Source organism: Actinomadura barringtoniae, from assembly GCF_017573505.1.
In the GTDB taxonomy this organism is placed as follows: domain Bacteria; phylum Actinomycetota; class Actinomycetes; order Streptosporangiales; family Streptosporangiaceae; genus Spirillospora; species Spirillospora barringtoniae.
Window position 1 is genome coordinate 230115 of sequence record NZ_JAGEOJ010000003.1, and the last position, 115343, is coordinate 345457.

Genomic DNA, 115343 nt, shown 5'->3' on the forward strand with positions numbered 1-115343 from the left:
CGCGCTGGGCCTGAGCGTCGGGCTGCCCTGGGTGGTCGCCGGACGGCTCTGCACGTTCATCGCGGACATGGTGCTGATCGTGCTGGTCGGCAAGCTCGCCGGTCCCGCCCGCGGGCGGATGCGCCGGTTCCAGTACGCGTGCAACCCGATCGCGCTGATGGTGTCGATCATCCACGCGCAGGTCGAGCCCGTCGCGCTGGCGTTCCTGGTGGGCGCCTATGTGGTCGCCATGCCCGCTCGCGACCGGGCCGGCGACGGCCGCGCCGCGATCATCCGCGCGGTGTCGGTCGGCGCGCTGTTCGGGCTGTCGCTGTCGGCGAAGAGCTGGCCGATCGTGCTGCTGCCCGTGGTGCTGTCGATGCTGCCCACCTGGCGGCTGCGGCTGTACGGGCTGATCGCGGCGGGCGCGGTGCCGCTCGCCTTCCTCGCGACGCTGCCGTTGTTCGTGAAGAGCAGCTGGCAGAGCATCATCAACGTGGCCCAGTACGTCGGCGGCGTCCGGCCGATCGTCGGTGAGTGGGGTTGGACCGCTCTATTGACGGGCGGCAACTGGGACCTGGTCCCCGCGTACTCGCGGATCGGGCAGATCGTGCTGTACGCCTCGCTGGGCGTGGTGGCCTGGATGTGGCGGCGCGGCAACCGGCTCGACATGACGACCGCGATGCTGCTCGCCTTCATGATCGTCACGCCCCGGATGGGCGCGCAGTACCTGCTGTGGTTCACCCCGTTCCTGGTCGCCAGGCCCACCCGCTGGTCGCAGTGGGCCATCGGCGTCTCGGCGGTCTGGGCCGGCATCGGCTACCTGGCCCTCACCCAGCTCGGCGAGACCGACTGGTGGATCGCCCACTCCTGGTGGGCCCGGGCCTCGATCCTGGTCATCCCGTTCCTCGCGCTGGCCATGCCCTGGGACCGCAGGCAGAGCTCCTCCGAGCCCAAGCCGCCGCCCGAGGCCCCGAGCACCCCCGAGCCCGCCATGACGGCCGGGTAGGAGGCAGAACGACACAGGACATAAGAGAGAGGGCCCGGGAACCAGGTTCCCGGGCCCTCTCTCTTTGTTCTTGCTCTCGTTCGCCCTCATGAGATCGGGCCCGCAGGGAGCTACTCCCCCGGGCCCGATCGTTGGATCATGCGGAGACCGCTATTCGGCGGCCTCGGACTTGGCGGCCTTGACCTCGTCGGACCCGGCCTTCACGGTCTCGGCCTTGGTCTCGGCGGCCTCCTCGGACGCCACCTTGTGCGCGGCGGCGTCGACCACGCCCGCCGCCTCCTCGGCCGGATCGGTGAGGGGCGGGTGCTGGCGGCGGCGGATGCCCAGGATGCTGACGAAGAGCGAGGCGAAGATGGCCTGGAGGCTCACGACCAGGGCGGTGGCGGCGGGGACCACGATGCGCAGCGACTCGCGCGGGTCGAGCTCGCCGAAGCTGTTGACCCGCCAGTGCATCACCGAGGCGATCAGGCCGCCGAGGCCGGCCACGGCCAGCAGACCACCGAGCAGCAGGCCCCGTTCGAGGCTCCACCAGTCTGTGATCTTCTGCACCCGCGAGTCGTGGGGCAGGAATCCCTCCTGCATGGCGTACACCTTGGTGAGCAGGGCGAACAGCACCGCCTGGAAGCCGATCACCAGGGCCGCGCCCGCTCCGACGAGGGTGTCGACGTCGAAGGAGATCTCGCCGATCCGCACCGGACCGAAGGACAGCGCGATCCCCGCGACCAGTCCGAGCGTCATAAAGACGAGTCCGGGGATCAGGAACAGCCATCGGGGGCTGTAGAGCATGAGGAAGCGCAGATGACGCCATCCGTCACGCCAGGTGTTGAGGTGCGGGGCGCGCGTCCGGCCGTCCGGCGACAGCGTGGTCGGCCGCTCGCGGATGTCGTACTTGGCGAGGGTGGCCTTCACCACCATCTCGCTGGCGAACTCCATGCCGCCGGTCTGCAGGCCGAGCCGCATGATCGACTCCTTGTTGAAGGCCCGCAGCCCGCAGTGGAAGTCGCCGATCTTGCTGCCGAAGAAGAGCCGCCCGACGAAGCTCAGCACCGGGTTGCCGAGGTAGCGGTGGAGCTTCGGCATGGCACCGGGGGCGATGCCGCCCTGGAACCGGTTGCCCATGACCAGGTCCGCGCCGTCGCGCAGGTCCTCCACGAACGGGCCGAGCGTGGTGAAGTCATAGGAGTCGTCGGCGTCTCCCATGGCCACGTACGTGCCCCGGGCGGAACGGATCCCGCCCATCAGGGCGTTGCCGTAGCCCTTGTCGACGACCGGAACGACCCTCGCACCGGCCTCCCTGGCCAGTTGCTGACTGCCGTCGGTGCTGCCGTTGTCGGCGATGACGACCTCGCCGTCGATGCCGCTGTCCTCGAAGAAGCCGATCGTCTTGCGGACGCAGGTCTCGACTGTTTCGGCCTCGTTCAGACATGGCATCACTACGGAGAGTTCCACGCGATCTCCTTCGTTACCCCTGGTGACCGTCTGCGGTATTTTGAACTAATCTCGTCGTGTTCCGCTGGGCGGCCCGTCGTTGGTCATGGTGGTCATGATGCCTGCCAGGGACGGGTGATGTGCGCCGCTCCGCGCAAGAGCGACCGTATCGTGTTGCGCATTTGCAACCCAAAGGCCCTCTTCGCCACGGCCGCGGGCGGCAGGCTAGGACGTCAAGCATACGGGCACCGCGGCCCGGAAAGGTTGGGTCGGCGTTGACGGGTGCCATCGAGAGGTTCAAGGCCGTGGCCGCGCGGCGCCCCGACGCCGCGCAGGTTCGAACGTTCGCCCGGGACAGGTCCGCCCGCACCTGGGCTTTGATGCGCCGTCACCCGATCTTTACTGTGATCCTCGCCATAGGCGCGCTGCTGCGGCTGATCGCGATGCTCGGCTACCCGCCGGTGATGTTCTTCAACGACAGCTTCGACTATCTGCACGTGGCGATGAAGGTGTACCCGCACCCGCTGCGGCCGGACGGGTATTCGTTCCTGCTCGTGATCCTCAAGCCGTTCCACAGCTTCGCCCTGGTCGCCGGTCTGCAGCACCTGATGGGGCTGGCCATGGGCGTGATGATCTACGCCCTGCTGCGCCGCAAGTTCAAGCTGCCCGCCTGGGGCGCCGCCCTGGCCTCGGCCCCGGTCCTGCTGGACGCCTACCAGATCCAGCTCGAGCACCTGGTCCTGTCGGACACCATGTTCACGTTCCTTGTGGTCGCGGCGGTCACCCTGCTGCTCTGGAACGATCAACTCACCTGGCGGCTGTCGGCCGCGCTCGGCCTGATCGTGGGCGTCTCCTGGCTCACCCGCTCGGTCGGTCTCCCCGTGCTGCTGGGCGTGCTCGTCTACATGGTCATCCGCCGGTTCCAGTGGCGGATGATCGCGGTGATGCTGGCCGCCTGCATGCTGCCGGTGATCGGCTACATGGGCTGGTACAAGGTCGAGCACGGCAAGTTCGCGATGACCGAGAGCAACGGGATCTTCCTGTACGCCCGGGTCTACAAGTTCGCCGACTGCCACAAGTTCGCCGACCAGCTGCCGGTGGACGAGATGGCGCTGTGCACCGAGGTCCAGAACCGGCTGCCCAACTCCCAGGACGGCATCTGGAACGCCGCCTCCCCGCTCAACCGCTACAGCGGCAAGAAGTTCGGCGCCCAGCAGAACACCATCGCCAACCGCTTCTCCAAGCGGGCGATCATGGCGCAGCCCGGCGACTACGCCAGGGTCGTCGCGCACGACTTCTTCCGCGTCTTCGAGTGGAACCGGTACGTCTTCCCCGACCGCGACACCTATAAGCAGTACGAGTTCGACAAGAACCCGAACCCCCTGCCCGACTGGCACATGGGCGGCGGCGCCACGGCCAAGGAAGAGGCCGACCAGTACGAGCACGGCAACGCCCAGACCAAGGTCGTCGAGCCGTTCGGCAGTGTCATCCGCGTGTACCAGGACTACATCTACATGCGCGGCACGATGGTCGGCGTGCTCCTGCTGATCGGCCTCGGCGGCATGCTGGTCATGTGGCGGCGGCTGGGCGGCAAAGCCCTGCTTCCTTGGACGCTGGCCACCGGTCTGCTGCTCGCGCCCGCCGCGACCGCCGAGTTCGACTACCGGTACGTGCTGCCCGCCATCCCGCTGGCCGGGATCGCCGCCGGCATCGCGTTCTCCGCCGAGACCCGGACGAGGCTCGTCCGGCTGCGGCGCCGCACCCCGACCGTGCTCGCTCCCGAGGAGCAGCCGGTCGTCGTCCCGGAGGTCGAGGAGAAGGTCCCCGAGGCCGCGACCTGATGGTCTCGCTCAGCTCCGCCGCCGGCCGGCTGGGTGCGCTGGTGCGCGCCCACCGGCCGTTCGCGATCGTGCTCGCGGTCGGCGCGGTGGTGCGCGTGGTGGCGATGCTGGGCTATACGCCGGCGCTGTGGTTCAACGACAGCTATGACTACGTGCGGATCGGGCTGGATCCGTTCGCGCACCCGATCCGGCCGGTCGGGTACGGGATCTGGCTGTGGGTGCTCAAGCCGTTCCACAGCTTCGCGCTGGTGGCGGGGCTCCAGCACCTGATGGGCCTGGCGATCGGCGTGATGATCTACGCCCTGCTGCGGCGGCGGGGGCTGCCGGGGTGGGGGGCTGTACTGGCGGCGGTGCCGGTGCTGCTGGACGGCAACCAGATCCAGCTCGAGCAGGTCATCCTGTCGGACACGCTGTTCGAGTTCCTCGTGATCACCGCGGTCGTGCTGGTGCTGTGGCGCACGCCGTCGGTGTGGATGTGCGCCGCGGCGGGGCTTTTGCTGGCGGCGGCCACGCTGACTCGGACGATCGGGCTGCCGGTGCTGCTGATCGCGCTGGGGGTGCTGGCGTTCCAGCGGGTCGGATGGCGGCGGCCGGCCGCGCTGGCGGTGGCCGGGCTACTGCCGCTGCCGCTGTACGCGGGCTGGTTCCACGCGGAGAACGGGACGTACGCGATCTCGGTGACCGACGGGATCTTCCTGTGGGGGCGGACGGCCGCGTTCGCGGACTGCGAGAAGATCAAGCCTTCGCCGGACCTGGCGGGGCTCTGCCCGGTCGGTGAGCCGGGGCATCGCAGGTCCTCGTCCACGCAGATCTGGAACACCGACGACCCCAACCCGCTCGGGTGGGCGCCCGGGCAGGTCTTCACGGCCGAGCAGAACGACCGGGCCCAGCGGTTCGCGCTGGAGGCCATCAAGACGCAGCCGCTGGACTATGTGCAGGCCGTTTCCTACGACCTGTTCGTCCGCACCTTCTCTCCTGTGCGGGCCAAGTACCCGACGCCCTACGTGGTCGACGGCTACACCTTCCTCAAGCACCCGCAGCACCAGCCCAAGTGGAACGTCTACAAGGGCGGAACGCCGACCGAGACGATCCAGGCCTATGAGCACGGGTCGGCTCGGACGCGCACGCACGAGCCGTTCGCCACGATGGTCCGCGGCTATCAGCAGGTCGTGGCCCTGCCGGGGACGGCGCTCGCGGTCGTGCTGCTGGTGCCGTTCGGCGTCTGGGCACGGCAGAGGCGTCGACCGGACTCGGCCGTCGCCTTGCCCTGGCTGACCTCGACCGCGCTGCTGGTCGTGCCGCCGGTGACGACCGACTTCGACTACCGGTACGTGGTCGTCGCGGTGCCGTTCGCCTGCCTGGCCGCCGGGCTGGCCTGCGTCAGAGGACGTGGGCGTCCGGCGCTCGACGATGACGCCGAACGAACCGCCAGGGAGCCGGCCCCGGCCTCCTGAGCCGCTCGGTTACCAGGCGTGCAGTCGACGGAGCCGGAAGACCAGCTCCAGATCGTCACCGCGCCGGGCCTTGGACACCGCACCGTGCTTGCCCCAGGGGGCCGAGAACGCCTTCACGTTCTGGCTCTCGCAGTTGGGGCAGACATGATCGGTCCAGGGCGTCGTGCACCGGTGCCCGTCGTGTTCGTAGACGACCGCCTCGCCGCCATGCCCGTCGGCAGTGTGACGGACCTCGAACTGTTCTTCCCAGGTCGTGGCGCAGCACAGGCACTCGTAGACCCAGTTCTCGTGGCTCGACCATGCATCGCGCACGGCCCCCACCCCCTCGGTGACCGCCACTTGCGCTTAGGACTCCTATTTTCGTCCAACGCGCCTATCGATGTAGGGATTCCCGGGAGTGGACCGTTCCGAACGTGGCGGCTACCCCTTGGCCGCCAGGACGGCGTCGTAGACCACCCTTTTGGGCACGCCGTTTTCCTTGGCCACCTCGCTCATGGCCTGTTTACGCGGGGTTCCGGACGCCTCACGGGACGCGACCTCGGCGGCCAGATCGGCGGGATCCGACAGGCCCCCGCCCTCGGGTGCGCCGCCGACCACCAGGGTGATCTCGCCCTTGACGTTCTCGTCCGCCCAGTCCGCCAGCTCGCCCAGCGTCCCGCGGACGACCTCTTCGTAGGTTTTGGTGAGCTCGCGGCAGACGGCGGCGGGCCGGTCGGTCCCGAACGCCTCGGCCATCGCCTTCAGGGTCGTTTCGAGCCGTCTCGGCGACTCGAAGAAGACCATCGTGCGGCGTTCGGCGGCGAGTTCGGTCAGGCGGCGGGCCCGTTCGCCCGGCTTGCGCGGCGCGAACCCCTCGAAGCAGAAGCGGTCGGTGGGCAGCCCGGACACGATCAGGGCGGTGGTGACGGCCGACGGGCCAGGCAGAACGGAGATCGGCACGCCCGCGGCCACCGCGGCGACGACCAGCCGGTAGCCGGGGTCGGACACGCCCGGCATCCCGGCATCGGTGATCACCAGCACGTCCCGGCCGTTCAGCAGCTCCTCGAGCAGCTCCTCGGCGCGTGCCTTCTCGTTCTGCTCGTAGTACGAGACGATCCGGCCGCCGATCTCCACGCCCAGGTCGGAGGCCAGCCGGCGCAGCCGCCTGGTGTCCTCGGCGGCGATGATCCCGACCCCGGCCAGCGCCGAACGCAGCCGCGCCGAGGCGTCCTCGGGCCGTCCGATCGGCGCCGCTCCGAGCAGCAGGGTCCCGGTCTCCTCGTGCGTCTCGTTCCCCGTCACACCTCTATTCTCTCGTCTCCCCGGCGGGCCCGGGTCGCGCCCCACGGCAGGCCCACGGCAGGCCCGGGTCCCGGCCTGCGGTGGGGCCGGGCTCGAGCCCGCGACACTCCCCTGGTCGGCGGCCACCCTGCGGACCTGACCCAACCCGTACCTAATACGCCCGTACGATGGCGGAATGGCGATGACGGATAGTGCGCCGGTGGACGCCCCCGAGGAAGAGGTGCGGCGCCGCCCGCCCTCCCTGCGCGAGTGGCTCGCCCCGCCGATCCCGGGCAGCGCCCTGTGGGGATGGCTGGGGCCGCTGCTGGTGACGGCGTTCGCCGGGTTCCTGCGGTTCGACCGGCTGTCGAGCCCGCACGCGGTGGTCTTCGACGAGACCTACTACGCCAAGGACTCGCTGGCCATCCTGAAGTTCGGCTGGGAGCACAACACGGTCAAGGACGCCGACAAGCTCCTGCTGGCCGACCAGCACGCCAACATCTGGGCGGACGGCCCGTCGTTCGTCGCGCACCCGCCCGCCGGCAAGCTGATGATCGCGCTCGGCGAGTGGATGTTCGGGGCGACGCCGTTCGGCTGGCGCTTCATGCCCGCGCTGATCGGCACGCTGACCGTCCTCATCCTGTGCCGGGTGGGCCGCCGGATGACCGGCTCGACGCTGCTCGGCTGCGCCGCCGGGCTGCTGCTGGCGGTGGACGGGCTGGCGTTCGTGACCAGCCGCGCCGCGCTGCTGGACGTCTTCGTCATGTTCTGGGTCCTGGCCGGGTTCGCCTGCCTGGTCGTCGACCGCGACAAGTCGCGGCGCCGCCTCGCCGAGGCCGCCGAAGCAGGTCACCGGTCGATCTTCGGGCCGTTCGTCATGCACTGGTGGCGGATCCCGGCCGGCGTGTGCCTGGGCATGTCCCTGGCCACCAAGTGGACCGGCATCTACTACATCTTCGCCTTCGGGCTCATGGTCGTGCTGTGGGACTTCGGCGCCCGCCGCGCCGCCCGGGTCCAGCGGCCGTTCTCCGGGGCGCTCCTGCTGGAGGCCGGGCCCGCGTTCGTGCAGTTGGTCGTGGTGGCCGTCGTCACCTACATCGCCACCTGGTCCGGCTGGATCTTCAAGCCAGGCGGCTGGGGTCGCGGCGACGCGGCGAGCTTCCCGCTGTGGCGGCCGTTCGAGGCGATGCCGAAGCTGTGGAAGTACCACCAGGAGATGTGGAACTTCCATACCGGCCTGGACGCCAAGCACCCCTACCAGTCGTGGCCCTGGGACTGGCCCGTGCTGGCCCGCCCGGTGGCCTTCTTCTACAACGAGCCCAAGACCGGCTGCGGCGGCGTGCGTTGCTCGCGGGAGATCCTCGGCATCGGAACGCCCGCGCTGTGGTGGGGCGCCATCGTCGCCCTGATCGTCTGCATCGGAATCTGGGCGGTCGCGCGCGACTGGCGGGCCGGGGCCATCCTGCTGGGTTTCCTGGCGGGCTGGATCCCGTGGTTCGTCCCCGCGTTCAACGACCGGACGATGTTCATCTTCTACGCCACGCCCATGATCCCGTTCATGTGCCTGGCGATCGTGCTCGCGCTCGGCTATCTCATCGGGCCCGCGCCCGGACCGAGCCCGGCCAAGCACCTGGCCGCGCCCGCCTCCGCGACGCTCATCGGCTCGCGCCGGGTGGTCGGCGCCGCGGCGGCGGGTGCGTTCATGCTGGTGGTGCTGGTGAACTTCGCCTACTTCTATCCGATCCTGGCCGCCAAGGTGATCACCTACGACCAGTGGCACGACCGGATCTGGTTCAACTCCTGGATTTGAGCAGGCCGCGCATCGTCGCGATCTCGGCCTGCTGCGCCTTGATGATGGAGTCGGCGAGGGCCTTGGCCTGCGGGTAGGACCCCTTGGCCTGCTCGGTCCCGGCCATGGTGACCGCGCCCTGATGGTGCTCGATCATCATGGTGAGGAACCTGCGGTCGAGCGCGGCGCCCTTGAGCCTGCCGAACGCGGCCATGTCCTTCGCGCCCATCATCCCGGGCATCTCGTGGTGCATCCCGGCCATGCCGCCCATGTCGCCGGAGCCCGCGCCCCACTGCTTGAGCCAGCCGGACATCGTCTGGATCTCCGGGTCCTGGGCGTTCCGGATCTGCTCGGCCAGCTTTCTGACCTGTGGGTTCTTGCTCCCGGCCAGGACGACCTCGGACATCTCCACGGCCTGCCGGTGATGCGGGATCATCATCTGGGCGAACGTGACGTCATGCTCGTTGTGCCCCTGAGCCGCCGGGGCCGAGGGCGAGGCCGACATGCCGTGGCTCGCCATACCGCCGCTGTGCCCGTCGTCGCCCTTGGCGTCGTCACCGCCGCACGCGGCCGCGCCGAACAGGACGATCGCGCTCGCGCCGATCGCCAGAAACTGCTTCTTCACACTTGTCTCCGTGTTGTCGTCTGATTTCAGGCATGCGAGGACGCACGCCTGTCACAGCCGCAACACCGAGAGTTGATAGACGCTGGGTGGCCTGGGCTCCGGCGGGCCGCGGCGCCGCTGGGTCAGCCACGCCCATACGGCGTGCAGCGGGAGCAGACCCATGGGACGTCCCAGGGCCAGCGCCAGCACGAGCGCCATGATCAGCAGGGCGAAGCAGATGGCTCCGGCGGCGCAGTCGACACCGTGACCGCCGTGCTCGCTCGGGCTCGTCATCGCGACGTGCTGCCCCATGACGCTTTGCTTCATGACGCTCTGCCCCATGGCGCTCATCGAGCCTTGGGGAGCCATCGACGCCGACATGGACATCGTCAGCGGGTCCGACACGTGGACCGGCGACGGCGAGGCCGTCACGCCGTGCATCACGAACAGGCCGAGGAGCAGCATGAGCGCAGCCGCTCGCGATACCCCCTGCCGGTTCATACGGCCACTCTAGTGGCCGCCCTCCCTTGGGGCACCGCAGGGCGCAGCGTACGGAGACCGAGCAGGCAGATGAGCAGCGCGAGCACGCCGCCCATCCCGGCGCCGGCGAACGCGCCGGAGACTCCGGCCAGGTCCTCGCCGAGGCCCGAGACCGCCGAGCCGAGCGAGCCGCCCGCGCCGACCGCGGCGACCACCCAGGCGAACGCCTCGGTCACCGTGCCGGCCGGGGCCAGCCGGTCGACGAGCGTGAAGCTGCACGCCAGCACGGGCGCCAGGAAGATCCCGCTGAGGAAGGCCAGGACGGACATCACCGCGAGCCCGGGCGCCCACATCAGCGGCAGGTAGCCGAGGGCGAGCGCCGCGATGAGCCACGGCAGCCGGCGATGCGCCTCTCCCGGCCACGACCGCATCCCGTAGACCAGCCCGCCGACCAGCGCCCCACCGGCCATCGACGCCAGCAGCAGTCCCGAGGAGAGGTCCTTGCCGAGCCGTTCGGCATAGGCGACGACGGCGACCGCGTACACGCCGAGCGCGATGCCCGCGCAGGCCAGCGAGAGCAGCAGGACGCGCAGTCCGGTCGAACGCAGCGGGCCCGCCCAGTCGGAGGCACGAGGCTCGCCGCGCCATTCGCGGGAGGGCCGGGAGCACGCGACGACCAGCGTTCCGGCGATGCCGAGGGCGCCGGTGAGCACGAGCGCGGTCTCGGTGGACAGGGCCGCGGCTCCGACCACCAGCAGCGGACCGACCGTGAAGAGCAACTCCTGCGAGGCGGCGTCCAGCGCGTACGCCGCCTGGACCTGGGCGGGCCCGGGCAGGACGGCCTGCCAGAGCGCCCGGAGCCCGGCTTCCAGCGGCGGGGTGGCGAATCCGGCGAGGACGACCGCGAGGACGGCGACCGGCAGCGGGTGGATGCCGACCAGGGCGAGCAGCGTGAAGCCCACGGCCGACAGCGTCGCGGAGGTCAGCAGGACGCGGGTCTGCCCCAGGCGGTCCATCGCGCGGCCGAGTACCGGCTGGCCCGCGGCCATGGACAGGCCGAGGGCGGCGCCGAGCGTTCCGGCGAGCGGGTAGCCGCCGCCCTCCGAACGTACGTGCAGGACGACCGCGAGCATCCCCATCCCGTTCGGCAGCCGCCCCAGCAGGGTGCCGCCGAGCAACCGGGCGGCATAGGGCAGCCGCAGGAATTCGCCGTACGCGCGCATCTACTCCCCGAATCCGCTGTCGATCGCCAGTCATACGTATTACTGACCGCGTCATACGTACCACGTCGGGGCCGCGGACCTCTAGTCTGTTCTGCGTCCGGATTCGGCGGGAGCGGCTCCGAGGAGGCAGAGGTGTCGTCAACCGGTCGCCCGACCAGCCGCGACGTGGCCCAGGCCGCCGGGGTCTCGCAGTCCACCGTCTCGCTCGTGATGGGCGGGAAATGGACGGGCCGGATCTCGCCCGCCACCGCGCAGACCGTCCAGGAGGCGGCCGTGCGGCTCGGGTACCGGCCGAACCTCGCCGCGCGCAACCTGCGGCTCGGCACCACGCGCACCGTCATGCTCATCATCCCCTCGCTCGCCGCGCCCTTCTTCGGCGCCGTGCACGCGGGCGCCGCCCGGGTCGCCGCCGAGCACGGCTTCGGCGTGGTCGTCTACCCGTGGCCCGACGACGCCGGGCCCGCCGACAGCCCGTTCGCCGCGCCGCACGAGGCGATCGACGGCATCCTCACCTCCTCGCTGGCGGCGGACGTGGTGAGCCGGTTCTCCGGTACGCCGGTCGTGATGCTCGACAGCGATCCCGAGGGCGGCGCGACCACCGTGCTGTTCGACGTCGCCGAGGGGATGCGCGCGGTGGCCGCGCACCTGGCGGCGCTCGGGCACCGGCGGATCGGGCACGTGGCCGCCTCGATCGACCAGTGGACGTTCCGGATCCGCGGCGACGCCCTCGCCGCCGCCGTGCGCGCGATGCCCGGCGGCTCGCTGATCCGCGCCTCCGGCACGCTCGACGTCGGCTCGGCCCGGGACGCGGCCGGCGAGCTCCTGGACCGCCACAACCGCCCGACGGCCCTGGTCTGCGACGACGACCTGATGGCCGCGGGCGCCTACAAGGCGGCGCGGGCGCGCGGCCTGGACGTACCGCGCGACGTGTCGGTGACGGGCTTCGACGACCTCCAGCTGGCCATCGCGCTGGAGCCGGAGCTGACCACGGTCCGGCTCCCGGCCGAGGCGCTCGGCGCGCAGGGCATGACCGCGCTGCTGGGCCTGCTCGACGGCGGCCGCCCGCGACCCCGCTCACTCCCCGGCGAGCTGATCGTCCGCACCTCGACCGCCCCACCCCCACCCCCGCGCTGAAATAACGCCGATCTTGCTCTCAGCGCCCTTTTTCACGCCGGGAAGGGGCGCTGAGAGCAAGATCGGCGCGGTTGTGGTCCACACTGGGCTCATGGGCCACACCCCGTCTGAGGCCGCTCCCGAAGCGGACGGCACGAGCCACGCCTGGGACAGCCCGCCGCACACCCGTGCCTGGAGCGACGGCAAGGTGATCAAGGAGGGCTTCCCGGTCTCGGAGGTCAGCGACTACCTGGAGCGCGGCGACACCGTGGTCTGGCTGGACCTGTGCTCCCCCAACTCCACGGGCCTGAACGTCATCAGCGAGGAGCTCGGCCTGGACCACCTCGCGGTCGAGGACGCCGTCTCCGCGCACGAGCGCACCAAGATCGACCGCTACCGCTCCTACGTCTTCCTGAACCTGTACGCGCCGGAGGTCACCGCCGACGGGACCATGGTGCTGCACGAGCTGTCCGCGTTCGTCACCGAGCACGCCCTGGTGACCGTGCGCCAGGACGCCGGCCTCGACGTCGGCAGGCTGATCGAACGCTGGGACGACGCCCCCGACATCACGCTGGGCGATCCCGGCGGCGTCACCCCGGCGGTCCTGCTGTACGGGCTGCTGGACCTGGTCGTCGACCTGCAGCTGGACGTCACCCAGACGCTCGACGACGAGGCCGACGCGCTGGAGGAGCTCATCTTCGAGACCTCGTTCCCGGTGCGCGAGATCCAGCAGCGCAGCTTCCGGCTGCGCAAGAACCTGGTCGCGCTGCGCCGGGTCGGACTGCCGATGCGCGAGGTCGTCAACACGATCCTGCGCCGCGACCTGCGGTTCGTCGCGCCCGTGCTGTCGCCCTACTACCAGGACGTCTACGACCACACGCTGCGCGTCGCCGAGTGGACCGACGGCCTGCGCGACCTGGTCGCCAACCTGCTGGACACCCGGATCGCGCTGCAGGGCAACCGGATGAACGAGGTGATGAAGAAGGTCACCAGCTGGGCGGCGATCATCGCGGTGCCGACGGCGGTCACCGGCTTCTACGGGCAGAACGTGCCGTACCCGGGGTTCAACACCCATTGGGGCTTTGTCATCAGCACCGTGGTCATCATCATTCTCAGCGTGAGCCTCTACATCGTCTTCAAGCTGCGCGACTGGCTCTGACCTCGGTACATATTCATTTGCCTATTGACCGTCTATCCATATCAATATTGGACAGGGCAAAAGCGGTTCTGGTCTGCTCGTCGCATGACGACGAACAATCCGAGGTTGCGCACCAAGCTGGGCATCGCCGTGGTGGCGGCGTCCGCCCTTCTCGGCGGCGCCGCCTGCGGCACCAGCGGCTCGACCGTCCACGGGAGCACGGTCGCGTTCAAGCAGGCCACGGCCCCGGCCACCCCCGCCACCGCACGGGCCGACCTTCGTAAGCAGCTGAGCCGGATGGAGGCCGACTACGACGGCCGCATCGGCGCGTACGGCATCGACCTGGCCACCGGCAAAACGGTCGGCTATCGCTCGCACGAGCGTTTCCCGTTCCTTTCCACGTTCAAGACGATGGCGTGCTCGGCGATCCTCCAGAAGGCGCGCAGCACCGATCCTGGTCTGCTCGACCGCGTCATTCACTGGAAGAAGAGCGACGAGGTGGAGACGCCCAATTCCGTGGTCGAAGGGCACGGCGACGAGGGCATGCCGGTCTCCCGGCTGTGCCAGGAGGCGATCATCCGGAGCGACAACACCGCGGCCAACCTGGTCATGCGGCAGATCGGCGGGCCGCCCGGCGTGACCCGCTACATCCGTTCCATCGGCGACCCGATCTCGCGTCTGGACCGCTGGGAGGGCGACCTCAACATCTGGAACCCGCGTGAGAAGCGCGACACCACGATGCCCGCGCTGATCGGCCGCGACCTGACCAGGGTGGCGGTCGGCGGCGCGCTCGACCCGCGCGACCGCGCGACGCTGAACGGCTGGCTGCGCGGCAACCTCACCGGCGACGAGCGCATCCGGGCCGGCCTGCCGAAGACCTGGACGATCGGCGACAAGACCGGCTCGGCCGGATCGCTCGGCTACGCGGCGGCCAACGACATCGCGGTCGCCTGGCCGCCCGGCGCGAAGGCCCCGCTGGTCCTGGCGATCTACACGAACAAGAACGCGGCGGTGTCCACCAATGACAACAAGGTCATCGCGAACACCGCCACGCTCCTGGCCAAGGCGCTCGGCCGCCTTTAAGCCGAGTTAGCGGGCCTTCGGGTCAGAGGGCCTTCAGGAACGACGCCGCGATGGGGGCGGCGGCCTCGGCACCGGTGCCGCCGTCCTCCACTACCACGGCGAACGCCAGGTCACCGCGGTAGCCGATGAACCACGCATGGGTCGGCGGGTCGTCGCCCGAGCCGAACTCCGCCGTCCCGGTCTTGCCCGCCGTTCCGGCGGGGAAGGCGACGTCCTTGGCCGTTCCCTCGCTGACCACGGCGGGCATCAGGGTGTGCAGGGCCTGCTTCACGGCGGGCTCCAGCGCGTGCGGCGGCTCGGGCTTGCGGCCGCCGGCGTCCACGGCCTGCGGCGCCAGCGCGGCGTCCACCAGGCGCGGCGTGCGCCAGGTGCCCGAGGCTGCGGCGGCCGCGACGCTCGCCATGTTGAGCGGGCTGGTCAGCACCTCGCCCTGCCCGAACGAGGCGGACGCGAACGCGGTGTCGTCCTTGGTGTCGGGGAAGGAGGCGCGCGCGGCGGGCAGCCCGCCGACGATCGGCGCGTTGAAGCCGAACTGCCCGGCCACCTGCGCCAGCCGCTTCTCCCCCAGCTTGTCGGTCGCCAGCCGCGCGAAGGTGGTGTTGCACGAGTGCGCGAACGCGTCGCGGAGCGAGACCGTGCCGAAGTCCTCGTTCTTGTAGTTCTTGAACGACCGGCCGCCGACGGTGGTCGTCGCCGGGCACGGCACCGAGCTGCGCGCGTCGATCCCGCCCGCGACCAGCGCCGCCGCGGTGACGACCTTGAACGTCGAGCCCGGCGGGTAGCGGCCGAGCAGAGCCCGGTTGTAGCCGCCCGGCTTGTTGGCGACGGCCAGGATCTCGCCGGTCGAGGGCCGCAGCGCCACCAGCGAGGCGTTCTTGGTCACGTCGCCGAGGGCCTCCCCGGCGGCCTTCTGGGTCCTGGAGTCGATCGTCGTGCGGAGCGCCTGCCCCTCCTTGCCGCCGTAGCGCTGCAGGGTCTTCACGGGCTTGCCGCCCGCGCCCACGATCTGCACCGCGACGGCCGGGGTGCCCGCCAGGCGCCGCTCGTACTGCCGCTGCAGCCCGTCGGCACCGGCCGGATCGCCCTTGCGGTACGGCGCGCCCAGCTTCTTGGCGAGCTCGTCGGTGGCCGGGCTGACGGGCCCGGTGAGCTGCTGCACCGACCCCGACGGCGACCCGACCAGGCTCTCGCCCGCCGCGTCGGTGATCCCGGCCCGCGTCGGCCAGGCGCGCGCCGCTGTCAGCCGCTGCCCCTCGTTCAGCGACGGGTGGATGACCTGCGGCGACCACCTCACGCGCCACTTCCCGTCGCGCTTCACGAACGGCAGCATCCCCACGTAGCTGAACGCGCGGTCGCCGCTCAGCGTGAGAGTGGCGCTGTACGAGCCGCCGCCCTCGTCGCCGCCGGTCTTCTTCGCGGACGCCACCTCGTACCGCTGCCGCACGACGCCGAGGTCGGTGCGCGTCTGGGCGAACCGCTTCTCGAAGTCGGCGGGCGGGTCGGCGGTCAGCTCGCGCATCGCGGCGTAGTCGTTGCGTTCCCAGGCCGCCAGGTAGGACTTGGCGGTGCCCTCGGGCCCGGATTCTCCGCGCAGGAGCCACCACGCCCCCGCCCCCACGAACACGGCCAGGGCCGCCACGACGGCGATGACCACACGGGATCGGCGCATCTTCACTCCCCTCTCGTCGAAGCGCAAGGACACCAGGCGACCAGCGAAAAGTCCAAGATTGATATCGATGTCGGTTGAATATGAAGATTGATATGGTTGCTGGTCGTGAACCTGGTCGGGCATCTGAACTGCTTCGTCATCGTCGCCGAAGAACTGCACTTCGGTCGCGCGGCGGAGCGGCTCGGCATGGCTCAGCCGCCCCTGAGCCAGCGCATCCAGCGGCTGGAGAAGGAGCTCGGCGTCCGGCTGTTCGACCGGTCCAGCCGCAAGGTGGAGCTCACCGCGCCCGGGCGGCTGCTCCTCGACGAGGCCCGCGACCTCCTGGCGCGCGTGGACCGGATCCATTCCCTGGCCGAACGGGCCAGGCTCGGTGAGATCGGCACGGTCCGCGCCGGCCTGCCGCCCGACCTTGGCGGCCCGGTCGTCGCCGCGCTCATCGCCGCGTTCCGCGAACGCGCGCCCGGCCGCCGCCTGGAGCTCCGCGAGATCGGCACCGCCGAGCAGGCCCGCGCCCTCGCCGACGGCGCGCTGGACGTCGGCGTCGTACGGCACCCGATCGACGCCCGCGACCTGACGCTCGGGCCCGCGCTCGTGCAGCCGGTCGGCGTCCTGGTCCCCGCGGACGGCGCGCTCGCCGCCGCCCCCGAGGCGCATCTGGCCGACCTCGCCGGGCACGAACTGGTGGTCTTCCCCCGCGAGGAGTCCCCCGGCACCTATGACGAGCTGCTCGCGTCCTGCCGCCGGCACGGCTACGATCCACCGGCGGTGCACGAGGCACGGCACCCGCAGTTCGCGCTCGGCCTGGTCCTGTCCGGGACCGCGGTGGCGCTGACGGCCCGTACCGAGGACACCGGCGGCGTCACCTGGCGGCCCCTGGCCGGCACGCCGCTGACCTGGCGCACGTCCTGCGCCTGGCGCCGCGACCTCGCCCCGGATCAGGAGCACGCCATCGAAGAGTTCACCGCCGTGGCGACGGCCGTGCTGCGCCAGGAGGCCGGCATGAGCCCGCTCGACGGCGTGCCCGCCCGCCGCGTCGCCCCGCGCCCGGCCTCCGGGTTCCTCGCATGAGCGCGGTGGAGGTGCGCGGCGCCGCCTGGACTGACGAGCGAGGAACGAGCGAGGAGGGAAGGCGGCGCCACAAGGCGCCCCGGAACCGCGCGGGAGACACGCCATGAGCGCGGTGGAGGCGATCGAGTCGGCGTTCCGGTCCGCCGGGGTGGTCGGGCACCTGCACGCTCGGGACCTGGACACCGGCCGGGAGATCGGCGTCCGCTCCGACGCGCCCGTGGTTCTGGCCTCGGTGTTCAAGGTGCCGCTCCTGGTGACGTTCTTCCGCCACGCCGCGGCCGGGCGGCTCGACCCGACCGACCAGGTCACCCTGACCTCCGGCGAGCGCGTGGCCGGGCCGACCGGGGTGTCCGCGCTGCTGGACGAGGTTCGGATGTCCCTGCGCGATCTGGCCTGCATGATGATCGCGGTGAGCGACAACACCGCCGCCGACGCGGTCTTCGACCGGGTCGGCGGCGAGGAGATCAACGCGACCATGAAGACCCTGGGCCTGCCCGGCACGCACGTGGCGGGCAACGGCCGCGACCTGCTCGACTCCATGGTCACCGACAGCGGCCTGGCCGACGCCGGCGAGCTGTGGGAACGCCTCGACGAGCCCGGCATGCTGAGCCGCCTCGGCGCCCTGGACCCCGCCCGTACGAGCCGCAGCACCCCGCGCGAGATGGCCGGGCTCATGGGCCTGATCTGGCGCGACGAGGCCGCGCCGCCCGGCGAGTGCGCCCAGATGCGCCGCCTGTTCGGGCTCCAGGTCTGGCCGCACCGCCTGTCGTCCGGCTTCCCGTACGACGACGTCCGCGTCAGCGGCAAGACCGGGACGCTGCCCACGCTCCGCAACGAGATCGGCGTCGTCGAGTACCCCGACGGCGGCCGCTACGCGGTCGCGGTCTTCACCCGTTCGGCGCTCACCACCTCGGTCCTCCCGCAGGCCGACGCCGTCATCGGCACCGCCGCCCGCCTCGCCGTGGAGGCCCTCCGCCGGTAATTCGGTCGCCCCCGAAGGGACTCGAACATACGATCCCAATCCGGAGGTTGACATGGGCCTGGACGCGTTCGTGCGCTGCCGCTGCTGGCAGGACGGCCTGACCAGCGAGCCACCGGTACCCCGCGCCCTCATCGCCGAGGACGCGGAGGGCTACCTGGATCTGACGATCCCCTACGAGGGGAACGAGGAGCTTCACCACGCGTTCGGCGCCTGGGTGCTGAGCGGAGCGTGCCCGCATGAGGACATGGAGCAGGCCATGGTCCGCGTCTCCAACTGGAGCGGATATCGGGCCTTCCAGGAGACCCTCCGTCAGGCGGGGTGTGAGCGCTTCCCCGTCCTTTGCGCCGAGCTGCCGAACGGCAACGGCGGATCGATGGAGCCCGAGCTCGCGGCGAGGGCCCTCGACGAGCTCGCCCATTTCAGGCAGGGCGATCTGCCCGTTCACGAGACCCGCCTTGTCGACGCCGAGACGGGTGGCACGCTCGCGACCCACATCGCGGGCTACCGGGGCGTCTTCGTCTGGGACGGCTCCACCGGGCATCAGGCCGGAGTGGATCCGCGCGGGTTCTTCGTCCGCGATCTGGAGGAGCCGCACGAGGAGCGCTTCCGGGCCGTGCGACTCGCCCAGAAGCGGATCGCGGACCGGCAGGTCGAGTTCACCGACCTGGATCGAGGGACCACCACCGTGATCGAGCTGTCCGGGCCGATCGGCGCCGAGCCCGACGGGACCTATCCCGGAGAGCTGAAAGTGGTGACCGAACGGGTGACGGCGGCGGCCTTCGCCTACATCCTCGAACCCCTCACCACGGTCTTCTCGGCCTCCGTGGAGATCGGCAATCCCGTCATGTGGACGTGAGACCCCGCCTTACCCGGAATGAGGCCGATCGCACACCGCGCGGAACCATAGGCTGTTCCTCCACGCTTTGGTCGGACTTATGGGAGAACGCGTTGCGGCTGCCGGAGCATCTGGAGCTACTGCTCACCGACGAGCCGGTGCTCGACGTCTACTCGCACGGGCCCTGGCGGGTGCCGGACGGCCTGTACGACGAGATCGGGACGCGGATCGACGGGCTGGCCGAGGACGGGCGCGCCTCCGGGCTGACCACCGACGAGCACAAGCTGCTGCGGCTCCCGGCCTCCCTGGTGACCGCCGAGATCTTCGGGATCCTGGCGTTCCTGCCCGGCGGCGGGGCGATCAAGGCGGGCTCGTTCTCGCAGCTGCCCGAGCGGCTGCTGCATCGGCACCTGGTCAACCCGGGCGCGCTCAGCACCCGGATGACGCGCTGGGACGCGCCGGGCGGGCGGTGGCGGCCGCCGGTGGACTGGCTGGTCGAGGCGCCCGACCGGAAGCTCGCGATCGAGCTGGCCCGCGACTGCCTGAACGCGCTGAGCGGCATCGAGCCGCTGGAGCAGCGGCGCAAGGCGCTGATCCGGCTGTACGACGACCCGCCGCCCGTCGATATGAACCTGTCGAAGCTGGAGCTGCGCGAGCACTGGCACGCGCACGCCGATGACGAGACGCTGGCGGCCGTTCCCGAGCTGCTCGGGCCGGTCGGCTACCTGGAGTGGGTGGCGTCGGGGCTGCTGGCCGCGTACGAGCACCTGGACGCCGTCGCGCCGCGCGAGGAGTCGGTCGAGCAGCACCTGGCGCAGTTGCTTTTGCAGGGCAGCATGGACCAGGTCCCCGCGGAACTGACGGTCGCCATCGGCGAGGAGCGTTACGGCGAGCTGCTGGAACGTTTCGCGGCCGAGAAGCGCGGCTTCAAGGCCGGGCCGTGGCAGGAGCAGACCCGGGCGTGGCTGGTCCGGGCGCTGGTCTCGGGCTCGGCGGACGCCTGCCGCGCGTGGCTGGACATGGCGATGCGCTTCGTGGCGACCGTTCAGGGGCTGCCGGGCGACCCGTGGTTCCCGCGTTCGGAATGGATCCCGGTCGGCCAGTTCCAGACCGACCTGCGCCGCCTGTACGCGCCGCGGCGCCGCGTCGTCAACCCGCTGACCAGCACGCTCAAGGTGGAACGCGGCATCGGGGGCAAGACCGCCCAGGGCCGCGCCGACCTGGCCACCAACCTGGTCGACCAGCCCGAGCTGATCGCCGCGCTGGAGGAGGTCACCGCCACCAAGGGCGCCGTACGGCTGCTGCTGGCGGGCCCGGACGGGACGGGCAAGCGGGACGCGGCGCAGGAGCTCGGCAAGGCGCTGTCGCTGGCCAGGGACCCGCTGTGGATCACCGCGAACCTGCTCGCCGGGCAGCGCCTGTCGGACGCGGTCGCGCGGCTGCACGCCGACGCCCGTGACTGCTCGTACGAGCGGCTCATGATCATCGAGGGTCTGGACGAGATCGTCACCGACCCGGGCAACGGCGAGGCGCTCGGCCAGGAGCTGCACCGGCTGCTCGCCGTTCACCCGGACCTGCAGGTCGTCGCGCTGTGCGACGCCGACGGCGACCGGCGGATCTCCGAGGTCAACCCGGTGCTGCCGCACCGCTTCAAGATCGCCCGGACCCGGCCGTTCACCGCCGAGGGGCATGCCGAGCTGTTCCGCCGGGCGCTGCGGGCGCGCGGGGTGCGCGGCACCCGGCACGCGGTGGCCGCCGCCGGCGAGCTGCTCGCCAAGACCCCGCCCGTGCAGACGCTCCGCAACGCGCGCCTCGCGCCGCACCTCGCCGACCTGGTCGTCGAGGCCGTACGGGCGCGCGGCCACGAGCACGCCGATCAGAAGGGCGACGGGGAGGACGCCGAGCTGGTGGTCGGCAAGGCCGACATCCCCCGCGCGCTCGACCTGTCGGGCAGCGAGGGCGACGCGCGGGCCGAGCTGCGTGACCTGCCCGGCCTCGACACCGTCAAGCACGAGCTGGGCCTGCTGGTCGCCGGCGCCCGCGCGGACCGGCTGCGCAGCGAGTCGGGCCTGAAGACCGTCACACCGACCCGGCACATGGTCTTCACCGGCAACCCCGGGACCGGCAAGACGATGGTCGCCCGGCTGCTCGGCCGGATCTACAAGCGGCTCGGCGTGCTGTCGTCCGGGCATCTGGTCGAGGCGTCCCGCGCCCACCTGGTCGGCGAGTACATCGGGCAGACCGCGCCGCGCACCCGCCGCCTGGTCGAACGGGCGATGGGCGGCGTGCTGTTCATCGACGAGGCGTACACGCTGACCCAGTCGCCGCACAAGAGCGACTACGGGCACGAGGCCATCGCCGAGCTGGTCAAGCTGATGGAGGACCACCGCGAGGACCTGATCGTGATCGTCGCGGGCTACGAGATGCAGATGGCCGAGTTCCTGGGGGCCAACCCCGGGCTCGACTCGCGCTTCCCCAAGCAGCTGCACTTCCCCGACTACACCGACGACGAGCTGGTCGCGGTGTTCGAGAAGCTGAGCGGCGACGACGGGTTCCGGCTGGCGCCGGGCACCGCCGAGCTGCTCCACTCGACGCTGAAGCGGGTGCCGCGCGGCCCCTCGTTCGGCAACGGGCGGCTGATGCGCAACCTGCTCGACGTCGCGGTCGCCAACCAGGCGCAGCGGCTGGCGCTGGCCAAGCGCAAGCCCACCAAGAAGAGCCTGGTCACGCTGACCGCCGACGACCTGCCGCCGGTGTGGGAGCACCCCGAGGAGCTCATCGGCTTGTATCTCTAGCGTTCGGGGCTCACACTCGAACGTGTGTCCGAAATGTCCGATCGTCGGCCCTGCCGAGTGCGGCCTCGCCGAGCGCGGTCTCGCCGAGCGCGGTCTCGCCGAGCGGGAGACCGCGCGCCTGCGCGACGGGACGCTGCCGTGGACGTGGTGGCTGGAGCGGGCGGCGCGGCACGGGCGGTACGGCTTCACCAACACGCTGCTGATCGCGGCGCAGTGGCGGGCCGCCTCCGACGTCCGCTCGTACGAGGCGTGGCGGTCGGCCGGGCGGCAGGTGCGCAAGGGCGAGACCGGGATCAGGATCCTCGCGCCGGGCGGCGGGCTGCGCTCGGTGTTCGACGTCGCGCAGACCGACGGCCTCCCGCTCCTCCCCGAGCCCGCCGCCGGCTCCTCTGAGGTGTGGTGGCGGCTGTCCGCCCTCGCGACGCGGCTGCGCCTGGCGCCCTCGCTCGTCCGCCCGCGTTCCGAACGCCCCGATCCCGCCGCGCTGGCGCACCAGCTGGCGCACGTTCTGCGGCGCGGCGACCGCCCGCACGACCCCGCCGAGCCGTGCAGCGGGATGCGGCGCGTGGAGGCCGACTCGGTCGCCTACCTCGTTCTCGCCCGGCTGGGCCTGGATCCGCCGCCCGGCCTGAACTTCCCCTCCCCCGCGACGTGGGCGGGCGCGGGCGTCGGCGACCGGATCCTGCGGCTCGCGCGGCGGCTGACGGCGCGGGCGCTGGAGCAGTCGACCGACCTGATGACGGCCGCGCACCGTTTCTTCCGCGCCCACCTGGACGAGGCCTGGGTGCCCGGCTACCTGGCCGGTCGCGGGTTCGGCCCGGCCGTGCAGCGCCACTGGCAGGTCGGCTACGCGCCCGATGAACGGCACGCGCTGGTCGAGCGGCTGCGCGCGCTCGGCCACCCCGACGAGGAGATCGTGGCGTCCGGGCTCGCTCGGCGTGGCCGCAGGTCGGGCCGCCCGTACGACACGTTCCGCGACCGTGCCATGTTCGCCATCCGCAGCGGCGACGGCGCGATCGCCGGGTTCATCGGCCGCCTGCCCGACGGCGCCGGGGGCCCGAAGTACCTCAACGGCCCGGACACCGATCTCTTCCACAAGGGTGATCTGCTGTTCGGCCTGTACGAGACGCGCGACCGGCTCGCCCGCGGCGCCCGCCCGGTCATCGTCGAGGGCCCGCTGGACGCGATCGCGATCAACCTGGCCGCGCCCGCGACCCATGCGGCGGTGGCGACCTGCGGGGTCTCCCTCACCTCGGCCCAGCTGGACGCGCTCGGGCAGGTCGCCGATCTGAGCACGACGGGCGTTCTGTTGGCCCTGGACGACGACGCGGCCGGTCGCGCCGGGATGGAGCGCGCCTGGCAGACCCTCGCCTCGGTCGAGGGACGAGTGGGAGCCGCGTCGTTCTCGGGGAGTGATCCGGCGGGCGTTCTGCACGACCACGGGCGCGCGGCGGTCGGCGCCGCGCTGCACGCCGAGGAGGCGCTGGCGGACGTGGTGGTCGACGCCGCCATCGAGCGTTCCGGTGGCGCTCTCGGAACGCCTGAGGAGCGCCTGGCCGCCCTGCGCGCCGCCGTCCGCGTTCTCGCGCTCGGGCGTACGGCGGACCCGGCGCGGCAGGTCGCCCGGATCGCGGCGCGCACCGCCGTTCCGCCCGCCGCAGTCACCGATGCGCTCGTCGAGCAGATCAGTCCGGATGGGAACTAAGCAACCGAAGTGAGTGAAGCCTCACCTCGCCTATATAACCCTGCGTGAGCGGGCCATTACCGTTTATCGCACGTCCCGGACCGCTCGTCGAGGGCCGCCCCTGAGGCGTAAACCTACTTGCTGGTACACGGCTAGCTTCATCGCACCTTGTGGGGGACCCGGCGGGCAGTGGGGGGCCGGGATCGGCGCGGCATCGCCGGTCCTGCGGCCGGCGGCCGGGTCCACGACGGGTGGGGGGACGGGGTCACGGCGGTCGGTCGGAGGCGCGCACCGACCGCCGTGATCTCCCGTATGGATCCGGCGGGGCCCGGCCGATCGAAGGCCGGGCCCCGGTGTGACGAGGGCCATATAGAACGGACATTCCTTTTTCAGGCCGCATGAACAACGCTTGAAGAACAGGTGTTCTCACAGCGAAGTGGAGCCCTCCCGATGCAGGTGTGCGTCCCCTCCCGCCCCGCCGCCACGTCCGCACGGATCACGGCATGGGCGCGCGCACACCCGAGACTCAGGCCGCTCCGCGAACTGCTCCTGGTCGCCGTGCTGTTCACCGCGTACAAGGTCGGGCGCATGCTGGCCGCCGAGCACATGGTCGAGGCGTTCCACAACGCCGTCCGCCTCTGGGACCTCGAACGCGCCCTGCACCTGCCGAGCGAGGTGGGCGTCCAGGACTGGCTGCTCCAGGCCCCGGCCGCGGTCAGGGCGGCGAACGTCTACTACGAGTTCGTGCACTTCCCCGCCACGGCGATCTTCCTGGTCTGGCTCTACCTGCGCCGGCACGCCCACTACCGCTGGGCGCGGACCGTGCTGGTCGTGCTGACCGCCGCCGCGCTCGTCGTGCACTTCGTCCTGCCGCTCGCCCCGCCGCGGATGCTGAACGGCCTGGGTTTCGTCGACACCGGCGCGGTCTACGGCCCGGGCGTCTACGGCACCCCCGAGCATGATCACCTGTCCAACCAGTTCGCCGCGATGCCCTCGCTGCACATCGGCTGGGCGGTCCTGGTGGCCACCGGACTGATCCTCGCCACCCGCAGCCGCTGGCGGTGGCTGTGGGCCGCCCACCCGGTCATCACGACCTTTGTGGTGGTCGCCACAGCCAACCATTACTGGCTGGACGGGATCGTTGCGGTCGCCCTGCTCGTCATAACCATTGTGATCGTGCGGCCGCCAGGGCTGAAGAGGGGGACGGCAGTGAGCGCAGCGAACGGAACGTCGGCGGAACCGGCGGCGGAGAAGGAGAAGGCCTACGCCTCGCGAGCCGAGGAGGCCGCGTGAGCCCGACCCCGTCCTCGTCCGAGATCGAGGTCCGTCCCAAAGAAGAGACCGGCAAGCCGCCCCGGAATCCGGCCGTCCGCCTGGCCCGCAAGATCGCCGTCGGGATCGGCGGCGTCGCGCTGATCGTCGCGGGCGTGGCGATGCTCGTACTGCCCGGCCCCGGCCTGGTGGCGATCTTCGCCGGGCTCGCGCTGCTGGCCACCGAGTTCGAGGCCGCCCGCAAGGTCAACGACTGGGCCAAGGAACGCGCGGGACAGCAGTGGCGCCGGGTGCGTGCCAAAATGAGCCGGAATGGCAATCGATCGGCTTGAGCGGGCCCTGACCTCGCTCCGGGGCCTCGCCATCGGCGACGCCCTCGGCTCCCAGTTCTTCGTTCCGGCCAACCGGCCCCTGCTGGACGAGCGCAAGGACCCTCCCGGCCCATGGCAGTGGACAGACGACACCGAGATGGCCTGCGCGGTCGTTCTGCATCTCGCGGCCGGCGGCACGCCCGTCGACCAGGACCGGCTCGTCGCGCTCTTCGCCGAGCACCACGACTTCGACCGCGGCTACGGGCCCTCCACCGGCCGCTTCCTGCGCCTCGTACGGGAGGGGGGCGACTGGCGGGCGCTGCTCGGCGACCTCTTCGACGGCCAGGGCTCCTGGGGCAACGGCGCGGCGATGCGGGTCGCCCCGCTCGGGGCCTACCACGCGGGTTCGCTGCGGCAGGCCGCGCTGGACGCCGAGCGTTCGGCCGAGGTCACCCACACCCATCCCGAGGGCGTCGCGGGCGCGGTGGCGGTCGCCGTCGCGGCCTCGGCGATCGCGTCCGGCAGGCGCGCGCCCGGCGAGATCATCGACGCCGTCCTCGAACGCGTGGAGCCCGGCCTCGTTCACGACGGCGTCCGGCAGGCCCGGCGCCTCCTCACGCTGAGCGATCCGCGCGCGGTCGCGGAGGAGCTCGGCAACGGCCGCAAGGTCAGCGCCCAGGACACCGTCCCGTTCACGATCTGGGCGGCGGTCAAGCACCTGGACGACTTCGAGGCGGCGATCTGGGCGACCGCGCAGGCGGGCGGCGACGTCGACACCACGTGCGCGATCGTCGGCGGCATGGTCGCGGCCGGGATGGAGCCGCACGCCCTGCCGCGCTGGTGGAACCGCAAGTGCGAAGACCTGCCGTCCTGGCTCGCGTTCCTGCCGCCCGCCCGGCCCGGCACGGCGACCGAACGCGACTGGAAGACCAAACCGATGCGGTCGCCCGAGCCACTGCCCGCGCCGGAACGGGTCTGGGCGCCGTACGAGTGGGAGGCGATCCGCCGCGGCCTCGTCCCGGCCGAGATGGAGGAGAAGTGGTTCGCCTACGTCGAGGCGGACCGGCTCCACTTCCACCGCAGCTGGACCGGCTACAAGATCTTCGAGGCGCGCTTCCGTTCCGTGCCGGGCGGCTGGCAGATCGCCGACGCGTCCGTCGAACGCGACAAGGCGATCTACAAGAGCGACGACGACGGCGCGGCCGAGTCCGCCCGGCTGCACGGCATGATCGACCGGCTGCTGCTCGGTTACTGGGGCTGACCGGGCCCCGGGAAACCCGGAGCCCGGTCGTGGCCGTGGCCGTGGCCGCCTACCGCAGGAAGCCCTCGTAGTTGCGCTGCTGGAGCTGGGCCTCGGTCTGCTTGACGGTGTCGAGGGCGACGCCGACGACGATGAGGATGCTCGTGCCGCCGAACGGGAACTCGTTGCCCACGTTCAGCACCGCCAGCGCGACCATCGGGATCAGCGCGACGATGCCCAGGTACAGGGCGCCGGGCGTGGTGATCCGCGTGAGCGTGTAGTCGAGATACTCGGCCGTCGGGCGGCCCGGGCGGACGCCCGGGATGAAGCCGCCGAACTTGCGCATGTTGTCGGAGACCTCGGCCGGGTTGAACGTGATCGCCACGTAGAAGTAGGTGAAGAACACGATCAGCGCGAAGAACGCGGCCATGTGCCAGGAGTTGGTCTGCTGCAGGTAGGGCTGGATCTTCTGCAGCGTCTTGTTGTCGCGCCACAGCTCCGACGCCAGGGTCGGCAGGTAGAGCAGCGACGAGGCGAAGATGACCGGGATGATGCCCGCCTGGTTGACCTTCAGCGGGATGTACGTCGAGGTCCCGCCGTACATCCGCCGCCCGACCATCCGCTTGGCGTACTGCACGGGGATGCGCCGCTGCGCCTGCTCCACGAACACGATGCCCGCCATGATCGCCAGGCCCACCACGACGACCAGCGCGAAGACCCAGCCGCCCTTGGCCTGGTAGATCCCCCAGAACTGCCCGGGGAAGACCGCGACCACCTGCGTGAAGATCAGGATGGACATCCCGTTCCCCAGGCCCCGCTCGGTGACCAGCTCGCCGAGCCACATGATGACCGCGGTCCCCGCCACCATGCAGATGACCATCGTGACGATCGGGAACAGGCTCTTGTCGTACAGGATCTCGTCGCCACCGGTCGCGCCCTGGAAGAGCCGTCCGGTGGAGGCCATCGCGACCACCCCGGTCCCCTGGAGGATGCCGAGCGCGACCGTGAGGTAACGGGTGTACTGCGTGATCTTTGTGGTGCCCGCCTGGCCCTCCTTCTTGAGGGCCTCCAGCCGCGGGATCACCACCGTCAGCAGCTGCAGGATGATGCTGGCCGTGATGTACGGGTAGATGCCGAGGGCGAAGACCGACAGTTTCAGCAGGGCACCACCGCTGAACAGGTCGAGCATGCCGTACAGCTGGTTGCTCTTCTTGGCGGCGTCGGCGGTGTGCTTGAGTACCGCGACGTTGACGTTCGGGGCGGGCAGGTTCTGGCCGATCCTGAACACCACGATCATCAGGAGCGTGAACAGGACCTTCTTACGGAGTTCGGGCGTGCGAAATACCAACAGAACGCGAGAGATGACATGCCTCCACACGGGAACGCCGCGACGCCTGCGCGGGCGTCGCGGTCAAGGAACTGAGAACGTCAGGAACCCGTGGTGAGAGGCGGTCCGCGCACCCGGAGCGCGGACGCGAGAACGGCCGTGTGCGGGGCCGCCTCGGAGGAGGCCGGGGGCCGCGGTGCGGGCAGGGCCGCGACGAGACCGACGTGCTCGGGAATCGTCGTGGACTGGCCGCACGAACCGTGGCCCCAGTGCATGGACTGAGCGCCGCAGAAGGACTTCCACGCCTTGTCGGCAGTGGTGTGGATGCGCCGGCTCCTGGCCGACGGCGACGTGCTGACCGTGTTGGCAGCGGCCGCCGTACCGGCCCGGATCACCTCGGCCGCGCCCGATGGGGGCGTGACCGAGACCGTCGTGGTGACGGCGACGCCGAAGAACCCGGCGAGCAGGATCAGCAGGCGCCTGCGGCGCGAGGCGTGCTCGTGCACGCTCTCCCCGATCCCCGTCATAGCGATCACCATAAGCCCTCTGGCCCGGGACCGCCGCTCGTCCCAGCATGAAGGGCATGGACCTCTCCGCGCCCGAGCAGGCGCTGTGGTCGGCCTTCCCCCGAGGCGAATGGGCCGACGCCGAGGGCGCGGAGATCCCGGCCGACGTCATCACCGCGCTCCTGCTGGGCGCCGCCGAGCCCGAGCCCGGCGGACGGGCCGCCGTACGCCTCCTGAACGCCCGCGTCACCGGCCGCCTGGACCTGATGGGCGGCACGGCCCGCTACCCCCTGATCTGCGAGCGCAGCACGTTCACCGCACCGCTCCGCTTCGTCGAGACGACCACCCGCACCATCCGCCTGATCGACTGCGACATCCCGAGCATGGAGCGCGCTGTGGAGCGCCCTGCAGGACGTGACCGTGGCGTACGGCTACCAGCCTTGGCGGGCTCTCCTTTGGCTGGCCGTGCTGGTGTCCATCGGGGCCGTGGTGTACGGGCTTGAGCCTCCCAAGGCGGTGAAGCCCGGGAGGCACCTCAGTTCAACGCCGTGAGTTACACGCTCGACCTGCTCATTCCCCTCGTGGACCTGGGACAGGAGCACGCGTACAACCCCACCGGGGGTTTCCAATGGCTGTCGTACGCGCTGGTCGCCTCGGGGTGGATCCTCGTCAGCGTCATCGCTGCGGCTGTAGCCCGGGTGCTTAGCCGCCGGTAGGCGCTCAGTAGTGGGCGGACCGGAGGCGGGTGGCCCAGCCTCCCTGGTCGGCGGCGATGTCGGTGGCGCTGAAGAAGACGTCGCCCTGGACCTGCGGGTAACGCCCGTTCAGGGTGAGGTGGCGCGACAGCTCGTCGGGGTTCTTCCAGCGCTTGCCGGTGCCCACGCGATAGGCGGCCTGGCCGATGGTGAGCTGGACGCTCGTACCGGCAACCTGGCGGGACCACCAGGCGACGAGCGTGCGGTAGTCGGCGCGGCGGTCGCCTATGGGCCAGTAGAGCTGCGGGGTGATGTAGTCGAGCCAGCCGCGTCTGACCCAGGTTCGGGTGTCGGCGTAGAGGGCGTCGTAACTCTGCAGGGCGTGGGTGTTGGATCCGGCCGGATCTGTGGACTTGTTGCGCCAGACCCCGAACGGGCTCACGCCGAAGCGCACCTGCGGCTTGGTCTGGTGGATGCGGCGGGAAAGGCCCTGGATGAGGGCGTCGACGTTGTGGCGGCGCCAGGCTGCTCGGGAGAGGCCGCGGCCGTACGTCTTGTAGGTCGCCTTGTCGGGGAAGGTCTTTCCCCCTGCCGGATAAGGATAGAAGTAGTCGTCGAAGTGGACGCCGTCGATGTCGTACTTGCGCACGACGTCCAGGACCACCTTCGTGACCAGGTCGCGGACCTGCGGGAGTCCCGGGTCGTACCAGAGCTGCTTGGCGTAGCGGCGCACCCAGGTCGGGTGGCGGCGGGCGGGGCTTGAGGCTGCGAGGGCCTTGAGCTTGGGCTGGCGGCTGATGCGGTACGGGTTGAACCAGGCGTGGAACTCCAGGCCGCGCGCGTGTGCCGCACGCAGTATGAAGCCGAGCACGTCGTAGCCCGGGTTTCGGCCCTGCTTGCCGGTAATCCACTGGGACCAGGGTTCGTAGGGCGAGGGGTAGAACGCGTCGGCGGTAGGCCTGATCTGTACGTAGACGGCGTTCAGCCGCATCCGCTTGGCGGTGTCCAGCAATCGCAGGAACTCCGCCTGTTGTGCCTTGGCGGCGTGAGACCGGGGCCAGTCGATGTGCTTCACCGTGGCGATCCACATGCCACGGACCTGCGGAGGCGTCCGGGAAGAGACCCCGGGCACCGGTGCCAGCACCGGTGACCCCAGAGCGAGGGCGAGCGACATGGCCACGGGTCCGATCACAGAGAGTCATTGTCGTCGCGGCCATGAGGGTTGCGTGGAACGACTCACCCGGGGAGAGTGGGTTCCACTAACGAACTGAGGAACCGGAGGCTCGGGTGGACGTGGTCGAGCGCGGCGAGTGGCGGTCCAGCGCCTGCATCCTGTGCGAGTGCAACTGCGGGATCGAGATCAAGGTCGGCGCGGACGGCCGGTCGTTCGACAAGATCCGCGGCGACAAGCTGCATCCGGCCTCGGCCGGCTACACCTGCAACAAGGCGCTGCGGCTCGACCACTACCAGAACGGGCGGTCGGGCCGGATCACGAGCCCGCTGCGGCGGCGGCCCGACGGCACGTTCGAGGAGATCGACTGGGACACCGCGATCACCGAGGTCGCCGCGCGGCTGAAGGCGGTCCAGGCCGCGCACGGCGGTGAAACGATCTTCTACTACGGCGGTGGCGGCCAGGGGAACCACCTCGGCGGCGCCTACTCCCCCGCGACGCTGCAGGCGTTCGGCGCGCGCTACCGCTCCAGCGCCCTCGCCCAGGAGAAGACCGGCGAGTTCTGGGTGAACGCGCGGCTGCTCGGCGCGCCGAACCGGGCCGACCTGGAGCACTGCGAGGTCGCGGTCTTCGTCGGCAAGAACCCCTACCAGTCGCACGGTTTCCCGCGCGCCCGCTCGGTGCTGAAGGAGATCGGCAAGGACCCGGCGCGGTCGATGATCGTGATCGACCCGGTCCGTACCGAGACCGCCGACCTCGCCGACTTCCATCTGCAGGTGCGGCCGGGCACCGACGTCTACCTGCTGACCGCGCTCGCGGCGGTGCTGGTCCAGGAGGAGCTGGTCGCGGCCGAGTGGCTCGCCGAGCACGCCGAGGCGGCCGGGGTGAAGGCGGTCACGGCGGTGCTGAGCGAGGTGCCGGTCGGCGCGTACTGCGAGGTCGCCGACGTGCCCGAGGACCTGGTCCGCGCGGCCGCCCGCCGGATCGCGGCGGCCGGGTCGGTCGCGGTCCTGGAGGACCTCGGCGTGCAGATGAACAAGGACTCGACGGTGGTCAGCTACGTCGAGAAGCTGATCTGGCTGCTCACCGGCAACCTCGGCAAGAAGGGCGCGCAGTACGTTCCCTCCGGGCTGGCCTCGCTCGGGCGCGACCGCGGGCACCCGGCGGGCGAGGGCCCGCGGAGCCCGGTCGCCGGCGCGCAGATCATCAGCGGGCTGGTGCCGTGCAACGTCATCGCCGACGAGATCCTCACCGACCATCCGGCCCGCTACCGCGCGATGTTGATCGAGAGCGCCAACCCGGCGCACTCGCTCGCCGACTCGGCCCGGATGCGCGAGGCCCTGGAGGCGCTGGAGCTGGTCGTGGTCGTCGACGTCGCGATGACCGAGACCGCGCGGCTGGCCGACTATGTGCTGCCCGCGCCGACGCAGTACGAGAAGTTCGAGGCGACGTTCTTCAACTTCGACTTCCCGAAGAACATCTTCCATCTGCGGCATCCGGTCGTAGCGGCGCCCGAGGGCGTACTGCCGGAGCCGGAGATCCACGCGCGGCTCGTCGAGGCGGCCGGGGCGCTGGGTGAGGACGACTACGCGCCGCTGCGTGAGGCGGCCGGACGCGGGCGCGCGGCGTTCGCGGAGGCGTTCCTGACGACGCTCGGGGCCAGGCCCGAGCTGGCGAAGCTGGCGCCCGTGCTGCTCTACCGCACGCTCGGCCCGACGCTTCCGCACGGCGCGGCCTCGGCGGCGCTGCTGTGGGCGGCCGCGCACACCTGCGCGCAGCGCAACCCCGCCGGGGTGGCGCGCGCCGGTTATGGCGAGGGGCTGGAGGCCGGCGAACGGCTCTTCGACGCGATCGTGTCCGGCCCGCACGGGGTCGTCATCACCGACGACGAGCAGGACGAGACGTGGCGGCGGATCGGCGACCGCAAGATCCAGCTGGACGTGCCCGAGCTGCTCGCCGAGATCGCGCGGCTGCCGGAACGCTTCGCGGCGCGCGACTCCGCCGACTCCGCCGGCTCCACCGGCTCCGGCGGCTCCACCGGGACCGGCGGGACCGGCGGGACCGGTTCCGAGTGGCCGTACGTGCTGTCGGCGGGCGAGCGGCGCGCGTTCACCGCCAACACGATCATCCGCGACCCGGGCTGGCGGCGCCGCGACCCTGAGGGCACGCTGCGGATGAGCGAGGCCGACGCGCGGCTGCTGAACGTGACGGCGGGCGACCGCGTCCGGCTGACGACCCGGCGCGGCAGCGTGGAGGTGGCCGTCGAGCCGACCGACCGGATGCGCGCCGGGCACATCTCGCTGCCGAACGGCCTGGGCCTGGAGGTCTCCGAAGTGACCACCGGGATCGCGCCCAACGAGCTGACCGCCTCCGAGGATCGCGACGAGTACGCCGGGACCCCGTGGCACAAGCACGTCCCCGCCCGCCTGGAGGCCCTCTAAACGCGCCGATCTTGCTCTCATGGGCCAATGGAAACGTTTCCAAGGGCCGTGAGAGCAAGATCGGCGCGTTAGTGGGGGTTGCTGTGGGTGAAGCGAGGGAGTTGGGCTGCGCGTTCACGGAGGCGGTCGGGGAAGCCGGGGCCGAGCTCGGCCCGGACGTCCTCGTACTCCAGCGGCTCGTGGCACTCGGCGCAGACCACCTCGGCCCGCGTCGCGTGCCCGCACGTCTCGTGCCGCAGCACGATCGGCGGGCCCTCGTCGCCCGCCATCCACTTGTCGCCCCAGCGCATCATCGCCGTCAGCACGGGGAAGAAGTCGCGGCCCTTCTCGGTCAGGACGTACTCGTGGCGGACGGGCCGCTCCTGGTAGGGGACCTTCTCCAGGAGGCCCTCCTCCACGAGCCGGTTGAGCCGCTGTGTGAGCACGTTCCGCCCGATCCGCAGGCTCTCCGCGAAGTCGTCGAACCTCCGTACCCCGTAGAAGGCCTCGCGCAGGACCAGCGGCGTCCACCAGTCGCCGAGGAGGTCGACGGTGCGGGCCACGGAGCAGGGCCAGTGGGCGAAGGGCGTTCGTTTCACGCTGGCCATGCTAGTCGGTCGCCTTAACGAACTGACCGGCTCAGACCGCCGCGGGCACCACCGCGGGCACCACCGCGGGCACCACCGCGGGAACGGCCTCGGAGACGGCCTCGGGAACGGGGAGGGCGGCGGTGCCGTCACGGGCGACCAGGGCGGCGTAGTGGCCGCCGCGCGCCAGGAGTTCGTCGTGGTCGCCGCGCTCGGCGATCCGGCCGTGGTCGAGGACGACGATCTGGTCGGCGTCCCGGACGGTGGACAGGCGGTGCGCGATGGTGATGGTCGTGCGACCCTCGGCCAGCCGGTCGATGGCCTCCTGGACAGCCTGTTCGGTCTGGGTGTCCAGGGCGCTGGTGGCCTCGTCCAGCACCAGGATCGGCGGGTTGCGCAGGATGGTGCGGGCGATCGCCAGCCGCTGCTTCTCGCCGCCGGAGAACCGGTAGCCGCGCTCGCCGACCATCGTGTCGTAGCCGTCGGGCAGGCTCATGATGTGCTCGTGGATCTGCGCGGCCTTGGCGGCCTCGTGCAGTTCCTCGTCGCCGGCCTCGGGCTTGGCGAAGCGCAGGTTGTCGGCGACGGAGGCGTGGAAGAGGTAGGTCTCCTGTGACACGACCCCGACCGCGTCGGCCAGGTCGTCGAACGACAGGTCCCGCACGTCCACGCCGTCGATCGTGACGCGTCCGGCGGTGGTGTCGTACAGGCGCGGCACCAGGTAGCCGAGGGTGGTCTTGCCCGAGCCGGTCTCGCCGACGATCGCCAGGCTGCCGCCGGCCGGAACGGTCACGTCCACCTCGCGCAGCGCGGGCGCGGTGTCCGGGTCGTCGGGGGCGTAGGAGAAGCCGACCTTCTCGAAGCGGACCTCGCCGCGAACCTCGTCCATCGCGCGCGGCTCGGCGGGCTCCTCGATGTCGGGCTTGAGGTCGAGGTATTCGAAGATCCGGCCGAACAGCGCCATCGAGGACTGCACCTCGACGCCGGTCTGCAGCAGCTGGACCATGGGCCGGAACAGGCCCGACTGGAGAGTCGTGAACGCGACGAGCGTTCCGATGGAGATGAGCGGCTTGCCGCCCTCGCTGGTCAGCCCGGCGGCCCAGTAGATGATCGCGGGCATCGCCGACATGACGATGCCGATCGTGGACTGGCGCCAGCGCCCGGCCATGTTGGAGCGGATCTCCAGGTCGACCAGGCCGCGTGACTCACCGGCGAAGTCGTCGGTGAGCGCGCGGGAGCGGCCCATCGTACGGCCGAGCAGGATGCCGCTGACCGACAGCGACTCCTCGACGATCGCCGACATCGCGGCGAGCTGGCCCTGCCGCTTGGAGGTGATCTTCTTGCGCTCCTTGCCGACGCGGCGGCTGACCCAGACGAAGAACGGCAGCATCGCCATCGAGACCAGCGTGAGCCGCCAGTCCAGCGCCGCCATCGCGATGACGGTGGCGACCACCGAGGTGAAGTTGGACACCAGCGAGGTCGCGGTCGAGGTGACCGTGGACTGCATGCCGCCGATGTCGTTGGCGATCCGGGACTGGACCTCGCCGGTCCGGGTCTTGGTGAAGAACGCGAGGGGCATCCGCTGCAGGTGCCCGTAGACGGCGGTGCGCAGGTCGTGCATGACGCGCTGCCCGACGCCGGTGGAGATGTAGGTCTGCAGGACGCCGAACACGCTGGTGGCGACGGCGACCGCGATCATGCCGATCGCCAGCGCCGTCAGCAGGCCGGTGCGGCCCTGCGGCAGCGCGACGTCCAGCACCTCGCGGAGCATGAACGGGGAGGCCAGCGAGACCAGTGAGGACAGGCCGACCAGGCCCGCGACCACGGCGAGACGGCCGCGGTAGGGGCGGAACAGCCGCAGCACACGGCTCAGCTGAACGGGCTTCTGTGGTTGATCTTGAGTGTGATCGTGGGCGGGCTTCACAGGCGACTCCTTGACGTAGGGGGACGCCCCGGGGGTGGGCGTCGACCTGCATAACTGAGGTTGCCTCATAATTATTCCTAGAACAATGAGCTAGCCTCGGTGGCATGGAGAACGACGACCTGGTCGACCTCTTCGGCAAGACCGCGCGGCGGCTGCGCCGGGACCAGATGGAACGGCTGGCCCCGCTCGGCCTGACCCCGTCGCTGGCCCGCGCCCTCCGGGCGATCGTCCGCGCCGAGGCGCCCCTGCGGATGACCGACCTGGCGACCCGGCTGGGCGTCGTCCCGCGCTCGGCGACCGGCCTGGTGGACTCGCTGGAGGAGGCCGGCCTCGTCAGCCGGAGCCCCGACCCCTCCAACCGGCGCTCGATCCTGGTCTCCCCCACCGACAAGGGGCGGACCATGCGGACCCTGATGGGCCAGGCGCGCCGCGAGGCCGCCGAAGACCTTTTCTCGGCGCTGAGCCCCGAGCAACGCGAGTCCCTGCGAGCCCTTCTGGCGGCCCTGAACGACCCGGACGCCTGATCGAGGGTTGAAGTTCGTGCTACGAACGAATATGGTTCGTAGCACGAACTTGCTATGTCTGCATTAAGGGGTCATCGTCATGAGTCGACCGTGGGCGGCACCTCGACCGTGGGCGGCACCTCGACGGTCTCCACAAAGACGACGGGCACCTCGTTGTCGACGACCAGCTTGCTGAGGAGACCGGCGAGGGCATCGCGCTCGGCCTCGCCGAGGTCGCCGGTCAGGGCGGCGACGCGGCGGCAGGTCTCCTCGTAGAAGGGCTCGACGACCTTGGCGCCTTCCGCGGAAAGGGCGACCTTGACGGCGCGGCGGTCGTCGGGGTCGGGGACGCGTTCGACCAGGCCGCGCCGTTCGGTCCGGTCGACCAGGCCGGTGAGGCTCGACTTGGCCAGGCCGAGCATCGCGCCGAGCTCGCCCATCCCGTACGGCTGGCTCATCAGCACGCAGAGCAGCTGGCCCTGCTGCGAGGTCAGGTCGTAGTCCCGGCTCGACTCCGCGTAGACCGCGTCCACGAGAAAAGCGGCCCGTACCAACGCGACCGCGATGCTCATCTGCTCGCCGGATTCCTTAGCCATATTCACCACACTACACAGTCATTCGTTAGACGAACTACCTGAACGAACGTCAGAAGGAGATGCGCATCATGTCACGCACCACGCCACTCTTCGGGGTCGGACTCGACAGTTCCACGCGGGCCGCCGAGGACACCCTCCGGCTCGCCGTCCAGGCGGACCGCCAGGGCCTGGACCTCTTCAGCGTCTCCGATCACCCGTACATCGCCGGGCGCCTGGACGCCTACGCGTTCGTCAGCGTCGCGCTCGGCGCCACGAGCACGATCTCCGGTTTCGCCAACGTCACCAACCTGCCTGCGCGGCCCGCGCCGATGCTGGCGCGCAACGTCGGCTCGCTGAGCGAGCTGACCGGCGGCCGCGTCGTGCTGGGCATGGGCGCGGGCGGCCTGTGGGACGAGATCGCCAAGCTCGGCGTGCCCCGCCTGGACCCCGGGGCGGCCGTACGGGCGTTCGAGGAGGCGATCGTCCTCGTCCGCGCGCTGTCGGGCGGCGGCGCGCCCGTGACGTTCGAGGGCGAGTTCTACCAGGTCACGGACCTGGAGCCCGGTCCGGCCGCCGCGCCCCCGGTCTGGACGGGCTCGAACGGGCCGCGTTCGCTGGCCGTCACCGGCAGGCAGGCCGACGGCTGGATCCCGGGCCACGCGGCCGACTGGCTCAGCAAGCGCTACCGGGAGTCGCGGCCGATCATCGACGAGGCGGCCGTGGCCGTCGGCCGCGAGCCCGGCGACATCGCCACCGTCTACAACCTTCCCGGCGCGATCACCGACGCGCCGCTCGCCGCCACCCGTTCCGAGGACGGCCGCTGGGTCGGCGGCTCGGTGGACCAGTGGGTCGAGGAGCTGACCGGCGCGGTGCTGGAGCACGGCGCCGCCGGCTTCACCCTCTTCACGACCGGCGGCGGCCACGCCGACGGCGTCACGCTCGGCCGCTGGGCACAGGAGATCGCGCCTGCCGTACGGGAGGCAGTGCTCAAGGCGTCGGACTGACGGACCCAGGTCGCATGATGGAGGTCATGGCCGCCCAGGAGCACCGTGTCAGGCTCGCCGCCCTCTTCGACGCCCAGATCCGCCCCCACAACGCCCGTTTCCGCGCCGCCGCCCGCATCGGCCCCCGCGACCGCGTCCTGGACGTCGGCTGCGGGACCGGCCAGTCCACCCGCGAGGCGGCGGCGCGGACCGAGGGCGACGTGCTGGGCGTCGACATCTCGGCCCAGAGCGTCGCCAAGGCCCGCGAGCTCAGCGCCGACCTGCCGAACGTGGCCTACCTGGAGGCCGACGCCCAGTCCCACGCCTTCCTGCGAGGCCACTACGACCTGTGCGTCAGCCGCCTCGGCACGATGTTCTTCTCCGATCCGGTCGCCGCGTTCACCAACATCGCGAGCGCGCTCCGCAGGGCCGCGCGCCTCGTCCTGCTGGTCTGGCAGGACGGCGTCTCCAACGAGTGGTCGTACGCGGTCCGCCGGGCGATCAACGCCGCCGAGCCCGTTCCCGTGACGACCGGCCCGTTCGCCCTCTCCGACCCCGCCACCGTGAACGGCCTCCTGAACGCCTCGGGCTTCACCGGGATCGACTTCACCGACGTGCACGAGCCCGTCTACTACGGCCCCGACGTCGCCACCGCGTACGACCTGGCGACCGGGCTGAAGGGCACCCAGGACGTCCTCGCCACCGCCCCCGACCCCGAGCGGGCGCTGGACCGCCTCCGCGCCACGATCACCGCCCACGACACCGGCCATGGCGTCTACTTCGACTCCCGGGCCTGGATCATCACAGCTCAGCGCGCCTGAAAAGAAATTCCGCCCACCTGTCACACTCCCCCGCCGGGCTCCGTCAGGGCTACAGATCAACCCACTGACGATGGAGAAGACGATGATTCTGGTCACCGGCGGAACGGGAACCCTCGGCAGCCACGTGGTGCCGCTCCTCCTGGAGAGCGGCCACGAGGTGCGGATCCTCAGCCGCACCGCCCGCCCCGCGAAGAACGGCGTCGAGTACGTGACCGGCGACCTGCTCAAGGACGAGGGCACCGACGCCGCCGTGGCCGGCGCCGAGATCGTCCTGCACCTGGCGGGCAGCGCCAAGGGCGACGACGTGGCGACCGGCAACCTCGCCCGCGCCGCGGCCAAGGCCGGCGTCCGGCACCTGGTCTACATCTCGGTGATCGGCGCCGACACGATGCCGATCGGCTACTTCAAGGCCAAGCGCGGCGCCGAGGAGGCCGTGACCGAGTCGGGCGTCCCGTGGACCACGCTGCGCGCCGCGCAGTTCAACGACCTCGTCCTCAAGACCGTCCGGGGCATGGCCAAGATGCCGGTGATCCCCGCCCCCAAGGAGCTGCGCTTCCAGCCCGTCGACTCGCGCGACGTAGCCGCCCGCCTGGTCGAGTTGACGCTGGGCGAGCCCGCAGGCCTCGTCCCCGACCTCACCGGCCCGCAGGTCTACGGCATCCGCGAGCTCATGCGCGGCTACCTGAAGGCGACCGGCAAGCACCGCCCGTTCATGCCGTTCCGCATCCCCGGCAAGATCGGCCGCGCCTACCGCAACGCCGACAACCTCACCCTCAAGGGCGCCGACACCGGCAAGCGCACCTGGGAGGACTTCCTCGCCGCCCAGTGACCACGGACGCGCAAAGCCCAGTGACACGAACGCGCAACGCACACGGTGGACCACGGCCTCGGGCCGGCGTGAGCCCGAGGCGCATCTTCGCGGAACGAGTGGGCCCGCACGCCTTGCCCCACGGGCCCATCGCGTCCGACAGTGGTAACTGAAGGCTCAATGATCCGGAGGTTCTCGTTGACCACCGACACAGCGGTCCGTGAGCAGCAGGCCAAGCGCGACCTGACGGACAGGTTGGTAGCCACCTTCAGAGAGATGCGCTCCAACGACGAGATCACCGGGGCGATCGACGCCGGGTACCGGCGCTTCGAGCGGTCGCCCATTCGTGACTTCGTCCCCATCTTCGTCGAGCGCATGGCCCGCGAACGGCTCGCCCCGGCCACGGGCGGCGCACCGGCCGCGGCCGTCGCGGCCGCCTCGGTCGTCGAAGCGGCCGCGGACCAAGCAGAGGACGCGGACGACCAGGTCGCCTGACGAGAGGCGCCCCGGCCCGGCCGGGTGTCAGGCGGCGTCGATCAGGCCGGCCATCTCGGCGATCGTGGGATGGTCGAACACCGCGGCCAGCGGTAGCTCGACGCCGAGCCTGGTGCGCAGCCTGGACACCATCCGGGTGGCCAGCAGGGAGTGGCCGCCGAGCTCGAAGAAGTCGTCGTGGCGTCCCACGTCGTTCAGCTTGAAGAGCTCGCGCCAGATCGCGGCGATCGACGACTCGACCTCGTTCTCAAGGTCGTCGGTGGCCTGGATCTCGGTTGCCGGAACGACCTGTAGTGCTCGGCGGTCGACCTTGCCGTTGGCGTTCAGCGGAAGGCCCGCGGACTCCAGCCACCTGTCCGGCAAGAGGTAGGCGGGGAGTGTCTCGGCGAGCCGGGAACGGATCGCGTCGAGGGGGCCAAGGTTGACTATGTGGGCCACGAGGATCTTGTCCTCGGCCGAGTCGCCCTGGACCACGATGGCCGCGTCCTGGACGTCGGGGTCGGTACGGAGCGCCTCCTCGATCTCGGCGGGCTCCACGCGGAAGCCGCGCCGCTTGATCTGGTTGTCGGCCCTGCCCAGGAAGTCCAGCACGCCGTCGGATCGGCGGCGTACGAGGTCGCCGGTGTCGTAGAGGCGTTCGCCCGGGGTCCACGGGTCGGGGATGAACCGTTCGGCAGTGAAGGCGGGATCGCCCACGTAGCCGCGCGCGAGCCCCGCGCCGCCGACGTAGAGGCGGCCCTCGTCGGCCGGGTTCAGGTCCTCGTCGAGGACGTGGGTCGAGGTCGCGCGGATGGGCAGGCCGATCGGGGTGTCGGCTTCGGCGACCGGATGCGTCGTGGTGAACGTGGTCGCCTCGGTCGGCCCGTAGGCGTTGATGAGGCGGCACGACGGAACGGCCTGGGTGAAGCGCCGGGCCCGGGTCGGCGACAGGACGTCGCCTCCGGTGAGCAGCTGGCGGAGGCCGGAGAGCGCCTCGGGGTACTCGTCGGCCATCAGGTGGAAGAGGCCGGTGGTGAAGAAGGCCGCCGTGACCTGGTGTTCCTGGATGAGGGCGGTCAGCTCGTGGACCGAGGACTGCCCGGACGGGCTGATCACCAGGCGGGCGCCGTTGGCCAGGGCTCCCCAGATCTCGAACGTGGCGGCGTCGAAGGATGTCGAGGACATGTGCAGCACGACCTCGTCCTCGTCGAGACACACGTAGCCGGGGTGGTGGACCAGGCGCGTCACGCCGCTGTGCCGGACGGCCACGCCCTTGGGCCGACCGGTCGATCCCGACGTGAACATCGCGTACGCCAGGTTCTCGGGCCCTACCCGGGGCCGGTCGAGCGCGACCGCATGCAGGTGCGGATGGTCGTCGGGTGTGAGGACGATCGCGTCGGTGGCGGGCAGGCGTTCGGCCAGGGCCGGGAGGGTGACGATCGCCGGAGCGTTCGTGGCCTCCAGCATCAGCGCGAGGCGCGCCGCCGGATACGCCGGGTCCAGCGGAACGTAGTAGCCGCCGGCCCGGAGGATCGCCAGGAACGTGACGATCAGCTCGGGCGAGCGTTCCAGGAAGACGCCGACCGGTGTCTCGACGCCCACCCCTTCGCGGGTGAGGCGGGCCGCCAGGCGGTCGGCGCGTGCGTTCAGCTCTCCGTAGGTGAGCTGCTCGTCGCGGTAGACGATCGCGACGCGGCCGGGCGGCTGTACGGCCACCAGATCATGGACGCAGGGCTCGTTCATCATGGTCAGGTCCTCGTGAGGAAGTCGAAGCGGGCGGTGTGCAGGGACGCGTCGCTGGTCGCGGCGGCGTCGCGGTCGCGGTCGCCGAGCCGGGACCGCAGCTCGGCCAGCCGGTGCCGGGACGCGGTGCAGGACACGTCGGCGAGGTCGGCGGCGTCGGGCAGGTCGGCGCTGCGGGCCAGTACGACGGTCATGCTGAGCAGTTCGGCCGCGATGGCCCCGGCGACACCGAGCGTGTGCTGGTCGTCGCCGCGGATGTCGGCCAGCGAACGGGACTGGGCCGCCACGAAGGCCAGGTGCATCTCGTTCCGCGAAGTCAGCGCCGTGTCGTGCGGCGTGAGGCCGGGCAACCGGGTCTCGGGTGCGAGTGGGGGCCGGGACTTGGCCGACCACATGTCGAGCATGAAGTCGACGCCGCCCGCGACCCGCAGCGCGCGGGCGTCGCGGAAAGCCCGTTCTACCGGCAGCGGCACGGCCCCGCGCGCGGCCTTGCTGCGCGCGGTCTCGTAGCCCTCCGCGCCGAGCAGCGACACGGTGCGGTCGACCGTACGCCAGCACAGGCGCGAGACGAGGTTCTTCACGGCGGTGAGGTCGGGGCGCAGGTCGGCCTGGTCGCCGCCGAGGACCGACCACGCGAGCAGCGACTCGATCGTGAACACGTCGGCGGCGGTCGCGCTCACCAGCCGCTGGATCTGGTCGTACTCGCCGAGCCCGCGGCCGTCGATCACGCGGCGGCCGAGGAAGTCGCGCGTCCAGACCAGGCACATCCGCGCGATGCCGAGCGTGGTCGGGGTGACGACCAGGTTGCGTGCGGAGAGCGCGAGCGCCGCCAGTTCGCCGGAGTCCGCCTCGCCGGAGTCCGCCTCGCTGGAGTCCGCCTCACCGGAGGTTCCTTCGCCTGGACGCATGCGCCAGCCGTCCTCGGATTCGGGGAGGAGACGTTCGGCGGCCACGCGGACGTTGTCGAAGCGGATCGCCCCGATCTCGGCGCCGCGCAGCCCCATGAACTCGTGCCGCATGACGTGCTCGACTCCCGGCGCGTCGAGATCGACGAAGAACAGCCGCACCTCGCCGGTGCCGTCGATCGTCGCCGAGACGTCCATCAGGTCGGCCACCGGCGCGTTGCCGATGAAGACCTTCTCCCCCGTGATCAGGTAGGCGGCCCCGTCCTCGACCGGGACGGCGGTGGTCGCACGGTGCTGGTTGGCGGTGCCGATCGGCTCGGCGTCGGCGCCGCCGGACACGATGCCGCCGGCCACCCGCGCCTCGATCAGGTCGCGCAGCGGTCCGGGCGGCAGCACGGGCAGGTACGAGCCGGAGCCGAAGCCGTTGGTGATCGCGACCGTGTACGCGACGGGCGCCGACCACCGGGCGGTGGCCTCCACGACGCGCGCCGCGTTCGCCCACGACAGGCCCAGCCCGCCGAGCGCCGGGTCGATCATCAGGCGCAGGAATCCGGCCTTGCCCAGGGCCGCCTGGAAGCCGTCGGGCAGGCGGCCGGTCCGGTCGACCTCCTCCGGGTCGATCCACGTGCGGAGCAGGTCGGTGACGGCGGCGACCGCCTCGTCCCCTGCCGCCCGTTCGGCGGCGGACTGGCGCGGAAAGGGCCGGACGAGATCCCAGCGGACGTGTCCGGCGTAGAGCTCGTCAAGCAGGCTGGGCGGGCGCGGTGAACGCGGCCGGCGCGGTGAACGCGGCGAGCGCGCGGTCGAGCTGTCCGAGCAGGTCATCGGAGTTCCCCCGGAAGTAGAAGTGGTCGCCGGCGAAGACGCGCAGCGTGAAGGGCCCGGTCGTGTAGTCGTCCCAGGCCGCCAGGCGGACCGCGGTCTCGCGGTCCTCGCTGCCGCCGTACACGGTGATCGCGCAGTCGAGCGGCTCCGGCCTGGTGGCGCGCGGGCGGTACGAGGAGACGATCGACATGTCGGCGCGCAGGCCGCCGAGGACGAGCGCGGCGAACTCGGGGTCGGTGTGCATCTCGGCCGGCACCGGCCCGTACTCACGCTCGACGGCGGCGATCAGCTCCGGGCCGTCGAGCATGTGCACGTCCGGGCCGGGGCGGTGCAGGTGCGGCGCCCCGTACGCGGACAGGAAGAGCGCGTGCGGTCCCTGCCTGCCCTGCGCGCGCAGCGCGAGCGCCGTCTCGTACGCGGCGAGCGCGCCTAGGCTGTGCCCGAAGAACGCGTACGGGACCTCGCCGAAGTCGGCCTCGGCGGTGAGCGCCGTGACCAGCCCGTTCATCGTGGTCGGGGCGGTCTCGGAGATGCGGCCGCCGCGTCCGGGCAGCTGAACGCCCCACACCTCCGCCGACGGCAGCTGCGACGACCAGCGCATGTACTCGCCGGCCGAGCCGCCGCTGTGCGGGAAGAAGTAGAGGCGCAGCGCGGCCTCGGCCTGCCCCGGGCGGCGGATCAGCCACCGGGATCGGGTCGCGGTCATGAAGCGGGCCTTTCGGTTTCGAGGAGTTCGGTGTCGATGAGGCGGGCCAGGCGTGCCACGGTCGGGGCCTGGAAGACCGCGCGGGCGGTGAGCTCGCAGCCGGTGGCCTCGCGGATCATCGCCAGGGCCTGCGTGGCCACCAGCGAGTCGCCGCCGAGCTCGAAGAAGTCGTCGTCGGGGCCCAGCTCGTACCCGTCCATGCCGAGCACGGCCGCGAAAGCGCCGGCGACCGCTTGCTCGGTGCCCTCTGCCGTTTGAGCCTGTGGGTCTGGCTCGGGCGCCAGGGTCGGCTCGAACGGTTCGAGGACGTGCTGCTCGGCGTCCAGCCGGAACGGCTTGCGCTCGAACGGATAGGTGGGCAGCGGCGTGCGGCGTCGCCGTTCGCCGTCGTGCAGCGCGGGCCAGTCGATCTCCACGCCCGCCTGCCACAGCCGCCCGGCCGCGTTCAGCAGCGCCTCCGCGCCGCCCGCCGCCTCGTTCGGGTGCGGCAGGCTCGGCAGAACGAGCTGGGTGGCGTTCCCCGCGGCGGCCGGGTGGCGCCGAGCGAGCGTGATGAGGGTCCGGCCGGGGCCGACCTCCAGCAGCGGGCCGCCGCCGGACTCGCGCAGCAGCGTCGCGAGCGCGTCGTTGAACCGCACGGTGTGGCGCAGATGCCCGCTCCAGTACGCGGGGTCGCACGCCTGTTCGGCGGTGACCAGCTCGCCCGTACGATCCGACAGCCACGGGATGGACGGCGGGCTGAGCGGCACCCGCGCCACGGTCCGTTCGAACTCGGCCACCACGGGCTCCACCAGCAGCGAGTGCGCGGCGGCGTTGATGTGCAGGACGCGGCCGTCGATCCCGTCGGCGTCCAGCCGCTTGCGCAGCGACATCACGTCGAGCGCGTGACCGGCGACGACGCACTGCGCCGGTCCGTTGATCGCCGCGATCGACAGGCGTTCGGTCAGGTAGGGCAGCAGATCACGTTCGGGCAGCGGCACGGCGAGCATCGCGCCGTCGGGCAGGCTCTCCAGCAACCGGCCGCGTACGAGCACCAGGTGAAGGGCGTCGGCGACGTCGATCACCCCGGCGATCGTGGCGGCGGCGTACGCGCCCAGGCTGTGCCCGGCCACCACGCCCGGGTTCACGCCCCACGACTGCCAGAGGCGAGCGAGCGCGTACTCCACGGCGAAGAGCGCGGGCTGGGCGATGCGCATGCTGGTCATCGCGTCGTCGCGCGTCGACTCGGGGTACGCCTCGGGATAGAGGACGTCGCGCAGGTCGAGGCCGAGCGTGGGCAGGGCGAGCTCCGCGCACCGGTCGATCTCGGCGCGGAAGACGGGCTCGTGCTCGTAGAGCTCCTTGGCCATCCCGACGTGCTGACCGCCTTGGCCCGGGAAGAGGAACGCCACGTCGGAGGCCGTTACGCCGTTCTCCGCATCAACCGCCTGCGGGCGGTCGGCGAGCGCGGCCAGCGCGGACTCGCGGTCGGCCGCGACGACGAACGCCCTGTGCGCGAACGCCCGGCGCCCGGTCTGCAACGTCCAGGCCGCGTTCGCGATCGATGCGTGGCCGTGGCGCAGGTCGTCCGCGAGACGTGCGGCGGCGGCCTTGAGCGCCTGGGTAGAACGGGCCGACAGCGGCAGCAGCTGGAACGGGCGCCGCTCGTCGGCGATCTCGGAGGCCGGTGCCTCCTCGACGATGACGTGCGCGTTCGTTCCGCCGAGCCCGAGCGAGTTGACGCCCGCGCGGCGAGGCTCGCCCGCCTGGCGCGGCCAGTGCCTGGCCACCGGGTTGACGGTGAACGGACCGGACGCGAAATCGATCATCGGGTTGGGCTCGCGGAAGTGCAGCGTCGGCGGGACCAGCTCGTTCGCCAGCGCCAGCACCGCCTTGATCAGCCCGATCACGCCCGCGGCGGCGTCGGTGTGCCCGATGTTGGGCTTGACCGACCCGAGCAGGCTGGTCCCGAGCGGCCCGGTGCCGACGCCCGGCCCCGTCCCGGCGTTCGTCCCGGCGTTCGGCCCGGCGTTCGGCCCGGCGTTCGTGCCGGCGTTCGGCCCGTAGGCCTTGGCCAGCGCGCGCACCTCGATCGGGTCGCCGACGATCGTGCCGGTGCCGTGCGCCTCCACGAAGCCGACCGTCGCCGGGTCGATCCCGGCCACCGCCAGCGCGGCGCGTGCCGCCCCTGCCTGGCCGTCCACGCTCGGCGTGGTGAAGCCTGCCTTGGCGGCGCCGTCGTTGTTGATCGCGGTGCCGAGCAGCACGGCGTGGACGTGGTCGCCGTCCTCCAGCGCGTCCTCCAGCCGCTTGAGCGCCACGATCCCGGCGCCGTCGGCGCCCACGGTCCCGGTCGCGGCCGCGTCGAACGCGCGGACCGTTCCGTCGGACGACAGCACGCCGTCGTCCCCGCCGACCTCGCCCACCGGGGACGGGACCTTGACGGTCACGCCGCCCGCCAGCGCCAGGTCGCACTCGCCCGCGAGCAGCGCCTGCCCGGCGATGTGCACGGCGACGAGCGAGGTCGAGCACGCGGTCTGGACGGTGACGGCCGGGCCGGTGAGGCCGAGCTTGTACGCCACGCGGCTGGTCAGGAAGTCCGCGCCGGAGGCCAGCCGGAACTGCCAGTCCGACACCCCGGGGAAGCGGTCGCGGTTGGCGCGGAGCGTTCCGAAATGGCCGGTGTCGCCGCTGCCGCCGTACACGCCGATCACGCCCGGGTAGGTCGCCGGGTCGTAGCCGGTGTGCTCGAGGGCCTCCCACGCGCATTCCAGGAAGACCCGCTGTTGCGGATCGAGCATGAGCGCCTCGCGCGGCGAGTAGCCGAAGAAGGCCGCGTCGAAGTGGTCGGCGCCCGTCACCGCGCCGTAGGCGGCGTTCCCGTCGAACCTGGTGATGGATTCGGTGCCTTCGGCGAGCCCCTTCCAGAACTCCCGCAGGTCGGCGGCGCCGGGAAATCTCCCGGCCATTCCCACGACGGCAAGGTAGGTGCTGGTGTCATCGGTCATCTCGTTGACGTCGTTCATGTGGTTCATGCGGGACTCCCGGCTCGCACGGGCTCATCGGCGGCCGGTTCATTGGCCGAGGGATAGGACATGAGGGCTCGTACCGGCGAGAACAGCGGCGGCACGATCGACACGACGGTGATCGCTCCGGCGAGCCAGAGCACGCCGCGCAGCCCGAGGGGCGCGACGAGCAAGCCGCCGAGCGCCGCGCCGAGCGGCACGGTCCCCCAGGTGATGAAGCGGAGCGTGGCGTTCATGCGCCCGAGCAGGCGGGCGGGCGTCGCCATCTGGCAGAGCGTCGTCTGAACGACGTTGAACAGCACGACGCCGAGGTAGACCACGAACAGGCCAGCGCCGAAGCCGACCGCGCCGCCCGCCATCGGGATCATCAGCGCGCCCGCCGCGAAGACGGCGACCGAGCCGATCAGCGCCCTGCCGGGCCCGAACCGTTCGACGGCGGGCGTGCTCAGCATCGCGCCGAGCAGGCCGCCCGCGTTGCCGATGGCCAGCGCGGCGCCGACGACGCCCGCGCTCAGGTGCAGAACGTTGACGGCGTAGACGACCTGGAGGGCGAGCACGGCGGCGAACGCCAGCTCGGCGGCGCCGGCGCACAGCACGATGGGCCGCAGCAGCCGGTGGCCGAAGACGAAGCGCAGCCCTTCGCCGATCTCCGCGCGCAGGCCTTCGTTCTTGGTCGCGGGCTCGGGGTTCTCGACGATCGCCTCGGTGGTGGTGGCGGGGACGCGGAGCAGGAACACGGCCGAGGCGAGGTAGCTCAGCACGTCCATCGCCAGCGCGACCGGGGCGGTCAGCGCCTGGACCAGCACGCCGCCCACCGCCGGGCCCGCCAGCTGTGCGACCGAACGCGAGGTCTCCAGCTTGGCGTTGCCGCTGGTCAGCTGCTCCTCCTCGACCAGGCCGGGAAGGAGGGAGAGCTGCGCGACGTCGAAGAACAGCGTGCCGAGCCCGATCGCGAACGCCACCACGTACAGCAGCGGCATGGTCAGCAGGTCCAGCGCGTACGCCACGGGCACCGTCACCAGCGCCGCAGCCCGCACCAGATCGGTGATGATCAGCACCGGGCGCAGCGGAAGGCGTTCCACCCAGGCCCCGGCGGGCAGGCCGAGCAGCAGAACGGGCAGGAACTCCACGGCGGCAAGCAGGCTCACCTCCAGCGCGGAGGCGTGCAGCAGCAGAGCCGCCATCGGGAAGGCCAGCATCGTCACGTGCGTGCCGACGAGGCTGACCGAATGCGCCAGCCACAGGTTGCGAAACGCTCCGTTCCGCCAGAGGCTCTCGGGTCGTCGTCGCACCTCAGGCCTCCATCGCTTCGCGCACGCTGCGGGGACGCAGGTCCGTCCACACCACGCGGATGTGGTCCAGGCACTCGGCCTTGGTCCCGGTCACGCCCACCTCGGCCCAGCCGCGCGGTACCGAACGCCCGGTCGGCCAGACGGAGTACTGCTCCTCGTCATTGCGGACCACGGTGTAGATCCGCTGGTCATCGTCGTTGAACATGGGTCGATAGCCCTTCGTTGTGAAGTGGTCGTCAGCTGGCGCGGCGGCGCTGGCGGAGACGGGCGCGACCGGCGCGCAGCCGGGCGGCCTCATACCTCGCCTCGCCACCGTTGGTCGGCTCGCCGCCGTTGGTCGGCTCGGCGTCGGCGTCGGTGTGGGACAGGTGGCGGGCCAGGGCCGAGATCGTCGGGTGCTCGTACAGCGCGACGAGGGGCAGCGACTGGCGCCCGTACGTCTCGGCGAGGCGCGCGTGCACCGCCGCCAGCGCGAACGAGTTGCCGCCGAGGTCGAAGAAGTTGTCATGGACGCCGACGCGTTCGAGGTCGAGGACGTCCTGCCAGACGGCCGCGATGCGCCGTTCGGCCGCGTTGCCCGCCGGAGCGGTCCGTACGGGGGCCGCGATCGCCTTCGGCTCGGGCAGCGCGGCGCGATCGACCTTGCCTCCGGCCGTCACGGGGAACGCGTCCAGCGCCACCAGTGCCGAAGGGACCAGGTGAACGGGCAGCCGCGTTCCCAGGAAGGCCCGCAAATCGTCCGGGGTCTGGCCCCCGTCGCGCGGAACGACGTAGCCGACGAGGCGCCGGTCGCCGTCGTTGCCACGTGCCAACACCACGGCCTGCGTGATCTCGGGGTGCGCGGACAGCGCCGCCTCTACTTCGGCGGGCTCGATGCGGTAGCCGCGCACCTTGAGCTGTTCGTCGACGCGTCCGAGTACTTCGAGCGCGCCGTCGTGTCGCCGGCGGGCGCGATCTCCCGTGCGATGCAGACGCGTGCCGCCGCTCTTGTCAGCGCTGCCGTCGTCGAACGGGTTGGGGACGAAGCGTTCGGCGGTGAGGTCCGGGCGGCCGAGGTAGCCGCGCGCCAGGCCCGCGCCGCCGATGTAGAGCTCGCCGGCGACGCCGGGCGGTACCGGTCGCAGGTCGTCGTCCAGCACGTACGCCTCAAGGCCGTCGATGGGCGCGCCGATCGGAACGCTCGCGTCGATGGTCGTCGCGTCGGTGCGGTGGGCGATCGCGGTGACGGTCGTCTCGGTGAGCCCGTACGCGTTGATCACCTTTATCGGGCTCGTGCGGTGCCAGGCCTGGAGGGCTCCGGCGTCCACGTTCTCGCTGCCGATCACCAGCAGCCGGAGCGCGGGCGGCGTGCTCGCGGTGAGCGAGGCGGCCCACTGCTGCCAGTAGCTCGCCGGCAGGTTGGCGACGGTGATCTCGCCCGCCTCCAGAACGGCCGTCAGCCCGTTCGGCGGCGGGGGCGTTCCGTCGAGCAGGACGACGCAGCCGCCCGCCAGCCAGGTCGGGAAGATCTCCTCGGCCGCCACGTCGAAGCCGAAGCCCGCGAACTGCAGCACCCGGTCGTCGGGGGTCAGGCCGAACAGGTCGCGCGTCGCCTGCGCGTGGTTGGCCAGCGACCCGTGCGCGATCCCGACGCCCTTGGGCGCACCGGTCGAGCCCGACGTGAAGATCGTGTACGCGAGATCCCCGGCGACCAGGGGCTCTGCGGCACCGCCCGCACCGGGCTCGTCCGTCCCGTCCGTCTCGTCCGTCCCGTCCGTCTCGTCAACGTCCAGCGAACGGACCGCGACGCCGTTCAGCCGATGCGCCGTCACGGACCCGCTGACCACCAGGTCGCTGCCGGCCGTGCCCAGGACCCGTTCGAGATGCGCGGGCGGATGGGTGGTGTCGAGCGGCAGGTAGGCGGCCCCGGCCTTGAGTACGCCGAGCATCGCGGTCAGCAGTTCCAGGCTGCGCGGCAGCATGATCCCGACCACGTCGCCGCGCCGTACGCCCGCCGCGCGCAGGCGACGTGCCAGGCGTTCCGCACGCTCATCGAGCTCGGCATAGCTGAGTGAGGCGCCATCCGCAGGCATGCTCGCGGCGAGCGCGTGCGGCGTACGGGCCGCCTGGCGTGCGAACAGTTCGTGGACCGGAACGTCCATCGCGTGCGCCGCGCCGCCCCGGGCCCACTCGCGCGTGACGAGTTCCTTTTCGCGCTCGTCCAGCAGCGGCAGGCTCCAGACCGGCGTGGACGGGTCCGCGACCGCCGCCTCCAGCAGCCGCGTGAAGCGACCGGCGAGCCGCTCGATCGTCTCGGCGTCGTACAGCTCGGTGCTGTAGTTGACGGTGACCTCGAAACCGTCGCCGTCCGCCGCTTTCACGATCATGAAGTCGAGGTCGAACTTGGCGGTCAGCGGCGAGGCCATCGACACCTCGGCGTCCAGCCCCGCGAAGCGCGGCTCGGCGAGCGGCCGCGGGTCGAAGGTGAACATGACCTGCACCAGCGGCGTGTGGCTGGGGTCGCGCTCGATCGCGAGCCCCTCCACGAGCGCCTCGAACGGAAGGTCCTGATGCCCGAGCACGGCCAGCGTCTCGGCGCGCACCCGCTGCACCAGCTCGCCGAACGTCGGGTCGCCGGTCAGGTCGGCGCGCAGCGGAACGGTCGTCACGAAGAACCCGATCAGCGACTCCAGCTCGGGTTCGGAACGTCCCCCGACCGGCGTGCCGATCAGCAGGTCGCGGGCGCCGGACAGCCTGCCGAGCAGCGCGGCGTACGCGGCGAGCATGACCATGTAGGCGCTCGACCGCCTGGCCCGCGCGAGCCCGCCCACGGCGTCCATCAGCTCGCCCGGCAGCCGGAAGGCGTGCGTGTCGCCCGCCGTTCCGCGCACCGCCGGCCGCGGCCGGTCAGCCGCGGGCGGCGCGAGGCTGGTCGGCGCGCCCGCGAGGTGCTCCCGCCACCAGGCGACCTCCCCCGCGTCCACCGGCCGCCGCCGCTGCTCCGCCGCGTAGTCCCCGTACTGAACGGCCAGGCCGGGCAGGTCAGGCAGGTCGGGCAGCATGTGGCCGCCGTACGCGCCGGCGAGCTCGTCGAAGAACACGTGCATCGACTCGGCGTCGCACACGATGTGGTGAAGCACCACCACCAGCGCGTGATCGTGCTCGTCCAGCCTGATCAGCCGGGTCCGCAGCAGCGGTCCCCGGGCCAGGTCGAACCGTTCCCCCGCCCAGGCGGCGATCAGCTCCCGCCGATGCCGTTCACGCTCCCCACGCGGCAGCTCGGTCAGATCGACCAACGGCAAGGAAACCCGCCGCTGGGCCCCAACCCGCTGATAGGCCTCACTTCCCCTCTCGGGAAATGTCGTGCGCAGAATCTCGTGCCGTTCAATCACCCGCCCGAGCGCCTCGGTCAGCGCCCCGACGTCCAGCGCCCCGGTCAGCCGTACGACGAACGGAACGTTGTACGAGGTGTCGCTGGGATGTAGCCGGTCCAGCAGCCAGAGCCCGCGCTGCGCGAACGACAGCGGGCGCGGGCGATCCATTTCAGACATGGATGGTCTCCCTCCGCACAAAAGCACGGACATGCCTAATTGAAGGTTCATCTACAAGGGAATGCGGCATTTACCGGCATGCGGAATGCCGGTTTCAGCGCACTCAGGAATTGCTCGGCGCTCAGCGCCCGGACGGCGGACGTCCCCTCGTGGACCTGTCGTCACACGGCCATCTGCAGCCACGGTCCTCGACCCGGGCCCCACGGGCACACCGGGAGATCGTGGTCTTGTGCATCGTCGTCCCGCCCCCTCTGGCCCCCGCCTCCTTGCCGGAGCCATTTGCCGATGATGCGGGAAATGCACCTCGATAGGCCATCGTGGAAAACACCTACACACCCACGTAGACAAAAACCTTCAATGATCCATGAATGGCTTTACAGAGATCTAGATCATTGACATATTCATCGCCGAAATAAGATCATCGGCAACAATAAGTCGACGCATCGGAACGCCGACCGCCTAACCTGGCCCCATGGTCGCCTTCGAATCCGTCGCGCCGGTGATCCCCGTCCGCGACCTCCCCGCCACCCTGGACCGCTACGAGCGCATGGGCTTCACGGTCAACCGTGACTCCGGCGAGCCCACCTACGCCTTCGCCGACCGCGGCCAGGTATCCCTCCACCTCACCGAGTGGGACGAGCACGACCCCAAGCGCACCGCCGCGGCCATCTACCTCTACGTCTCCGACGCCGATACCCTCCACGCCGAATGGTCCGCCCTAGACCTCCCCGGCCGCCTCGTCGCCCCGGAAGACACCCCCTACGGCCTACGCGAGTTCGCCTACGTAGACCCCGAAGGCACCCTCCACAGAGCCGGCTCCCCCCTCAACCACCCCTGACGGCCCACTTGTCGAGTTGTGCTCGCGCCTAGAGAGTGCAGGCGGCGGTGATGGCGGCGGGGTCCCAGTAGTAGGGGCGGCATTCGAGCATGCGGCCGTTCCGGACCTTGATGAGCTGGACGATCGAGGTCTCGACGTCGCGGCCGGTGGCTCGGGCGCGGAACCTGACCCGGTTGCTCACGACGAGGGTGTCCCCGTTGCCCCAGTGGTCTTGCTCTAGGAATTCCATGGATTCCCAGGTCTCGCTGAAGGTGGCCAGGAAGCGTTCCATGCCGTCGCGGCCGCGCCAGGTTCCGGTGCCGGTGAACGGGAGGCCGGGGCCTGGTGCAGGATCACTTCCGGGTCCAGGTGGGCCGCCACCGCGTCATAGCTGGCCTTGCCGTATCCGCCTGCGGCCACGTATTCGGCCTCGGCGGCGTAGAAGCGCTGCATGACCGACCACGCGTCGGTGGGGTATTCCTGGGGCATCGGGGTTCCTTTCGTCGCCGATGGGCGTGGAACCCCGTTTGAGAGGGCGCGGTTGCAGCGGACCTACCGGTCGCAGCGGACCCAGTCGTCGCAGCGGACCTACCGGTCGCAGCGGGCCCAGTCGTCGCAGCGGGGCTAGTGGTCGCCGGCCCACTCTTCGCGGACGTGGCCCAGGTGCTCGCGCATCAGGCGTTCAACGCTCGCGGCGTCGCCGGCCGCCAGGCGGTCCAGCAGGGTCATGTGCTCGCGGGCGGAGGCGACCAGCTCGCCGGTCTCGGCCAGGCGCGCCAGGCCGAACAGGCGTGTGCGGTCGCGCAGGTCCAGAACGACGCGGACCAGGTGGGCATTGCCGGTGAGGCCGAGCAGCATCTGGTGGAAGCGGCGGTCGGCGTCGATGTAGGCGACGAGGTCGCGGGCGGCGGCGGCCACCTCGATCTCCTCGGCGATCGCGCGTAGCCGGGTCGCGGCCTCGGGCGGTACGGCTCCGGCGAGGGCCACCACCGGCGGGATCTCGACGAGGGTGCGGACCTCGGTGAGCTGGTCGAGGTCGCGGTCGGTCAGTTCGACCACGCGGAAGCCCTTGTTGGGCACGGCCTCGATCAGGCCTTCTTTGACCAGGTCGAGCATCGCCTCGCGGACCGGGGTGGCCGAGACGCCGAACTGCTCGGCGAGCACGGGGGCCGAGTAGATCTGGCCCGGGCCCATCTGGCCGGTGACCAGAGCGGCGCGCAGCGCGTCGACCACGCGGCGGCGCAGGCTTTCGCGCGGCCCGAGAGACGGCAGACCCACCGCCGCATCCATGCAATCACCATCCCGTCCGGTGCCGATCCTACCGAGCGGGCCCCTGTCACCAGCGAGGTCACCGGCGGACGAAATCAGGGTCTTGTACCGACATGTCGCATGTGACATTTTACACATCACATTGCTCATCCCGGTCTCCTCACCACCCCCTTCGAAGGAGAAGTCGGATGTCACCTCGACGATGGGCCACCGCTCTGCTGGCCTGTATCGCCCTCGTGATCGGCAGTAGCGCTCCGGCGCTCGCCGCCCCTCCCGGCACCACCCCCGCCAAGCAGGAACGGCGGATCGCCGCTCCCACCCCCAAGAAGGGCCGTCAGATCTCCGGCCCGACCACGCTCGCCAAACCCGACGCCGTCAACGCGAAGAAGACCGCCAAGGAACGAGAACCGCTCGCTCCTACTACTAAGAACGCACCCCGCAAGCTCCTCAAGGAGGCCACGCCCGCTCCTGCGGCGGCCTGCTCGGTCTCGGACTTCACGGGCAACAGCGGTGCGGCCCTGGTGAACGCCATCAAGGGCGCCACGGTCGACTGCATCAACTCGCTGTTCTCCATCACCGGGACGGACCAGTACTACGCCTTCCGTGAGGCGCAGATGGTGACGGTGGCGAACGCCCTGCGCGACAACGCCGGCTCGTACAACGGGACCAACTCGACCAGCACCGAGCAGCTGGTCCTCTACCTGCGCGCGGGTTACTACGTGCAGTACTACAACCCCAGCACGGTCGGCCCGTACACCCAGACCCTGGCCACGGCGAGCGAGGGCGCGCTCGACGCGTTCTATGCCAGCGGCGCGTCCGGCACGGTCAGCGACGCTAACGGCGAGATCCTCGGCGAGGCGGTCACCCTGATCGACAGTGCCGGAGAGAACGCGCGCTACCTCTACGTCGTCAAGCGTCTGCTGAACGCCTACAACGGCGACTACGAGAAGTCCTGGTACATGCGGAACGCCGTGAACAACGTCTTCACCGTTCTGTTCCGCGGCCAGTGGGCCCCTGGCTATCCGGCCGCCGTCCAGGCCGACCCCAGCATCGTGGACACGGTCAACACCTTCGCCCGCAACCACATGAACTACCTGGGCGGGGACTACGCGTTCCTGGACGTCAACGCGGGCGGCGAACTCGCCCGGTTCGTTCAGTACGCGGGTCTGCAGAGCAAGGTGCGTCCCCTCATCAAGTGGCTGCTCGACAACAGCGGCATCACCGGAACCCGGGCCGCCCTATGGGTGCGCGTTGCGGAAGTGACCAACGGCTACGAGGAAGCCAACTGCTCCTACTACGGAACGTGTGACCTCGCGAATCGCGTCAAGGCCGCGGTGCTGACGCAGACGCACACCTGCAGCGCGAACGTCCTGCACGTCATAGCCCAGAGCATGACCACGCAGGAGTTCCAGGACGCCTGCACGAGCATGCTCAACCAGAACGCCTACTTCCACGACATGATGCAGGACGGTGGGAAGCCGGTAGGCAACGACTACAACAGCAACATGGAAGTGGTCGTCTTCCATTCAAGCGACGACTACCAGACGTACGCGGGCGTCATCTTCGGCATCGACACCAACAACGGCGGCATGTACCTGGAGGGCGACCCTGCCGTCCAGGGCAACCAGCCGCGCTTCATCGCCTACCAGAAGCCCACCGACGACGGTTTCGCCGCGCGCATCTGGAACCTCAACCACGAGTACACGCACTACCTCGACGGCCGGTACAACACCTATGGCGACTTCACCGCCGAGACCGTCAAGCCCAACATCTGGTGGATCGAGGGGGTCGCGGAGTACGTCTCCTACTCGTACCGCAACCTGACCTACACCGACGCGCTGAACGAGGCCAAGAAGCACACCTACGCGCTCAGCACGCTCTTCGACACCACCTACGAGAACACCAACGTCGACAGGACGTACCACTGGGGCTATCTGGCCGTCCGCTACATGTTCGAGAAGCACCGCTCGGACCTGACCAGGATTCTCGGCTACTACCGCTCCGGCGACTACACCGCCGCCTACAACCTCACGAAGTCCCTTAACTACGACAGCGACTTCAGCTCTTGGCTGGACGCCCTTTCCGGCGGCGGCAACCCCGATCCCGGGCAGCAGTGCACCGACACCGACACCCGGGTGATGGGGAAGAACTGCCAGCGGTCCAACGTCTCCGCGACGACCGGAAACTACGCCTACTTCTACCTGTGGGTGCCCACCGGAACGAGCAGCCTCAGCATCACCGCATCTGGGGGCACCGGCAACGCCGACCTCTACTTCAACCCGAACACCTGGGCGACCACGAGCGCCTACACCTCGCGTTCCGCCAAGGCGGGCAACGCGGAGTCCCTCACCGTCAGCGGCCTTCGCGCCGGCGCCTATAACTATGTCAGCCTCTACGCCGCCAGTTCGTTCAGCGGCGTAACCATCACCACTCGCTACTAGGACTACGGGAGGGCGGGGCGGCCGCCCCAGTGGCCGCCCCGCCCTCTAGGCAGAACGCCGACCCGGAATGGCGAGCCGTCCTCCGTCCAGCTCCAGGTGAGAGCCCTTGAAGTTGGTGGGCTCGTCCAGCAGCAGGAGTGCCAGTCACCGGCACAAGGCTTTGATCATGTCCGGGAAGTCCGGAAACTCCGCTTGGGCCGCGCCCACGAGCTCCGCGACAGGCCGCCGCTTCCCCGGTGCGTACCGTTCAGCAATGATCGTGAACGCGTCGTTGGGCTCCGCCTCGGCCTCCGGGGCGTCCAGCGCCTCCTGCGGGCCGAAACCGTCCGCGAACACCCAGAGCAGGTCGCCGAGATCGCGCGCCACCACCCCGCGCTCCCCCTCGGACCCCAAGTAGATGATCGGCTGCTCGACAAGCGGTGCCCCAGGCCGGACCAACCAGAAACCCACATAGTCGCCGGCCCCCGTGGACCCGAAGAACCGGAACTCCGAGCCGTCGACCTCCTGATTACCGGTCCAAAGCCGGAACCACCAAGCGGTCCTCTCAGCCGCCTCGAGCCCGCCGTACAACTCGAAGTCACACCCACGAGACTCGTCGGTATCCTCGTCGTACTCCCACTCGAACCCGACGGCGGCCACCTCGGCCAGAGCAGCAGGAAGCGCAAGATCTTCAGCCATCTCAGTCATCCTCGAGAGGCTAGCGCCAGAGGCCTCCGCGACGGCGACGAACACGGAGGCCCGTGCCCCTAGCAGCCCCCGTGCGCGCTGATCCAGTCGTCGATGAACGTCTGCACGTGGTACCCGTAGATCCCGCCGTCGGTCAGGTAGTCGTACGAGTACGAGTAGCCCGTCCCGCACGTCTCGCGCCCCGCCTCGATCGCCCAGTCGTCCGGAGCCCGGATGCCGTCACGCGCGATCATGGACAGGAACTCCGAGTCCCCGCCCCGATAGCGCGGCGCCGGCGCCTCCACCGTCTCCCGAACGACCTTCCGCTTGGTAACGGTGACCGTCGGAGTCGGCGTCGGCTGAGCCGGCGTGGTCGCGAGCGTCATGGGCGTCGGCAAGGACCCCGGCGCGTTCGCGGCCACGGCTTGGTGCGTACGGCCGAACGCCACCACCACGGCCGCAGCCCCCGCGACCACGGCCACCACAACAACGGTCGCCGCCACGACAACAGTCTGATTGCGCATCTCTTCCTCCCCGTGGAACCAACGTGAGGTCCGTCCCCCGAACCCACAAGGAAAGTGTTCGCGTAATCAACCGGTCACGTTAAGGGGCCAAAGTCCCAGCGAACTTCCCCGATGTCCCGGCCGTCCCAGGTCCAAAGCCGCACACCACCTGGGCCCCTCAAATCCGTTCGCAACCCCCGGCCCACGAACCCTAAGCTTCGTTGCCACCATGAAAACTCGCCTACGCAAGCTGCACGCGCACAACCGAGAATTCGCGTGGACCGCCAAGGTCCACCACGTCAAAGGCCGCGACTGCCACAGCTGCGTCCGCCTACGCGTATGGGGCGCCGGCAAGAACAGCCGCCTGCTCCAGGCCGACCTCCTATCCAGGGCCGTCCTGCCCTGGGGCTGCGCGACCGACGACGGCTACCCCACTCCCAAGGACGTCCGCGCCGTCATCGACTACGCCTTGGCCAACGGCTGGGACCCCGACCTACCCAGCGGAACGTTCTACCTCACCGAGGCCGACCACACCCTCGAACTCCCCGGCTTCATCCTCACCGACCGCCCCCGCGACCCCGACTCCCCAGACCCCACAACCCGAGTCCTCGACGCCTGGGACAAGGCCCAAAACCCCTGACCCTTGTCAGTGGCCAATGGGACCATCCGGCCCATGACGCCCCGGGAAAGCCAACTGGCCACCATTGTCCACCGGAACTGCGGACATGATGTGGGGCGACGTCGACGGCCACGCGACAACCCGCAGCTGCGCTACTTCCTCGACGTACGAAACGGCGTTCTACGAGGCGACCGACATGACAGCAGCCGAAGAGGCCATAACGCAGCAAGGGCCTCAATCTCATGCGAGATCAAGGCCCTGAACTGCGTTCGACCGCAGGCCCCGTTCAGCGATGGAGCGTTTCGACCCGCTGGGCCAGCGCCCTGTTCATCGCCCCGAACTGCGGCAGGGTGTTGGATTTCAACATGCCGTGGGCGAAGGGGACGGCTACTCCGGTGAAGCGTTCGCTCTGCGTCAGGCGGACGCGGCCGGGGCGGATCTGCTCGATGGTGAAGCGATGCTCCCCGTCACCGATCCAACCTGGCCCGATCTTCCCGAGCCACCGCAGTTCCTTGCCCGGTGCGTAGGTCAGAACCTGAGGCTTGAAGGTCGAGTCGCCGCTCGCGTCGTGCATCACGATGTGCAGGCGTGCGCCCTTGTCGAGGCGGCCGCCGGGCGAGGTCACCCGCGCCGAGGTCAGGAACGGGTTCCAATGCGGGTAAGTGGTGAAGTCCGTCAGCACCTGCCAGACCTCCTCGGGCGTCGCCTGGATCTCGATCGAGGCGTTCAGCCGGAACGGGTGGACGTTGGTCCACACCGTGTAGCCGCCGAGCAGCGCGACCAGTCCAACCAGTGCCGCGAGCAGTCGGCGCCGCCAACGGGGTGTGGATCGTCGTGCGGCAGACGCCGAGGCGTCGTCGACCCGCGTGGGGGAAGCCGTCGTGGAGGACATGATGCAGCCTCTTTCGTATCGCTGGGTTCAGACGGACGCGCCGCGCAGGACGCTGGCGACGAGGCGGTCGATGTACGCCGCGTCGAGGGGGCGGCCGGTGATGAGCAGCCGGTAGTACAGGGCGCCGGCGAGCTGGTCGAACACGACCTCGGGCTCGACATCGGCGTGAAGCTCTCCGCTTTCGCGGGCGCGTTCGAGCAGCGTCAGCACCAGGGCGTTGCGGCGGTGGAACATCGCCTGGACCGCCGCGCCGACATCGGCATGACGGGCGGCCGCGGCCGCGACCTCGGCGACCAGACCTGCGGAGGTGTCGCCGGACGTGGCGGGGCGGCCCGCCTGCCGCATCCGGTTGAGGCCGGCGGCGATCTCGCCCAGGTAGCGGGTGAGATCAGCACGGACGTCGCCGCTGTACTCCACCGGCACTGAGTCCTGGAGCCGCGCGACGACGGCGACGATCAGATGATCCTTGGTGGGCCACCTCCGGTACAGCGTGGTCTTGGCGACGCCGGCCTTCGCCGCGACCTCGTCGACCGAGAACCGGTCGTAACCGCGGTCGAGCAGCAACTCCAGCGCCGCGTCCATAAGGCGGACGTCAGCCTCCTCAGAACGCGGTCGCCCGCGCTGTCCACTCGGCCCCACGACCTGCCCCCCCCATTTTCGCTCCGAACGTTTCGTAAATCAGAGTAAGTCTCTCCCCCGCTTTACGCAACAGAAGTAGCGAAAATCGGCGACCACCTGTCTCACACGCAACGGGCCAGGCACCGAGTTCCTTACCGTGACTAGCGGAACTCTCGCTCGCTGACAGGCTTGGGGCCGGTCATGGCCGGAGGCCACGCCGGAGGGCCGACCGAACGAAGCAGCCAGCACCGTGGGCACATTCCAGATCAAGCATCGATGGCCTAGAAGCCGCTACCCGAAACCTCGTGGGCTTGGCTGATAGAACGAGTCTCCTGGCTTCTTGGGTGCTGCTAGTGGGCTCGGGGCGACCGTAACCGGGCTGCGAGACGGGACCGGACGGAACAAGACCGCATGCCCGGCTCGCAGGGCCGGGCACAGCCAGCCCGGGCGCCCGCTTGCGGACGCGCTTGAAGACGTAGAGAAAGTTCTCAACCAGGGTGGTGTCTGGGGGCTCAGGCTCTAGCGTCTGAAACGCTCAGTGACCCCGTCTGGCTGTACTTTGCTGCTGTACGGGATCAAAAAAGGCCGGTTCCATGATCGGAACCGGCCTCTATCCTGGGTGGAGCTGAGGGGATTTGAACCCCTGACCCCCTCGATGCGAACGAGGTTGACTATACAAAACAGCCTAGCCGTTCCATTGCTTTTAAGCTAACGTCGCTGGTGAGAGGTACTGAGTCGTCCGCTGAGTCCAATCGAATGGCGCCTGTTCCTTGGCCGTCCCGATGACAACCGGATGACAAACGATCATCAGCGAGGAGCGTCATGGGCTTCACCCGGGTCCGCACGAACAAGGCCGGCAAAGAGCGTTACACCGCGCTCTACAGAGATCAGCGAGGGAAGGTCCGCTCCGCGGGTACCTTCTCCGGCTATGACCAGGCCGAGAAAGCCTGGCAACGCGCAGAGGCCAAGCAGGAGTTAGGCCGGACCGCCGATCCCCGGAAGGGACGACAGCGGTTTCGCGTCTACGTCGAGGATGTGTGGTTCCCGAATCACGTCATCGAACTGCGAACTCGCGAGAACTACGACTACGAGATCACTCGCTACATCATGCCGTGGTTCGGCGGCATGCGAATGATCGACATCCTCCCGATCGATGTCCGCGAATGGGTCACGCACCTGAGTAATGAGTGCGTCAATCCGCCCACGATCCGCTACTGCATGACCGTGCTCAGCGCGATCTTCACGACCGCGCTGAACGATCAGGTCATAGTCCTCCACCCCTGCAAGGGGGTGAAGACGCCACCCGTCCCCAAGAAGAAGCGCACCATCCTCACCCCTGAGCAGTACGAGGTGTTCCACGAGACGCTCCCGAACTCGCGGATGCAGCTACTGGTCGACGTCGATATCGAGACCGGCTTGAGGTGGGGGGAAGTCACCGAGCTCCGCGCCAAGGACTTCGACTTGGCCACCAGAACGATCACGGTGAGTCGAGTCGTCATCGAGCTCGCTCCGAAGCATCGCCCGCAAGACGGACGGTTCCACGTCAAGCACTATCCGAAGGACAAGGAGCATCGGAGCGTCAGGGTCAGCGCCCAGACGGCAAAGAGGATCGCGGCTCACATCGAAGCCGAGAGCCTAGGGGACGAGGACCTCCTCTTCTCCTTGCGACCGGAGGAGCGCGCCCGCCCCCGCCGGCTTCGAGTGCTCACCGATCCCGAGAGTCTGGGCTTCATCGAGCCTGAGAATCGTTATCGGCACGGCACGCTCAGCGGCTACTCCGCTGCCAAGTGTCGCTGCCAGAGCTGCAAGGACGTCTACGCCGACTATCGGGCGCGGCGCCGCGCCGCCGGGAAGGACTCGCCGCGTCGTCCTCGGACGGTCAACACCGACGGCCACATTCCCCGGAGCTGGTTTCGAGACCACGTCTGGAAGCCCACGCTCAAGGCGGCCAAGCTACGCCTTCACGCGAGGCCCAACGACCTCCGTCACGCTCACGCTTCGTGGCTTCTAGCCGGCGGAGCGGACCTCCAGAAGGTCAAGGAACGCCTCGGGCATGCCAGCATCACCACGACCGAGAAGTACCTCCACACCCTCCCCGACGAAGACGACGAGACCCTCGACGCCTTCGACAAGATTCGTAACCGCTCCCGCAATACCGAGGTCAGCCGGGCAACCGGCTGACTCACCGGAGCTTGTCGGCCGGCTCGTTGGTCCACAGCCAAGCCCCGCCGCAGTTCTGGATCATTTGGCGGCGGGGCTGACGAATGATCGATGCAACCCGATGGGATACACAAGATCACACGTATGAGGTGGGATGAGAGTAAGGATCATCGCTAGATGTACGGATCCAGGGCATCGAGTTGGGTCCGGACCGGCACGGGCCGAAGCCTTGGCGAGGTAATGTCTTGAAGTCTTGGGATTGCTCCACAAATTTCGGTAAAGTCAGAGCTGCTTACCGTCGAGTGATCGAGATGGCTCCGGTGGAACAGGAAAGTGTTTCGGATCTCGACTATCAGTACGACCTAACCTCTTCCCGCGGGGTGCGGGACAGCCAAGGCGGTCGAGGCTCGGTCTCGCCAGCGAGTCCAGAAGACCTGCCAGATCTCGGTCTGGCCAAGCGCGTGCTGGCGAGGGAAAGGGCAGGGTGACCGTATGCGAACATCACCCACGGTGGTGTACGCCTAGCTGGGATAGTCCCCGGTGCGGCGTCCGGAGCAGCAGCGATAAAGGGAAACACTCCTGTTGCGTTGACCGCTCTCGCCATCACGACTATCTGGTTTGCCTTGTTCGCGTGGCTCGCACGTAAAGCAACCAGGGATAGGGCCACCCCGGCCGCCCGCCAAGCGGCCCTCGAAACCCTTCGGATCTTGACCGGTCAGGTCCATCCGCCCGCCGCGGAGCAGCCCCCGACCCCCTCTCCCCCGCCTCCAGCCAACGGTCTAGGAGAAGAGAGTGGCCCAGGATGATCCGATCGAAGCAGGCTCGTGGACCCCCGAAGCTTCTGCCCCCGGTTCACCGGGGGCTTCTTCATGCCTAGCTTTTCTCGCCCCTTAACCACCCGATCATCCACTAAGATCCCGCCCGTGAACAGGCGGACAGATCTCGTTGAGTTGGAGTCTCTCCAGGTGAGTCTGGACGAGCGCTTCGATCACTACGTCCACATCAACTTTGACCGTTTCCCAACTAATTTCCCTGAGATAAGAAAAACTCTTGCTCACCTAGAGGCTTTCATCCGAGCAGTTGCTCTCGCCCAGTTTGTCGCAGATGCGGAGAGCAGAGGTGCCGTACTTCGGGAACGCGATATTAAGCGCATGACCCGCCAAATCCAACACGAAACCAACCGTATCTACGCCGCGTCACTGAATATGAACTCTCCACTCATACTGGAGATGATAATTCCTGCGGGGAGTATTTCTGCCATAACAGGAGTCCTTGTCTACATGGCAAAGAATCCACAGAAGCTCGGCGAGTGGTGGCCAACCGTCCAAACAGCTTATTACAACGCTCAACGTGAAAAACTTAAGGCGAGGCGCGCTCTTGAGAAAATGGAGCGTGCGAGACCAGTAGTTGATGCACGGCCTCTAAACCAGCGCCCGACTCGTTCCGACGGCGACGTCCTTCCTCCTGGGGCAAAAGGCTGTCCCGTAACGGTCGGCCGTCTGGCCCGATGATCTTGCTGTGGAGCAGGTGATCAGTGCGGACCGGGTCGAGTGGGTGCCGGTGTTCACAGGCTTGTCGGTGCGTCAGTTCCGCAAGCTGGTGCGGATCGTGGCAGGTCGCGGTGGTGAGCAGACCGGCACGGGCCGCCGGTGGAGCCTGCCGCTGGCCGATCGGGTGCTGCTGATCGCGGTGTATTACCGCACCAACCTGACGGTGCGGCAGGTCGCGTTGCTGTTCGGAGTGTCGAAGTCGGCCGCGCATCGGGTGGTGGACCACCTGGCCCCACTGCTGGCGCTGGCCCCGGTCACCCGGCGGTACGGCCCGGACACGGTGCTGATCGTGGACGGCACGCTGGTGCCGACCCACGATCGGAAGGTAACCGCGCCCAGTAAGAACTACCGGTACTCGGTGAACATGCAGGTGGTCATCGACGCCAACACCCGCCTGGTCGTGGCGGTGGGCCGGCCGGTGCCGGGCAACCACAATGACTGCACCGCTTACCGTGACTCGGGCGTCGAGCGTTCCTGTCGCGGCGCGAGCGTGATGGCCGATGGCGGCTACTTCGGAAACCGGCAGGTCATCATGCCCTACCGGCGTCCGCGCGACGGCGGCGAACTGCTCGCCTGGCAGGTCGAGCTCAACACCATCCACAAGAAGGTCCGAGCACGCGTCGAGCACGCGTTCGCGCACATGAAGTGGTGGAACATCCTGCGCAACTGCCGCCGCAAACGCGACGGCGTCCACCACGCCACCCGCGGCATCGCCCTCATGCGCAACCTGGCCATGACCGGCTGAGCCAGTCCCGGGCCGGTGGTGACCGACGGCGCTCATGACGAGCACATCCTGATCATTACGGGACAGCCTTAAGGCCACGGGGCTTGGCCTTTGAAGAGGAATGAAATCTCTCCTCGGCCCACTAACAGATGACCGGTCCCATCATCGGTTTGCCATACCTGGGCCGCCAGATGGCTCTGGAACGCGCTGCTAGCGCCCAACCCATCCGGTGGATGGGGGTTGGTGATCTGTCTCAACCCGTCATTGTGGTGTGGGGCTTGATCGCTCTGTCGGCTGCCACGTCCTTGAGAGCAGCACGGCCGTCGTTGCGAGGAGGACGTTGATTCCGACTACGACGGCGGCGCTGGCGGGGCCATCTAGTTCGACGAGGCGGCCGGAAAGCGCGAGTGCGATCGGGGCCATGAAGTAGGCGGGGACGATGCTCCAGGCGTTCACGCGAGCCAGGGTCTCGATCGGCAGGATCTTCTGGAGCTCGGTGATCCAGAGGGTGAGGTAGACCGCCTTGGCGACGCCTGACATGAGCATTCCCAGTGCAACGACCGTCCACGGGGCACCGCTGCCGACGAGCATCATCGGCAGGGCGGTCAAGCTCAGCAAGCTGACCGCAACGAAGATCGGACGATGTGGCTTCCAGCGAAGGGCTAGGGCCGCCCCGGCAAGTGCGCCCAGCGCTTCGGCGGCTGCGACGAGGCCCCACTCACTCGCCCCATGTCCGTGCTGGGACATGTAGAGCGGTCCGATGATCTCGATGAACGTCGCAGTGGCCATGATGACCGTGGTGAACTGCACCGTCATCATCCACATCCAACGGTGCGCGGCGAAGTACGCCCAGCCCGCGCCGAGGTCGGCGATCGGCCGGGGTTTCCCCGCAACGCGGCGTGGCGCGTCCAGTCGTAGGAGCAGCACCAAGCCGAGGGCAGACAGCCCTCCCTTGAGGCCTGCCGCGAAGGCGGGGCCGAGGGAGCCGACCACGATGCCAGCCGACGCGAGGCCGATCAGCAGGCCTGTGGCTTCGGTCTGACCGACTAGAGCGTTGCCTGCTTGCCGTCGGTCCGGGGGAAGGAGATCGGCTGTGACACCGCGTACGGCGGGCAGGAAGAGGAAGTACGCCGTGCCAGACATCAACGCGAGCACGCACAGGCCCGGCACAGAGGAGTGCCCGGTCAGCAGGCATGCGCCGATGGCGAGCCATGTGACGCTCGCGAGGAGTTCTGCGGCGGCCAGGACGTGATGCCGTTTGAAGCGGTCTCCGAGGACGCCGCCCGCCAGGATCAGGACGGCCGGTAGTCCTTTACAGGCGACCACGAGCGAGATCGCGCTGGGGCTGTAGCCGAGGTCTTTCATGCCCCAGACGAGCGCGACCTGCCCGAAGCCGACTCCAGCGGACGAGAGAAGTCGTGCCGCGAACAGCGGGGATACAGCAGGGTTAGCGGCCAGGCGCAGTGCCGTCATTGTCCGTTGCCACGGAGATGAGCGACGAGGAAGGCGGCGGCTTCGGAGTACGCCCGTATCTCGTTCGCCTGGATGACGAACCCGTGTCCTTCATCGGGGAAAACCTCGTAGCGGACCTCGACACCGCGGGCGCGCAGCCGGTCGACCAGGCCGTCCGATTCCGCGCGCGGAACGCGAGGATCACGGGCGCCTTGAAGCACCAGGAGCGGTGCGTTGATCGCGTCGGCATGCGTGATGGGAGACCTGCTGAGCAGGAGCTCTGCGTCGGCTTCGGGGTTGCCGAGAACAGTGTCGACGTAAGTCCGCCAGGTGGGTGGCGCTTCTTCGGCGAGGGTGATGAGGTTGCTCGGGCCGCAGACCGACACGCCGGCTGCCCAGGGATAGGGCAGGCGCGCCAGGCAGGACAGCGCGGCGAACCCACCGTAGGAGCCGCCGAAGACCGCGATGCGGTCGGGGACGATTTCGGGTCGGGTGCCGAGGTAGCGAACGGCATGATCCAAGTCGTCTAGATCAACGCCTCCCCAGTCACGGTAGATGAGCTTCTGGTACGCGCTTCCGTAGCCCGTCGAGCCCGCGATGTTGGGTGCGAACACGGCTATGTCTTGGTCGAGCAGGTATTGGTAGAGGGCTGCGTACCGTGGACGTTCCTGTCCCTCGGGACCGCCGTGGATCGACAGCAGCACCGGGTGGGGGCCGGGGGTTCGTGGCCGGTAGAGGAAGCCGGGTACTGTCCGGCCGTCAGCCGTGGGATAGGCGACCAGCTCGGGTCCGATCGGTTCGATCACGTGCAGGGCCGGCGGGCGGGCGTCGGTCAGGTAGCGGAGGCTGCCATCGTTCAGATCGAGGAGCCCGATCTCCTCGGGGCGGGCAGGGGTGTCCAGAAGTACGGCGGCATGCTGCCCGTCGTCCGCCAACGCCAGGGTCGAGATGACGCCGCTGGGGACGTCCAGCCGTGTGGGGGTTCGGTCGTCCCGTCGCGTGTAGAGGACTGAGCTCCCCGCTTCGTTAACGACCCAGGCCAGCGTTCCGTTGGCCGCGTCCAGAAGTTCGACGTTCCAGTCCTGCTGCACGACTGGGCTCAGGGTCTCGTCCGCGAGGTTGTAGAAGGCTGCGGCGGTGAAACCCCATAGATCGGTTAGCAGGTAGAAGCCCGATGAATCTTGGGCCCAGACCTGCGGCTCGAAGAGGGCCGGACCGTGCGTCTCGGTGACGCATTGCGGCTTGGTTTCAGGCTCAGCGAGGTCGATCAGATAGATCGCGATCTCGGTATTGGACCGAAAGCCCGAGGCCAGCAGCCACCGGGCGTCCGGGGAGATCCCTGCCGCAGCGAACGCCACACCGGCCGGCGGCTCGATGCGCTGTTCGTCGCTGGTCGTCAAGTCATGGATCAGCAGGTCTTGAACGGTGCGATCGCGATCGTTGGCCGCGTAGAGCAGGTAGCGCCCGGTCGGGTCGAAGGGATCCGTCGCCAGCACGCGCTGGCAGTCCGGACCCTCGATGATCTGGGTCGGCTCGCTTCCGTCGAGCTTCACGCGGAAGATCCCGTACTGCTCGTCGCCCTCGTGGTCGGCGGTGAACAACACGCTGGCGCCGTCGGGGGACCAGGAGACCTGCCTGACGATCCGTCCCGGTAGTTGGGCGAGCTTGCGAGGCGTACCGCCGGACGAGGCCACCACCCACAGAGCCGACCGGCCGCCGGCGTTACTCGAATAGGCCAGGAGATCCGAGCCGGGTGAGAACGCCAGGTCGTGTTGGAAACGCTGACGGGGAACGAAGTCCTCGTACGGGGGCATGGTGTCGCGGAACCCTTTCACGTGGCTACTTGATCCAGCCGCGCCGGACGGCGGCGGCTCCAGCGGCGAAGCGCGAGGGAGCACCGAGCTCCTCGCGGATGGCGGTGATCCGTCGGCGAACGGTTGTGGCGCTGATCTTCAGCCGGCGCGCGATGCCTTCGTCTTCAATCCCCTGCGCAAGGAGCTCGAGGATCGCGCGCAGCTCGTCCGTCAGCGGACTGTCGGGTTGAACCGCTCCGACAGGCGTCGCGCGCTCCCACAGCAGCTCGAAGTATTCGCGCAGCGCCGCCACGATTACCGGCGAGCGCACCAGGGCCGCCCCCGTCATCCCGGTCGGGCCCAGCGGAAGCATCGCCACGCTCCCGTCGGCGAGCTTCATCTTCATCCCGACGCTCGCGAGCAGGCGCGCCTCTTCGCCCAGCTCAGCAGCATTCTCGATGTTCTTGGCTGCGACCGGATGTTCGGCGCACCGGCTCTCGTAGATGGTGCGACGGCGTACGCCGTGCCGGAGAGCCGGCGGCGGAGCGACGATGGTCGTCTCGTCGATCGGACGATCGCCGAGATAGTTCTCCAAGGTCAGCCAGTCATGCCTGGCGGCGTTGACCAGCACACCGGACAACCGAGTGATCTCTTCAGGCTCGGTGACGACCTGGATGAGTCCACTCGCTGAGCCGTTTCCGCCTGCGACAGGAGCTGGACATGCCTCGGCGAGGCGTCGGTGTCCGGCCAGGAAGCGCTCATGCTCCTGCGCCAGGCGCTGGTTCATCTCGGTCAGCACGCCTTGGAGGGCCAGATCGGGTGGGGCCGGAATCAGTCTGGGTTCGTCCCCGGGGTCCGGACGTCTATAGGCCATGCCCCGCTCGATGAGAGCGGCGACAACGTCGGTCCCGCCAAGGACCTCGGTCGCCTCGCTCGACGGGCATCCCCTTATCTCCACCAAGGATCGATACGCGCTGTACACCTCGTCAGGGACGATCCCCTCCAGGAGTCGCGCTTCAGGATCAGTTCCAGAGTCCGTCACGTCACTCCACTACAGAAAGCAATGGATTGCTACACAGAGTAACTCTACTGCCAAAGCAGTGACGACTCATGGCCAGTGACTAGAACTCGTCGCCCCCGCTCTGCGGTGTGTCTTGGACGCCAGAACCCTGTCTCACCTGGCCTTCTACAAGCCACTACCGACGGCGCCAACTGAACCGTCGGGGTCAGTTCTTGTCTTGGGCAGTTTGGACAGCGTCTCTGACCTGGGGATTCAGGTTCCATGGAGACCAGCGAACGAGCGAGGACCAGGAGCCACAGTGACCGACAGCCCTCAAGGACCCGCCGCAACGAGCCACCTTCCCGCCGCCTCTAGCCCAGACCTTGCCTACCGCTCACGCACTCCAGAACCGACCAGCGAACTCGACAAGACCGACCATCCGATGCATCAGGCCGCCTCCCAGACTTGCCCGACGCCAACCAGAGCGCGGCTTCTTCGCGACATCGCGCGGCCAGTGCACAGCGGGATCGTAGGGCCGTACGCGAACGATTGGCTGCGGGCAGCCTTCGTCGAAGCGCTCGTCAGCGACGAACGTCTGCCCGATGTCGTCACCACGCGACATGACTTGGACCTCATGCTCTGTGGCCGGGCTGACCAACTCGCCCTAGTCGAACTTGAAGATCGCCTTCATGTGTTCGGGGCATTGGAGGAGGCGATCGAGCATCTCGAAACCATGGCCGACCGCATTCGTTCAGGCCAAGGCGCACCTACAGCCATATGGTTCGCCACACCGGGGCAGGACTCCGACGTCGTCTATCAGACGATAGAGTATTGGGCCGGCCTCGATTTGATCGCTCTCCTGCGTGGACCCTGGCCTCACGGCCCCAGCCACTATCCTCAACCGGCTCATCGACCGATCAGCCGCTCGCAGGCGTTCACCGCGCAACCCGTGAACGACTCGATCGTGCTCCTCAGGGAGATCGGCTAGCCACACGGCAATCAGCTGCCGTGACGCGGGGGCGCGGACGCCGCGACCGACATCAGACGTTGCGCTTGCCCGTTGCAGGGGGAATCTGATCACCCTTCCGGAGTGAGTGCGGATCAGCGGCGTCCCTCTCAAACGCGCTACTTGCTCTCGTGGAGATCGTCGACCATGGGGTCGGAAAGCCGGTCATAGCGAGATCGCTGGGGTCGCGGACACCGGGCTTGGTCATCCAGCAGGCGGAGGGGAGATGGCCGATCCGGCGAAGGCACTGGCCTGCTTCGCCACAGGCCTGCGCCTGGACGTCGCGGTGCTGACTGCGATGGAGCGGGGCAATGGCGTCCACGAGAACGATGAGGGCTTTGGTCAACGTCTCAACCGTCCCGGCCACGGCGGATTCAACGCGGCCAGCCAGCAAGAGAAGTCGCGCGGCCGTTCGTAACCCGTTTCCGGCTGGGGTGGGTTGTGGGATCCGTCCGTAGGGAGCCCGGGCAGCGCGATCGTAGGCGTCAGCGGCTCGGCGCAGATGCGGATTGCCTGTCGCCCTGGCGGCCGAGCGCAAGATGTCAGCTGCTGCCCAGCAGGCGTCCCGAGCGGCGTGCGGGTCAATGACCGTGCAGCGGCGAATCTGAGCCGTGGCGTAAGCGGCGGCGCGGGCCGCGTCATCGTAGATCGCCCGGCGTTCCTCGCTGCTAAGGACGGCGTGGTCGCACCGGTCGTGCGCACCGCCGTTCCATCTGCGTTGCAAGCGTGGCCAGGTGAGATCCTCGGCAAGACGTCCTCCGGTGAGCCAGAGAGGTTTCCCGTCACTGCCGAGCAGGTCAGGCAGGCTGACTGCGTAGCCGGTGACCTGGCCCGGCTCCACGGTGCTGAGCCGCTGACGGATCAGCAGCCCGGCCCGGTGAAGGCTGTCGAAGAATTCATCGGGGGTGCGCGCCTGATCCGCCGCTTGGCGGACGGTGGTCCGCAGGACGGCCCGCGCGGACCGTTCAGACAGGTGCCGTCCGGATACCGGCTGGTAGTCCGCGGATGGCGGCCCGGCCGGACCAGAGTGCGGACCGGGCCGGGTCCAGCGAGCCCGCAGCTTGGGCAGGGTGAGGTCTGCGGCCAGCTTTCCTCCGCCGTACCAGACCGGCTGACCGGCCGCGGTCCGGTCGTCGGGGAGCGCGACCGCGTAGCCGGTCACCTGGTCCGGCTGACGCTGGCTGACCCGGCGGCGGACCAGCAGGCCTTCGGCCTGCAGGAGCGCGAAGAACTCACCTTCGGTCCGAGCTCCAGCCGCGGCGGTCTGCACGGACCGACGCAGGACTGTACGGGGCGGCTCGGTCCGGCCGTTGCGGATCGCCTTCTCCGTCTCGCCACGGCTGGTCCGCCGGGCGGCCGTCCGGTCCGCTGGCGCGGTCCGGCGCAGTCCTAAGCGGTCCTCGGCGGCACGGCAGGCTTCCCGTACGCGGTAACCGTCGTTCCATACCTCGGGCCGTACCCCGTCGGTCCGGGCCAGGGTCGCAACGATGTGAATGTGATCGTCCGCGTGCCGGACCGCGATCCAGCGGACCGAGTCATCGTCTCCAGGTGGCGCAAGGCCCGTGCGCGCCATGATGTCGGCGGCGATCTGGGCCCATTGCTGGTCAGTAAGGATCGGGTCTTCGGGCGCGGCACGAACGGGCAGATGCCATACGGGCTTGCGGTAGCTGTGTTCCCCCAAGGCCGCGAGCGGCTGAGTCAGCAGGCCATCCAACTGCCGGAAATCAAGGCCGCCACCAGTCCGGATGGTCGGCTCCAGTTCGGCCGGGCTCCGAAACCCCGCGACGATCCGCGGGTTGTGATGCTCCTCGTCCCTGCCTGGCCCGTACAGGTACCGGATCAGGCCCTGCACGCGCTGTCCACGCAGCACCTTCCCGATCATCACTGGCCGCCGTCAGCCGCACGGGCACGATCAGACGGCGGCCGGCGACGGGTGGTCACGGGAGCCTGATCCGGAGTTCATCAGCGAGGTCATCGAGCTTGCCGACGGTACGCGCGCAGGCTTGCGCGTACCAACGAAGCTGCTCGGGCAGTTCCCCCGAATGCAGGGCCGCCACCGCCTGATTGAGATTGATCCCGATGCGGCGGACCTGACCGGCGGAATGCATCACCGCCGTCAGCGACTCACGCAACAGCGCGTACTCCGGTCGCGCGGCTCCACGCGCCGCCGCCATAGCTACCTGCGCGGCGAACGCACCGTTAGCCAGATGCTCCTTCTCGGCCGCCGCAGACAAGACGCCATACTCCTCCTCCGACAACCGGAGCCTCACCACACGAGAGCGCCGCGGGTTAACGTGCGAGCGGCGGTTCCGTCGCCGCGAGATCCCTGATGGCCCCGGCGGACCCTCCCAATCACTCAAGCTATGATCCCCCTTGTTGGATCGCGCCCGATCCCACCCCAACTTGTGGGGACCGCGCACGGTCCCCACAACCGAAAAGGGGCACCTTTTCCATTTCTTGCTCCGCGAGGGCAAGCGTTCGTGGAGCCCCTCGGCGTTGTCTCAGGCAGCGCAGTGCGGCGGCAGCTAGGGCGCCCTGCGGATCAACCTTGAGGCGAATCCTGTACGACTGGCAGGGGCTTCCGGTTGGCCTTTCCCGTCGGTCTGGAGCGCGTCACCGACCCCCATAGGGAAGTCGGCACCAGCCGTGCGACGCGCTGACGCATCGGACTCAGCTTCGCCAGGCGGCGATTGCGCGGCGGCTCGGGAGCTAACAGCCGAGGCGCCCCTAGAGCTCGCCGAGGGAACAGGCTTGACGGCCCCGATCAGGTCGTGCGCATCCCCCAATGCGGCGATCATCCCCTCCGCACCGGCGGCAGCATCGGTAAGCGCTCCCTGAGCCGTCCACACCGTCGCGCTGGGATCGAGCCCGTGGACGTCGCTGAGCCGCCTGCCGTTGAGCTCGTCAACCAGGAAATCATTGAGCTGATCGAAGGACCGAACCAGCTCGCGTGTTGTCTCGATCAGGCGGCCAACAACCGCCCGAGCAGTAGTCGGCTGGGTCACGCCGAGCGGGCTGGAAAGCGCATCGCTGAGCGCGGCTGCCTGATCGGACAGGCCCCTCGCAAGCTGCTCGGTGTTCTCGTCGCTGTAGTCCGTTGGGACGTTTCCGTCGTCTGCCATCGCGCCGCCCCCGGATCACTGCGTTCGGGAAGGTCCACCAGACACCCGTGGCGAGACAGAACCCGGCGGCGCCGGCCCGGTGGGGTCGTGGAGAACGTCAGTAACCGGCTGAGGAAACTCGGCATCGACGGCACCAGCCGGTCGTACTGCGTGAATGGCATTGATCTCGCCCTGTGCCTCAGCGAGGGTTTGGGACAGTCGCTCGGCTTGCCAACCCGCCTCGGTCAGCAGGGACTGGGCACTGCGCACACTCGACTCAGGTGGCAGACCCCGATCATGGCCCAGCCGCCCGGCCTCCATTTGGCGTCCGAGGAAGTCCTCCAGCTGCTCGGTCAGCTGGTCAAGCCCGTGTGCGGCCCCGGCCAGTGCACCGAGAACGGTGTAGACCGTGCCTGGCAGCGTCAGACCGGGTGCGCCCATCGTCGCGTGGTTGAGATCCCGAACGCGGTCGCGGACTTCCTGGGCGAGCTGTCCGGTCTCGTCATCGCTGCGGGCGTGCCGTGCGTCGCTGCTCTCCATGCCGACTCCCAGGGTGGGGCGAATGTGTGGTCATTCAGGTCTCCCTTCCAGTCGACTCATCGTTGCCCGGTCTACAACTGGGCCACGATGACAATACTTGAAGCTGTTTGCGCTCTATTCTGCCACCTCACCACCAGCGTCGCCAGGTCCAGCGCCGCATCGGTCAAGCAGGCGCTACGAACACACCGCTAGCCCTGGCAGAGCCCGACACCAAATCGAAGAAGACACGAGGAATCGGCACGAAGCAACACCGCGAACCACCTGTCGATCTAGGGCGGCAGTGGGCGGAACGGACTCTCAATCTGCGGGTTCGGGGTTCAAGTCCCTGACGGCGCACCCACCCTGACCTGGGTATTCTCAACTATTCGAGGATGCCCAGTTCGTCATTTCGCACCGCTTTCCGACACATGGGTGCTCCACGGGTGCTCGCCATTACAAGATCAGCACGGCCGACACCGCACGGGCGAGGAGCGTGACGTCCGATGCCAGAGCTGACGGATTGCCGGTCAGGCGGATCAGGTCTGTGCGGTGGTGAGGCTCAACCTCTACGAGGGCTGGTGATGTCCGAACCGCCGCTCTCGCTCGGGAGCCAGAGGTCGTGCCCCAGACGCTTGAGACGCTCCCGCCTGGCCGTGTAATCGGGCAAGGTGCGCTCCACTCGCCGCCAGAAGCGCTCGCTGTGATCGGGCACCTGGAGATGGGCCAGCTCATGGACCAGCACATAATCAATCAGGTCCGGCGGTAGCTGCATGGTCGCCCAGTGGATGTTGAGATGACCCCGCAGCGAGCACGACCCCCAGCGGAACCCCAGCGGAAGCACCCTGACCTCGCCGCAGGCCGTGTCCATCCGTTCGGCCCACGGGCGGAGGCGGTCGGGGAGCCAATCGGTTCCGCGCCGGGTGTACCAGCCGATCAGCGCCCTGACCGGGTCGTCGAGGCAGTGCCGCCCTAGTTCCAGCCGACCACGCAGCAACCGGACGTCAGCGGGCCCCTCGGGCACGATCAGCAAACGATGGCTACGCCCCAGATATGGGAAGCCCTCGCCGGAGACGTACTGGCGCTCGGGCCTTGCCTCGCCCAGCGCCTGGCGCTCGGCGAGCTTGCCGTACAGCCAGCGCCGCCGGCTCCTGACGAGCTTCACCAGCTCGGCCCGGCCGGTCCCCGGCGGCACGGTCGCGGTGACGGCAGCGTCGCGTTCCACGGTCAGCCGGACATGCCGCCGCCGCTCGCTGACCTGCACTCGTACGTCGAGATCGTCGATTCGGACGACCTCGACGGCTGCCGAACCGTCCACCAGCACAGCCTGCCATCCGGCACCGACACTCTCCGCGTCGCCTCGCTGGACCGCACGGTCAGGGATGGGGAATGTCCACACGCCAGTGTCCGATCACTTCCACGAGCTGATCGGACAACGACTCGACCTTCCCGATGTGAACGTCCTTGGTGATGAGCCACTGAGCGACCTGCGAACGGAACATCTGCTGATCGACCGGCTTCCGCCAGAAGTCACGGCGATGGGTCGCCTGCACGGCGAGCTGGAACACCCCGCCGACGACATCGCACAGCCATGTGTCGGTCGCGGGATCGACCACCCCGTCCTGCGCCGTCTCTTCGAGCAGCACGCCATAGAGCGCGCGTTCAACCGGCGTGAGCGGATCGTCCTCGTCCGGCTGGTCGGCCCGGAGCTCGGCCACCAGCTCCGCGAGGAGCAGGGCCTGCTGTTCCCAGTTCTCGGCGTACGCACGGAGGATCTCTTCAAGCCGCTCGCTGAGCTGCTTGTAGAGCCGCGGGTCCCGGCCCCGGTTGATCTCGATGTGATCCCGTACGGCGTGCTCCATCTCCGAGGCGCGGGTCCTGGCGTCGGGAAGCGCCGCCACCTTCTCCTCGAAGTCGTCGGCGGTCAGCGAGATCGGCGGCAGCTTCTGGTCGATGCCGAGCGACAGCAGGTGCTCGTCGATGAGCTCGCGGACCTTCGCGCCGTACGCGCTGGGGTCGAAGTCGCCCCCATCGACCCGGAACCTGCGCTTGGCGCGCATAGCGATCTCGGCGTAGAGCGTGGCGTCGGAGAGATACGGCCGGACGATCGGCTCGGGAAGAATCACGTCGATCGTCGTGAGGAACCGCTTCAGCTCGGCCTCGAACCGGTCGAACCGGGCGCCATCCTCCAGCAGCAGCACACAGGGCTCGAGGGTGTGCCCGGACGGGGTGACCCCATGCTCGGTGAACACCGCCCGCAGCCGGCGGCGCATCGGGTCCAGCTTGGCGACCTCCTCACGCAGGTCGTTCAGGACTCCGTGGACGTCTTCGGCGGCGTAGGCCTTGAGCGCGTCGGCAAGGTGGTTGGCGACGCCGTAGTAGTCGACGACATAGCCGCACTTCTTGTCCTTGGCCGTACGGTTGACGCGGGCGACGGCCTGCAGCAGCTCGGCCTGCTTCAGCGAACGGTCGACGTACAGCACCTGCTCGATCGGCGCGTCGAAGCCGGTCAGCAGCATCGACTTGACGATGAGGAACCCGACCGGCTGGTCGTCGGTGGCGACCTCATCGGGGAAAGGCTTCTTGAAGTCCTCGATCCGGCGATCCTGGCCTCGCTGCTCCGTCCATTCGGTGAAGAGGTCTTCATCCTCGTCGGTGCCCGGCGAGATGACGGGCACGAAGTCCATGGCCCGGAGCAGGCCGAGATTGCGATGGGCCTGGACCTGCACGGCCTGACGCGTAGTCAGCTCGTCCAGGGGGGTGTCGAGGAGGCGCTGTGGAATGGACTCGGCCTGGCGCACCAATTCCTTGCGCGCCTTGATCAACGCGTTGCGGTAGCGCACGGTCGCCTTCCTGCTGTGCGCGACCAGCTGGGCCTTGAACCCGCCAGGTAGGACGGTGGTGACGTAATGGCGGAGCATGTGCCGCGCCTTGGCATTGATCAGCTCGTCGGCATCGAGCACATCACCCTTGGTCGCGAAGCGACGTTGCAGGGCCTCGCGCTCCTCCTCGGACTGCTCGACGAACATGTCCTCGAAGACCTCGTCGAGGTCACGTCCATCGCGCACCGCGCCCTTGACCGTGTTGCCCTCGTAGAAGATCCGTACGACCGCGCCGTCGGCCTCCGCGTCGGCCAGCAGGTACCTGTCGATGACCGGACCGAAGATCTGGGTCGTCTTCTTGCGCTGGCCCATGATGATCGGGGTGCCGGTGAAACCGATCCGGGCACAGTTGGGCAAGGCCTCGAGCAGGTTCATGTGCAGGCGGGAGCCGTGCGACCGGTGCGCCTCGTCGATCAGCACCACTACCGACTCGTCGGCGTTGAGCTCGCCGAGCGAGGGCGCCGCCTCGGTCAAGTCGCCGACCATGACCCGGGCCCCAGAGTCCTGCTGCTTCTGGATCATGACGGCCACGATCCCAGGGGCGTGGAGCGCCAGCAGCTGCTTGGCTTTCCTGACGTTCTTGGCCACATCGACCTGCTCACCGGTCAGCTCCAGCGTCTCGGCGAGCTGCCTTTGCAGCTGGTTCCGGTCGGTGACGAGGACGACCTTGGTCCCGGCCAGCTCCGGGATGGAACGCATGCGCCGGACGAGGAACGTCATGGTGAGGCTCTTGCCGGACCCCTGGGTGTGCCAGATGATCCCGCCGCGCCGGTCCCGCTCGCCGTCCTCCGGCTTGCTCTCCCCGTCCAACAGGCGCTCGAGGGTCTTCTCCACCGCACGGTACTGCTGGTAGCGCGGCGCGGCCTTGATCCGCAGCCCGTCGTCCAGCGTCATGAAGGTGACGTAGTCGTGCACGATCCGCAACAGCCGCTCGGGCTGCAGCACCACCCCGGCGAGCCGGTTCTGCTCAGTGACCGACCGTTCATCGCAGCCGAGCGTCTCGGCGAGGGTCGCGTCCGTCAAGGGATACGGGTCGCGCCAGGACATGTAGTGCTCGGCCTCGCCAGTGAACGTGCCGAGCTTCGCTGTTTCCCCGCACGTCGCGACAGTTAGCTGAACGGTGTGGAAGAGCTTGCTGTTGCCCGCCCGCACTCGCTTGCGCTTCTGCTCTGAATAACCACGAAGCTGGTCCACGGCCTTAGTGATGGCGTCGCCCCGGCTGGGCTTCTTGCACTCCACGACGACCAGCGGGATGCCGTTGACCAGCAGCACCTCGTCGGGGGTGATGTACTTCTCCCCCCGCGTACCCGGGACGTCCACCCGGAACTGCGACACGACGACGAAGTCGTTGCGCTGCCAGTGCGCCCAGTCGATGAAGTGGACCCGCTGGTCCCGGCCCCCGTCCCAGCCCGACAGCCCCGCCACGGTGACGCCGGTGACGAGCAGGTCGGACGCCTTCTCGTTGGCCTCCAGCAGGCCGGCCGCCCCGATCCGGGTCAGCTCCGCCACCGCCTGGGAGATCCGCTGATCGTCCAGCCACGGCTTGCCGTCCGGCCCAAGGTTGACCGCCCGCACCGCCGCCCGCAGCCGCGAGAGAAGCAGCACCTCACTGAACGACTCGCGCCCAGAGGCGGCCGGATCCTCCGGCTTGAAGCCTCCCTCAGGCTCACCTGCCAGGTGCTCCCAGCCCATGCCCTCCAGCTGGCGCAGCAGCGGCGCCTCAACCTGTACGTATTCGGGCCCCGACACGACCGATCCTCACATGACGTCCACACGAGATCACAGCAGTCTCATCATTCCCTGCCGGGATCGTCGCACGCCACGTCAATTAGCAACCGGCCGGACATCTCGCCACTACAGGCCAAGCTCCCCGCGCTTCACCCACGCCAGCAACCCAGCGAACGCCTCACGCCGAAGTCCCAGACGCCCACCATCGGGATCCCTGGAGTCCCGGGAGTCGTTCTTTGATAGCGCAACCGCCCCGATCTGCGCGAATCGCATGGTTTCCAACCCACTTCACGCTAACCCGCGACCACCGAAAGTGAGGGTGAGTTCACAAAATCCCAGGGCGGCCCGACATGAACGACCACGACCTGACCCCGCCGGCCCCCGGTTCCCCCGAGGTCCGCCTATCCCTGCTCGCCGAGCCGTCCTCAGCGGTCCTGGCTCGCGAACTGGTCGCTACACCCTCACCGCCTGGGGCTTCGACCGCGAACACATCGACGACTCCATGCTTGTGATGAGCGAGATAGTCACCAACGCAGTGACAGCGGCCCGAGGCCAGCAGATACGCCTCCGCTGCGCCATCTACCATCAGGCCCCGCTCCTAGAGTGCTGGGACCCATCCCCCGCACGCCCAGTCCAGCGTGACGCCCCCGAAACCGCCGAATCCGGCCGAGGCCTCACCATCATCACGGCCTACGCCAAGGACTCCGGCACCCGCCCGGCCGCCACAGGCGAGGGGAAGGTCATCTGGGCCCTCATGCCCACCTGACCTCAGACCCGCACCCGCCCACTCAGCAAGTCCTCCATCAGTCCCTGCTTGAGAGCCCGGAGGTTCCGCAGTTCCGCTTGCTGCTTCTCAAAAGACTCGCGATAGGCCACATCGAGCCCGCAGACACGCCCAAGATTGACTAGATCCGAGAAAGGAACGACAAGATTTCGAATTGAAGACTGGCCAATATTCTTCATACTTGCACTTGTTCCAGTGGCTGCAATCTGAATCTGAGTGCGCAACTCATGCATTTCAAGAACGAGATTTACAAATGCTACTGAAGCCTTCTTTTTGTCCACAATCAACCGAAGGGTCTTGTCGCACAGCATCAGGTTCGATGGGGTGTCTTCAATGACGCAACTAAGCCCGACCAGATCGGCAGTATTCGCGCGGGTCATAATTAGGTCGCCAACACGAACACACAGTGCTTCATGATGCATTTTTCCATCAGGGGCTACTTTATTTTCCGCCGACCGAAATCCATCGCGACCCACAGCGCTAACTTTTAGCACACCCCACTCACCATGCCCAGCGGGGCGGTCTTCCAGGTCCGGACTGTGGCCCGCTTCTATGCGAGAGAGCAGCGTACCTAGCCGGACCGCAGACCATTCCCCCCTCGATATCCCCTCAATCTCTCGGAATCGCGACGTCTCAACGGAGGCGATGAGTTCCAGCCCATCGCCCATCGCATACCGGAGTGCCGCGATCCTTAGAGATCTCTGCTTGACAAGGTCGAGGCCTATCGCCGAAATCTGCGAGTCGATCGCATCGAGGATCTCCGCGATCCGCCGCTGCTCCGCGAGCGGCGGCAGAGGCAACTGATGCCTTCCGTACTCAAGGGCGTTAATATTTGGCTGAGCACCCTGCCTAAAAGTGTTGTTGACCCAGCGCCAGTAGCCCTCAGATTGAGTCCAATATTTCACATATTGCGGCAATGCAACAGATTCGTCGATGGCAAAACGAATGACATATCCGGCATGGGCACATGGTCCGTCTACGTTGTCATACAAGTAGGTCTTCCCTACGGTGGCGCCCGAGCGGGCAAAGCAGAGATCTCCCTCATTGAGCATATGCGGCTTGGCCTCACCCCAGTGAATGGACGCCAGCGTGCCAGCGTTGAGCCCACCTTGAGGACCAATATCAGTAATTCGCACATAGCGAGGGAGGGCTGGATCATAGGCAATTGCCGCTGCACCACTCCCATATTGCCCGGGCCCCAGAGAGATCTCGTCCACGGTCGCGAGCTTCCATCCAGTTGGGAGGTCACGCATAGCCGAGCTCCTGGAGCATCTCGTTCACCCGGTTGGCGGCGGCAGCGCGTTGGGCTTCGAGTTCCGGCAACGTGACCGCGTACTTGGTGGCCCAAGTGGTGTATCGGTCGATCAGGGCGCGGCGGCCGGTGGACAAGCGGGTGTCGAGGCGGCGTTGGAGGTCTGCCTTGAGGATGCGCATGACCAGGTCGGGTTCGGTCTCAGCCTCGTGGATCTGACGGACGCCAACGGCGAGCCTGTCGACGAAGGTCTTCTCCAGCTTGCGGACGTTGGCCTTGGCGGCGGTGAGCTGGGCGCGGAGCCGCTTCAGTTCGAGCGGATCGATCTCCTCGGCGTCTTCTGCATCCTCATCGGGGGTGGCGGTGGCAGCCTTGACCTTGGCATCGAGTTCGACGCGAAGGTTCTCGGCCTCCTCTAGCTCGTTCAGGTAATCCGCGAGGACGTACGGGACCAGCGGGTGCTCCCGGGACTTGCGCTTGTCGGCGGCGCGGCGTTGGGCATTGAGGGCGGCGGCGGGGCCGTCGTCGTCAAAAGCGTTCTCGATGCTGGTCAGCCAGCCTTGAACGACGCCGCTGAACTGGTGGTAAGCCAGCGAACGGATGTCGTACTGGACGCCGCCCCACCAGGAGGCGATGGCACCGGCGAGCTGGAAGCGGTCTAGGACACCGAGAGGCTCGAGTTCGGCAACGAAGGAGTTGAGGAGCTCGGCGCGGGTGTCCATCACCCCGCGGGTCTCGGGTAGCTCGCGAAGGCGCTTGCCGTGACTGTCCCACCACTCGTCGAACGTCTCGCGAAGGCGGTCCTCGGCAGGAACGGCAAGGGCGGGGATGCGGTCGGCGGCCGACTGCCAGCCCTCGGCGGGGAAGTTGTAGTAGTCGGCGTCCCGCTCATCGAACAGCGCGTGCACGTCCACGCCGTATGCCCGGAACGCCGCCTCGTGAGCGGCGACCTCGGACTTGGGGACGCCGCCGTGAAGGTGCGCCCGTACGTCCTGGGGCTCGGGCGGCGGAGTGTTGTCGACGTAGCGGCGAATGTTGAGGTTGAAGTCGTTGTTGGCGAGCTCGTCCAGCGAGACGACCCGGGCGAAGCCTGGGATGTCCAGGGATGGATCAGCCAGGAACGATCGGTACGCGGCGACGATCTTCTCGGCGTGTTCGGGGTGCAGGTAGTTCTGGGCCCGGCCGGAGGTGAACTCGCGGTCGGCGTTGATAAACAGCACCTTGGCCTGGTGCGAGGCGGGGCGTGCTGCCGTGCCGCGCAAGATCAGAATGCAGGCCGGGATGCCGGTGCCGTAGAACAGGTTCGGGGCGAGGCCGATGACCGCCTCAAGGCGATCGGCCTTGATGACCTCTTCGCGGATCGTGCGTTCCGCACCGCCGCGGAAGAGCACGCCGTGCGGCATGACCGTGGCGCCGATGCCATCTGGGCGCAACACGGCCAGTACATGCTGGGCGAACATCCAGTCGGCCTTCTTGCCGGTTTCCGGCGCCCAGCCGTACTCGAATCTGTCCTGATGCTGCATCCCGCCCTTCTCGTAGTTCTGTGAGAAGGGCGGATTGGTGAGCACCCGGTCGAAGGTCATCAGCCGACCGGCGTCCTCGTGCTTCGGATTGGCGAGGGTGTCCTCGTTCTCCAAGTCGGCGTTGACGATGCCGTGAAGGATCATGTTCATCTTGGAGATCGCCCAGGTGCCGCCGTTGGCCTCCTGGCCGAACAGGGACAGGTCGCTGGCGTCCTCACCGTTCTCCGCGACGTACTCCTTAGCCATGATCAGCATGCCGCCGGAGCCGGAACAGGGGTCGTACACCCGCATGTGCTCGTGCGGGTCGACCAGCCGCGCCATCATCCGCACGACACCACGCGGCGTGTAGAACTCGCCGCCCTTCTTGCCGGCCGAGTCGGCGAACTCGCCGATGAGGTACTCGTACGCCGCGCCCAGCAGGTCGGGGAACTCGAAGTCGTCGTTGCGCAGCCGGTGGTAGGTGAAGTGCTTGATCAGGTTCTGCAGGCTCTTGTCCGACAGTGCGGTTCTGCCGACCTTGCGGTTGAAGTCGATATGGCCGACCACGCCTTGCAAGGCCGTGTCGTTCGCCTCTTCGACTGCCCCCAGCGCCTTGTTGAGCAGATCCGCGACGCCCTTTCCACCCGACTCGTGCACCAGATACTTCCAGCGGGCCTTCACCGGGACGAAGAAGTCGCCGCCGCTGTAGAAGACCGGGTTCTCGGCGAGCTCCTCGGCCTGCGCCTTGGTACGGCCCGCAGCCATCTGCTCGGCGACCACCCGTTCCCGGATGGCGTCGAACTGGTCAGAACACCGCTTCAGGAACAGCATCCCGAAGATGTATTCCTTGAACTCGGAGGCGTCCATCTTGCCGCGCAAGATGTCGGCCGCTCCGAAGAGATGCGCTTCCAGCTGCGGCAACGTCAGCTTCGCCACGGGACGGCGCCCCCAGTCGTCGTTCGGATGCGATTTCCGCATCACGTTATCGGGTCCGCCGCCGGTGAGCGGAGTCCTACCATGAGAACCCTGTCCGGTCACCGGGAGGAGCGCTCGTGCCGCAGCTGGCGATCGCCAAGGAGTTCCTCGCCGAGTACGCCAAGCTCGAGAAGCCGGTCCAGCGCGCGGTCCAGGAGGCTATCGGGAAGTTCGCGGAGCACACCCACGCGGGTCTGCATCTGGAGAAGCTGCGCCGCGCCGAGGACTCGCGCATCCGGACGATCCGGATCGACCGATTCTGGCGCGGCGTCGTCCTCGCGCCCGAGTCCGGCGAAGCTGGGGGCGTCTACTGCCTCCTGCGGGTGCTCCCGCACGACGAGGCGATCGCGTACGCCACGAGCAGGCTGTTCACCGTCAACCAGGTGCTCGGAGTGCTGGAGATCCGCGACGCGGCACAGCTGGAGAGTATGAAGGGCACCCTCCAGCTGGCCGCCGATAGCACGCCGGCCCGGCTGTTCGATCACGTGAAGGATTCCGAGTTCCGGTCGCTCGGGGTGGACGATCAGGTGCTGCCGATCGTCCGGCTGCTGACGCGCGAGGCGCACCTGGACGCGCTGCAGCACATGCTGCCCGCGTTGCAGTACGACGTGCTCGTGGCCCTGGCCTCGGGCATGTCGGCCGAGGCCACCTGGGCCGAGCTCAGCAAGAACCTGGTGGACGCCGCCAAGCCGGAGACGGTCGAGCCCACCGACCTGTCGGCCGCGATCGAGCGCACTCCCGATCAGATCGCGTTCGTCGACGGCCCAGACGAGCTGGCGAAGATGCTGCGGCCGCCGTTCGCGCTGTGGCGGATCTTCCTGCATCCGACGCAGCGCAGGATCGCCTACCACGAGCCGTACGGGGGCGCGGTGATGGTCACCGGGGGCGCGGGCACCGGCAAGACCGTGACGGCTCTGCACCGGGCCGCGCACCTGGCGCGGCAGTACGACGATGGCGCGCCGATCCTGATGACCACGTTCAGCCGTCCGCTCTCGGCCGAGCTCGGCCGACAGCTCGACCAGTTGATCGAGGATCGGGGGGCGCGCGACCGGATCGAGGTGCTCACGACCGACCAGCTGGCCACCGGGGTGCTGCGCGAACGGCTCGGCCATCAGCCCCAGGTGATCGAGCGTGCGGATCTCATCGGGCTGGCGAACGCCCGGCGACCGGACGGCTACTCCGGGGAGTTCCTGGTCGACGAGTGGGAGCATGTACTGCTGGCCCAGGACATCACCGACCTTGAGTCCTACCTGGCCGCGCGGCGCCGCGGCCGAGGCGCGGCGTTGCACCCATCGAAGAAGCCCGCTGTCTGGACGGCCATCGAGGAACTGCGCACCCGGCTCTCGTCTCTGAACCAGCGGTCCTTTCTGCAGGTCGCCGATGAGGCGGCCAAGATTCTGCATGCCGACGGGCGCTTCCTGTACCGCCACATCATCATCGACGAGGCCCAGGACCTGCATCCCGCGCAGTGGCGCCTGCTGCGGGCCGCCGCCCCGGTGGGCAAGGACGACCTCTTCCTCGTCGCCGATCCGCACCAGCGCATCTGGCAGCACCGCGTTTCCATGAGCAAGATCGGCGTGGATATCGTCGGGCGGACCCAGCGGCTGACGGTCAGCTACCGCACCACCCAGGAGATCCTCACCTGGGCCGTGCGCGTGCTGGGCTTGGCGCCCGCCGAAGAGCTGGACGGCTGGCCCGACAGCCTGGACGGCTACGAGTCGCCGATGCACGGAAGGCGGCCGATCGTCCGGCGGTTCCCGGGCTGGACCCAGGAATGCGACGCCGCGGCGGCCCAGGTCAGGGCCTGGCTGGCCGATGGCGTCGAGCCGGGCGCGATCGCCGTGACGGCTCGCGTCAACCGGAAGGCCGGCGACGTGGCCGACCGGCTCCATGCCGCGGGCATCGAGACCGAGAGCCCCGCCGCCTCCGGCAACCGGGTCCGCGTGGGGTCGATGCACAGCCTCAAGGGCCTGGAGTTCCAGTGTGTCGCCGTTGTCGGGGTGCACGAGGGCCTCGTGCCCCACCCCCGCGCTCTGGTCGCCGAGGAGATCGACAAACCAGCCCACCTGGAGAGCATGCAACGGGAGCGGTGCGTGCTCTACGTCGCATGCACCCGTGCACGCGACCGACTGTATGTGTCGTATTCCGGAACGCCCAGCCCGTTCCTGCCACGCTGACCACGAGGAGCATCCCCCATGCGCCCCCAACGCGTCGCCGTACGCAACGTTCGCGGTGCCTTGGACCTCCGGCTGCACCTGCGCGAGTTCAGTGCGCTGATCGGCCCGAACAACGCCGGCAAGTCCACCGTGCTGGACGCCGTACGCCTGTTCTACGGGTCGCTGGAATGGGAGGCCGCCCGGGATCTGCCCTGGCAGATGCCCGAGGGTGAGGAATCCTGGGTCGAGATCGACTATGAGGTCAGCCCCACCGAGGCAGAGCAGATCTTCCAGGAGCCGGCCGAGGGCGGATCCGTACGCATCCGCCGGTGGCTGGCAGGAGGAGCGGAGCACAAAGACGGGGCCTACTACCTGATCCCGGCCGACGGCGGCGATCCGCAGCCAACCGGCTGGGACACCGCTGCCAGGCTCGGGCAGTGCGTCTACGTTCCGACGCTCGCCCAGATGAGCGACCACACCTCGCTGTCGGACCCATCGCCACTGCGTGACGTGCTCCTGCTGGCCTTCTCCGAGAGATACACCGACGGCCTGCTGATGGGCGTACGCAGAACACTCGGCGCGCTCGGTGAGGCGTTGGCGGAGGGGCCGATCACCGCGCTGGAGAGCGACCTCGACGAGGCGCTGTCGCCGTGGGGCCTGTCGGTCAAGGTGGACGTCGGTGAGCTGTCCAACGAGCTCATCATGCGTAATCTCATCGAGTTGCAGCTCCGGCAGGACGGCACCCAGCGACAGGTGGAGACGCAGGGTTCCGGCGTGCAGCGCGCCCTGGTGGCCGCCCTCATTCAGGCGGCGGCCAAGCTGCGATCTGTGGCCAAGGAGAACGCGTTCCGCTGGATCCTTTTCGAGGAGCCCGAGGCCTTCCTGCATCCCGCCCAGGTCACCCGCCTCTCCCAGGATCTGCGTGAGCTCATCGCGTCCGGCAACACGGCTGTGACGATCACGACGCACGACCCGACGATGCTGTCGGCGGTGGAGACCTCGCCGGAGGCGATCGCGCGAGTGCAGCGGCGGCTGCACCGGGTGGAGGCCGTCTCACCGACGCCCGACGAGGTTCGCACCGCGCTGAGCACCATTCACACCCGGTCGGCGTACGCGATGGGCTCCAGGTCCTGCTTCAAGACGGTGAGGCAGACCGCGGCGGACGAGGAGCGGCAGCGGGTCTTGTACGACATGGACGCGCGGCGCGCTGCAGCCTTCTTCGCCGATCGGGTGCTCGTCGTGGAGGGCCCCAGTGATGTGCTGTTCTTCGAATGGCTGAGCAGGCGCGGCCTCATGAGCAGGCTCGGCCCGAACGTCGGGATACTGGACTCGTTCGGGAAGTTCGAGCTGCACCGGGTGTCGACCACGTTGTCACTGTTCGGTATTCCGCATGTGGTCCTCTGGGATCAGGACTCGGCGATGCCGACCAGCGACAGCAACAAACTGAAGACAAGGATCTGCCAGGACGAGGCCGCACTGATCGCCCTGTCAGCGGCCTCTCACGACGCAGGGTCGGCGTTCTCGGGGGCGGTTCGCCTCACCGGCACCATTGAGCACTGGCTGGGCATCAACGAGGAGCATGACGGGCCTTGGAAGGCGGCCAACATCGGCGCCTCGCTGACGCAGGCCTACGCCGACCCCGCCTCGCCGATGCCCGGAAGAGTCGGCAGGCTGCTCAGCCTGTTGACGGACCTGTTCGACGGCGTCGATCCGGGACCGCACCGGACGCTGCCGGAGTTCCAAGGTGCACTGATCGAACGGCAACTGCCCCAGCCAATCCTTGACCTGGCCGTCGAGGTCACTACGTTCCCACGAGCGAGATGCGGCTGTCCGACTCCTTAACCGAGCCGGCCGCCGTTCAGTGCGAGCCTCCAGGTTGCTCGATGGCGTGCGGCCAGCTGCACGCCAAACACTTCGGCGAATACCTGGCACCAAGCAGGACTGGGTCGCCCCCGCCCTCCTGGCCCGCGACGCCGAAGGCTGCAGCTTCGAGAAGGTCGATGAGCACGGCGCAGTCGGTTACCTCACCGTCCCGTGGGCAATCGGCGGCATCTCTTCCCTGCGCAGCATCGATGGCCAGCATCGGGTACTCGGTGTCGCCATCGAGAAGCAACGCATCACCGATGCCATCGCCGCGATCGACCGCGACATGGCACGCAAGGTCAGCCCGGAGAAGGTAGCCAAGCTCCGCTACCAGCCGGCTGGTACTCCCACATCCGCCCGCGGAACCTCGCCCGCGATGGGCACCGATGCCAGTGGCTGGCAGGGGCCAGCATTTGTGAAAGGCACGCGACCGAAGCCGACCCCCATCACGCCGCCCACCTCGGCGGCACCAATGAGGACGACAACCTGTGATCGCTGTGTACGCCGCACCACCTGACCAAGACAGCGCACGAGGCCGACGGGGGTTGCTGTGCCCTCCTTCGAGCCAAGCGATACCGGTCCGGTGAACTTCACCCTGGTTTGAGTCACTCGGAGAGCTCGGGCTAACCGAGGGTCACTCATAACTCTCTAGACTTAACTGGTTTCAGCAAACTAGCCGGGTTCTAAACAATACCTTCAAACCAATCAACCCAAGGTTGATGAAGTCTAGTTACACGAAACTTGAGTCTCTCACTTACTTCCTTAGCTTCTGAGTTAGCCAGAACTCTTAAACCTGGATAACTTTGGGAGCTGGCAAGTTACGCGAAACCGAGATAGTATTTTAAGGCCCAGGAACGATCTGACAACACAAGCAGGAAGCCTCCACGCCCGCGTCTTGGCGGATGGGACGCGAAGGCTCCCCGTTGCGGCCCGGTGGTTCGCCTACCCCACTAGGGGAGACGCCCCGGGCCGCCATCCTGGAACCACCGGATCAGCTCAAGCAGCAGCCTCGCCATACCAGCGAGGAGCAGCCCATGCCTCCAGTGGTCCTCCTTCGGCGTCCTGCCCTTGTCGGGGCGCTTGGGCACCTGACGCACCTCCTCAGTCAGCCCTCTCGGGGCTCACAGGCAGGTCGGGCAGCACCCAACCTGGGGCCGTCCTCGACGACCCGGGCGACGACCAGGACAGCTCCTGAGTCGATGCGCTGACGGAAATTATGCCACCATCTAGTTAGCGATGACAATTCAACACTCGCGATGAAGTTTCCTTCCCCGACTGTAACTCCACGTAATCAAGGCCACCGAATTCAACCTCCAGAAAAGCCAAAGTCGTTTCACGTGGAACGGCAATATATAACTAGTTGTAATTGCCCGACCACAACATGCATCGGCCGGGCGCCTCACCATGCGTGTAAGCACATGACACGCTGTGCGCTGATAATCTTTAAAGGCACCCACATCGCCGAGGAACCAGGCTCCGACCCGGACCGCTGATCGCGCGTTGCGAGGCGCTGCCCGGCCGCCCGGCGTTCCGGGCCGCGATCGTCGGCCCCAGCCACTAGCTCGAAGCCGAGCTGACCGCACTCTCCCTCCGAGCCCTCACCGGCCAGGTGTCGTGACCCGCAGGTTTGTTGACGCGGGTGATGGGTGGTTGGCCGCCCAGGGCGTGTGTCCGCGATGGTGGTTGTAGGTGTGGAGGAAATCGGCCAGTGCGTCGGTTCGTTGCTGGTTGCTGGTGTAGGGCGGGCGTCAACCCATTCCTCGGTCAGGGTGCGGTTGAAGCGTTCGACCTTGCCGTTGGTTTGGGGCCGGTAGGCGCGGGTGCGCTTGCCGGCCGCGCCGAGCTGGTCCAGGGCGTTCCGCCAGGCGGTGGCTTTGCGGTAGGCCCAGGCGTTGTCGGTCAGCACCCGTTCGTCCCGGGTGATGCCCAGGCTGGTGAAGAACGCGGCGGCGCGGAGCAGGAACGCGGCGCAAGTGGCGGCCTTCTCATCGGGGTGGATCTCGCTGTAGGCGATGCGGGTGTGGTCGTCCACGGCCGAGTGAATGTAGTCGTCGCCCAGGTGGCGGCGCCGGTCGGGGCAGGCGGGGCGGCCATGGGCGCGCCAGCCGCCGCGCGGGGCGGGCGCGGGTCAGCGGGCCGGGGAGCAGCGCGCGCCATGGCTGGGAGTAGGTCTCCATCTCCTGCTGGGTGCGGTGATCGTGAAGACTGGGTCTGTGCCTGAATCGATTGGAAGCGGGGTGATGGCCCCATGACGTCCTTCGCCGACCTTGCGGTGACCGCCGTGCGTGAGGTCGCGCCCCTCGCGGGCGTCGCTGCGGGCGACCTTGAGCTGATCCGGGTCGGCGACCGAGCCGTGCTCAGGTTGAGCCATGGCCAGATCATTGCCCGCGTCGAGCGAGGCATGGATCGGCTGGAGCAGTCGCGCCGCGAGGTAGAGGTGGCGCGCTGGCTGACGGCCGAAGGGCTTCCTGTGACGCGTCCGCTCGATGTGGAGCAGCCGTTCGTTGTCGGCGGCACCGTCGTGTCGTTGTGGCATGCGGTGGACGGTGAGTGGACCGTCCCGGCCGAGCTGGGACGCCTCCTGCGTAAGCTGCACGGTCTTCGTCCGCCTGCCGAGTTGAGCCTGCCGGCCCTGGACCCGTTCTCACGCGTGGATGAGCGGATCGAGGCGGTGCAGGGCATTCCAGATGAGGACAAGGCACAGCTTCGTACGTTGGCCCGGGATCTGCGCGGAGCCCTGCAGGAGGTCGAGTACGTCTTGCCCACCGCCGTTATCCATGGCGATGCCAACATCGGGAATGTCCTTCGGACTCCCGAGGGCGAGGCCGTGCTCTTCGATCTGGACGGCGTGTGTTGGGGCCCTCCCGAGTGGGATCTGGCGATCACGGCCGTCTATCGCGAGCTGGGCTGGCACACCGACGCCGAGTACGAAGAGTTCTGCCAGGCCTATGGGTTCGACGTCACCCAGTTGCCGGGCTACCCGGTGCTACGAGCGGTCCGGGAACTTCGAATGACTTGCTGGCTGTCGCAGCAGGCCGGTGACGACGAGTCCATCGCGGCGGAGGTGAGCCGCCGGATCCAGGACCTCGCCGACCCAGCGAGACCACGGCTGTGGCACCCGTACTGACGAGCAGGGCTCTAGATACTGGCGAGGTGGCGGCCTTCGAGAAGCGGACGTGCCTGTTCGGTGAACTCGACCACCACCGCGTGATCTCGGTGAGGGCGCGTTCGACGGTGGAAGTCCCGGAGATAGGCCGTGCATCGCACCGAGGCAGTTTCCTCCACACGCGGAAGCACCGCTGTCGCCACGCTGCAAGCTTCTTCAAGTTCTCCCTGCTCCAGGTAGCTAGTGGCGAGAACGATCCTGGAGAACGTCCGGCTGCGCGGGTACTCGTCGCTTCCGTCGTCGGCTCGCCCTGCCGCCAAGCAGGCATTTGCGTAGCGATGCGATTCCTCGGGCCTGCCAAGGTCCCGGAAGCAATGCGCGAACTCGTCGGCCAGTTCAGCCTCGTCGAAGTAGCTGATCCACGCAGGCTCAGAGCCCTCGCGGTGCCGGTTGAACGAGTCTTCGGCCGTCATGAGCGCGTTGAGGCAGTCGCTCCTTGAGTTGCCAAGCGCAGCAGCGGCGCGGGCTTCCATGGCGGCGAACTGAGCCTCTAGCAATGCTGGAGCGTGGCCTTTGACGCCGTGCTGCGCTGCCCGAGCCAGGTTCACGGCATCCTTGTGTTCGCCGAGGTAGTTGGCCTGATGTGAGAGTGCGGACAGCGTGCTGGCGCCGAGCAGCCGGTCACCTGCCTGGTGGGCGAGAGCGAGCGCCTGCAGACTGTAGCGACGGCCGAGGCCGTGCCAGCCGCTGTCGTAGGCCATCCAGGCGACTGACAGGCTGAACTCGGCCACGGCGCTGAAGAGGGCCCGTCCGATGGGACCGCTATACGTTCCGTTGAGCAGTGGGATGGCTTGGGAGGACAGATATTGCACAGCAGCAGTTCGGGCATGGGCGCCTCCGAACCGGTTGTCCAGGTCGGCGAACATGCTGGCTGTCGAACGAATGGCTTCTACGTCGCTGGCGCCGATCCGGCGCCGACCAGCGGCCTCCGGTGGCTCCACCGGGCTCGCCAGCAACCATTCGAACGCGGGACCGTTGAGCGCGCTGGCCGTGACCTTGCCGCGAAGGAACTCCGCGCGTCGAAGGTCGGCATTCATGAGCTCATTCAGATTCTCGATGAGCTCAGACGGGACATCCGCGAAGATCAAGCCCGCCTCAGGGGACGTCGTTGCGCCTTCCATACCGATCTCGGCGAGAGTGACACGGCGGCCCAGTTTGCGGCTCAAGGCCTCCGCGATCAGCGCAGGGGTGATTCCCCTGGGCTTCTGCCCCTCGACCCAGCGTGCGATCTGCGTATGAGCCGGCCGCGGCGCCACCCGCCACTCCTTGGCGACCTCGCAGATGCGGCTGGCCAAACCGAGATGGGAGACGTCCGCCTCGTCAATGACGGCGGCAAGCCGTGTGTTGAGCTGGCGCTCCATACCTCCGCAGCGTAATCCGACACTCACGGACTGGTAAGCCCGTGCCGTAAACCGCCTGCGAATGCACACCGGAATGCACACATGCACGACGACTGTGCGCTCCCCGCAACGCCTGCCGAAGCGTTGGCTGTACGGCATGGACGGCAACGCCTTGGAGATCGAAGACGCTTTCTGGCAGCCGGCTCAGCGCCGACCCGGAAGTCACCTCACGAATGCTCGAGTGGAGCTGGCCACTCCTGTAGGTCGAGCTGCAGCGGAGTACGTCTCGCGCTGGGGCTGGCCGGTGATGGTCGGTGCGAGGCTCCCCGCCCGTGGGGACCGTTGCGGGCTCGGTGCCTGCAGCGATGTACTTGAGCTGACGACCGACCTGGAACGGGTCCGCGAGTGGTGGACCCGATGGCCCCACGCGGGGATCGTGACCCCCGCTGGCGAAGCCTTCGACATGGTGACGCTTCCGGTGAAGGCCGGGCATCGCGTTCTCGAACGGCTCACATCGGGTGGCGCGTGGCTGGGCGCCGTGATGTCCGACGACGACACCGTCACCCTGCTGGTCGCAACCGGACAAGCGCAGCAGTGGACGAGCGTGGCGAACCTGCTGGGCACCGGCTTCGCGCACATCGGCACGGGCCAGTTGGTCGTGCTCCCTCCAGGCAGCCCGCAGGGCGACTCGACGGTGCGATGGGTCGTCCCGCCGACCGACGCCAACGTTCCGCACCTGCCGGAGTTCGAAGACCTGAGCGAGCTGATCATGACGGTCGCCCTGCGAAAGCGCGACCGCTGGCGTCGGAGCTGCCGATGACCACCCCTGGAAGAGGAGAGCTGCCGAACCGGCCGTGGCAGCACGCGTGGAACCTCGACGGCCTGGAGACCCCCGTGCGGTTCGCCCGCAACGTGACGGAGCAGACCCTGCTCGGATGGTGCCTGAACAGCTCGGCGGAGGCGGCCATCCAGCTGGTGTCCGAACTCGTCACGAACGCGCTCGTGCACGGACGTCCGCCCGTGGAACTGGCTGTCGAGTTGCTCCCCGCTCAGCCGTCGCACAGACGTCACGGTGCCCAGGTCCAGATCGAAGTCCGGGACGGCGCCGAGGCAATGCCGGTCCGTAGGCAAGGCGGACCAGGCGGCGGATTCGGCCTCACCATCGCAACGGCACTCGCCGACCTCAGCTTCCATCCCCAGCCGGTCGGCAAGGTCGTCCGGGCCGTGCTGCCGCTCGACGACCGAGACGCCCAACAAGCCGAGGCCATCGCGACCGCCGCGTCTGGGCGTGAGCGCCGAGCCGAGCACGAACCGACCTCACCCCTGATCAATTCGCCAGGAGGCAAGATCTTCGTGGACCTCATCGAGATCGACGGCCTGCGCCTAAGGTGCGTGATCGGCTGCCGGGACGAAGAACGTCGCGACCGCTCCGACGTCGTCATCGATCTGCGGATCGGCGTCGACGCCCGGCCGACCGCGGCCAGCGACGACCTGGCCGACGCGTGGAACTACCGCACGGCGACAAAGGCGATCATCGCGCATGTCGAGGAGTCCTCGTACCGCACCGTAGAGACCCTCGCGACGGCGGTCGCTCGGATCGTCGTCGCAGAGCACGGCGCACCGTACGTCCAGGTCCGAGTCCGCAAGCCCGGCGCTCTGCGCTTCGCCGACACCGTCGGAGTGATGATCGAGCGCACCCCTGCCGATTTCACCGAACGGCCTGCCGCAGGCTCTGAGGGCGAATCGTCATGACAGCGCCCAGCGACGTGGCGGCCGGCGACGTGGCTCCCCTGCCGATCTCCAGTGCCCTCGGCACACGAAACCTGCCGGCGGCCGAGCGCGCGGCGGCCGACCTGCTCATCGCGCTCGGGGTGGATCTGGACGACGAGAGCCGATCGAAGACCCCTGGCCGTATGGCCCGTGCCTTCGATGAGCTTCTCACCCCCCGCCGCTTCGACCTCACGACCTTCCCCAACGACGAGGGCTACCAGCAGCTCGTGATCGAACGAGAGATCGGCTTCACGTCCCTGTGTGAACACCACTTCCTGCCGTTCACGGGGCACGCCTATGTCGCCTACCTGCCTGGAGAGCGCATCCTCGGGCTGTCCAAACTGGCGCGAGTCGTCGAGCTCTTCGCGCACAAGCCGCAAGTCCAGGAACGCCTCACGCAGCAGGTCGCCGACTGGCTGAACCAGCACCTTCACCCCAAGGGCGTCGGCGTCGTGCTGGTCGCCGAGCACCTGTGCATGACCCTACGAGGCGCCCGCGCAACCGGCTCCAGCACGGTGACCTCCGCCCTGCACGGCCTGCTCCTGAACGACGCCAGAGCGCGCGAAGAGTTCTTCAGCCTCGCCAACATCCACGCCTGACCCCTGCCTTGAGAGGACCCGAGTCGTGATGATCGAGATTGGAGGCGGCCCGTTCGTGTTCTCCGCAGCCCATGCCGGTCTGCACGAGGGCGAGTTCGAGCCGCTTCACGGCCATACCTTCAGCGTGACGGCCCGCCTGATCGGAGGTCTCGATGAGGCGGGGATGGTGGTGGATTTCCATCTCGTCAAGGACGCCTTGGCCGCGGTGATCGCGCCTCTACGCCGCCGTACGTTGATGCCCACCCGCCCACTGGGCGGATCATGCTGGCGCGAGGACGACCAGATCTTCATCGAGTGCGGCCTCAAGCGATACAGCCTCCCCGTCCAGGACGTGGTTCTCCTCCCGGTGGTCAATACGACCACTGAGGCGATCGCCGCCTACCTGCTCCAGCAATTCCTCACTCGCATTGACGATGATCTGCGGATAGAACGCGTCGAGCTCACCCTTTCGGAGGCTCCGGATACGGCGGCCACTGCGGCAGCGGACGTTCCCTCGGCGGAGCATTCCGTTGCGGCGACGAGCTCCTGTGAGACGGGACCTCGGCGATGATGTCCGCGAACACCTGGGCTCGCGAGCAGTGGTCGGCCAAGCACATCCCGAAGGCTCTGCTAGGCCACGTGATGGAGACACTTCTATCTGGCGAAGACACAGCGGGGACGGCGCGGCTGGCCAGCCCATGGGATGCCTGGTGGGCCAGCTATCGGGCAGGGATCTCCCTAGCCCACTTCGGCGTCGGGATCGCCGCTCCCATACGGAGCTGCACCACCTGCGCCGTAGACGCCCTCGCGCTCATGACCTCGACTCCGCCATGTCATCCCGATCTGGCCGAGGCGCGGCCGTGCGGATGCCTGCTGGAGTGGGCGGTACGGATGCGAGCACCTTCCGTCCCAGTGAGCTGGCCCCCGCTCTCACTGACCGTGGCGCTGATCAAGCCCGGAGCTCCAGGGTCACAGATCCGCGACCAGCTGGAGCGGACCCACAAGGTTCTCCGCATCATCCGACGTACGTTGACGACCGACGACACCCGCAGGCTTTACCCGGAGGCGTACGGTGCCGACTACGTCGCCGCCCGAGACTCCTATTTGACCCGCGCGCCGGTCGAGGTGCTCTTGCTCCTCGACCAGCGTGCGCACGGGGACGAGACCGCGATCGCAGATCTCAAGGCCCGGATTCGCCGAGCGATCGGTGCCGACGAGTTGCACAACCACCTGCACATGCCCGACAACCCGGGCGAGGCGCTCGCCGACATCGCTCACCTTGCCGGGAACGAGACGCTGGCCGAGCTCTACGAGAGGTACGAACGTGACCATGCAGCCGAGCGTCTGGCGTTCTACCGGTCTGCATTGGGAGTCGGCGCGGCCGACTCTCACAGCGATTGACACCTCGGTGCTTACCGAATCTCGCAGCCGCTCTGGGGCTCCTGGTTCTCTCCGGGACTTGGAGTACCGGCGAATCATCGAACCCGGCCTGCGCATCGCCTGGCGCCTTCACGCCCCACGACGATGTATTGGAATCTGGAACGGAACCAGCCGCGTCCCATGCCCCGCTGACTCGGCAATGGCAGTAGACGGGACCGATACCCAATGTGCCTCGTGCGCTCGGGCTGACCGTGGCCGGCAACTGGCCCGCGACGCCGTCGTGGATGTCGGCCGTACCTACGCGCTCTATCTGGCCTGGTTCGGCTCAGGGCTGCTCAAGGTGGGCTTGACTGCCGCCGAACGCGGGCGCGATCGGCTCTTGGAGCAGGGAGCGATCACGTACACCCTCCTGGCCACGGGGCCGTACACCACGGTTCGAAGAGCCGAGCACGTGATCTCACGAGCGGAACTCGCCCGCGAGCGCATCAGCGGCAACCTCAAGATCCGCGCCTGGTGGGAGTTGCCTCCCCGAGCCGAGCGGGAAGAGGCAATTCGTACCGCCTACGACCGCCTTCACAGTCGATTGCAGTGGCCCGAGGGCCTTGCCCTTACGGCGTGCGCCCCGGTCGACCAGGTCGACGACTTCGCCCTCGCCATGCCACCGGACGATTTTGGCCTCGTCACCAAGGTCCAGGCCGCGGCAGAGCTCGTCGGTGAGGTGACCAGCCTCGTCGGGCGTTACGTCTTGCTCGACTCCCTGAGCGGTCCCATGCTGGTCGACATGCGCCGGATCGCCGGTTGGCTCGTCGGCCATAGCCAAGGCACCGAGCCCACAGGGCTGGAGATCACGCGCTGGACTCGACCGGGAGATGGACAGGATGACCAACCCGCACTCTTCTGAGAACGCCGGCACTCAGCGAGCTCGGCCCGGTCGCTTGGTTGTGTTCGAAGGCATGCCCAGAGCAGGTAAGACCTCGATGGCCGAGACCCTGGCCGCTGCCGGATGCTGCGTAATCGGCGAGTATCTGGACGCAGAAGCCGATGGCACCGCCGCCCTGCCCGTTGACCAGCATCCGCTGGTATCGGACGACGATGCCCACCAAGACAACTGGATCAGGAAGGCGGCCCAAGCAAAGATCGCGCTTGGCCAAGACATCACGGTGTTCTCCGACCGCGACTGGCTCAGTTCGCTGGCCTACGCCTACAGCCTCGCCGATGGCGCCGACCTCCTAGCCGAGCGAGCGTCCTGGGCAAAGAGGAACCTGCACGACGGAAACCTCCTTCTCGGCGACGTCTACGTCATCCTCCACCTCGCCGTTCCCGTCAGCCTGCAACGTCGCTCGACGCGCCTGCGTCCTGAGCACCCGTGGAGCTCTCCCGCCGTCCTTGACCGGCTCGCGACCTTCTACCGCAGCCCGGCTCAGATCATCGGCAGCATCGAGCCCGCCCTCGGCGAACTCATTGCCCAGACATCCGTGCTTCACATCTCCGGCCTTGAACCTCCGTCTCGAAACCTGCGCCTCGTTCGCCGGCTCGGGAGGACACCATGAACAGTCGGCCGACGATCGTCGTCCTGATTCACGACGGTTTCTATTCGTGCGGAACCGGAGCCGCACGAAGCAACCGCGCGTTCCTCGAGGTACTGACGGCACAGCTACACCCGGACGTCCGCCTCATCGTCATGCCGATCCACCTCATCCCGGCGAGCACCGAATACAACCCGGCCTGGCACAAGGAATTGGAATCCCTCGTCCACCAGGCAGGCGGCAACGTCATCCCCGTCGACAACGGCACAGGCGGCCAGGTGCGATTCGGCGGCCTAGAAGCATTCGAGAACGCGTGCGCCAAAGGCGCCGAGACGATCAACCAGAAGATCCTCCCAGTCTCTGGCCCCCTGCTGATCATCGCGTTCGACTGCCCGTTCTACGGACTTGCGCGACATCTGGATCCGCGTGCCCGCTCAGAGGTGGTCATCGTCGCCCGCTCCACCGCCGCGCTCCACGTCCCAGATGACCGAGCCAGAATCTCCTGGGAACTCGCGGGACTCCACCACGCAGTGAAGGCCGGAGGGCGCATCGCCGCCATCTCAGGTCACATGCGGACCCACCTCGCCGACAGCTATCAGATCCCCGACAGAGCACTACTCGACCTGCCCAACGGGCTGCCCCCTTCCGACTGGCGGCACATCCCACCCCCCGACGCCCGGCTGCTCCCAAGTCGCGCGCAGCGAGGATTCATCCTCTCCATGGGCCGAGCGGTGCCCTACAAGGCGTTCGATGACCTCCTCGACGCTTTGAGCCTGCTAGCTCGACAGAGCGTCGCCGTACCGCACACCGTCCTCGCCGCCGTCACCGAAGACCACCAACTCAGCCCGTACCAGGCTCACCTCGCCCAGCGCATCGCCACCGAAAGCCTGGACGCCACGCTTCTGACGCACTTCGCGCCCGACCTGCGTAGCCTGCTCGCCCACCCCGCACTCGACGCCGTCGTGGTGCCCTCTCGGGTCGAGCCATTCGGGCGAATCCCGTTGGAGGCGTTCGTCGCTGGTGCCCCGGTCGTCGCCACGGCGGCCGGTGGCCTCGCAGAACTCGTCACCGATCAGACCGGCTACCGCGCTCGTCCCGGTGACCCCGCCTCCCTGGCTGCCGCCATCTCCCGGGCTTTGGCCGCCGACCCGGCCGAACGCGCCCGCCTCCGCGCCGCAGGCCGTCACCTGGCCTCCACGAGGTACGACTACCCCCGCACTATGCGCGGCTTCCTCAACCACGCCGCCCCATGGGCGATCACCCCAGCCGGCCCGTCCGTCGCCAGTCCGATATCGAGAGCGCAAGACGATCCGTCCGCCCGTAACAGCATGGGCTGCTGGGCCTCGCGACCTCGCCCTTTGAACTAAAACTCACCGTCAGTCGACATACGAGCGCGAGGTCGACGCATCGGTCTGCAGACCCCACGCCCGCTCGGCAGCTCGTGCAGCTGCGGAAGCTTGGGCCACGGCAGGCGCACCCCAGCCCAGCACATCCGGAGCCTCCGACAGCGCGACCATGAGCCGCCGGTAGATACGGCCCCCATCAGGATCGGGACGCCGCGCCTCAAACGAGCCGATCAGCCCGGCCATCCGAACCTGCGCGTACGGTCGAACCCCTGGCCGGTGCACTTCCTGGTACCCGAGATAGACGGCCTCGGACACCACAACCTGGTTCTCCTCGAACGCCTCACGAACCAGCGTGTCCACCAAATCGGCGTCCTCTGGCTCGGGCTTGCCACCCGGGAGATTGAACAGCCCTTGATCGTCCTGCACCAGGACTCTGGCCGTGTCCGGGCACAGGAGATACCCATAGACCTGCGTGATCTTCAACCGATCCGGCACAGGCGCCTCATGCCAGAAGTAGCGCACGCCCTCGTCCGCAACCACCCGCCGGACAGTACCAGCCAACCACGAGCCCACGGCCAGCCCACGCCAGAGGCCAGCGAACAGATCGGCCGCTCTGCGGGCGAGCGCGACCGAGTACGGACGCCGAGGTCGATCAAACCTACGGGCGGTCCGCCTAGGCGTCTGCTCGGTGAGGCTCTTGAGGTGGGCCGCAGGCGCGGAGGTAGGTCTGCAGTTCGGAGAGGGGCTGCTCTACGGCGGTTGTGTCGACGCGGTAGCGGACCTGCTTGCCGTCTTTGAGGGAGGTAGCCAGGCCACGCGGCGCAGAATGGCGAGTTGTTGTGAGGCGTTAGGCGTTGGACTGGCCGATATTCAGGCGTTCGGCGACGGCGAGCTCGAAGCCGCCGGCGAACAGTTCGAGCATCTGCTGGCGCGCTCGCTGGCCAGGCCCTGGAGGAAGTCGCTCAGCTTCTCGCTGGGCTGGGTCACCGTGGTTGCGCAGCTCAACGTTTGGTCGCCTGCGTCCGGGGCTGTCACCGACGATCCAGGTCCGCAGCACGTACGGGAGATTCCTTGAGCACAGCTGGATCTTCGGTTCGAGAACGGCGGCGAGCCCAAGTTTTTCATCGGCTCGGCCGACATGATGACGCGCAATCTCTCCCGATGGGTCGAGACCGTCACGGCGCTCCGCGACCCGGAGGGTTTTAGCCAGAACTGAAAGGGGTCTAGCGCCAGTTAGCGCCGCTGAGCATCGTTTACCCGTTGGACACTCCAGAGAGAGGACACGGTCTGAGATGCGTACGACGGGGAAGATCGGCCTGCTCACCGCCGGGACAATGATGCTCGCAGGGCTTGCGGCAGGCGGCCCGGCAGCCAACGCGGATACAGCACCCGCGCCAAGGGCGATGCAGGCGAAGTCGGGTGGCTGGGAGGCCGTTGACAAGTATGTCAATCATAAGGGCGGCCACCGAGATATGCAGGCAATTCTTCGAGAGACGAAGAACCACCGGGTCAGCGCGATGGGTGTGTTCATCGCCGACGGCGAGAAAGGCTTCCTTGTCAACGGGACGCGCTACCCGGTTGCCTGCCTTGACCTCCAGTGGGGCTCAGGAAGGTTCTCCTTCTGCGCCAAACGGGGAAAGATGGTCAACTACAACACCAGCATCCCCGAGCATCGCACAGTGGTCATGAAGCTGACGCTGGAGAACGGACACGGGCACATCTACCACAAGACCACGATGAGTCGCGGGAAAGCGTGACCCGAGGACGGAAAGCTGCACCGCACAGGGGACGTGCGCTCAAACGCGTGGCGGCCCTCGTCACGGCCTAGCAGCACCGTACGACTCGCTGCTCTCGCGTGCTGGCGGGCGCGGTAAGCCTTCGAGTGCTCCACCGGCTGGTTGTTCGTCGCAGTTACGCGCTCCCAGAGCAGGCCCTCGGTTGCTCTGCACCCTGCGCGGCCTTCGCGCGCGCACTCGGTGGTGGTCATTTCTCACAAGTCCCCGGTCCAGCGCTGGGGTTCCGCGGCTTCGTTCCTGCTAATGAGGCCCTCGCGGGCGGAGGCAAGGGCGGCTTCGCCGAGGCTGCCCACCGTCCCGAGGGTCTCGCACGCCTTGTCGATCGCCTCTACCCCGGCACCGAGTACAAGCCGGGGGCAATGAACCCAGGTCACGACAGAGATCTCGTGGTGACCACTGATCAGCCGTGGCGCCCGAAATACGTGATTACCCCGATAGCGCCCAGTTGTACCGATCCGTAACTTGACGCTCGTCAACAACGCCACTCATGGAGGTTGACTTGCCTGTCAAGAACATCGCTTGGCGCATCGCGCTCCTAGCCGCGGCGCTGGTCACAATGCTCTCGACAATCACTCCCGTCAGTACAGCCAACGCCGACGACACCCCTGCGGCCACGACCCAGGGCCTCACACCCGTGACCGAGACCCAGCCGGCGAACGAATCGGCCGCCGTTGCCTGTGGGCGAGCCATCGTTCTCATCGAGAGGTTCCGTGGCTGCGGCAGCAACGCACCCTTCGCCGTCTACACCTGGCGGACCATCAGAGGCCGAAAGGTGATGACCGGACGCGGAACCGTCACCCTCAGCCACCGGTTCCAGCTCCAGGCCAAGAAGCGGACCTGGACCTACACGCTGCGCACCAAGTTCAAGGGGTACGGCGAACTCGCCGCCGGTGGCACCACCCAGGTCTCTCTGCCCTGCCGGGGATGCCGTGTCAAGGGCAACCCACTCGGCAAGCTGATCAGTGGGAAGACCACCAGCCAGACCTTCAAGGTCAGCTCGCCCGGCACCAGGAAGAAGACCTACAACCTCATCCCGTACTGGCGGTGGCGCCCGGTCGGGATGCGGTGGACCCGCCTGTCCCCTCTGCTGACCGAGAACAAGATCCGCTGCGACACCACACGCGGCTTCGGCTCCGGGTGCGTGTACCGAGACGCGGTCCCCTTCTTCACTCTGTCCCGGAAAGCGACCAACGCCACGACGGGCGTCTCCGAATCCGCCTGGCTCATCTGGAATAACCAGCGCGACCCCAAGCGGGGACACTACGGCCTCTACGGAAAGGGACCCAAGCTGCACCGCACCACCGACCGCCGCATCCGCGACGCCAACTTCCGCAAGTCCTGCCCCCGGTCGTTGCCCCGGCCTACGGGCAAGAGCTGCGACGAGTACCCGTTCCAGTCCACTCTGGAAGGTGCCTCCAGGAATCCCCGCTACACCAGCGCGATGATCAACGCCCGCCATAACACCAACGCCGGACGCAAACTCAACTCCTTCTACGTCGCCAACCGCATCCTCAACCGTGACGCCTTCTGGGTTACGATCACCTGACCTCTCGCCAGGCACGCAAGAAGCGAACCGGGAGATGACCGTGGCAGCACACCAGCGCTTGCGGCAACGCCACGACGTCGGCGACGGCTCCTACTCCATCAGGGCCGAAGACGTCAGCGAGCTGCCCAGCCCCTTCGAGGACGGCAACGGGCTGATCTCCACCGCGCCCGACGCTGCCACGGTCATCACCGGCCTCAACACAGGCGACATCTGGCTCACCGTCGAAACCTGGGACACCGAGCCGCCCACCGAACTGCAGGACTGGGACGCGGTCGTCGAGGTTCCCTACACCTCGACCACCGGCGACGCCCAGATCTTCGAAGAGTGGACCGACAACGACCGTCCCCCCTTCCCCAACCTCGCCACCGCAGGCCCCGGCAGCTACCGGCTACGCGCCCACGCCCGCGGCCGCGACACCGGCCGACAGGCCGACCTCATAGAACCCAACGAAGAACCCGTAGAAGAACACCTGCTGCAGATCTGGCCGGACACCGAACGTCCAATCGCGATCCTCAAGATGACAGACCAGGTCGGGGCCGAGACCCTCTCCTAGCGACCTGACTCTCCGGCGATTTCCCAGGCCTGCCCAGCACCACCGGCGGTCCCCGAGGCGGCCGGCTGCGCCGGCCCTTGCAACAGGCCGATCAGGCCTGAGCGAACTGGAGGCCCGCCCCTTGGATCACAAGGTTGATCTCGGTCTTTGCCGTAGACCACCGTCGTGGTGGATGAGGAGCGGTTGACCAGATCGCCCTGCACGAGCCCGTCGACGAAAGGAGGGGAAGGCGGCGGTGGAATGGAGGAGGAGGATCGGTGGACAATCCTTCACAATCCCACTGGAGATGCGGAAGAAGAACATGCCCCTGAATGACGATGAGGTCGTCGAACTGGTCCGGACCTCTCTCAAGCACAAGCATGTGTCCCCACCCGCTTCTCCAGATTCAGTCTCCGAAGCAGAGCGCTACATTGGCCAGCCTCTACCGCCATTGCTTCGACGAATCTATCTAGAGGTGGCCAATGGCGGGTTTGGTCCACTTCAATATGATGACGGAGTATTGGGGGTGTCGGGCGGAGAATGGCAAGGAGATTGGGCCGATATCCTAGACGTGTATCGGGCATTCACCGCCGATCCACCAGACCCGAAGACTCCGCCGTATCTCGTGTGGCTCTACGACTGGGGTTGTGCAATTTGGACCCTCGTGGACTGCCGAGACGAACGAGGACCGATCTGGATCTGGGATGGAAACCTCGACGATGACGAAACCCTTTATCCCATGGGGATCGATTTGGCAGGATGGCTGTCGAGGGCACTAGAAGGGCGACTGACCGCTCCCGAGAAAAAGAGTTGACCTTGCGAACGCCGGGGTTGCTCGTCTCATTCCGCTGGTTCCGAACCCACGCGACTGCTTGTTGCTGAGTGGTGGGTCGGCTGGGCTAACACCAGGCCTGGCCGGTCCGCCTGATCATCTTCCCCGCGGAACACCATGGCGGTCTGGTGGAGGAGTTGGACCTCGATCGGAACGGACGGCGAAGATCGCGGCTATGTAGGCGATCGGCAGTGCGACGAGGGTGACGAACGCGATCGCGTTGAGCAGGAGGATGAACCCGATGTCGTCGATGCCGCGAATCAGGGCGATCAGCGTTGGGCCGGTGAACACGATGGCTAGGACGGCAAGGAGCGAGAGCCAGAACCACAGGTCGGACCAGTCCATGCGCGTCTCCCTTTACCGCCTGGGGCGTGGTCGGTAGTCGGCGCTTGGGATCGGAAGTCTCTTGGGGGGAGGCGCTCCAGTTGACGTGGTCTCGGCCATCGTTTCGGCGATCGAATGGGGGAAGTTGTCCGCGGAGACCTCGGCCGCGGTCCTCGTTGGGCCGGGGATATCGGCCTGAGTGGCGGCGCGGGCTTGGACGACCTTGTCGATGACGTGGGAGGGAAGGTTGGTGGTCACGTCGAGGAGCGTGCGGAGTTCGGATGGCGGGATGTGCGTTCGGCCCTGGTGGCTCAGCCTGGTCACGAACTCATCGAGGATCCGGTGAGCCCTTTGCTCCGCCCGGGCAGACTCCCGCTCCTCTCGGCTGGGGCCGTGCTGGTTGGCCGCCCATGTCGTACCGGTTCCCGGGCTTAGCTCGCGGGTGCGGACCGGCGCTCCGTCGCGGACGTTGGGGTCGCGCTGAAAGAAGGGGGCCGCACGCTGCATCGCGTCGAGGGGTTCGATGCCTTCGATGCGTAGGCGGTCGTAGTGGCTCATGGCGTGCGGGTGCAGGTCGCGGAGCCGGTCCTCGCACTTGCGCACGGCGGAGCCGGCGTCGGCTCGGCCTTCGGCTGCGTACGGCACGGCGGCGCACCAGGCGGCGGCAACGTGAGGGAGGTCCGCCTGTCGCAGCCATTGCCGGTCGTGCGCCGGCGCCCAGACCGCTCGGGCTCGCTCGGACTCCGCGCGTTGTTCTGTCTCGGCCTTGCGTCTGGTCGCCTCGTCTCGAGCAAGCTGCACTGCCTTTTGCCGTTGCCTGCGGCCAGATTCCCACTGCTTGAGCGCGGTGCCGAGAGCGGCGATCTGGACGATGCGCTGACCGCCTTGGGCGAGTCCTTCGGTGATGGGGTCTGGATGCTGGTCGGTCATGGCTTCCTCCGGGGTTGCGCCTGCTGAGGTTGGTGGTGCTGGCCCGTTGTGCGGTGCACGGCCGAGGTCATGTGCGAGTTGGAGGCGCCAGAACCAGGGACGGGGAAGTCCTCTCCGGCTAAGACGAGCGGATCGGCGCCCAGGCCAGGAGCCGATCCGTCGGACGTGATCGTCTCGATGAGGATCTGGTTGACGAGCGCCGGAGGCAGGTCGAGTTTTGTCGCGACGCGGGTGGCTTGGCGGGCAGCGTCAGCGGCGCGGCCGGTGGCGATCAGTGTTGCTGCTGCGCGGGCTGCTGCTAGGCGGCCCTCGGGGAACGCTCGGTGGTCCTCGTATTTCTTAAGGGCGGCGTCCACGACCAGGTCGGCGAGGGGCACCTCGACTTGTAGCGCTTTGCGTACACCCACACACCCTTGGTAACTCAGAATGTCGGCCGGGTCTCGGTCTTTCGCGAAAGTCACGGCGCTGACGGGGCCTGTGACCTGCGCAAGAGTGGGCCAGGCACGAACTGCTGCTATTTGCCCCGCGTCGTCGCCGTCCAGGGCTAGGGCCAGACCGGCGGCGTCCAGTTGGGCGCGGGCGGCCAGAAGGTTCAGCTGCGCCGTGGTGATGGTCGTTCCGCACGGAGCCACAGCCGCATAGGAGGGCTCGGAGGTGTTGATCGCGATGGCGTCGAAGGGCCCCTCGACGAGGACGGGCCGTGCACCCTGTGCCAAGGCGTCGCGCATCTCGTACAGCCCGAACAGCAGCTCGCTCTTGCGGAACAGTGGCGTGTCTGGGCTGTTCAGGTATTTGGGGCCCGGAGCCGTGTCAGTACGCCGGCCGATGAAGCCGCAAACGGTGCCGTCCGGCGCACGGAGCGGGAGCACGAGGCGGTCGCGGAAGAACGGGCGGAGAGCGTCGTTCTTGCCTCGGCGAGCGAGACCGGCGCCGAGGATGTCCCGGTCGGCATGGCCGAGAGCGCGCAGCTGCTCGATCAGCGTCTTGCCGTCTCCGGGGGCATATCCGATTTCCCAGTGCTGCACGGTTGCGGGGTCGAAGCCGCGGTTGGCCAGGTAGCCGGGAACCCAGCTGGCGGCCGACGCGTCCCGGAAGATCCTATGAGCACTGGTCATCACGCTCACGAGTTCTGCAGGTCTCGCATCGGTGATTCCTTCGGTGTCTGTGCTGTCTTCGGCCGGCTGCTCGCCGGTGTTCGTTGAAGCTCGTGCGACCCCTGCAGCTTGCTGTGTGGAGCGCGTTCTCGTAGGAGGCGGAGGCTTGGCAAGACGTCCGCGTATCTGGGCAGTTGCGCCGAGGACGCGATCGCCGACAGCGGTGATTGCCTCGACCGGCATCGCGCGTTCATCGGCTCCGGCCCAGCTCGTCACCGCGGGCATGGCCGGCGGTGGCAGGGACAGTCCAAGGTGGTCAAGGACGAGGTGGGCTGTCGAGTCGGCTACAACACGGCGGACACCATGGCAGGCCGTCTCTGCTCCGGGCTCGTCCGGGTCTGGATGGTCGCCCCGGTGGAGCACATGGGCGAGCTGGTGAGCGAGCAGCCGCGCCGCCTCCGCGGCTTCGAGGTCGACCGGTATCCGTAGCAGCCGACCTGGCCGCCCGGTGTACGTCCAGCGCTCGCCGTGGTCAACGTAAAGACCCAGATCAGCTGCCAGGCTACGTAGCCGTCCCCAGACCGACGCTGGTTCTGGTGAGGGTGCCTTCTCGATGGCCGGCCCCGTGGTTTGGGACTGATCGAAGACTGTGCGAGGTCCCTGCTGCGTCAGGATCCGTATTCCGGTTTCCCCGCGCGCGACTTGGCGGCCGTCCTTCTTCCAGTCCTGGTAGGAACGCACCTCAGTGGCGTCGGGACGTTGAGCCGGTATCAACAGGGTGTTGATGAAGCTGAACTGGTCGTGCCGTGCGGCGTTGACCAGCCACTGCGTCCACGGCAGGTCTCCGCTGAGCAACCTGCCGACCTCCTGATCGGCGATTGCTTGGAGAACGATCGTCACGCGTTGCTGCTCGGCGGGATCGGACGCTCGCATGCATCAATCCCCGACGTTCGCGGCGGCACGCAACGTGGCCAACCGTCCGTTGGCGATCGTGAAGCCGGCATCCCGCAGCCGTCGGCCGAACTGCTGCTTGCTGACCCGTACGCCCTCGCGCTCCGCCCGCGTAAGGATCTCCTGGGCGGCGGCCAGAAGATCACCGGTGATCCATCCGGGGCGAGCAGAAGCGTCGTTCTCGTCCTCGGGCCGATACTGCTGGTCGACCGGCCCGGGCTCGTCTGGTACGTCCTCGACCTCATCCTCGACACGCAGCCCGCTGATCTCGGCGGGGAGGTGGCGTAGCGCGAGTCGCTCGGCAAGGGGCGCCCGCCACCGCCAGGTCCACCGGCCGTATTCCTCCTGCAGCCGCGAAACGGCGAGAAGGTGCCGATACTCCGCGGCCAGGCCGTGCCGGTAGCCGGTGATGTGCCAGAGCACCATCCGCCGCCACAAGAGCGCCGTCGAGATCGGCGCGAGCATCCACCGGGCCTTGGGAACGGGCTCGATGCGGGTTCCAGTGGTCAGGCCGGTCCATTGGTTGACCAGGTGCCGGATGCCCTCGACGACGACGATGAACAGCACGGGCATCGCGCCGTGCACGATGACGCCGATCGGGTCGCCGTCCGCAGCGGCGCTGTTAACGGCAATGGTCGCGCCAATGAAGGCCCAGGCGACCCAGCGCAGTACGGGCCAGGGCAGCCCGACGTATTCGGCGAGCAGGTCCCAGGCCAACAGGGCGAGAATTCCCACGTCCAGCCCCACCGGCACGATCCATGCCAGGTCGGCGAACCAGGGACGTGCCATGTCCCGCACGGTGGTGAACGACCCGGCGCCTCCGAGCACCGCCAGGGTCAGGACCAGCGGGGTGATGATGGCCGCGGCGACCTTGGCAGCGGTCGGGGCCCTCTGGGGAATGAGTTCGTCGCGGATTCCCAGACTCGAGTCCTGAGTCGCCGTGACCGAGCCGGGCCAGGACACGCCGGATGGCGGCGCTAAGCCCGCGGCCAGCGGACCTGCGGGCCATCCTGACGACGCCGCTGCGCTCGGTGCCTGCCCGCTGAGCGTCTCGTCGGCCTGCAGAGTGACGTTCACCGGTGCTTCCTTTCGACCATCCAGACCAGGACCCGCGCGACGTAACGAACGTCGTCTGTGGGACCGAGCAGGCGGCCACTCGCGGTGACGTAGGCGTAAGAGCCGTCGGCTCCGGCGCACATGACGGTTTCGGACCACCTGGCTCGACGGAGCTTCAATCGCCATCGCCCATTGCGTGGTCTCTGCACGACCACCTGGGCTCCGAGGTGGTCGAGTTCGTAACGGAGCCGAAGCAGTCGCGCGCGGCGTTCCTCCGCCTCGACCCGCCGAGTCGGATCGAGAGACTGGTGCCGCCTCCGGGCGGTCTTGGGGGCAGAACGTGGCGCTGTGCCGGTATCGGGCATCGCGTTCCCCTGTGCTGTGGATGACGGATCAAAGATCCATCAACTAAAGTTTGTGGTTAGACGATGCAACACCCATCAACGTTCTGTCAATATAAGACTACAGGTCGTACACACAGAGCTTTTGAGCAATGGAGGCTGGGTGTCTCAGGGCGAACCGGAGCCGGCGCCGAGGATTTCACCGTCGGCCTCGCTGGCGGAGAAGATCGAGTGGCTGATCCAGAACATGTGGCCGTCCGAGGCGCCGCCACCGCGCAACAACGTCGAGCTCGCCGCCGCGATCGCAGGAGCAGGTGAGGAGGACATCTCCTCCACGACGGTGTGGAAGCTGCGCACAGGCCGCCAGGACAACCCGCAGTTCAAGACACTGACGACACTCGCGACCTTCTTCGGCGTACCGATCGGCTATTTCGGCTTCGCGGACGAGTCCGCACCGATCGGCGAGGAGGTGACCCTCAGGGCGTTGCGGCGCGAGCTCGGCGCCGGCAACACACGACGCGAGGTGCTGCGCGCGTTGGTCGATCTGTCACCGCGTACGCGCGCAGTGGTCGAGGAGATGATCCTGGCCGCCGCCCGCGCCGACCGCTCCACCGCCAACGCTGAGGAGCGACCGGACGCTTGATCCAACGGTACGTCACTGGTCAAAAGCACAGCACGTCACTCGCGATGATTCGGGTCCTTGCCGACCACCCGCAGGACTCGGTGGCCGTGTTCTTCGCCTCGGTCATGCCAGCGCTGGTTGCTTTGCCTATGTCGACAACAGTCCAGTCTCGTCAGGGCGGGGACCGCTGGCCGCTGACGTCGACATGCGTCCGGGCGAGCGAGGCGCCCTACCGATAGTTGGTGCCCATGATCCGATAGAGCAGACTGATCGTGGCGCCAGCGGCTCCACCGCCGGTCAGGAGCGCTTGTGGCAGGTTACTGCCGCCCGCCAGGGCGAGTGCGGCAGCCAACGTCCCGACCAGCAGCGCCGTCAGCAGAACGACCAACCCCCAACCCGTTATTCGGATGCGGGGCGTTCGGCGGGGAGAAGAGTCACTCAACAGGTCACCTCCACAGCGGGGGCACCCGGCGAAGCCGGGACCGTGATCCACCTGTGCATAGGTGTCTGCCTGCCCCGCTCTCCTCCAGCACAGCCGAGAGTAAAACGTCACAGCCCGATGGCGTGGGATGAGCGACGGGCAGAGACCTAAGAACCTCAGCTGAGGTTCCGGCCTGGTATGCGCCAACAGCACGACGTCCGAACCTGTCTGCGCTAAGGGTGAACCGTGACCACTAGCCGCAAAGCGGATGCTTCCCCGGCAGAGGAGCCCGCCCCTGTCATGACCGGCGCCGCTACCGCTGGGGAAGGTCCCATCGATGAAGGACATCTCGATCGCCAGGAGCGGCTGGCGCGTCTGGCCGCCGACGCTGAACTCATGGCGCTCCTGGCCAAGCACGACTTCACCGGCCCCGTTTACGACCGGTTCAACACGAGCTGGTCAGCTACGCCTGGGCGGTGCTGATGGCATGGCTGGTCTCGGGAGAGATCTTCATACGGTGCCGGCGCAAAGGCCTGGAGCTGGCTGCGCGGCCCCGGCTGTTCACCGCTGACGACCGTACGAGCCTGGCCATCGACACCATCGTTCCCGCGCTACGGGACTTCCGGTGCCGCGCGCTGATCGGTGGCGGGTGGGAGCACCAACGAGGCGCGGCCTTGACCACCTACTTCGTCGGCAGGCTCCCCACCATTTCGCAAACGCCTACCGTCGCTGGCGCAATCACCAGCCCAATCCTCATGAAGAACTTCACGCCGACCCCACGGTCTTGGCTGGCACCGCAGATTTCGACACCGATCCGCAAATGATCGTCAGCACGCACGTGCTGATCCGCGAGGCCTTGGCTGATCTCGACACCATCACCGCACAAGTGCTGGTTCTGACCGCCGACGGCTACCAGCAAACCGAGATCGCCGAGGCGCTCGACCGCACTCCCCGGGCTGTCGAGGGATTCTGCGCCGTCATCGGCATCGGCATCGGCATCGGATCAAGCTCGCGAAGGAGGCTCCATGATCGAGTCCTTCCCCCGCAACACGCCGAGCCGGGAATCAGCCACCGACGACCTTGATCGCCTACTCCGGCAGTCCTCGCTGGGCAGCCAAGGTGCGGGCCGATTGAGGCTGCGCGCCCCCGCGGGGCAGAGCGCGCTGATCCACATCTTTGCAGCCGGAGGTCCCTCGCCGAGACCACCACCGAACTGGTTAAGGACTACCTCAAGCAGATCGCCAACGCTCCGCTACTCAACGCTGAGCAGGAGGTCGAGTTGGCCAAGCGCATCCAGGCCGGACGGCTCGCCGGGGAGCGGCTGGCGGCCGAGGCGCTCACGATGTCCGAGAAAGACATTGAGGGCTTGGAGCGGATCGCCGAGGACGGCCAGCGGGCCAAGAACCAGATGCTGGCGGCCAACCTCAGCCTGGTGGCCTCGCTAGCCAAGCGCTAAACCGGCCGCGGCGTGCTGTTCCTGGACCTGATCCAGGAGGGCAACCTCGGTCTGATCCGCGCGGTCGAGAATTTCGACCACACCAAGGGCTACACGTTCTCCACCTACGCGCCTTGGTGGATCCGGCAAGCGATCACCCACGCCATGGCTGACCAGGCCCGGGGCAACAGCAGGTGCTCCAAGACCAAGGTCGCGAGCTCATCTCGCTGTACATCCCCCTCGGCGAGGACGGCGACAGCGAGTTCGGCGACCTGATCGAAGACCCCGCCGCGATCCTCCCGGCTGAAGCGATCAACTTCATCCTTCTGCAGGAACAACTGCACTCGGTGCTCGGCACCCTCAGCGAGCGCGAGGCCGGCGTGGTGGCGATGCGGTTCGGCCTCACTGACGGCCAGCCCAAGACGCTGGACGAGAACGGCAAGGTCTACGGAGTCACCCCGTGAGCGCATCCGCCAAATCGAGTCCAAGACCATCTCCAAGCTGCACAACCCAAACCACAGCCAGGTCCCGCACGACAAGCTTCCCCGCCACGCCCTCTTGTCCCTACCCGGCGGCCCGTGCGGAGATCGACGGCCTTATCTCGGTACCGAACGGCGCAGACGTATGCTGCCACAGCGCCGTACCCCGGACGACCGTTCTCCAACCCGGAGATCATCTTCGCAGGACGCGGCGGCAGGTCGCCTTGCGCCTCGCCCGACACACAGCGCCGTGCCCGGCGACCGGCGGGTTTACACACAGGCCGCATCCGGCCCCATCCGCCAGCCAGACCCCGTACGGGCTTACGGTGACGCCACCACGACACTGCGAGGCGGGGGCCGCCATGACCATCCACTCTGGGCAAGAACAACTCATCTGGGAAGGCGAAACCCGTAACGTCACCGCCCGCGCCACCGGCGGCCGTGTCGTCCTTCATTACCGACTCACCACCCACTACCTGTACTACGAGACCGGCGGCATCCCTGGCACCCGGCAGCAGCAGATCCCGCTGCTGGACATCCACGACGTGGACGTGTCTCAGACGCTGATCCAAAAGACCCAGCATGTGGGGAACGTGCTGGTGCGGGTGCCGCGGCCGGATGGGGTGATGGAGGTCGCGACGTTGGAGTGGATACCGGAGCCGCACCACGTACGGGACATCATCAACCAGGCGGTGCATGCGATGCGGGTGGCGGTGCACGGCCGACAGGTCGGCGAACGAACCCACCTTGGTGTCCACCGGTTCGAGTACGGCGCCGGTCAGGCGCCCCCGATGGCCTCCGGTTTGCGTCCCGTCCGTGCCGGGCGTATTGCCCGGGATGATGCCTCCGCAGCCCTCTCTCGCTCCTCCTGACGGGCGCGCACCAGCCACGCAGCCCATCACACGCGACGAAGTGTTGAACGTGTTGCGCGAACTCGGGGAACTCCGTGACGCGGGCATCGTCACCCCGGAAGAGTTCGAAGCCAAGAAGAAGGATCTGCTGGACCGGCTGTAGGTGAAAACTCCACCGCATCTCCCGAAGGTGACCCTGCGCCAGCGGCCGCATGCCGGGCGCGCCGGGCATGCGGCCTGTTCCGGCCGATCCCGGCGCGCCGAGCCGACCAACGATTAGATTTCGTTATCATCCAATAGCCCGATATTTCACAAGTCTCGAAGATGTGCGCTGCCAGCCTAGGTAAAGACGACCGAGAGTCGGTCGACGAAGGATCACAGCATGAACCTATCCAGAATCGAAAAGATGGTCCGAGAGGGCGACCTTAGTCTCGACGCTCTTAAGTACTTGATTGACTGTAGAGCCGAATGTGAGTGGCTAGACTACAAGCAGGTTTTGCAGCTGGATACCGATTACCAGGTCGCATCTTTCGGCAAAGACGCAATCGCCATGAAAAACACGGGTGGTGGTTATCTCGTTATTGGAGTACAGGATAAGACCTGGCTACCCCAGGGGTTGCCAGTGAAGTTGGCCTTCGATGCCAAGTTGCTGCGCGATAAGATACGCCGCGCCACGGGACTCGAAATAACCGTCGATATTGTCCAGCATCAACTTCGCTATACAGGCGAGCTGAAATGGTTCGCGCTAATACTCGTAAGGGCCTCAAGTAAAAGAAAAAAACGTCGCACTCCGTCGATGGTAAGGATCGATTTTTGTGTTAAGCATCCTTACGGCCTGCGTCGAGGAGAAATATATTTCCGCCGTGGTGACTCAACAGTTCGACTCGATGACGGTGACGAGCTCGCGGATTTGCTAGACGACCTCGAGGATAGAGCTGACCAGGACAGCCTAGTCCCCGAGCAGCATACGAGCCCGTTCGCAATAGATACGGGAACATATCGCCTACTAGAAAAGGACTATCGCAATTTCATCGGACGCCAAGTATTGCGCGAGAAAATAAATGAAGCAATAACTCGTGATCGCCGAATCTGGATCGTCAATGTGCACGGCCCTGGCGGTGTCGGAAAATCTGCCCTGGCAACTCAAGCCGCATACGATTTTTATGAAAGACAGGAGTTCGAGGCAATATTGCACTTGACTGCAAAAGAGACGGTACTAACGCACCAGGGAATCGTTCGGTCACTGGGGCGAACTCTTTACTCTCTAGAAGACCTGCTAGCGCAGATTCTTAGGTTGTTTGGCGAGGAGCCAAGATCGGAGATGGAGGAGAATAAATCTCACGCTCTGGAATGGCTCTCTGTGATGCCGACTCTACTGGTGCTAGACAATCTAGAAACCGTGGATGATGGGAGAATTCTTTCATTCATACAAGGCCTGCCAGACGATACACTAGCCAAAGTGCTAATCACGAGTCGACGCAAGACGGGTGGCTGGGAATTCCCCGTCACCGTTTCTGAGCTCAATCGCGAGGAGATATCGGAGTTCATCGCGACAAAATCTAGCGAGCTCGGTATTTCCATTAAGTGGAGTGAAGATAATATAGATAATATTGCAAACGCATCGGGAGGGTTGCCGCTCGCGATCCAATGGATACTAGGTCATTATAAGCTTTCTCGGAACCTAAACAAATCGATAACAGCAGTTAATAGCGACGACTCGCCGGTGCTAGAGTTCAGCTTCCGTAACATATGGGATGCTCTCGATGAGGGCTCTAGGCGTGTACTCAGCGTTATGTCGATCTTCGACTCTCCGCCTGATAGCCGGCTCCTCGCTATCGCGACCAACCTGCCTCCTGAGAGGTTGGAGGCCGCCTTGCTAGAACTCGAAGAGGCGACACTTATAGGTCGCCAGGTCAATGAGGTGGATCGTCGCAGCGTCTACACTAGCCTGCCGATCACGCTTACCTTTGCTGCGAAACAACTGCCCCGGTTTGGTAACTTGGAGATAGAAGCGCGTCGCCGTGTACAACAGTACGTACAGCAAATGGATCTGCAGCAATGGGAAGTGCAACGATTTGTAGATATTTTCAAGCGCTACGGAGTCAAGACCGATAACGAGAAGCGCGGGGTGATCTTGTGTCGCAGAGGTGAGTCTGCGACCTTCGCGGGCAACCTTGTTTCGGCTGAAGAGCTCTTCACACAAGCTCGCGCAGTAGCTCCCACGAGCGCTTACGTTTTCGCCATGAGTGCTAACTTCGAGCTCGCTCGGAAGCGGGTGGGTCAAGCGATAAAATATGCGGACAACGCGTGTGCGCGCGCCAATCGATTCACTGGGGCCCTTGCATATAGTGTTAAAGCGCGCGTATCTGATGCTCAGCGAGACAAGCGTGGGCAGATTGCTGCCTTGCGGAGAGCTATCGAGTACGATCCTCAGGATCTGGTTCTACGTCACCAATATGGTGTGGCGCTCAGCCGTGCCGGAGAGACGCGAGATGCCATCGAGCAGTTCAGTAGGATTATTAGCATTGAAGGCGCCAAGGAGACGCCAAGTGAAACTTTGATAATGGCCCTCAAGACGAGGATTATCAATTATCGACGCCTCCGTTATAATGAAGAGGCTGAGGAGGATCTAGCTCGCGCAAAAGACCTGCTAGTGAAGTACCCGCATTTGAGTTCCCAAGCTCACCATATTGCTGACCTGGAATGAGATCGATCAGCAACAAGCTTCCAGTGTTGGCTGAGCGAGTGTGAAGCGGGGGCCTCGCGGCCCAGTGCAGTTGCTTTAGCTGTGATCACGGTCGTGGGCGTCACGGGTCGGCCGTGCTGGGCCGTAGTGCTTTGTCGGTGCTTGATCGTGTTCTGGTCCTCGGGACCCGCAGGCATCGTCCCAGCCACCAACACTGCAACCCGGCCACCCGGCCGCTGCGCACGGCGCATCCCACCGCCTCCTTCACCCGATCCTGACCTGCGTCCGCATCATCCGCGGAAGCATCGGGGCCTAGACCGCGACTACCGCCACCAAGCTCACCCAGGCTCTTGGCCAGGCCCTGCAAGAGGCACGCAGGCGACTGCTGCCTCCCCCGAACCAGCCGACACCACCCCCGAGCGATCAAGAAACCCGGCAGATGGCCAGTGCACCACACCGGCGCCGGACGCCACCAAGTCACCCAGGCCGCTAGGCCACAACCAGACTTTCAAAAGCAAACCGCACCGCCAGACCGACCGTTCACCAACATCCCAGACCCACCCAGACGCAGAGCGCCTCCCTAAAGCACCTACACCGGGTTGCGAAACCTCCAGTTCCCCGCGCGGGAGCATTCGTTCACGCGAATCTGTCTTTTACACCGTCTCGCCACTCAAGCGGAAAATCATGACGGCGGACCTAAGCGCGGGGTGCAGCGTCCGCGCGACTGACGCATCTGAGGGTGACGGCAACTAACCATCGCCACGAGCGCACATCAAACACAGTGTGGCCTCGGTGGGCAGCACTGCCGCAGAGTGGTTGCTACTCCTGAAAAGCGGATCCGAGCGTATGGCGTGGCGAAAGACGTACAGCACGTCGGGCAGTTCGTCAGCCGACCACAGTGGATGCGGCCATCGAGGTCCACGGCGACTACACGTGCATTGGTCGAACTACTCATCCCTGCCCGGACCCCAAGGACGCGGGGGCTACTGATCATCCTGGCGTCGCCCAGTCGCAGTAGAAGCACGCACTCCATGGCATGAGCGGACGTGTCTAGGCCTCCGCGGCGCCACGTAGTGATGCCGGGTGGCGGGGTAGCAGATCGCCCGATCGCGTTGATGCTGATTGCGGCCGGAGAGGCTGGCGCTTCTCAGCTGCGTGGATGGCGCGGCCCGTGGTGACGCGGGATGGCACGGGTGGTGGGCGAGTTTGTTGGGGGCTCGGCGGGGGTGTCTGGAGGAGCCGGGTGGGCTGGCTTGGATGGCGGGAAGTCGCGGGCTGCGAGAGTGGCTGGGGTGATGTGTTGTGGGTCTTCGGCCTGCAGGGCGCTGGTTAGTTGTTGGAGTGTGGCGGCCAAGTCGTCGACGAGCATCGTGTAGTCGGTGAGGTCGCGGGCGGTGGGGTCGATGACGTGGGTGAACTCGAGGTCCCTCATGTTGGTGAAGATCTCCTTGAGTTCGTTGACACCGCGTTCCAGGCGTTCGGAGATGTTGAGAGGGCGCTGGGGCTTCATCGTCACCTCGGAGAGGTTCAGCGGGTGGATTGGCTTGGCCAGGTCTGCGACGCAGGTTCTGGTGCTTGGGCCTGCTGCTGTGGCTCTTTGTGGGTGGCTTGGATGGTTGTTGTGATCGGGGCTGGGAAGTCGGTTGCAGCCAGGCCGGCCGCTCCCGTCGGTTGAGCGACGTCATGGGCGCGGAGGGATGCGTGGGCGCGCTTGAGGATGAGGGAGGTCTGCTGCGCGCTGTAGGGCGTCGCGGAGCTCGATCGTTCCAATGCCGCGCCGAGCTGGGTGACTGCCGCTAGGCCGTCGTGGTGGGCCTGTGTGTAGCGGCTGAGAAGTTCGCGGGCGATCGCGGGGAGCCGGGGGCACGTCCCGGGTCGTGGCGCACGGAGTACGCCGATGGCAGCGATGTCGTTGACGGCATCGTGGTGACGGCTTGCGATGGTGGCGCATGCGTCGATGGCTTGGAGGATTGCCGTGCCGACTAGGTATGTCTCGGCTGGGCCGGGCATTAGCCGCTCTGCTGGAACCAGCCTCTGTGTGGCTCTGTAGGTCGGCGCCCACTCTGGATCATCGAAGGTGAGCCGGCCGAGTCGGAGGATCAAGTCGCTCGCGTCGACGGCGAGCCCCGCGGACGGGATGGCGCTGGTGTCGCCGAGGCCGCGCCAACGCCGGGCGATGGTCTGCCATTGGCGATACAGACCGTAGAGACTCGCGCGGGATTCCTGGAGGTCAGCGGCCGTTTGGGCGTCGCCGAGCTCCCGCAGGCGCCGGGAGAGCTGGGCTGTGAGCTTGGTTCCGGCCTCGTAGACCAGGGCCGCGGAGTGCGCCAGATAGCGCCAGGTAGTTACCGCTCCTGGCCCGTCGGCAACGCGCAGTCGTTCGGCGCTGATGCCGATTCCGTGGACGGCTTGGGGCAGGTCCTCGCCGACGGACGGCGGCATCCGTTCGGGGAGGCGGTTAAGGGTGAGCGCGGTGATGGGGGCAGCGTCGTTGCTGTGTGTTCGTCGCGCCACGAGAGCGGCCTGAAGTAACGACCTACCGGCTGTCGTTGTGGAGGGGGTGTCGGCCCGGAGTGCGACCTGGCCTGCCGCTGATGCGTGTCGGCCTGTGGTGTACAGGAGCCAGCGGATCGTGTCAGCGGCGGAGATGACGCCGGCGTTGCTCGTTGCGGTATCGGTGGTGCTGGCGGCGCGATTGCGATTGTCGGCGGTTGGCAGGTGGGAAGAGAGAAGGTCTAGGCCGCAGCCCAGGGATAGGGCCATTGTTTTCAGTTCGCGGGCCAGGGCGGGGCCCTCGTCGGCGGGGTGCTCTACCGGTGCGAGCTGCTGTACTGCTTCGCCGAACAGGCGTGATGCGTGCCGGGCGTCGCTCTGTACGGTGGTCGTCTCAGCGTTTGGAATCCCGAATCCGGTGGCGACTTGGTCGGTGCAGCGGCCGAGGACCTTGGCCAGACGGGCGAGTTCGGCCAGCGTGGTGGGGTGCTGGGCCTGCTGCTTGATGTCGGGCGCGCCTAA

103 protein-coding genes, 1 tRNA gene and 2 pseudogenes (2 of these 106 cut by a window edge) are annotated in these 115343 nt (G+C 68.0%); 57 read left to right on the forward strand and 49 right to left on the reverse strand.

The window, feature by feature from the left end; genetic code table 11:
* Positions 1-988, forward strand: partial view of a glycosyltransferase family protein gene (locus tag J4573_RS08040; RefSeq protein ID WP_208254637.1) — the 3' portion only. It extends 278 nt beyond the left edge of the window; 988 of the gene's 1266 nt are visible here — the last part of the coding sequence; its start codon lies off the left edge, out of view; it ends in the stop codon at positions 986-988.
* Between the two features lie 150 nt (positions 989-1138).
* On the opposite strand, the gene J4573_RS08045 is transcribed toward J4573_RS08040, so the two are convergent.
* The gene (locus J4573_RS08045) at positions 1139-2437 is read right to left on the reverse strand and encodes a glycosyltransferase family 2 protein (protein WP_307796548.1); all 1299 of its coding nucleotides are present in this window, start codon (positions 2435-2437) and stop codon (positions 1139-1141) included.
* A 254-nt stretch (positions 2438-2691) separates the two neighbouring features.
* Here J4573_RS08045 and J4573_RS08050 point away from each other — a divergent pair, with 254 nt between their 5' ends.
* Positions 2692-4257 carry a glycosyltransferase family protein gene (locus tag J4573_RS08050; protein ID WP_208254638.1) on the forward strand — a complete coding sequence of 522 codons (1566 nt, stop codon included), beginning with the start codon at positions 2692-2694 and terminating at the stop codon, positions 4255-4257.
* Positions 4257-5711, forward strand: a complete 1455-nt coding sequence (locus tag J4573_RS08055; RefSeq protein ID WP_208254639.1) for a hypothetical protein — start codon at positions 4257-4259, stop codon at positions 5709-5711. The genes J4573_RS08050 and J4573_RS08055 overlap by 1 nt, the downstream gene beginning before the upstream one ends.
* 9 nt (positions 5712-5720) lie before the next feature.
* Here J4573_RS08055 and J4573_RS08060 read toward each other — a convergent pair whose 3' ends face one another.
* Both J4573_RS08060 and rsmI read right to left on the reverse strand, forming a co-directional pair.
* Positions 5721-6023, reverse strand: a complete 303-nt coding sequence (locus J4573_RS08060) for a hypothetical protein (protein WP_208254640.1) — start codon at positions 6021-6023, stop codon at positions 5721-5723.
* Between the two features lie 108 nt (positions 6024-6131).
* On the reverse strand, positions 6132-6992 hold the full coding sequence (rsmI, locus tag J4573_RS08065) for a 16S rRNA (cytidine(1402)-2'-O)-methyltransferase (protein ID WP_307796549.1): 861 nt from the start codon (positions 6990-6992) through the stop codon (positions 6132-6134).
* A gap of 175 nt (positions 6993-7167) precedes the next feature.
* On the opposite strand from rsmI, the gene J4573_RS08070 reads away from it, so the two are divergent.
* Positions 7168-8781, forward strand: a complete 1614-nt coding sequence (locus J4573_RS08070) for a dolichyl-phosphate-mannose--protein mannosyltransferase (RefSeq protein WP_208254643.1) — start codon at positions 7168-7170, stop codon at positions 8779-8781.
* On the opposite strand, the gene J4573_RS53750 is transcribed toward J4573_RS08070, so the two are convergent.
* Genes J4573_RS53750 through J4573_RS08085 form a run of 3 tightly spaced genes read right to left on the reverse strand, consistent with a single transcriptional unit; the run spans position 8765 to position 11067 of the window.
* Positions 8765-9385 carry a DUF305 domain-containing protein gene (locus J4573_RS53750; RefSeq protein ID WP_208254645.1) on the reverse strand — a complete coding sequence of 207 codons (621 nt, stop codon included), beginning with the start codon at positions 9383-9385 and terminating at the stop codon, positions 8765-8767. The two genes, J4573_RS08070 and J4573_RS53750, sit on opposite strands and share 17 nt — an antisense overlap.
* Positions 9386-9436: 51 nt before the next feature.
* Positions 9437-9865, reverse strand: a complete 429-nt coding sequence (locus J4573_RS08080; protein WP_208254646.1) for a DUF6153 family protein — start codon at positions 9863-9865, stop codon at positions 9437-9439.
* On the reverse strand, positions 9862-11067 hold the full coding sequence (locus tag J4573_RS08085) for an MFS transporter (protein WP_208254648.1): 1206 nt from the start codon (positions 11065-11067) through the stop codon (positions 9862-9864). Before J4573_RS08085 ends, J4573_RS08080 begins: the two co-directional genes overlap by 4 nt.
* Positions 11068-11199: 132 nt before the next feature.
* On the opposite strand from J4573_RS08085, the gene J4573_RS08090 reads away from it, so the two are divergent.
* The 3 genes from J4573_RS08090 to bla all read left to right on the forward strand — a co-directional run bounded on the left by J4573_RS08090 (position 11200) and on the right by bla (position 14401).
* Positions 11200-12201 carry a LacI family DNA-binding transcriptional regulator gene (locus tag J4573_RS08090; RefSeq protein ID WP_208254649.1) on the forward strand — a complete coding sequence of 334 codons (1002 nt, stop codon included), beginning with the start codon at positions 11200-11202 and terminating at the stop codon, positions 12199-12201.
* 91 nt (positions 12202-12292) lie between these two features.
* Complete coding sequence (locus tag J4573_RS08095) at positions 12293-13339, forward strand: magnesium transporter CorA family protein (protein ID WP_208254650.1); 1047 nt, start codon at positions 12293-12295, stop codon at positions 13337-13339.
* Positions 13340-13423: 84 nt separating this feature from the next.
* A complete protein-coding gene (gene bla / locus J4573_RS08100) occupies positions 13424-14401 on the forward strand; it encodes a class A beta-lactamase (RefSeq protein WP_208254651.1) in 978 nt (325 codons plus the stop codon).
* Between the two features lie 22 nt (positions 14402-14423).
* Here bla and J4573_RS08105 read toward each other — a convergent pair whose 3' ends face one another.
* Positions 14424-16070 carry a penicillin-binding transpeptidase domain-containing protein gene (locus J4573_RS08105; protein ID WP_208254652.1) on the reverse strand — a complete coding sequence of 549 codons (1647 nt, stop codon included), beginning with the start codon at positions 16068-16070 and terminating at the stop codon, positions 14424-14426.
* A 105-nt stretch (positions 16071-16175) separates the two neighbouring features.
* Here J4573_RS08105 and J4573_RS08110 point away from each other — a divergent pair, with 105 nt between their 5' ends.
* From J4573_RS08110 to J4573_RS08145, 8 genes are all read left to right on the forward strand, one after another.
* Complete coding sequence (locus J4573_RS08110) at positions 16176-17138, forward strand: LysR family transcriptional regulator (protein ID WP_208255007.1); 963 nt, start codon at positions 16176-16178, stop codon at positions 17136-17138.
* A 103-nt stretch (positions 17139-17241) separates the two neighbouring features.
* Complete coding sequence (locus tag J4573_RS08115) at positions 17242-18120, forward strand: serine hydrolase (protein WP_208254654.1); 879 nt, start codon at positions 17242-17244, stop codon at positions 18118-18120.
* A 52-nt stretch (positions 18121-18172) separates the two neighbouring features.
* Entirely contained in the window at positions 18173-18976 is an 804-nt protein-coding gene (locus tag J4573_RS08120; RefSeq protein ID WP_208254655.1) for a hypothetical protein, read from the forward strand.
* Positions 18977-19068: 92 nt separating this feature from the next.
* On the forward strand, positions 19069-21750 hold the full coding sequence (locus tag J4573_RS08125) for an AAA family ATPase (RefSeq protein WP_208254656.1): 2682 nt from the start codon (positions 19069-19071) through the stop codon (positions 21748-21750).
* Positions 21751-21772: 22 nt separating this feature from the next.
* Entirely contained in the window at positions 21773-23455 is a 1683-nt protein-coding gene (locus tag J4573_RS08130; protein WP_208254658.1) for a toprim domain-containing protein, read from the forward strand.
* 429 nt (positions 23456-23884) lie between these two features.
* A complete protein-coding gene (locus tag J4573_RS08135; protein ID WP_208254659.1) occupies positions 23885-24727 on the forward strand; it encodes a phosphatase PAP2 family protein in 843 nt (280 codons plus the stop codon).
* Positions 24724-25038, forward strand: coding sequence for a PGPGW domain-containing protein (locus J4573_RS53755; RefSeq protein ID WP_208254660.1), 315 nt, complete (start codon positions 24724-24726; stop codon positions 25036-25038). Before J4573_RS08135 ends, J4573_RS53755 begins: the two co-directional genes overlap by 4 nt.
* Positions 25019-26278, forward strand: a complete 1260-nt coding sequence (locus J4573_RS08145) for an ADP-ribosylglycohydrolase family protein (protein WP_208254661.1) — start codon at positions 25019-25021, stop codon at positions 26276-26278. The genes J4573_RS53755 and J4573_RS08145 overlap by 20 nt, the downstream gene beginning before the upstream one ends.
* Before the next feature lie 49 nt (positions 26279-26327).
* On the opposite strand, the gene secY is transcribed toward J4573_RS08145, so the two are convergent.
* Positions 26328-27554, reverse strand: a complete 1227-nt coding sequence (gene secY / locus J4573_RS08150; protein WP_243772728.1) for a preprotein translocase subunit SecY — start codon at positions 27552-27554, stop codon at positions 26328-26330.
* 131 nt (positions 27555-27685) lie between these two features.
* Positions 27686-28111 carry a hypothetical protein gene (locus tag J4573_RS08155; RefSeq protein ID WP_208254662.1) on the reverse strand — a complete coding sequence of 142 codons (426 nt, stop codon included), beginning with the start codon at positions 28109-28111 and terminating at the stop codon, positions 27686-27688.
* A gap of 56 nt (positions 28112-28167) precedes the next feature.
* Between J4573_RS08155 and J4573_RS08160 the strand changes: the two genes are divergently transcribed.
* Positions 28168-28593, forward strand: coding sequence for a hypothetical protein (locus J4573_RS08160; protein WP_208254664.1), 426 nt, complete (start codon positions 28168-28170; stop codon positions 28591-28593).
* Between the two features lie 45 nt (positions 28594-28638).
* On the forward strand, positions 28639-28806 hold the full coding sequence (locus J4573_RS08165; protein WP_208254665.1) for a hypothetical protein: 168 nt from the start codon (positions 28639-28641) through the stop codon (positions 28804-28806).
* A 4-nt stretch (positions 28807-28810) separates the two neighbouring features.
* Here the strand turns inward: J4573_RS08165 and J4573_RS08170 are convergent, their stop codons facing one another.
* Positions 28811-29875, reverse strand: a complete 1065-nt coding sequence (locus J4573_RS08170) for a glycoside hydrolase family 10-like protein (RefSeq protein WP_243772654.1) — start codon at positions 29873-29875, stop codon at positions 28811-28813.
* A 197-nt stretch (positions 29876-30072) separates the two neighbouring features.
* Between J4573_RS08170 and J4573_RS55980 the strand changes: the two genes are divergently transcribed.
* Positions 30073-32397 carry a molybdopterin-dependent oxidoreductase gene (locus J4573_RS55980; RefSeq protein ID WP_307796550.1) on the forward strand — a complete coding sequence of 775 codons (2325 nt, stop codon included), beginning with the start codon at positions 30073-30075 and terminating at the stop codon, positions 32395-32397.
* Between the two features lie 68 nt (positions 32398-32465).
* On the opposite strand, the gene J4573_RS08180 is transcribed toward J4573_RS55980, so the two are convergent.
* Together J4573_RS08180 and J4573_RS08185 are read right to left on the reverse strand one after the other, a co-directional pair.
* Positions 32466-32975 (reverse strand): winged helix-turn-helix transcriptional regulator, encoded by a 510-nt coding sequence (locus J4573_RS08180; protein ID WP_307796551.1) that lies wholly within the window; start codon positions 32973-32975, stop codon positions 32466-32468.
* Between the two features lie 40 nt (positions 32976-33015).
* The gene (locus tag J4573_RS08185; protein WP_307796552.1) at positions 33016-34887 is read right to left on the reverse strand and encodes an ABC transporter ATP-binding protein; all 1872 of its coding nucleotides are present in this window, start codon (positions 34885-34887) and stop codon (positions 33016-33018) included.
* 104 nt (positions 34888-34991) lie between these two features.
* Here J4573_RS08185 and J4573_RS08190 point away from each other — a divergent pair, with 104 nt between their 5' ends.
* Positions 34992-35411 (forward strand): MarR family winged helix-turn-helix transcriptional regulator, encoded by a 420-nt coding sequence (locus J4573_RS08190; RefSeq protein WP_208254670.1) that lies wholly within the window; start codon positions 34992-34994, stop codon positions 35409-35411.
* A 77-nt stretch (positions 35412-35488) separates the two neighbouring features.
* Here J4573_RS08190 and J4573_RS08195 read toward each other — a convergent pair whose 3' ends face one another.
* Positions 35489-35986: a MarR family winged helix-turn-helix transcriptional regulator gene (locus J4573_RS08195; protein WP_208254671.1), complete on the reverse strand. Its 498-nt coding sequence runs from the start codon at positions 35984-35986 to the stop codon at positions 35489-35491.
* 68 nt (positions 35987-36054) lie between these two features.
* On the opposite strand from J4573_RS08195, the gene J4573_RS08200 reads away from it, so the two are divergent.
* From J4573_RS08200 to J4573_RS08215, 4 genes are all read left to right on the forward strand, one after another.
* Positions 36055-36969, forward strand: a complete 915-nt coding sequence (locus tag J4573_RS08200) for an LLM class flavin-dependent oxidoreductase (RefSeq protein ID WP_208254672.1) — start codon at positions 36055-36057, stop codon at positions 36967-36969.
* A 26-nt stretch (positions 36970-36995) separates the two neighbouring features.
* Positions 36996-37769 (forward strand): class I SAM-dependent methyltransferase, encoded by a 774-nt coding sequence (locus J4573_RS08205; protein ID WP_243772655.1) that lies wholly within the window; start codon positions 36996-36998, stop codon positions 37767-37769.
* Positions 37770-37851: 82 nt separating this feature from the next.
* On the forward strand, positions 37852-38598 hold the full coding sequence (locus J4573_RS08210) for an SDR family oxidoreductase (RefSeq protein WP_243772656.1): 747 nt from the start codon (positions 37852-37854) through the stop codon (positions 38596-38598).
* A 177-nt stretch (positions 38599-38775) separates the two neighbouring features.
* Entirely contained in the window at positions 38776-39072 is a 297-nt protein-coding gene (locus J4573_RS08215) for a three-helix bundle dimerization domain-containing protein (protein ID WP_208254675.1), read from the forward strand.
* Between the two features lie 27 nt (positions 39073-39099).
* Here J4573_RS08215 and J4573_RS08220 read toward each other — a convergent pair whose 3' ends face one another.
* The 7 genes from J4573_RS08220 to J4573_RS08250 are packed head-to-tail and all read right to left on the reverse strand — an operon-like array spanning position 39100 to position 51057.
* Positions 39100-40797 (reverse strand): non-ribosomal peptide synthetase, encoded by a 1698-nt coding sequence (locus J4573_RS08220; RefSeq protein WP_208254676.1) that lies wholly within the window; start codon positions 40795-40797, stop codon positions 39100-39102.
* Positions 40798-40799: 2 nt separating this feature from the next.
* The gene (locus J4573_RS08225; RefSeq protein ID WP_208254678.1) at positions 40800-42524 is read right to left on the reverse strand and encodes an acyl-CoA dehydrogenase family protein; all 1725 of its coding nucleotides are present in this window, start codon (positions 42522-42524) and stop codon (positions 40800-40802) included.
* The gene (locus J4573_RS08230) at positions 42442-43230 is read right to left on the reverse strand and encodes a thioesterase II family protein (RefSeq protein WP_208254679.1); all 789 of its coding nucleotides are present in this window, start codon (positions 43228-43230) and stop codon (positions 42442-42444) included. The genes J4573_RS08225 and J4573_RS08230 overlap by 83 nt, the downstream gene beginning before the upstream one ends.
* Positions 43227-46244, reverse strand: coding sequence for a type I polyketide synthase (locus J4573_RS08235; RefSeq protein WP_208254680.1), 3018 nt, complete (start codon positions 46242-46244; stop codon positions 43227-43229). The genes J4573_RS08230 and J4573_RS08235 overlap by 4 nt, the downstream gene beginning before the upstream one ends.
* Positions 46241-47527 carry an MFS transporter gene (locus J4573_RS08240; RefSeq protein ID WP_208254681.1) on the reverse strand — a complete coding sequence of 429 codons (1287 nt, stop codon included), beginning with the start codon at positions 47525-47527 and terminating at the stop codon, positions 46241-46243. The genes J4573_RS08235 and J4573_RS08240 overlap by 4 nt, the downstream gene beginning before the upstream one ends.
* A gap of 1 nt (position 47528) precedes the next feature.
* Positions 47529-47732 carry an MbtH family protein gene (locus J4573_RS08245; RefSeq protein ID WP_208254682.1) on the reverse strand — a complete coding sequence of 68 codons (204 nt, stop codon included), beginning with the start codon at positions 47730-47732 and terminating at the stop codon, positions 47529-47531.
* A gap of 31 nt (positions 47733-47763) precedes the next feature.
* On the reverse strand, positions 47764-51057 hold the full coding sequence (locus J4573_RS08250; protein WP_208254683.1) for a non-ribosomal peptide synthetase: 3294 nt from the start codon (positions 51055-51057) through the stop codon (positions 47764-47766).
* Positions 51058-51529: 472 nt separating this feature from the next.
* Here J4573_RS08250 and J4573_RS08255 point away from each other — a divergent pair, with 472 nt between their 5' ends.
* Positions 51530-51895 (forward strand): bleomycin resistance protein, encoded by a 366-nt coding sequence (locus tag J4573_RS08255; RefSeq protein WP_208254684.1) that lies wholly within the window; start codon positions 51530-51532, stop codon positions 51893-51895.
* Between the two features lie 28 nt (positions 51896-51923).
* Here the strand turns inward: J4573_RS08255 and J4573_RS53760 are convergent, their stop codons facing one another.
* The 3 genes from J4573_RS53760 to J4573_RS08265 all read right to left on the reverse strand — a co-directional run bounded on the left by J4573_RS53760 (position 51924) and on the right by J4573_RS08265 (position 53152).
* Positions 51924-52166, reverse strand: coding sequence for a nuclear transport factor 2 family protein (locus J4573_RS53760; RefSeq protein WP_243772657.1), 243 nt, complete (start codon positions 52164-52166; stop codon positions 51924-51926).
* Positions 52112-52363 (reverse strand): hypothetical protein, encoded by a 252-nt coding sequence (locus tag J4573_RS53765; RefSeq protein WP_243772797.1) that lies wholly within the window; start codon positions 52361-52363, stop codon positions 52112-52114. The genes J4573_RS53760 and J4573_RS53765 overlap by 55 nt, the downstream gene beginning before the upstream one ends.
* Before the next feature lie 135 nt (positions 52364-52498).
* A complete protein-coding gene (locus tag J4573_RS08265; RefSeq protein WP_307796553.1) occupies positions 52499-53152 on the reverse strand; it encodes a GntR family transcriptional regulator in 654 nt (217 codons plus the stop codon).
* A 179-nt stretch (positions 53153-53331) separates the two neighbouring features.
* Here J4573_RS08265 and J4573_RS08270 point away from each other — a divergent pair, with 179 nt between their 5' ends.
* Positions 53332-55584: a M9 family metallopeptidase gene (locus J4573_RS08270; RefSeq protein ID WP_208254686.1), complete on the forward strand. Its 2253-nt coding sequence runs from the start codon at positions 53332-53334 to the stop codon at positions 55582-55584.
* Between the two features lie 144 nt (positions 55585-55728).
* On the opposite strand, the gene J4573_RS08275 is transcribed toward J4573_RS08270, so the two are convergent.
* Together J4573_RS08275 and J4573_RS08280 are read right to left on the reverse strand one after the other, a co-directional pair.
* The gene (locus J4573_RS08275; protein WP_243772658.1) at positions 55729-56271 is read right to left on the reverse strand and encodes an SMI1/KNR4 family protein; all 543 of its coding nucleotides are present in this window, start codon (positions 56269-56271) and stop codon (positions 55729-55731) included.
* A 59-nt stretch (positions 56272-56330) separates the two neighbouring features.
* On the reverse strand, positions 56331-56774 hold the full coding sequence (locus tag J4573_RS08280) for a hypothetical protein (protein ID WP_208254687.1): 444 nt from the start codon (positions 56772-56774) through the stop codon (positions 56331-56333).
* A 208-nt stretch (positions 56775-56982) separates the two neighbouring features.
* On the opposite strand from J4573_RS08280, the gene J4573_RS08285 reads away from it, so the two are divergent.
* A complete protein-coding gene (locus tag J4573_RS08285; protein WP_208254688.1) occupies positions 56983-57393 on the forward strand; it encodes a hypothetical protein in 411 nt (136 codons plus the stop codon).
* A 265-nt stretch (positions 57394-57658) separates the two neighbouring features.
* Here J4573_RS08285 and J4573_RS08290 read toward each other — a convergent pair whose 3' ends face one another.
* The 3 genes from J4573_RS08290 to J4573_RS08300 form a co-directional block, all read right to left on the reverse strand.
* Positions 57659-58264, reverse strand: a complete 606-nt coding sequence (locus J4573_RS08290; RefSeq protein ID WP_208254689.1) for an SRPBCC domain-containing protein — start codon at positions 58262-58264, stop codon at positions 57659-57661.
* Between the two features lie 27 nt (positions 58265-58291).
* On the reverse strand, positions 58292-58846 hold the full coding sequence (locus J4573_RS08295) for a TetR/AcrR family transcriptional regulator (RefSeq protein ID WP_208254690.1): 555 nt from the start codon (positions 58844-58846) through the stop codon (positions 58292-58294).
* Between the two features lie 656 nt (positions 58847-59502).
* Positions 59503-59568: transfer RNA gene (locus tag J4573_RS08300), tRNA-OTHER, on the reverse strand.
* A gap of 136 nt (positions 59569-59704) precedes the next feature.
* Here J4573_RS08300 and J4573_RS08305 point away from each other — a divergent pair.
* From J4573_RS08305 to J4573_RS08315, 3 genes are all read left to right on the forward strand, one after another.
* Entirely contained in the window at positions 59705-61063 is a 1359-nt protein-coding gene (locus J4573_RS08305) for a tyrosine-type recombinase/integrase (RefSeq protein WP_208254691.1), read from the forward strand.
* A gap of 902 nt (positions 61064-61965) precedes the next feature.
* Positions 61966-62553: a hypothetical protein gene (locus tag J4573_RS08310; RefSeq protein ID WP_208254692.1), complete on the forward strand. Its 588-nt coding sequence runs from the start codon at positions 61966-61968 to the stop codon at positions 62551-62553.
* 7 nt (positions 62554-62560) lie between these two features.
* Positions 62561-63337, forward strand: a complete 777-nt coding sequence (locus J4573_RS08315; RefSeq protein ID WP_208254693.1) for a transposase — start codon at positions 62561-62563, stop codon at positions 63335-63337.
* 240 nt (positions 63338-63577) lie between these two features.
* Here J4573_RS08315 and J4573_RS08320 read toward each other — a convergent pair whose 3' ends face one another.
* Genes J4573_RS08320 through J4573_RS08330 form a run of 3 tightly spaced genes read right to left on the reverse strand, consistent with a single transcriptional unit; the run spans position 63578 to position 67360 of the window.
* A complete protein-coding gene (locus J4573_RS08320; protein WP_208254694.1) occupies positions 63578-64789 on the reverse strand; it encodes an MFS transporter in 1212 nt (403 codons plus the stop codon).
* Positions 64786-66582, reverse strand: a complete 1797-nt coding sequence (locus tag J4573_RS08325; RefSeq protein ID WP_208254695.1) for a S9 family peptidase — start codon at positions 66580-66582, stop codon at positions 64786-64788. The genes J4573_RS08320 and J4573_RS08325 overlap by 4 nt, the downstream gene beginning before the upstream one ends.
* 25 nt (positions 66583-66607) lie before the next feature.
* Complete coding sequence (locus J4573_RS08330; RefSeq protein ID WP_208254696.1) at positions 66608-67360, reverse strand: LuxR C-terminal-related transcriptional regulator; 753 nt, start codon at positions 67358-67360, stop codon at positions 66608-66610.
* Between the two features lie 520 nt (positions 67361-67880).
* Between J4573_RS08330 and J4573_RS08335 the strand changes: the two genes are divergently transcribed.
* Positions 67881-68549, forward strand: coding sequence for a hypothetical protein (locus tag J4573_RS08335; RefSeq protein WP_208254697.1), 669 nt, complete (start codon positions 67881-67883; stop codon positions 68547-68549).
* A gap of 52 nt (positions 68550-68601) precedes the next feature.
* Here J4573_RS08335 and J4573_RS08340 read toward each other — a convergent pair whose 3' ends face one another.
* The 6 genes from J4573_RS08340 to J4573_RS08365 all read right to left on the reverse strand — a co-directional run bounded on the left by J4573_RS08340 (position 68602) and on the right by J4573_RS08365 (position 76815).
* The gene (locus tag J4573_RS08340) at positions 68602-70449 is read right to left on the reverse strand and encodes a relaxase/mobilization nuclease domain-containing protein (RefSeq protein ID WP_208254698.1); all 1848 of its coding nucleotides are present in this window, start codon (positions 70447-70449) and stop codon (positions 68602-68604) included.
* A 55-nt stretch (positions 70450-70504) separates the two neighbouring features.
* Positions 70505-70825, reverse strand: coding sequence for a hypothetical protein (locus tag J4573_RS08345; RefSeq protein ID WP_208254699.1), 321 nt, complete (start codon positions 70823-70825; stop codon positions 70505-70507).
* Between the two features lie 267 nt (positions 70826-71092).
* Entirely contained in the window at positions 71093-71689 is a 597-nt protein-coding gene (locus J4573_RS08350) for a hypothetical protein (protein WP_208254700.1), read from the reverse strand.
* 15 nt (positions 71690-71704) lie between these two features.
* Complete coding sequence (locus tag J4573_RS08355; RefSeq protein ID WP_208254701.1) at positions 71705-72208, reverse strand: hypothetical protein; 504 nt, start codon at positions 72206-72208, stop codon at positions 71705-71707.
* A 538-nt stretch (positions 72209-72746) separates the two neighbouring features.
* Positions 72747-73502, reverse strand: a complete 756-nt coding sequence (locus J4573_RS08360) for a M48 family metallopeptidase (RefSeq protein WP_208254702.1) — start codon at positions 73500-73502, stop codon at positions 72747-72749.
* 58 nt (positions 73503-73560) lie between these two features.
* Positions 73561-76815, reverse strand: a complete 3255-nt coding sequence (locus tag J4573_RS08365) for a type I restriction endonuclease subunit R (protein WP_208254703.1) — start codon at positions 76813-76815, stop codon at positions 73561-73563.
* Positions 76816-77065: 250 nt separating this feature from the next.
* On the opposite strand from J4573_RS08365, the gene J4573_RS56635 reads away from it, so the two are divergent.
* Positions 77066-77560, forward strand: coding sequence for an ATP-binding protein (locus J4573_RS56635; RefSeq protein ID WP_372442818.1), 495 nt, complete (start codon positions 77066-77068; stop codon positions 77558-77560).
* A 2-nt stretch (positions 77561-77562) separates the two neighbouring features.
* Here the strand turns inward: J4573_RS56635 and J4573_RS08380 are convergent, their stop codons facing one another.
* Both J4573_RS08380 and J4573_RS08385 read right to left on the reverse strand, forming a co-directional pair.
* Positions 77563-78795, reverse strand: a complete 1233-nt coding sequence (locus tag J4573_RS08380; protein ID WP_208254706.1) for a restriction endonuclease subunit S — start codon at positions 78793-78795, stop codon at positions 77563-77565.
* Positions 78796-78823: 28 nt separating this feature from the next.
* Positions 78824-81310 carry a type I restriction-modification system subunit M gene (locus J4573_RS08385; RefSeq protein WP_208254707.1) on the reverse strand — a complete coding sequence of 829 codons (2487 nt, stop codon included), beginning with the start codon at positions 81308-81310 and terminating at the stop codon, positions 78824-78826.
* A gap of 74 nt (positions 81311-81384) precedes the next feature.
* Here J4573_RS08385 and J4573_RS08390 point away from each other — a divergent pair, with 74 nt between their 5' ends.
* Genes J4573_RS08390 through J4573_RS08400 form a run of 3 tightly spaced genes read left to right on the forward strand, consistent with a single transcriptional unit; the run spans position 81385 to position 85843 of the window.
* The gene (locus tag J4573_RS08390; RefSeq protein WP_208254708.1) at positions 81385-83484 is read left to right on the forward strand and encodes a UvrD-helicase domain-containing protein; all 2100 of its coding nucleotides are present in this window, start codon (positions 81385-81387) and stop codon (positions 83482-83484) included.
* 18 nt (positions 83485-83502) lie between these two features.
* Positions 83503-85305, forward strand: coding sequence for an ATP-dependent nuclease (locus J4573_RS08395; protein ID WP_208254709.1), 1803 nt, complete (start codon positions 83503-83505; stop codon positions 85303-85305).
* A 34-nt stretch (positions 85306-85339) separates the two neighbouring features.
* Positions 85340-85843, forward strand: coding sequence for a ParB N-terminal domain-containing protein (locus J4573_RS08400; protein ID WP_208254710.1), 504 nt, complete (start codon positions 85340-85342; stop codon positions 85841-85843).
* Between the two features lie 1040 nt (positions 85844-86883).
* Here the strand turns inward: J4573_RS08400 and J4573_RS08405 are convergent.
* A pseudogene (locus J4573_RS08405) lies at positions 86884-87436 on the reverse strand (integrase core domain-containing protein); the annotation flags it as partial.
* 138 nt (positions 87437-87574) lie between these two features.
* On the opposite strand from J4573_RS08405, the gene J4573_RS08410 reads away from it, so the two are divergent.
* Complete coding sequence (locus tag J4573_RS08410) at positions 87575-88453, forward strand: phosphotransferase enzyme family protein (RefSeq protein WP_243772659.1); 879 nt, start codon at positions 87575-87577, stop codon at positions 88451-88453.
* Positions 88454-88464: 11 nt separating this feature from the next.
* Here J4573_RS08410 and J4573_RS08415 read toward each other — a convergent pair whose 3' ends face one another.
* Complete coding sequence (locus J4573_RS08415) at positions 88465-89853, reverse strand: NsdA family TPR-like regulatory protein (RefSeq protein ID WP_208254711.1); 1389 nt, start codon at positions 89851-89853, stop codon at positions 88465-88467.
* A 136-nt stretch (positions 89854-89989) separates the two neighbouring features.
* Between J4573_RS08415 and J4573_RS08420 the strand changes: the two genes are divergently transcribed.
* From J4573_RS08420 to J4573_RS08455, 8 genes are all read left to right on the forward strand, one after another.
* Positions 89990-90652, forward strand: coding sequence for a bifunctional DNA primase/polymerase (locus J4573_RS08420; RefSeq protein WP_208254712.1), 663 nt, complete (start codon positions 89990-89992; stop codon positions 90650-90652).
* Positions 90649-91584, forward strand: coding sequence for a dihydroneopterin aldolase (locus J4573_RS53770; protein WP_243772660.1), 936 nt, complete (start codon positions 90649-90651; stop codon positions 91582-91584). The genes J4573_RS08420 and J4573_RS53770 overlap by 4 nt, the downstream gene beginning before the upstream one ends.
* Positions 91581-92201, forward strand: a complete 621-nt coding sequence (gene folE, locus J4573_RS08430) for a GTP cyclohydrolase I (protein ID WP_208254713.1) — start codon at positions 91581-91583, stop codon at positions 92199-92201. Before J4573_RS53770 ends, folE begins: the two co-directional genes overlap by 4 nt.
* 28 nt (positions 92202-92229) lie before the next feature.
* Positions 92230-92751, forward strand: a complete 522-nt coding sequence (locus J4573_RS08435; protein WP_243772738.1) for a 6-pyruvoyl trahydropterin synthase family protein — start codon at positions 92230-92232, stop codon at positions 92749-92751.
* Positions 92752-93209: 458 nt separating this feature from the next.
* Positions 93210-93581: a hypothetical protein gene (locus J4573_RS08440; protein WP_208254715.1), complete on the forward strand. Its 372-nt coding sequence runs from the start codon at positions 93210-93212 to the stop codon at positions 93579-93581.
* Positions 93582-93759: 178 nt separating this feature from the next.
* Complete coding sequence (locus tag J4573_RS08445) at positions 93760-94461, forward strand: DUF2797 domain-containing protein (protein WP_208254716.1); 702 nt, start codon at positions 93760-93762, stop codon at positions 94459-94461.
* Positions 94439-95110 (forward strand): AAA family ATPase, encoded by a 672-nt coding sequence (locus J4573_RS08450; protein WP_279575388.1) that lies wholly within the window; start codon positions 94439-94441, stop codon positions 95108-95110. The genes J4573_RS08445 and J4573_RS08450 overlap by 23 nt, the downstream gene beginning before the upstream one ends.
* Entirely contained in the window at positions 95107-96453 is a 1347-nt protein-coding gene (locus J4573_RS08455; protein ID WP_208254718.1) for a glycosyltransferase family 4 protein, read from the forward strand. The genes J4573_RS08450 and J4573_RS08455 overlap by 4 nt, the downstream gene beginning before the upstream one ends.
* A gap of 9 nt (positions 96454-96462) precedes the next feature.
* On the opposite strand, the gene J4573_RS08460 is transcribed toward J4573_RS08455, so the two are convergent.
* Positions 96463-96972: an NUDIX domain-containing protein gene (locus J4573_RS08460; protein ID WP_208254719.1), complete on the reverse strand. Its 510-nt coding sequence runs from the start codon at positions 96970-96972 to the stop codon at positions 96463-96465.
* 148 nt (positions 96973-97120) lie between these two features.
* Here J4573_RS08460 and J4573_RS53775 point away from each other — a divergent pair, with 148 nt between their 5' ends.
* From J4573_RS53775 to J4573_RS08485, 6 genes are all read left to right on the forward strand, one after another.
* On the forward strand, positions 97121-97507 hold the full coding sequence (locus J4573_RS53775; RefSeq protein ID WP_243772798.1) for a hypothetical protein: 387 nt from the start codon (positions 97121-97123) through the stop codon (positions 97505-97507).
* A gap of 6 nt (positions 97508-97513) precedes the next feature.
* Positions 97514-97648, forward strand: a complete 135-nt coding sequence (locus J4573_RS56905) for a phospholipase D-like domain-containing protein (RefSeq protein WP_443605074.1) — start codon at positions 97514-97516, stop codon at positions 97646-97648.
* A gap of 76 nt (positions 97649-97724) precedes the next feature.
* Positions 97725-98189 (forward strand): hypothetical protein, encoded by a 465-nt coding sequence (locus tag J4573_RS08470; protein ID WP_208254720.1) that lies wholly within the window; start codon positions 97725-97727, stop codon positions 98187-98189.
* Positions 98190-99003: 814 nt separating this feature from the next.
* A complete protein-coding gene (locus J4573_RS08475) occupies positions 99004-99774 on the forward strand; it encodes a NucA/NucB deoxyribonuclease domain-containing protein (protein WP_208254721.1) in 771 nt (256 codons plus the stop codon).
* A 34-nt stretch (positions 99775-99808) separates the two neighbouring features.
* On the forward strand, positions 99809-100327 hold the full coding sequence (locus J4573_RS08480; RefSeq protein ID WP_208254722.1) for a hypothetical protein: 519 nt from the start codon (positions 99809-99811) through the stop codon (positions 100325-100327).
* A gap of 286 nt (positions 100328-100613) precedes the next feature.
* Complete coding sequence (locus J4573_RS08485) at positions 100614-101120, forward strand: SMI1/KNR4 family protein (protein ID WP_208254723.1); 507 nt, start codon at positions 100614-100616, stop codon at positions 101118-101120.
* Positions 101121-101234: 114 nt separating this feature from the next.
* On the opposite strand, the gene J4573_RS08490 is transcribed toward J4573_RS08485, so the two are convergent.
* From J4573_RS08490 to J4573_RS55195, 4 genes are read right to left on the reverse strand one after another with little or no spacing between them, the layout of a single operon-like run.
* Positions 101235-101483 carry a hypothetical protein gene (locus tag J4573_RS08490; protein WP_208254724.1) on the reverse strand — a complete coding sequence of 83 codons (249 nt, stop codon included), beginning with the start codon at positions 101481-101483 and terminating at the stop codon, positions 101235-101237.
* 12 nt (positions 101484-101495) lie between these two features.
* The gene (locus J4573_RS08495) at positions 101496-102392 is read right to left on the reverse strand and encodes a hypothetical protein (RefSeq protein ID WP_208254725.1); all 897 of its coding nucleotides are present in this window, start codon (positions 102390-102392) and stop codon (positions 101496-101498) included.
* Positions 102389-104419, reverse strand: a complete 2031-nt coding sequence (locus J4573_RS08500; protein WP_208254726.1) for a toprim domain-containing protein — start codon at positions 104417-104419, stop codon at positions 102389-102391. The genes J4573_RS08495 and J4573_RS08500 overlap by 4 nt, the downstream gene beginning before the upstream one ends.
* A 3-nt stretch (positions 104420-104422) precedes the next feature.
* Positions 104423-105514: a DUF2637 domain-containing protein gene (locus J4573_RS55195; protein WP_208254727.1), complete on the reverse strand. Its 1092-nt coding sequence runs from the start codon at positions 105512-105514 to the stop codon at positions 104423-104425.
* A 483-nt stretch (positions 105515-105997) separates the two neighbouring features.
* Between J4573_RS55195 and J4573_RS08510 the strand changes: the two genes are divergently transcribed.
* Complete coding sequence (locus J4573_RS08510; protein WP_208254728.1) at positions 105998-106477, forward strand: hypothetical protein; 480 nt, start codon at positions 105998-106000, stop codon at positions 106475-106477.
* A gap of 208 nt (positions 106478-106685) precedes the next feature.
* Here the strand turns inward: J4573_RS08510 and J4573_RS08515 are convergent, their stop codons facing one another.
* Positions 106686-106844 carry a hypothetical protein gene (locus J4573_RS08515; protein ID WP_208254729.1) on the reverse strand — a complete coding sequence of 53 codons (159 nt, stop codon included), beginning with the start codon at positions 106842-106844 and terminating at the stop codon, positions 106686-106688.
* Between the two features lie 333 nt (positions 106845-107177).
* On the opposite strand from J4573_RS08515, the gene J4573_RS08520 reads away from it, so the two are divergent.
* From J4573_RS08520 to J4573_RS08550, 7 genes and pseudogenes are all read left to right on the forward strand, one after another.
* Positions 107178-107360, forward strand: coding sequence for a hypothetical protein (locus J4573_RS08520; RefSeq protein ID WP_208254730.1), 183 nt, complete (start codon positions 107178-107180; stop codon positions 107358-107360).
* Positions 107360-107701: a hypothetical protein gene (locus J4573_RS08525; RefSeq protein WP_208254731.1), complete on the forward strand. Its 342-nt coding sequence runs from the start codon at positions 107360-107362 to the stop codon at positions 107699-107701. Before J4573_RS08520 ends, J4573_RS08525 begins: the two co-directional genes overlap by 1 nt.
* Complete coding sequence (locus tag J4573_RS08530) at positions 107698-107961, forward strand: RNA polymerase sigma factor (protein ID WP_208254732.1); 264 nt, start codon at positions 107698-107700, stop codon at positions 107959-107961. Before J4573_RS08525 ends, J4573_RS08530 begins: the two co-directional genes overlap by 4 nt.
* Before the next feature lie 111 nt (positions 107962-108072).
* Positions 108073-108855, forward strand: a pseudogene (locus tag J4573_RS53785) (sigma-70 family RNA polymerase sigma factor); the annotation flags it as partial.
* A 298-nt stretch (positions 108856-109153) separates the two neighbouring features.
* Entirely contained in the window at positions 109154-109663 is a 510-nt protein-coding gene (locus tag J4573_RS08540) for a PH domain-containing protein (protein ID WP_208254733.1), read from the forward strand.
* A gap of 49 nt (positions 109664-109712) precedes the next feature.
* Positions 109713-109805, forward strand: coding sequence for an SHOCT domain-containing protein (locus J4573_RS08545; RefSeq protein ID WP_208254734.1), 93 nt, complete (start codon positions 109713-109715; stop codon positions 109803-109805).
* A gap of 219 nt (positions 109806-110024) precedes the next feature.
* Positions 110025-112349: an RNA-binding domain-containing protein gene (locus J4573_RS08550; protein ID WP_208254735.1), complete on the forward strand. Its 2325-nt coding sequence runs from the start codon at positions 110025-110027 to the stop codon at positions 112347-112349.
* A gap of 1126 nt (positions 112350-113475) precedes the next feature.
* Here the strand turns inward: J4573_RS08550 and J4573_RS08555 are convergent.
* Both J4573_RS08555 and J4573_RS08560 read right to left on the reverse strand, forming a co-directional pair.
* Complete coding sequence (locus J4573_RS08555; RefSeq protein ID WP_208254736.1) at positions 113476-113838, reverse strand: hypothetical protein; 363 nt, start codon at positions 113836-113838, stop codon at positions 113476-113478.
* A gap of 17 nt (positions 113839-113855) precedes the next feature.
* Positions 113856-115343, reverse strand: the 3' portion of a protein-coding gene (locus J4573_RS08560) for a hypothetical protein (RefSeq protein ID WP_208254737.1). Its footprint extends 72 nt past the window's final position; only the last 1488 of its 1560 coding nucleotides appear in the window; its start codon lies off the right edge, out of view; the stop codon is at positions 113856-113858.

What these genes read in the sequence shown, in the direction of transcription:
- J4573_RS08055 (WP_208254639.1), top strand. Translation starts at nt 4,257, where the DNA reads ATGGTCTCGCTCAGCTCCGCCGCCGGCCGGCTGGGTGCGCTGGTGCGC.
- J4573_RS08070 (WP_208254643.1), top strand. Translation starts at nt 7,168, where the DNA reads ATGGCGATGACGGATAGTGCGCCGGTGGACGCCCCCGAGGAAGAGGTG.
- J4573_RS08080 (WP_208254646.1), bottom strand. Translation starts at nt 9,865, where the DNA reads ATGAACCGGCAGGGGGTATCGCGAGCGGCTGCGCTCATGCTGCTCCTC.
- J4573_RS08085 (WP_208254648.1), bottom strand. Translation starts at nt 11,067, where the DNA reads ATGCGCGCGTACGGCGAATTCCTGCGGCTGCCCTATGCCGCCCGGTTG.
- J4573_RS08095 (WP_208254650.1), top strand. Translation starts at nt 12,293, where the DNA reads ATGGGCCACACCCCGTCTGAGGCCGCTCCCGAAGCGGACGGCACGAGC.
- bla (WP_208254651.1), top strand. Translation starts at nt 13,424, where the DNA reads ATGACGACGAACAATCCGAGGTTGCGCACCAAGCTGGGCATCGCCGTG.
- J4573_RS08105 (WP_208254652.1), bottom strand. Translation starts at nt 16,070, where the DNA reads ATGCGCCGATCCCGTGTGGTCATCGCCGTCGTGGCGGCCCTGGCCGTG.
- J4573_RS08115 (WP_208254654.1), top strand. Translation starts at nt 17,242, where the DNA reads ATGAGCGCGGTGGAGGCGATCGAGTCGGCGTTCCGGTCCGCCGGGGTG.
- J4573_RS08120 (WP_208254655.1), top strand. Translation starts at nt 18,173, where the DNA reads ATGGGCCTGGACGCGTTCGTGCGCTGCCGCTGCTGGCAGGACGGCCTG.
- J4573_RS08135 (WP_208254659.1), top strand. Translation starts at nt 23,885, where the DNA reads ATGCAGGTGTGCGTCCCCTCCCGCCCCGCCGCCACGTCCGCACGGATC.
- J4573_RS08145 (WP_208254661.1), top strand. Translation starts at nt 25,019, where the DNA reads ATGGCAATCGATCGGCTTGAGCGGGCCCTGACCTCGCTCCGGGGCCTC.
- secY (WP_243772728.1), bottom strand. Translation starts at nt 27,554, where the DNA reads ATGATCGTGGTGTTCAGGATCGGCCAGAACCTGCCCGCCCCGAACGTC.
- J4573_RS08155 (WP_208254662.1), bottom strand. Translation starts at nt 28,111, where the DNA reads ATGACGGGGATCGGGGAGAGCGTGCACGAGCACGCCTCGCGCCGCAGG.
- J4573_RS08160 (WP_208254664.1), top strand. Translation starts at nt 28,168, where the DNA reads ATGGACCTCTCCGCGCCCGAGCAGGCGCTGTGGTCGGCCTTCCCCCGA.
- J4573_RS08170 (WP_243772654.1), bottom strand. Translation starts at nt 29,875, where the DNA reads ATGTGGATCGCCACGGTGAAGCACATCGACTGGCCCCGGTCTCACGCC.
- J4573_RS08190 (WP_208254670.1), top strand. Translation starts at nt 34,992, where the DNA reads ATGGAGAACGACGACCTGGTCGACCTCTTCGGCAAGACCGCGCGGCGG.
- J4573_RS08195 (WP_208254671.1), bottom strand. Translation starts at nt 35,986, where the DNA reads ATGGCTAAGGAATCCGGCGAGCAGATGAGCATCGCGGTCGCGTTGGTA.
- J4573_RS08200 (WP_208254672.1), top strand. Translation starts at nt 36,055, where the DNA reads ATGTCACGCACCACGCCACTCTTCGGGGTCGGACTCGACAGTTCCACG.
- J4573_RS08205 (WP_243772655.1), top strand. Translation starts at nt 36,996, where the DNA reads ATGGCCGCCCAGGAGCACCGTGTCAGGCTCGCCGCCCTCTTCGACGCC.
- J4573_RS08210 (WP_243772656.1), top strand. Translation starts at nt 37,852, where the DNA reads ATGATTCTGGTCACCGGCGGAACGGGAACCCTCGGCAGCCACGTGGTG.
- J4573_RS08220 (WP_208254676.1), bottom strand. Translation starts at nt 40,797, where the DNA reads ATGATGAACGAGCCCTGCGTCCATGATCTGGTGGCCGTACAGCCGCCC.
- J4573_RS08225 (WP_208254678.1), bottom strand. Translation starts at nt 42,524, where the DNA reads ATGACCTGCTCGGACAGCTCGACCGCGCGCTCGCCGCGTTCACCGCGC.
- J4573_RS08230 (WP_208254679.1), bottom strand. Translation starts at nt 43,230, where the DNA reads ATGACCGCGACCCGATCCCGGTGGCTGATCCGCCGCCCGGGGCAGGCC.
- J4573_RS08235 (WP_208254680.1), bottom strand. Translation starts at nt 46,244, where the DNA reads ATGAACCACATGAACGACGTCAACGAGATGACCGATGACACCAGCACC.
- J4573_RS08245 (WP_208254682.1), bottom strand. Translation starts at nt 47,732, where the DNA reads ATGTTCAACGACGATGACCAGCGGATCTACACCGTGGTCCGCAATGAC.
- J4573_RS08250 (WP_208254683.1), bottom strand. Translation starts at nt 51,057, where the DNA reads ATGTCTGAAATGGATCGCCCGCGCCCGCTGTCGTTCGCGCAGCGCGGG.
- J4573_RS08255 (WP_208254684.1), top strand. Translation starts at nt 51,530, where the DNA reads ATGGTCGCCTTCGAATCCGTCGCGCCGGTGATCCCCGTCCGCGACCTC.
- J4573_RS53760 (WP_243772657.1), bottom strand. Translation starts at nt 52,166, where the DNA reads ATGGAACGCTTCCTGGCCACCTTCAGCGAGACCTGGGAATCCATGGAA.
- J4573_RS53765 (WP_243772797.1), bottom strand. Translation starts at nt 52,363, where the DNA reads ATGCCCCAGGAATACCCCACCGACGCGTGGTCGGTCATGCAGCGCTTC.
- J4573_RS08270 (WP_208254686.1), top strand. Translation starts at nt 53,332, where the DNA reads ATGTCACCTCGACGATGGGCCACCGCTCTGCTGGCCTGTATCGCCCTC.
- J4573_RS08275 (WP_243772658.1), bottom strand. Translation starts at nt 56,271, where the DNA reads ATGACTGAGATGGCTGAAGATCTTGCGCTTCCTGCTGCTCTGGCCGAG.
- J4573_RS08280 (WP_208254687.1), bottom strand. Translation starts at nt 56,774, where the DNA reads ATGCGCAATCAGACTGTTGTCGTGGCGGCGACCGTTGTTGTGGTGGCC.
- J4573_RS08285 (WP_208254688.1), top strand. Translation starts at nt 56,983, where the DNA reads ATGAAAACTCGCCTACGCAAGCTGCACGCGCACAACCGAGAATTCGCG.
- J4573_RS08290 (WP_208254689.1), bottom strand. Translation starts at nt 58,264, where the DNA reads ATGTCCTCCACGACGGCTTCCCCCACGCGGGTCGACGACGCCTCGGCG.
- J4573_RS08295 (WP_208254690.1), bottom strand. Translation starts at nt 58,846, where the DNA reads ATGGACGCGGCGCTGGAGTTGCTGCTCGACCGCGGTTACGACCGGTTC.
- J4573_RS08305 (WP_208254691.1), top strand. Translation starts at nt 59,705, where the DNA reads ATGGGCTTCACCCGGGTCCGCACGAACAAGGCCGGCAAAGAGCGTTAC.
- J4573_RS08320 (WP_208254694.1), bottom strand. Translation starts at nt 64,789, where the DNA reads ATGACGGCACTGCGCCTGGCCGCTAACCCTGCTGTATCCCCGCTGTTC.
- J4573_RS08325 (WP_208254695.1), bottom strand. Translation starts at nt 66,582, where the DNA reads ATGCCCCCGTACGAGGACTTCGTTCCCCGTCAGCGTTTCCAACACGAC.
- J4573_RS08340 (WP_208254698.1), bottom strand. Translation starts at nt 70,449, where the DNA reads ATGATCGGGAAGGTGCTGCGTGGACAGCGCGTGCAGGGCCTGATCCGG.
- J4573_RS08350 (WP_208254700.1), bottom strand. Translation starts at nt 71,689, where the DNA reads ATGGCAGACGACGGAAACGTCCCAACGGACTACAGCGACGAGAACACC.
- J4573_RS08355 (WP_208254701.1), bottom strand. Translation starts at nt 72,208, where the DNA reads ATGGAGAGCAGCGACGCACGGCACGCCCGCAGCGATGACGAGACCGGA.
- J4573_RS56635 (WP_372442818.1), top strand. Translation starts at nt 77,066, where the DNA reads ATGGTTTCCAACCCACTTCACGCTAACCCGCGACCACCGAAAGTGAGG.
- J4573_RS08385 (WP_208254707.1), bottom strand. Translation starts at nt 81,310, where the DNA reads ATGCGGAAATCGCATCCGAACGACGACTGGGGGCGCCGTCCCGTGGCG.
- J4573_RS08395 (WP_208254709.1), top strand. Translation starts at nt 83,503, where the DNA reads ATGCGCCCCCAACGCGTCGCCGTACGCAACGTTCGCGGTGCCTTGGAC.
- J4573_RS08410 (WP_243772659.1), top strand. Translation starts at nt 87,575, where the DNA reads ATGACGTCCTTCGCCGACCTTGCGGTGACCGCCGTGCGTGAGGTCGCG.
- J4573_RS08415 (WP_208254711.1), bottom strand. Translation starts at nt 89,853, where the DNA reads ATGGAGCGCCAGCTCAACACACGGCTTGCCGCCGTCATTGACGAGGCG.
- J4573_RS08420 (WP_208254712.1), top strand. Translation starts at nt 89,990, where the DNA reads ATGGACGGCAACGCCTTGGAGATCGAAGACGCTTTCTGGCAGCCGGCT.
- J4573_RS53770 (WP_243772660.1), top strand. Translation starts at nt 90,649, where the DNA reads ATGACCACCCCTGGAAGAGGAGAGCTGCCGAACCGGCCGTGGCAGCAC.
- folE (WP_208254713.1), top strand. Translation starts at nt 91,581, where the DNA reads ATGACAGCGCCCAGCGACGTGGCGGCCGGCGACGTGGCTCCCCTGCCG.
- J4573_RS08435 (WP_243772738.1), top strand. Translation starts at nt 92,230, where the DNA reads ATGATCGAGATTGGAGGCGGCCCGTTCGTGTTCTCCGCAGCCCATGCC.
- J4573_RS08445 (WP_208254716.1), top strand. Translation starts at nt 93,760, where the DNA reads ATGGCAGTAGACGGGACCGATACCCAATGTGCCTCGTGCGCTCGGGCT.
- J4573_RS08450 (WP_279575388.1), top strand. Translation starts at nt 94,439, where the DNA reads ATGACCAACCCGCACTCTTCTGAGAACGCCGGCACTCAGCGAGCTCGG.
- J4573_RS08455 (WP_208254718.1), top strand. Translation starts at nt 95,107, where the DNA reads ATGAACAGTCGGCCGACGATCGTCGTCCTGATTCACGACGGTTTCTAT.
- J4573_RS08470 (WP_208254720.1), top strand. Translation starts at nt 97,725, where the DNA reads ATGCGTACGACGGGGAAGATCGGCCTGCTCACCGCCGGGACAATGATG.
- J4573_RS08475 (WP_208254721.1), top strand. Translation starts at nt 99,004, where the DNA reads ATGACCGGACGCGGAACCGTCACCCTCAGCCACCGGTTCCAGCTCCAG.
- J4573_RS08480 (WP_208254722.1), top strand. Translation starts at nt 99,809, where the DNA reads ATGACCGTGGCAGCACACCAGCGCTTGCGGCAACGCCACGACGTCGGC.
- J4573_RS08485 (WP_208254723.1), top strand. Translation starts at nt 100,614, where the DNA reads ATGCGGAAGAAGAACATGCCCCTGAATGACGATGAGGTCGTCGAACTG.
- J4573_RS08490 (WP_208254724.1), bottom strand. Translation starts at nt 101,483, where the DNA reads ATGGACTGGTCCGACCTGTGGTTCTGGCTCTCGCTCCTTGCCGTCCTA.
- J4573_RS08495 (WP_208254725.1), bottom strand. Translation starts at nt 102,392, where the DNA reads ATGACCGACCAGCATCCAGACCCCATCACCGAAGGACTCGCCCAAGGC.
- J4573_RS08500 (WP_208254726.1), bottom strand. Translation starts at nt 104,419, where the DNA reads ATGCGAGCGTCCGATCCCGCCGAGCAGCAACGCGTGACGATCGTTCTC.
- J4573_RS08520 (WP_208254730.1), top strand. Translation starts at nt 107,178, where the DNA reads ATGACCGGCGCCGCTACCGCTGGGGAAGGTCCCATCGATGAAGGACAT.
- J4573_RS08525 (WP_208254731.1), top strand. Translation starts at nt 107,360, where the DNA reads ATGGCATGGCTGGTCTCGGGAGAGATCTTCATACGGTGCCGGCGCAAA.
- J4573_RS08530 (WP_208254732.1), top strand. Translation starts at nt 107,698, where the DNA reads ATGATCGTCAGCACGCACGTGCTGATCCGCGAGGCCTTGGCTGATCTC.
- J4573_RS08540 (WP_208254733.1), top strand. Translation starts at nt 109,154, where the DNA reads ATGACCATCCACTCTGGGCAAGAACAACTCATCTGGGAAGGCGAAACC.
- J4573_RS08550 (WP_208254735.1), top strand. Translation starts at nt 110,025, where the DNA reads ATGAACCTATCCAGAATCGAAAAGATGGTCCGAGAGGGCGACCTTAGT.
- J4573_RS08555 (WP_208254736.1), bottom strand. Translation starts at nt 113,838, where the DNA reads ATGAAGCCCCAGCGCCCTCTCAACATCTCCGAACGCCTGGAACGCGGT.